This window comes from Marinobacter sp. ELB17 (assembly GCF_000169375.1).
Lineage (GTDB): Bacteria > Pseudomonadota > Gammaproteobacteria > Pseudomonadales > Oleiphilaceae > Marinobacter.
On record NZ_AAXY01000002.1, the window covers coordinates 1 to 115,343 of the forward strand.

General features: G+C 54.1%; 107 protein-coding genes and 2 pseudogenes (1 of these 109 running past the window's edge). 33 read left to right on the top strand and 76 right to left on the bottom strand.

Going from position 1 to position 115,343, the window contains the following annotated elements; genetic code table 11:
- The 3 genes and pseudogenes from MELB17_RS23545 to MELB17_RS02755 form a co-directional block, all read right to left on the bottom strand.
- A pseudogene (locus MELB17_RS23545) lies at positions 1–773 on the bottom strand (IS3 family transposase); the annotation flags it as partial.
- A gap of 342 nt (positions 774–1,115) precedes the next feature.
- Positions 1,116–2,465 (bottom strand): glutamine synthetase family protein, encoded by a 1,350-nt coding sequence (locus MELB17_RS02750; protein WP_007348606.1) that lies wholly within the window; start codon positions 2,463–2,465, stop codon positions 1,116–1,118.
- 120 nt (positions 2,466–2,585) lie between these two features.
- Positions 2,586–3,320 carry a glutamine amidotransferase-related protein gene (locus tag MELB17_RS02755; RefSeq protein WP_007348607.1) on the bottom strand — a complete coding sequence of 245 codons (735 nt, stop codon included), beginning with the start codon at positions 3,318–3,320 and terminating at the stop codon, positions 2,586–2,588.
- A 211-nt stretch (positions 3,321–3,531) separates the two neighbouring features.
- On the opposite strand from MELB17_RS02755, the gene MELB17_RS02760 reads away from it, so the two are divergent.
- Complete coding sequence (locus MELB17_RS02760) at positions 3,532–5,118, top strand: DUF4139 domain-containing protein (RefSeq protein WP_050774893.1); 1,587 nt, start codon at positions 3,532–3,534, stop codon at positions 5,116–5,118.
- A gap of 135 nt (positions 5,119–5,253) precedes the next feature.
- Here MELB17_RS02760 and tenA read toward each other — a convergent pair whose 3' ends face one another.
- The 3 genes from tenA to MELB17_RS02775 all read right to left on the bottom strand — a co-directional run bounded on the left by tenA (position 5,254) and on the right by MELB17_RS02775 (position 7,764).
- Positions 5,254–5,922, bottom strand: a complete 669-nt coding sequence (tenA, locus tag MELB17_RS02765) for a thiaminase II (RefSeq protein WP_007348609.1) — start codon at positions 5,920–5,922, stop codon at positions 5,254–5,256.
- Between the two features lie 12 nt (positions 5,923–5,934).
- Positions 5,935–6,423, bottom strand: coding sequence for a virulence RhuM family protein (locus tag MELB17_RS02770; protein WP_007348610.1), 489 nt, complete (start codon positions 6,421–6,423; stop codon positions 5,935–5,937).
- 183 nt (positions 6,424–6,606) lie between these two features.
- A complete protein-coding gene (locus MELB17_RS02775; protein WP_007348611.1) occupies positions 6,607–7,764 on the bottom strand; it encodes a cysteine desulfurase family protein in 1,158 nt (385 codons plus the stop codon).
- A gap of 114 nt (positions 7,765–7,878) precedes the next feature.
- Between MELB17_RS02775 and MELB17_RS02780 the strand changes: the two genes are divergently transcribed.
- Genes MELB17_RS02780 through MELB17_RS02790 form a run of 3 tightly spaced genes read left to right on the top strand, consistent with a single transcriptional unit; the run spans position 7,879 to position 13,059 of the window.
- Positions 7,879–8,838, top strand: coding sequence for a DUF4007 family protein (locus MELB17_RS02780; protein ID WP_050774894.1), 960 nt, complete (start codon positions 7,879–7,881; stop codon positions 8,836–8,838).
- Positions 8,838–12,236, top strand: coding sequence for a hypothetical protein (locus MELB17_RS02785; protein WP_007348613.1), 3,399 nt, complete (start codon positions 8,838–8,840; stop codon positions 12,234–12,236). The genes MELB17_RS02780 and MELB17_RS02785 overlap by 1 nt, the downstream gene beginning before the upstream one ends.
- On the top strand, positions 12,223–13,059 hold the full coding sequence (locus MELB17_RS02790; RefSeq protein ID WP_007348614.1) for a phosphoadenosine phosphosulfate reductase family protein: 837 nt from the start codon (positions 12,223–12,225) through the stop codon (positions 13,057–13,059). Before MELB17_RS02785 ends, MELB17_RS02790 begins: the two co-directional genes overlap by 14 nt.
- A gap of 133 nt (positions 13,060–13,192) precedes the next feature.
- Here MELB17_RS02790 and MELB17_RS02795 read toward each other — a convergent pair whose 3' ends face one another.
- The 11 genes from MELB17_RS02795 to MELB17_RS02840 form a co-directional block, all read right to left on the bottom strand.
- Positions 13,193–14,944: a DNA sulfur modification protein DndB gene (locus tag MELB17_RS02795; protein WP_007348615.1), complete on the bottom strand. Its 1,752-nt coding sequence runs from the start codon at positions 14,942–14,944 to the stop codon at positions 13,193–13,195.
- Positions 14,945–14,953: 9 nt separating this feature from the next.
- On the bottom strand, positions 14,954–15,610 hold the full coding sequence (locus tag MELB17_RS02800) for a hypothetical protein (protein WP_007348616.1): 657 nt from the start codon (positions 15,608–15,610) through the stop codon (positions 14,954–14,956).
- 110 nt (positions 15,611–15,720) lie between these two features.
- Positions 15,721–16,632 carry a phospholipase D family protein gene (locus tag MELB17_RS02805; RefSeq protein ID WP_007348617.1) on the bottom strand — a complete coding sequence of 304 codons (912 nt, stop codon included), beginning with the start codon at positions 16,630–16,632 and terminating at the stop codon, positions 15,721–15,723.
- Positions 16,633–16,644: 12 nt separating this feature from the next.
- Entirely contained in the window at positions 16,645–18,471 is a 1,827-nt protein-coding gene (locus tag MELB17_RS02810) for an ATP-binding protein (RefSeq protein WP_007348618.1), read from the bottom strand.
- Between the two features lie 4 nt (positions 18,472–18,475).
- On the bottom strand, positions 18,476–20,122 hold the full coding sequence (locus tag MELB17_RS02815; RefSeq protein ID WP_007348619.1) for a DEAD/DEAH box helicase: 1,647 nt from the start codon (positions 20,120–20,122) through the stop codon (positions 18,476–18,478).
- A gap of 95 nt (positions 20,123–20,217) precedes the next feature.
- On the bottom strand, positions 20,218–21,231 hold the full coding sequence (locus MELB17_RS02820; RefSeq protein ID WP_007348620.1) for a metallophosphoesterase: 1,014 nt from the start codon (positions 21,229–21,231) through the stop codon (positions 20,218–20,220).
- 104 nt (positions 21,232–21,335) lie between these two features.
- Positions 21,336–21,974: a hypothetical protein gene (locus MELB17_RS02825; protein ID WP_007348621.1), complete on the bottom strand. Its 639-nt coding sequence runs from the start codon at positions 21,972–21,974 to the stop codon at positions 21,336–21,338.
- Complete coding sequence (locus MELB17_RS02830; RefSeq protein WP_007348622.1) at positions 21,958–22,236, bottom strand: hypothetical protein; 279 nt, start codon at positions 22,234–22,236, stop codon at positions 21,958–21,960. Before MELB17_RS02830 ends, MELB17_RS02825 begins: the two co-directional genes overlap by 17 nt.
- Positions 22,233–22,373, bottom strand: coding sequence for a hypothetical protein (locus tag MELB17_RS24905; RefSeq protein WP_198136444.1), 141 nt, complete (start codon positions 22,371–22,373; stop codon positions 22,233–22,235). The genes MELB17_RS02830 and MELB17_RS24905 overlap by 4 nt, the downstream gene beginning before the upstream one ends.
- Positions 22,374–22,396: 23 nt before the next feature.
- Complete coding sequence (locus MELB17_RS02835) at positions 22,397–24,505, bottom strand: AAA family ATPase (RefSeq protein ID WP_007348624.1); 2,109 nt, start codon at positions 24,503–24,505, stop codon at positions 22,397–22,399.
- A gap of 121 nt (positions 24,506–24,626) precedes the next feature.
- Positions 24,627–25,631 carry a helix-turn-helix transcriptional regulator gene (locus MELB17_RS02840; RefSeq protein ID WP_007348625.1) on the bottom strand — a complete coding sequence of 335 codons (1,005 nt, stop codon included), beginning with the start codon at positions 25,629–25,631 and terminating at the stop codon, positions 24,627–24,629.
- 145 nt (positions 25,632–25,776) lie between these two features.
- Between MELB17_RS02840 and MELB17_RS02845 the strand changes: the two genes are divergently transcribed.
- Both MELB17_RS02845 and MELB17_RS23120 read left to right on the top strand, forming a co-directional pair.
- Positions 25,777–26,721 (top strand): 5'-nucleotidase, encoded by a 945-nt coding sequence (locus tag MELB17_RS02845; protein ID WP_007348626.1) that lies wholly within the window; start codon positions 25,777–25,779, stop codon positions 26,719–26,721.
- An 8-nt stretch (positions 26,722–26,729) separates the two neighbouring features.
- Positions 26,730–27,329, top strand: coding sequence for a DUF4236 domain-containing protein (locus tag MELB17_RS23120; protein WP_007348627.1), 600 nt, complete (start codon positions 26,730–26,732; stop codon positions 27,327–27,329).
- 152 nt (positions 27,330–27,481) lie between these two features.
- On the opposite strand, the gene MELB17_RS02855 is transcribed toward MELB17_RS23120, so the two are convergent.
- Positions 27,482–28,033, bottom strand: a complete 552-nt coding sequence (locus MELB17_RS02855) for a hemerythrin domain-containing protein (protein ID WP_007348628.1) — start codon at positions 28,031–28,033, stop codon at positions 27,482–27,484.
- A gap of 420 nt (positions 28,034–28,453) precedes the next feature.
- Here MELB17_RS02855 and MELB17_RS02865 point away from each other — a divergent pair, with 420 nt between their 5' ends.
- The 3 genes from MELB17_RS02865 to MELB17_RS02875 all read left to right on the top strand — a co-directional run bounded on the left by MELB17_RS02865 (position 28,454) and on the right by MELB17_RS02875 (position 31,139).
- A complete protein-coding gene (locus MELB17_RS02865) occupies positions 28,454–29,341 on the top strand; it encodes an alpha/beta fold hydrolase (protein ID WP_007348630.1) in 888 nt (295 codons plus the stop codon).
- Between the two features lie 5 nt (positions 29,342–29,346).
- Entirely contained in the window at positions 29,347–30,771 is a 1,425-nt protein-coding gene (locus MELB17_RS02870) for a phospholipase D family protein (protein ID WP_007348631.1), read from the top strand.
- Between the two features lie 116 nt (positions 30,772–30,887).
- Positions 30,888–31,139: a YkoF family thiamine/hydroxymethylpyrimidine-binding protein gene (locus MELB17_RS02875; protein ID WP_007348632.1), complete on the top strand. Its 252-nt coding sequence runs from the start codon at positions 30,888–30,890 to the stop codon at positions 31,137–31,139.
- Positions 31,140–31,439: 300 nt separating this feature from the next.
- Here the strand turns inward: MELB17_RS02875 and MELB17_RS02880 are convergent.
- A pseudogene (locus tag MELB17_RS02880) lies at positions 31,440–32,558 on the bottom strand (DUF6880 family protein); the annotation flags it as partial.
- Positions 32,559–32,851: 293 nt separating this feature from the next.
- Here MELB17_RS02880 and istA point away from each other — a divergent pair.
- Both istA and istB read left to right on the top strand, forming a co-directional pair.
- Positions 32,852–34,318 (top strand): IS21 family transposase, encoded by a 1,467-nt coding sequence (gene istA, locus MELB17_RS02885; protein WP_007348517.1) that lies wholly within the window; start codon positions 32,852–32,854, stop codon positions 34,316–34,318.
- Positions 34,315–35,070, top strand: a complete 756-nt coding sequence (istB, locus tag MELB17_RS02890) for an IS21-like element helper ATPase IstB (protein WP_007348516.1) — start codon at positions 34,315–34,317, stop codon at positions 35,068–35,070. Before istA ends, istB begins: the two co-directional genes overlap by 4 nt.
- A 17-nt stretch (positions 35,071–35,087) precedes the next feature.
- Here the strand turns inward: istB and MELB17_RS02895 are convergent, their stop codons facing one another.
- Genes MELB17_RS02895 through MELB17_RS02915 form a run of 5 tightly spaced genes read right to left on the bottom strand, consistent with a single transcriptional unit; the run spans position 35,088 to position 37,499 of the window.
- Entirely contained in the window at positions 35,088–35,600 is a 513-nt protein-coding gene (locus MELB17_RS02895) for a helix-turn-helix domain-containing protein (RefSeq protein ID WP_007348635.1), read from the bottom strand.
- Positions 35,601–35,619: 19 nt separating this feature from the next.
- Complete coding sequence (locus tag MELB17_RS02900; protein WP_007348636.1) at positions 35,620–36,237, bottom strand: hypothetical protein; 618 nt, start codon at positions 36,235–36,237, stop codon at positions 35,620–35,622.
- A complete protein-coding gene (locus tag MELB17_RS23555) occupies positions 36,213–36,884 on the bottom strand; it encodes a helicase-related protein (protein ID WP_085988692.1) in 672 nt (223 codons plus the stop codon). Before MELB17_RS23555 ends, MELB17_RS02900 begins: the two co-directional genes overlap by 25 nt.
- On the bottom strand, positions 36,832–37,299 hold the full coding sequence (locus MELB17_RS24335; RefSeq protein WP_036183387.1) for an SNF2-related protein: 468 nt from the start codon (positions 37,297–37,299) through the stop codon (positions 36,832–36,834). The genes MELB17_RS23555 and MELB17_RS24335 overlap by 53 nt, the downstream gene beginning before the upstream one ends.
- 2 nt (positions 37,300–37,301) lie before the next feature.
- Positions 37,302–37,499 carry a helix-turn-helix domain-containing protein gene (locus MELB17_RS02915; RefSeq protein ID WP_007348639.1) on the bottom strand — a complete coding sequence of 66 codons (198 nt, stop codon included), beginning with the start codon at positions 37,497–37,499 and terminating at the stop codon, positions 37,302–37,304.
- A 405-nt stretch (positions 37,500–37,904) separates the two neighbouring features.
- On the opposite strand from MELB17_RS02915, the gene MELB17_RS02920 reads away from it, so the two are divergent.
- The 7 genes from MELB17_RS02920 to MELB17_RS02950 all read left to right on the top strand — a co-directional run bounded on the left by MELB17_RS02920 (position 37,905) and on the right by MELB17_RS02950 (position 44,140).
- Positions 37,905–38,699: a TIGR04255 family protein gene (locus MELB17_RS02920; protein ID WP_007348640.1), complete on the top strand. Its 795-nt coding sequence runs from the start codon at positions 37,905–37,907 to the stop codon at positions 38,697–38,699.
- A complete protein-coding gene (locus MELB17_RS02925; protein WP_007348641.1) occupies positions 38,696–39,301 on the top strand; it encodes a hypothetical protein in 606 nt (201 codons plus the stop codon). The genes MELB17_RS02920 and MELB17_RS02925 overlap by 4 nt, the downstream gene beginning before the upstream one ends.
- Entirely contained in the window at positions 39,285–39,629 is a 345-nt protein-coding gene (locus tag MELB17_RS02930; protein WP_007348642.1) for a hypothetical protein, read from the top strand. Before MELB17_RS02925 ends, MELB17_RS02930 begins: the two co-directional genes overlap by 17 nt.
- Positions 39,630–40,071: 442 nt before the next feature.
- The gene (gene dusA / locus MELB17_RS02935) at positions 40,072–41,115 is read left to right on the top strand and encodes a tRNA dihydrouridine(20/20a) synthase DusA (RefSeq protein ID WP_050774897.1); all 1,044 of its coding nucleotides are present in this window, start codon (positions 40,072–40,074) and stop codon (positions 41,113–41,115) included.
- 118 nt (positions 41,116–41,233) lie between these two features.
- Positions 41,234–42,202, top strand: a complete 969-nt coding sequence (gene tal, locus MELB17_RS02940) for a transaldolase (RefSeq protein WP_007348644.1) — start codon at positions 41,234–41,236, stop codon at positions 42,200–42,202.
- Between the two features lie 16 nt (positions 42,203–42,218).
- On the top strand, positions 42,219–43,346 hold the full coding sequence (locus MELB17_RS02945) for a 3-deoxy-7-phosphoheptulonate synthase (RefSeq protein WP_007348645.1): 1,128 nt from the start codon (positions 42,219–42,221) through the stop codon (positions 43,344–43,346).
- Positions 43,343–44,140 (top strand): glycerophosphodiester phosphodiesterase, encoded by a 798-nt coding sequence (locus MELB17_RS02950; RefSeq protein ID WP_007348646.1) that lies wholly within the window; start codon positions 43,343–43,345, stop codon positions 44,138–44,140. The genes MELB17_RS02945 and MELB17_RS02950 overlap by 4 nt, the downstream gene beginning before the upstream one ends.
- Positions 44,141–44,145: 5 nt before the next feature.
- Here the strand turns inward: MELB17_RS02950 and sthA are convergent, their stop codons facing one another.
- The 10 genes from sthA to MELB17_RS03000 all read right to left on the bottom strand — a co-directional run bounded on the left by sthA (position 44,146) and on the right by MELB17_RS03000 (position 54,681).
- Entirely contained in the window at positions 44,146–45,537 is a 1,392-nt protein-coding gene (sthA, locus tag MELB17_RS02955) for a Si-specific NAD(P)(+) transhydrogenase (RefSeq protein WP_007348647.1), read from the bottom strand.
- Positions 45,538–45,592: 55 nt separating this feature from the next.
- Positions 45,593–45,832, bottom strand: a complete 240-nt coding sequence (nqrM, locus tag MELB17_RS02960; RefSeq protein WP_007348648.1) for a (Na+)-NQR maturation NqrM — start codon at positions 45,830–45,832, stop codon at positions 45,593–45,595.
- Between the two features lie 12 nt (positions 45,833–45,844).
- Positions 45,845–46,936 carry an FAD:protein FMN transferase gene (locus tag MELB17_RS02965; RefSeq protein WP_007348649.1) on the bottom strand — a complete coding sequence of 364 codons (1,092 nt, stop codon included), beginning with the start codon at positions 46,934–46,936 and terminating at the stop codon, positions 45,845–45,847.
- 23 nt (positions 46,937–46,959) lie between these two features.
- Complete coding sequence (nqrF, locus tag MELB17_RS02970) at positions 46,960–48,186, bottom strand: NADH:ubiquinone reductase (Na(+)-transporting) subunit F (protein ID WP_007348650.1); 1,227 nt, start codon at positions 48,184–48,186, stop codon at positions 46,960–46,962.
- Positions 48,187–48,223: 37 nt separating this feature from the next.
- Positions 48,224–48,832, bottom strand: coding sequence for an NADH:ubiquinone reductase (Na(+)-transporting) subunit E (nqrE, locus tag MELB17_RS02975; RefSeq protein ID WP_007348651.1), 609 nt, complete (start codon positions 48,830–48,832; stop codon positions 48,224–48,226).
- Entirely contained in the window at positions 48,832–49,497 is a 666-nt protein-coding gene (locus MELB17_RS02980; RefSeq protein ID WP_007348652.1) for an NADH:ubiquinone reductase (Na(+)-transporting) subunit D, read from the bottom strand. Before MELB17_RS02980 ends, nqrE begins: the two co-directional genes overlap by 1 nt.
- Positions 49,498–49,499: 2 nt before the next feature.
- A complete protein-coding gene (locus tag MELB17_RS02985) occupies positions 49,500–50,303 on the bottom strand; it encodes a Na(+)-translocating NADH-quinone reductase subunit C (RefSeq protein WP_036183390.1) in 804 nt (267 codons plus the stop codon).
- Positions 50,296–51,504, bottom strand: a complete 1,209-nt coding sequence (locus tag MELB17_RS02990; protein WP_007348654.1) for an NADH:ubiquinone reductase (Na(+)-transporting) subunit B — start codon at positions 51,502–51,504, stop codon at positions 50,296–50,298. Before MELB17_RS02990 ends, MELB17_RS02985 begins: the two co-directional genes overlap by 8 nt.
- A 3-nt stretch (positions 51,505–51,507) precedes the next feature.
- Positions 51,508–52,854, bottom strand: coding sequence for a Na(+)-translocating NADH-quinone reductase subunit A (locus tag MELB17_RS02995; RefSeq protein WP_007348655.1), 1,347 nt, complete (start codon positions 52,852–52,854; stop codon positions 51,508–51,510).
- A 357-nt stretch (positions 52,855–53,211) separates the two neighbouring features.
- Positions 53,212–54,681, bottom strand: a complete 1,470-nt coding sequence (locus MELB17_RS03000; protein ID WP_007348656.1) for a glyceraldehyde-3-phosphate dehydrogenase — start codon at positions 54,679–54,681, stop codon at positions 53,212–53,214.
- 201 nt (positions 54,682–54,882) lie between these two features.
- Here MELB17_RS03000 and mfd point away from each other — a divergent pair, with 201 nt between their 5' ends.
- A complete protein-coding gene (gene mfd, locus MELB17_RS03005) occupies positions 54,883–58,392 on the top strand; it encodes a transcription-repair coupling factor (RefSeq protein WP_007348657.1) in 3,510 nt (1,169 codons plus the stop codon).
- Entirely contained in the window at positions 58,389–59,042 is a 654-nt protein-coding gene (locus MELB17_RS03010) for a CsiV family protein (protein WP_007348658.1), read from the top strand. The genes mfd and MELB17_RS03010 overlap by 4 nt, the downstream gene beginning before the upstream one ends.
- A gap of 22 nt (positions 59,043–59,064) precedes the next feature.
- On the opposite strand, the gene MELB17_RS03015 is transcribed toward MELB17_RS03010, so the two are convergent.
- The 5 genes from MELB17_RS03015 to MELB17_RS03035 form a co-directional block, all read right to left on the bottom strand.
- Positions 59,065–59,841: an S-methyl-5'-thioinosine phosphorylase gene (locus MELB17_RS03015; RefSeq protein ID WP_007348659.1), complete on the bottom strand. Its 777-nt coding sequence runs from the start codon at positions 59,839–59,841 to the stop codon at positions 59,065–59,067.
- Positions 59,825–61,069, bottom strand: a complete 1,245-nt coding sequence (locus tag MELB17_RS03020; RefSeq protein WP_007348660.1) for a mechanosensitive ion channel family protein — start codon at positions 61,067–61,069, stop codon at positions 59,825–59,827. The genes MELB17_RS03015 and MELB17_RS03020 overlap by 17 nt, the downstream gene beginning before the upstream one ends.
- A 79-nt stretch (positions 61,070–61,148) precedes the next feature.
- Positions 61,149–61,649, bottom strand: a complete 501-nt coding sequence (locus tag MELB17_RS03025; protein WP_007348661.1) for a L,D-transpeptidase — start codon at positions 61,647–61,649, stop codon at positions 61,149–61,151.
- A 38-nt stretch (positions 61,650–61,687) separates the two neighbouring features.
- Positions 61,688–62,371: a TetR/AcrR family transcriptional regulator gene (locus tag MELB17_RS03030; RefSeq protein ID WP_007348662.1), complete on the bottom strand. Its 684-nt coding sequence runs from the start codon at positions 62,369–62,371 to the stop codon at positions 61,688–61,690.
- Positions 62,372–62,436: 65 nt separating this feature from the next.
- A complete protein-coding gene (locus MELB17_RS03035; RefSeq protein WP_007348663.1) occupies positions 62,437–63,453 on the bottom strand; it encodes a hypothetical protein in 1,017 nt (338 codons plus the stop codon).
- Between the two features lie 59 nt (positions 63,454–63,512).
- Here MELB17_RS03035 and MELB17_RS03040 point away from each other — a divergent pair, with 59 nt between their 5' ends.
- Positions 63,513–64,127 carry a riboflavin synthase gene (locus tag MELB17_RS03040; protein WP_007348664.1) on the top strand — a complete coding sequence of 205 codons (615 nt, stop codon included), beginning with the start codon at positions 63,513–63,515 and terminating at the stop codon, positions 64,125–64,127.
- Positions 64,128–64,189: 62 nt separating this feature from the next.
- Here MELB17_RS03040 and MELB17_RS03045 read toward each other — a convergent pair whose 3' ends face one another.
- The 4 genes from MELB17_RS03045 to MELB17_RS03060 form a co-directional block, all read right to left on the bottom strand.
- On the bottom strand, positions 64,190–65,449 hold the full coding sequence (locus MELB17_RS03045) for a class I SAM-dependent methyltransferase (protein WP_007348665.1): 1,260 nt from the start codon (positions 65,447–65,449) through the stop codon (positions 64,190–64,192).
- Positions 65,446–66,540, bottom strand: a complete 1,095-nt coding sequence (locus MELB17_RS03050; protein WP_007348666.1) for a class I SAM-dependent methyltransferase — start codon at positions 66,538–66,540, stop codon at positions 65,446–65,448. The genes MELB17_RS03045 and MELB17_RS03050 overlap by 4 nt, the downstream gene beginning before the upstream one ends.
- A gap of 14 nt (positions 66,541–66,554) precedes the next feature.
- Positions 66,555–67,235, bottom strand: coding sequence for a carbonate dehydratase (can, locus tag MELB17_RS03055; RefSeq protein WP_007348667.1), 681 nt, complete (start codon positions 67,233–67,235; stop codon positions 66,555–66,557).
- Positions 67,236–67,300: 65 nt separating this feature from the next.
- Complete coding sequence (locus MELB17_RS03060; RefSeq protein WP_007348668.1) at positions 67,301–72,205, bottom strand: NAD-glutamate dehydrogenase; 4,905 nt, start codon at positions 72,203–72,205, stop codon at positions 67,301–67,303.
- Between the two features lie 178 nt (positions 72,206–72,383).
- Between MELB17_RS03060 and MELB17_RS03065 the strand changes: the two genes are divergently transcribed.
- Genes MELB17_RS03065 through MELB17_RS03090 form a run of 6 tightly spaced genes read left to right on the top strand, consistent with a single transcriptional unit; the run spans position 72,384 to position 79,276 of the window.
- Positions 72,384–73,370, top strand: coding sequence for an AAA family ATPase (locus MELB17_RS03065; RefSeq protein WP_007348669.1), 987 nt, complete (start codon positions 72,384–72,386; stop codon positions 73,368–73,370).
- 7 nt (positions 73,371–73,377) lie between these two features.
- Positions 73,378–74,367 (top strand): DUF58 domain-containing protein, encoded by a 990-nt coding sequence (locus tag MELB17_RS03070; protein ID WP_007348670.1) that lies wholly within the window; start codon positions 73,378–73,380, stop codon positions 74,365–74,367.
- Complete coding sequence (locus MELB17_RS03075) at positions 74,364–74,906, top strand: DUF4381 domain-containing protein (protein WP_007348671.1); 543 nt, start codon at positions 74,364–74,366, stop codon at positions 74,904–74,906. Before MELB17_RS03070 ends, MELB17_RS03075 begins: the two co-directional genes overlap by 4 nt.
- Positions 74,903–75,928 carry a vWA domain-containing protein gene (locus MELB17_RS03080; protein WP_007348672.1) on the top strand — a complete coding sequence of 342 codons (1,026 nt, stop codon included), beginning with the start codon at positions 74,903–74,905 and terminating at the stop codon, positions 75,926–75,928. The genes MELB17_RS03075 and MELB17_RS03080 overlap by 4 nt, the downstream gene beginning before the upstream one ends.
- Entirely contained in the window at positions 75,921–77,792 is a 1,872-nt protein-coding gene (locus tag MELB17_RS03085) for a VWA domain-containing protein (RefSeq protein ID WP_007348673.1), read from the top strand. Before MELB17_RS03080 ends, MELB17_RS03085 begins: the two co-directional genes overlap by 8 nt.
- Entirely contained in the window at positions 77,786–79,276 is a 1,491-nt protein-coding gene (locus MELB17_RS03090) for a BatD family protein (RefSeq protein WP_007348674.1), read from the top strand. The genes MELB17_RS03085 and MELB17_RS03090 overlap by 7 nt, the downstream gene beginning before the upstream one ends.
- Before the next feature lie 76 nt (positions 79,277–79,352).
- On the opposite strand, the gene ccmI is transcribed toward MELB17_RS03090, so the two are convergent.
- The 9 genes from ccmI to ccmA form a co-directional block, all read right to left on the bottom strand.
- Entirely contained in the window at positions 79,353–80,669 is a 1,317-nt protein-coding gene (gene ccmI / locus MELB17_RS03095; protein ID WP_007348675.1) for a c-type cytochrome biogenesis protein CcmI, read from the bottom strand.
- Positions 80,670–80,728: 59 nt separating this feature from the next.
- Positions 80,729–81,241: a cytochrome c-type biogenesis protein gene (locus tag MELB17_RS03100; RefSeq protein ID WP_007348676.1), complete on the bottom strand. Its 513-nt coding sequence runs from the start codon at positions 81,239–81,241 to the stop codon at positions 80,729–80,731.
- Positions 81,241–81,777, bottom strand: coding sequence for a DsbE family thiol:disulfide interchange protein (locus tag MELB17_RS03105; protein WP_007348677.1), 537 nt, complete (start codon positions 81,775–81,777; stop codon positions 81,241–81,243). Before MELB17_RS03105 ends, MELB17_RS03100 begins: the two co-directional genes overlap by 1 nt.
- Entirely contained in the window at positions 81,777–83,813 is a 2,037-nt protein-coding gene (locus MELB17_RS03110) for a heme lyase CcmF/NrfE family subunit (RefSeq protein WP_036183395.1), read from the bottom strand. Before MELB17_RS03110 ends, MELB17_RS03105 begins: the two co-directional genes overlap by 1 nt.
- A gap of 79 nt (positions 83,814–83,892) precedes the next feature.
- The gene (ccmE, locus tag MELB17_RS03115; RefSeq protein ID WP_007348679.1) at positions 83,893–84,363 is read right to left on the bottom strand and encodes a cytochrome c maturation protein CcmE; all 471 of its coding nucleotides are present in this window, start codon (positions 84,361–84,363) and stop codon (positions 83,893–83,895) included.
- Between the two features lie 14 nt (positions 84,364–84,377).
- Positions 84,378–84,626, bottom strand: coding sequence for a heme exporter protein CcmD (gene ccmD / locus MELB17_RS03120; protein WP_007348680.1), 249 nt, complete (start codon positions 84,624–84,626; stop codon positions 84,378–84,380).
- Entirely contained in the window at positions 84,626–85,375 is a 750-nt protein-coding gene (locus MELB17_RS03125; RefSeq protein WP_007348681.1) for a heme ABC transporter permease, read from the bottom strand. Before MELB17_RS03125 ends, ccmD begins: the two co-directional genes overlap by 1 nt.
- Positions 85,376–85,410: 35 nt before the next feature.
- Positions 85,411–86,118, bottom strand: coding sequence for a heme exporter protein CcmB (gene ccmB / locus MELB17_RS03130; protein WP_007348682.1), 708 nt, complete (start codon positions 86,116–86,118; stop codon positions 85,411–85,413).
- Positions 86,108–86,749, bottom strand: a complete 642-nt coding sequence (gene ccmA, locus MELB17_RS03135) for a cytochrome c biogenesis heme-transporting ATPase CcmA (protein WP_007348683.1) — start codon at positions 86,747–86,749, stop codon at positions 86,108–86,110. The genes ccmB and ccmA overlap by 11 nt, the downstream gene beginning before the upstream one ends.
- A 119-nt stretch (positions 86,750–86,868) precedes the next feature.
- Here ccmA and MELB17_RS03140 point away from each other — a divergent pair, with 119 nt between their 5' ends.
- Positions 86,869–88,260 (top strand): flagellar hook-length control protein FliK, encoded by a 1,392-nt coding sequence (locus MELB17_RS03140; RefSeq protein WP_036183491.1) that lies wholly within the window; start codon positions 86,869–86,871, stop codon positions 88,258–88,260.
- Positions 88,257–88,547 carry an EscU/YscU/HrcU family type III secretion system export apparatus switch protein gene (locus tag MELB17_RS03145; protein ID WP_007348685.1) on the top strand — a complete coding sequence of 97 codons (291 nt, stop codon included), beginning with the start codon at positions 88,257–88,259 and terminating at the stop codon, positions 88,545–88,547. The genes MELB17_RS03140 and MELB17_RS03145 overlap by 4 nt, the downstream gene beginning before the upstream one ends.
- 16 nt (positions 88,548–88,563) lie before the next feature.
- On the opposite strand, the gene MELB17_RS03150 is transcribed toward MELB17_RS03145, so the two are convergent.
- The 14 genes from MELB17_RS03150 to flhA form a co-directional block, all read right to left on the bottom strand.
- The gene (locus MELB17_RS03150; protein WP_007348686.1) at positions 88,564–88,968 is read right to left on the bottom strand and encodes a DUF2802 domain-containing protein; all 405 of its coding nucleotides are present in this window, start codon (positions 88,966–88,968) and stop codon (positions 88,564–88,566) included.
- Positions 88,969–89,028: 60 nt separating this feature from the next.
- A complete protein-coding gene (locus tag MELB17_RS03155) occupies positions 89,029–89,517 on the bottom strand; it encodes a chemotaxis protein CheW (protein ID WP_007348687.1) in 489 nt (162 codons plus the stop codon).
- Positions 89,518–89,659: 142 nt separating this feature from the next.
- Positions 89,660–90,373, bottom strand: a complete 714-nt coding sequence (locus tag MELB17_RS03160; RefSeq protein WP_007348688.1) for a chemotaxis protein CheW — start codon at positions 90,371–90,373, stop codon at positions 89,660–89,662.
- Entirely contained in the window at positions 90,366–91,163 is a 798-nt protein-coding gene (locus MELB17_RS03165) for a ParA family protein (protein ID WP_007348689.1), read from the bottom strand. The genes MELB17_RS03160 and MELB17_RS03165 overlap by 8 nt, the downstream gene beginning before the upstream one ends.
- Before the next feature lie 125 nt (positions 91,164–91,288).
- Entirely contained in the window at positions 91,289–92,074 is a 786-nt protein-coding gene (gene motD, locus MELB17_RS03170) for a flagellar motor protein MotD (RefSeq protein WP_007348690.1), read from the bottom strand.
- A gap of 16 nt (positions 92,075–92,090) precedes the next feature.
- Positions 92,091–92,834, bottom strand: a complete 744-nt coding sequence (locus MELB17_RS03175) for a flagellar motor protein (RefSeq protein WP_007348691.1) — start codon at positions 92,832–92,834, stop codon at positions 92,091–92,093.
- Positions 92,834–93,964 (bottom strand): protein-glutamate methylesterase/protein-glutamine glutaminase, encoded by a 1,131-nt coding sequence (locus MELB17_RS03180; RefSeq protein ID WP_007348692.1) that lies wholly within the window; start codon positions 93,962–93,964, stop codon positions 92,834–92,836. The genes MELB17_RS03175 and MELB17_RS03180 overlap by 1 nt, the downstream gene beginning before the upstream one ends.
- A gap of 95 nt (positions 93,965–94,059) precedes the next feature.
- Positions 94,060–96,102, bottom strand: coding sequence for a chemotaxis protein CheA (locus MELB17_RS03185; protein ID WP_007348693.1), 2,043 nt, complete (start codon positions 96,100–96,102; stop codon positions 94,060–94,062).
- Between the two features lie 16 nt (positions 96,103–96,118).
- Positions 96,119–96,904 (bottom strand): protein phosphatase CheZ, encoded by a 786-nt coding sequence (locus tag MELB17_RS03190; RefSeq protein ID WP_007348694.1) that lies wholly within the window; start codon positions 96,902–96,904, stop codon positions 96,119–96,121.
- 20 nt (positions 96,905–96,924) lie between these two features.
- Positions 96,925–97,308 (bottom strand): chemotaxis response regulator CheY, encoded by a 384-nt coding sequence (gene cheY / locus MELB17_RS03195; protein WP_036183400.1) that lies wholly within the window; start codon positions 97,306–97,308, stop codon positions 96,925–96,927.
- Between the two features lie 77 nt (positions 97,309–97,385).
- Complete coding sequence (locus MELB17_RS03200; protein WP_007348696.1) at positions 97,386–98,126, bottom strand: RNA polymerase sigma factor FliA; 741 nt, start codon at positions 98,124–98,126, stop codon at positions 97,386–97,388.
- 27 nt (positions 98,127–98,153) lie between these two features.
- Positions 98,154–98,966, bottom strand: coding sequence for a MinD/ParA family protein (locus tag MELB17_RS03205; RefSeq protein WP_007348697.1), 813 nt, complete (start codon positions 98,964–98,966; stop codon positions 98,154–98,156).
- 102 nt (positions 98,967–99,068) lie between these two features.
- Positions 99,069–100,430, bottom strand: a complete 1,362-nt coding sequence (gene flhF, locus MELB17_RS03210; RefSeq protein WP_007348698.1) for a flagellar biosynthesis protein FlhF — start codon at positions 100,428–100,430, stop codon at positions 99,069–99,071.
- A gap of 57 nt (positions 100,431–100,487) precedes the next feature.
- Positions 100,488–102,656, bottom strand: coding sequence for a flagellar biosynthesis protein FlhA (gene flhA, locus MELB17_RS03215; RefSeq protein ID WP_036183403.1), 2,169 nt, complete (start codon positions 102,654–102,656; stop codon positions 100,488–100,490).
- 259 nt (positions 102,657–102,915) lie between these two features.
- On the opposite strand from flhA, the gene upp reads away from it, so the two are divergent.
- The 4 genes from upp (at position 102,916) to MELB17_RS03235 (ending at position 106,672) form a co-directional block, all read left to right on the top strand.
- Positions 102,916–103,554 carry a uracil phosphoribosyltransferase gene (gene upp / locus MELB17_RS03220; protein ID WP_007348701.1) on the top strand — a complete coding sequence of 213 codons (639 nt, stop codon included), beginning with the start codon at positions 102,916–102,918 and terminating at the stop codon, positions 103,552–103,554.
- A 2-nt stretch (positions 103,555–103,556) separates the two neighbouring features.
- A complete protein-coding gene (locus tag MELB17_RS03225; RefSeq protein ID WP_007348702.1) occupies positions 103,557–104,858 on the top strand; it encodes a uracil-xanthine permease family protein in 1,302 nt (433 codons plus the stop codon).
- A gap of 300 nt (positions 104,859–105,158) precedes the next feature.
- The gene (gene nirK / locus MELB17_RS03230) at positions 105,159–106,331 is read left to right on the top strand and encodes a copper-containing nitrite reductase (RefSeq protein ID WP_007348703.1); all 1,173 of its coding nucleotides are present in this window, start codon (positions 105,159–105,161) and stop codon (positions 106,329–106,331) included.
- A gap of 53 nt (positions 106,332–106,384) precedes the next feature.
- Positions 106,385–106,672, top strand: coding sequence for a hypothetical protein (locus tag MELB17_RS03235; protein WP_007348704.1), 288 nt, complete (start codon positions 106,385–106,387; stop codon positions 106,670–106,672).
- 86 nt (positions 106,673–106,758) lie between these two features.
- On the opposite strand, the gene MELB17_RS03240 is transcribed toward MELB17_RS03235, so the two are convergent.
- The 10 genes in view from MELB17_RS03240 to fliM are tightly spaced (at most 33 nt apart) and all read right to left on the bottom strand, a layout consistent with a single transcriptional unit that may run on beyond the window.
- A complete protein-coding gene (locus tag MELB17_RS03240) occupies positions 106,759–107,577 on the bottom strand; it encodes an enoyl-CoA hydratase-related protein (protein WP_007348705.1) in 819 nt (272 codons plus the stop codon).
- The gene (locus MELB17_RS03245) at positions 107,574–109,718 is read right to left on the bottom strand and encodes an acetate--CoA ligase family protein (RefSeq protein ID WP_007348706.1); all 2,145 of its coding nucleotides are present in this window, start codon (positions 109,716–109,718) and stop codon (positions 107,574–107,576) included. The genes MELB17_RS03240 and MELB17_RS03245 overlap by 4 nt, the downstream gene beginning before the upstream one ends.
- Positions 109,719–109,720: 2 nt before the next feature.
- A complete protein-coding gene (locus MELB17_RS03250) occupies positions 109,721–110,506 on the bottom strand; it encodes an enoyl-CoA hydratase/isomerase family protein (RefSeq protein ID WP_007348707.1) in 786 nt (261 codons plus the stop codon).
- Between the two features lie 20 nt (positions 110,507–110,526).
- On the bottom strand, positions 110,527–111,660 hold the full coding sequence (gene flhB / locus MELB17_RS03255; protein ID WP_007348708.1) for a flagellar biosynthesis protein FlhB: 1,134 nt from the start codon (positions 111,658–111,660) through the stop codon (positions 110,527–110,529).
- 33 nt (positions 111,661–111,693) lie between these two features.
- Complete coding sequence (gene fliR / locus MELB17_RS03260) at positions 111,694–112,473, bottom strand: flagellar biosynthetic protein FliR (protein ID WP_007348709.1); 780 nt, start codon at positions 112,471–112,473, stop codon at positions 111,694–111,696.
- A gap of 3 nt (positions 112,474–112,476) precedes the next feature.
- The gene (gene fliQ / locus MELB17_RS03265; RefSeq protein WP_007348710.1) at positions 112,477–112,746 is read right to left on the bottom strand and encodes a flagellar biosynthesis protein FliQ; all 270 of its coding nucleotides are present in this window, start codon (positions 112,744–112,746) and stop codon (positions 112,477–112,479) included.
- A gap of 33 nt (positions 112,747–112,779) precedes the next feature.
- Positions 112,780–113,559, bottom strand: coding sequence for a flagellar type III secretion system pore protein FliP (gene fliP / locus MELB17_RS03270; protein ID WP_007348711.1), 780 nt, complete (start codon positions 113,557–113,559; stop codon positions 112,780–112,782).
- Positions 113,543–114,043, bottom strand: coding sequence for a flagellar biosynthetic protein FliO (fliO, locus tag MELB17_RS03275; protein WP_157133240.1), 501 nt, complete (start codon positions 114,041–114,043; stop codon positions 113,543–113,545). The genes fliP and fliO overlap by 17 nt, the downstream gene beginning before the upstream one ends.
- A 1-nt stretch (position 114,044) precedes the next feature.
- Positions 114,045–114,563 carry a flagellar motor switch protein FliN gene (fliN, locus tag MELB17_RS03280; protein ID WP_007348713.1) on the bottom strand — a complete coding sequence of 173 codons (519 nt, stop codon included), beginning with the start codon at positions 114,561–114,563 and terminating at the stop codon, positions 114,045–114,047.
- Positions 114,563–115,343, bottom strand: the 3' portion of a protein-coding gene (fliM, locus tag MELB17_RS03285) for a flagellar motor switch protein FliM (RefSeq protein ID WP_007348714.1). 215 nt of this gene lie beyond the right edge of the window; the window shows 781 of its 996 coding nt (coding positions 216–996); its start codon lies off the right edge, out of view; the stop codon is at positions 114,563–114,565. Before fliM ends, fliN begins: the two co-directional genes overlap by 1 nt.

Genomic DNA, 115,343 nt, shown 5'->3' on the forward strand with positions numbered 1-115,343 from the left:
GCTGTTGCTGATCCGCCAGCTGAGCACCCGGCGCGAGTACCAGTCGATAATGGCGACCAGATAAGCGAAACCATGCGCCAGGCGGATGTAGGTGATGTCCGTGCTCCAGACCTGGTTGGGTCTGACAATCGGGACGCCGCGCAGCAGGTAAGGATAGATCTTGTGTTCAGGGTGTGGACGGCTGGTATTCGGCCCCGGCGCCATGCCGGCCAAGCCCATCTCCCGCATCAGGCGTTGTACCCGCTTGCGATTGACGGTGTGACCCGCCACCTTGAGGAATACGACCATCTTGCGGCTGCCGTAGAATGGGTGTCTGGTATACTCCTCGTCAATCAGGCGACCGAATAGCAGGTCGCTTTCATCGACCGGCTTGGGCCGTTGCTGCGCATAGGCTGTGGCGCGGGATACGCCGGCCAGAATACATTGCTGAACGACGCTGACCGCAGCACCTTGGCTGATCCAGGCTTGCCGCGTCATGACTGGCTGACCCCAGACTTTTTTTTGAGCCAATCCAATTCCACCTTCAGCTTGCCGATCTCGCTGTAGAGCAGTTCTGGCTCCCGGTGGGCAGCCAGCGGCTTGGGGCCGCGCTTGCCTTCAAACAGGGTCTTGGCTTGCTCCTGTATCGCTTTCTTCCACTGACCAACCTGAACTGGATGTACGCCGTATTCCTGGCCAATCTCGTTGATCGTCTTTACGCCTCGTACGGCTTCCAAGCCAACCTTCGCCTTGAACTCCGAGGTGTGTACCTTCCGCTTCTTCGCTTCGCTCATCGTTGCTAATCCCCTTATGACAAAGTACAGCTTAAACCTTTGTCTTGAAAACGGGGTCCACTATAAAGAACACATTGACGAGCTCATCGACAGCCTGAAGAAAAATGGCATGAACAAATTGGGTGAAAACGGCGACGTAACACCCGATATGTGCCGCCGCGTATTGCAGCGGTCGCTTCGTTAAACTGTAAAAAGCTCCGTGTTTTTGATCAGATGCCGATTTTGTCGCGCACCCCGTACCACCAGGAACCCATTACCGAATACGGAACATGCGCCCGAGGGTGTGCGACCCGGTAACGGCGTGGCTGCCGTCACCGGCATAGGAGTCATTCTGAGAGTTCATCACACGATCTCCAGGTAGCTGTCATATTCAAACTTGGTCACGTAGCGGGCAAATTTACGCAATTCCTGCATTTTGCATTCGACCAACATGGTTTGCAGCCGTTTGGAGAAGATGGTCGGCACATCGGCACCCTTGCGAAAGGCGTCGATGGCGGTTGCCCAGTCCAGCGGCAAATTGTCGAGGTTCATCGAATACGCATTGCCGGTGATGGGTGCCGCCGGCTGCATCTCGTTTTCGATGCCAAGCAGTGCCCCGCCCAGAATGCTGGCCAGCACCAGATAGGGGTTGGCATCGGCGCCCGCGACGCGATGCTCTATACGCCGCGCTATGGGATCACCGCCGGGAATACGGATGGCCGCGGTTCGGTTCTCATAGCCCCAAGAGACGCTTGTCGGCGCGTGAGCGCCGGGCAGCAGGCGGCGATACGAATTTTCGTGCGGCGCAAATGTCAGCGTGTTTTGCTGCATCGTGGCCAACAACCCGGCCACCGCGTTCAACAACAGGGGCGTGCCTTCGTCGCCGCCGTTGTCGAACACGTTTATCCCGTTTTCATCGATCAATGAGAAATGCGTGTGAAACCCGCTGCCAGACAGGTCGCCATAAGGTTTCGCCATGAAGGTAGCCGCAAGCCCGTGCTTGCGGGCAATGCCGCGCACGAGACGCTTGAACAGCACGGCATCGTCAGCGGCGCGCAGAGGGTCCGCAACGTGGTGCATGTTGATCTCAAACTGGCCCGCCCCGTTTTCCGAAATCGCAGCATCGGCAGGAATGCCCTGCAATTCGCAGGCATCGTAAACGTCGTTCAGAAATTCATCGAAATGTTGCAATTCGTCCAGCGACATCGCGCCGTCGGATTCCAGTCGCTTGCCGGTAACCGGAGATCGTGGCGCCTGCGGGTAATCTTCCGAGGGGTCGACCAGATAGAATTCCAGCTCGGTCGCCACCACAGGCGTCAGTCCGCGCTGCTTGTATTGCTCGGCAATACGCGCAAGGGCCCTGCGCGGGTCGCCCGGAAACGGTGCGCCTTCTTCTTGCCGCATCCACAGCATCGCCAGCGCCGTCGGGCGACTGGTCCAGGTGATCGGCATCAATGGGCGGCCGGTAAAATCGCACAAGCCATCGGAATCGCCCGTCTCGAAAACCAACTCACTGTTTTCGACATCCTCGCCCCAAACATCCATGCCAACAATCGACAACGGCATCCGTAGCCCGCCGTCTATTACCTTGGACAACTGATCAACCGGAACGCGCTTGCCACGCATCGTGCCGTTTAAATCGCAAACGCAGGCAAAAATGGAATCAATCTCTGGATGCTGTGCCAGCCAAATTTCGGCCTTATTGTCAGACATGCGTCACCTTTCAATACCGTTTTTAAATAGTGTGATATCACTTTCAAAAATATTTATATTATTATGTTGAAGAACGGAATCTAGCAGGCGGCCGGAACCTGCTTGCACTGCCAGATGCCTCTAGAAATTTTCCTGGTTTCGCAACACGAAGCGGGCCATCCAGCCTGCTATCGCCAGGGAGTCCGTAGTTGCAGCCGGCGCACCCAGCTCGTCCAACGCCTGGTCAGCGTTACTTTCAGGCAAAGACTGACCTCGAAGATGGCGAACAAGCCGTGTTTCAAACGTTACATCGAATTCGGGGTGTGCCTGAAAGGTTAAAATGCGGTTGTCATATTGCAGAGCCGCGTAGGGACAAAAAGCAGAAAACGCCAGAACATTGGCTTGATCGGGCTTCACCACCACTTGATCCTGATGCATCGCACTGAGGGTGAATTCATTGCTATTCGGCTTCACGGCGCCTACCCCGGGAAGCAACTCGTAATGGTGTAAGCCCGCGCCCCAACCTTCAGAGTACTTGTCCACAGAGCCACCAAAAGCCTCAGCGATAATCTGGTGACCAAAACAGATGCCCAGCATGGGTCGATCGGCTTTGTAAATGTCCAGAATCAGCAACTTCAGGCGCCGCATCCAAGGCAGATCCTGATAAACATTAGCCTTCGAGCCGGTTATAACCCAAGCATCACAGTCACTGGCTGAGCCGGGAAATTCATCGTCACGTACGTCAAACGTTGCATAGTCAAATTCATAGCCGGCCCGCTTGAATAGATCTTTGAACATGTCAGCGTAAGAGCCGAATTCGGCTAGCAGATTGTCCGGCGTAATACCGGCGGCAAGAATGCCGACTTTCAAGGTCATCCGGGTTCTCCAATGGTAAAGAGCCCGCTAATCACCGGAACCACGGAGATTTCCGCTGGAACCAGTGACCGGCCAGGCAGGCGTGTTTAAGGCACATAATGGGTATGAGCTATAATAACGGTATTGGCTCTCAAAAGACTCTAGTATCAGTAGCTTCATTTTGAGCGTGGCGCGCACCCAACTCAACCAGCCATTCATTCGAGGCACCCAAATGATCAAAAATAACCTGTTTGTTCTAGCTCTAGCAGCAGTGCCACTTTCAGTCGCTGCTGACATCACCCAAGCTACCCTCTACCCCTCCCATGGCGACCTGACCTGGCAAGAAACCCAAACGGTGAAACAGGGAGATGGCGTTATCACCATTAACCGCTTGCCCGTCAGCCTCCAGGATCAAAGTGTGCGTGTATCACTGGGCGGAGTCGCCGGTGCGCAAATCCAGCAGATTGAGATTAGCCGCGTTGAACAAACCGGGTACGTATCCGAACAAACCCAGCGGCTGCGTAACGAGCTAACCCAAGTGCTAGAAAAACTTCAGGCGCAGGAAGACGCAATTCAAGCCTGGAACCAGCAAGTCACCCTGATGACCAAAGCCGCCGAGAACCCGTACGAACTGTCGGCCACCGAATTGAGTGATATGGCTGCCGCCTTAAAGCAGACAACAATGGCAGCACTGGCAGAAATTCGCGGCATACGCACCCAAATGCGTGACGACATAGCCCTGAAAGACCGCCTGGAACGGGAACTGTCACAAGCGCAGCAAAACGCCCGGGCCAGCAAAAAAGCACAGATTCACTACCGCGCCCCTGCCGGTGGCGATTTGACCATCACACTGGAATTCCAAAGCAACGAAGCGCGCTGGCGCAGCGAATACAATGCCCAACTGAGCTCCCAAGTAGCGGGCCAGAAAGCCAACGACCAAAAAAGCGGTGAATTAACGTTGCAGCATCTGGCCGTTGTACAGCAGACCACCGGTGATGACTGGCGCAACGTCGAGTTGAAACTCTCAACCGCCAATGCCCGGCGCGGAACCAACATGCCGCCCCTGGATTCCTGGGTGGTTAGCCCGGCACAGCCTGATTTTCTGGTGCGCCAGATGAAATCCGCCGCCCCCATGCTCGACAGCAGCGCCACAGCCGAGGTTGAGGCAGACTTCGGCGCCAGCGTAGAGCGCCAAAGCACCTTTAGCCAGAGCTACCGCCTGGCGCAGCCTGTCAGCATTCCAAGCGGCGGCAACGGCCAGCGCCTTATCGTAGCCGAGCACACAGTAGCGGTGGAAATGGCAGTATGGACAGCACCGGCGTATGACCCCACAGGCTATGTGCACGCCACGGGGATATTCACCGCCGATGCCCCCATACCCGCCGGCCCAGTGCAGCTGTTCCGCGATGGCCAGAGTGTCGGCAGTACCTACCTGCCTGAAATGACCAACGGCGAAGAACTGCGCCTGGGCTTCGGTGTGGATGAAGCCATACGGGTTGCCGTCATCAACGAGACTGAACGCACCGGCGAAGAAGGCATCTGGAAAAGTGAACAGGTACAGCGCCGGCAAAACCGCTTTGAAATCACCAACCATCACAATGAAGCCGTAAACCTGCGGATTTTTGACCGCCTGCCGGTGTCGCAAATCGACATCCTCACCGTAAAACCGCTGCAAATAAGCGAACCGGTGGAACGCAACGTGGACGACAAAAAAGGCGTATTAGCGTGGAACCGCACCGTATCGGCTGGCGAAACAGTCAGCGTGCAATCCGGATTTGAAGTGCGCGTGCCAGAGGGCAAACAACTGCCCGATTTATAAACCGTAAAAATGGCAAACCATCATCCTGGCGACTGAATCTGTCGCCTTGACCGGCTAGTCTGAGCCGACTCATCGGCAGCGAGCCGCTGGGCAATTAAACGGTGGTTGAAAACGACGGGTTTATGGACCCTTGAATCAATCGTTCTGCGTCAGCCCCATCTGCCAAAAATCAATCTCAAGGCGGGTAGCGTCACTGAATATTCGGCTAAGTTGATCAAACCTGGCGGAGGAGACATCGGCCAACCTCTCGTTCAGCCAGCGTATCTCGGACTGCATGGCTTCCTGAAATTCAGTGCTTTCGTACATGGCGATCCAGGCATCATACGGATTGCTGTCGCCCCGAAGCGTTTCCGCCCGGCTGTTCAACCAGTTGGCTATTTCACCGTAACCCACCATGCAGGGCGAAAGCGCCACATGCAGGTCCAACAGATCACCGCGGTTGCCGGTATCAAGCACATAACGTGTGTAGGCCAGAGTCGCTCGGGCTTCCGGAAGGTTAGCAAGCTCCTGCTCCGAAATGCCCCACTCCTTGCAATAACGAATGTGTAAATCCAGCTCGATATCCACAATCGCCATCAACCCTTCTTTGGCCTGTTTAAGGTCAGACAACGTCGGGCTTTTGTATACCGCCAGGCCATAAGCACGGGCGAACTGAATCAGAAACAGGTAATCCTGCTTCAGGTAATGTTGAAAGGCCTCTGGTGCAAGGGACCCGTCCCCCAGCTGCTGCACAAAATCGTGTTCGATGTAGGCGCGCCATTCGGCAGAGCAGCTGTTTTTTAGATCTTCAAATTGGTAGGGCATTTTGTTTCCTGTTTAATCTGCTTTTGCGCGAAGTCGGCCGCCGGCCTGCGCTTGCGGCTCGGTCAGTAAGCCTTCATCGTAACGTTGTAGCAGCAAAAAGGTCTGGGCATAGCGTGCGACAATATCCACCAGTCCGCGTCCGGCATCGGCGCCCAGCTCCGGGCTTTGGGCGGTTTTACGTATCAGTACCAGAGCCGCTTCTAGTTCGCGGGCGTTGGTTTCAAAGCGGTCGCGATTCAGGGTCCAGCCTTGGGTGAGATGTTCGCGGAGGATGCGAGTGGCCCATATTCTGAACTGAGTCGCGCGGGCAGAACTAATGCGGTAGCCGACTGAAATAACGGCGTCCAGACTGTAGTGTTTGCGTTTGCGCTCAACGTTCCGGCCACCTTCGGATTGAACTTGTAAGAAATCCTTACAAGTTGCCGCCTCTGTGAGTTCTCCCTCAGCAAAGATGTTTTTAAGGTGCATGGTGATGTTCTGCGGTTTGACATCAAACAGCATGCTCCAAACAGTCGAACATAATACGATAGTGGGAGAAACCAACCACCTACTTGCGGTGCGAACTGATTACACAAAATGCTGGTCTAAACGCCGCCTTGCTATTGTTCCTGAAACATTGAACCACTAAAGACAACTACAGACAGAATATAGGAAGGGCTAGCGCCTTAAACCGGCGATATATGCCTAAATTAAACAAGAGCGGACTCCGTCGGCAATTAACTTTGCGGCTTCATCAACCTGAGACTCGTCCGTAAACCTCCCTAAACTAAACCGAACACAAGAGGCCGCACTCTCTTCCGAAACCCCAATAGCCCGTAAAACGTATGATGATTGAATCATTCCACTATTACACGCAGATCCAGTAGAGGCACAAATTTTCGGTTGAAGAGACATCAGGAGGGATTCTGCATCAACTCCTATCAACTCAATACTGAGGCTGCCAGGGTGCCGGCATTGCCGGTCGCCATTGACTCTAAAACCGACCCCTTCATTCGACAGGCGCTCAAGAAAACGATCACTTAGCACACGAAGAGCTGACCTATGCGCCTCCCCCTCAGACTGGATCAAAGAAGCAGCCACGCCAAAACCAACGCACAGCGGAGTAGGTAATGTCCCTGCTCGTAGACCCCACTGCTGTCCGCCACCTTGGATTAATGCAGGGAAGTTATTCTGAATAGATGAATCGATGTACAAAGCGCCTATGCCTTTCGGCCCGTACAGTTTATGTGCCGAAAGGCTAAGCAAATCGACTCCCCAATCGGCAACATCAACATCCATAGCTTCCAGGGCCTGCGCCGCATCGCAATGAAAGAGCGCTCCGGCTCGATGAGCTAAATCTGAAAGGCATGAGATATCTTGGATAACACCAATCTCATTGTTGACCGCCATTATACTGACAAGCAGAACATCATCAGAGAGCATGCTCTGGTAAGCTTGCAAATCTATCTTTCCAGTGCTCAGAACCGGGATTTCCTCCATAACAAAACCAAGCTTGTTACCAAAGAACAATGCAGACTCTTTGACACATTTATGCTCAATGGCACTAACAAGCACCCTATTTCGAGGAGTCGTGTTTCCGAACATGACGCCAAACATAGCCTGATTGTTAGATTCAGTAGCACCTGAGGTAAAAACAACCTCTTCAGGTAAAGCGCCTACCGTAGATGCTACTACAGCTCTTGCCGTTTCAACCGCGTCTGATGATTTCCAACCAAGAGCGTGACTAGCGGAGTGTGGATTGCCAAACGAATCGGTAAAATAAGGCAGCATGGCTTGCATAACCCGATCATCAACAGGCGTAGTAGATTGATAATCAAGATAAATTGACTTTTCCACACGCATCACACTCTCCTCGGTCAAAAATTAAACTGGAAGCTTCGTCCAGTTCAATATTGTATTGACCTTACCCCTGTCGACCTTTATTGTCGAGACTGGAGAGACGATCCAGGGGAAAAAATGTTTAACAGTCCGCTCTATCAAATCGGGTACCAACCGCAATTTTCTGGTCATGAAACCTTCCCAATGCGCTACGGATGGCTAAAGAAGGCTTACGATGCAGTAAAAGAATCCCAAGAAAGCGACCACGACTACTCCATATTTAATGATGAGGGTGCGATCGCGAGATTTGGTGTTGGCAAAAATATGGTTGCTTCAATACGCCATTGGGCCACGCAATGCGATGTTATTAAAGCTGGCAATAAAGGCAATCAGGCCGAAGTGAGTGAAATCGGAAAAAAAATATTTGATAACAATGGGTTAGATCCTTACATGGAATATCCATCAACCCCTTGGCTTTTACACTGGAAACTTGCATCAAATAAAAAACTGACTACCTGGTACTGGGTTTTCAGTCACTTTCCTACAGACAGCTTTGAAAGAGACAACATTGTTCAGGCACTAGAGAAACTGGGCAGTGAGAAGGGTTGGTCCAGAATGTCAAAATCCACCATTAAGCGCGATGTTGAGTGCTTTGTACGCACCTACGCAGCTAAGCCTGCAACAGGAAAGCAGACACACGAAGACACTATGGAATCGCCTTTAACTGAGCTCAGCCTTTTAAAAGCCATTGGGAAAAAGGATGGGTTTCGCGTTGTCCGCGGCGCGAAACCAACACTGGGTGACGGCGTATTTGCTTACGCCGTTGTTAGTTTTTGGAACAACTTTTCTACCGCCAACACGATTTCACTAGAGGCTCTGGCACACCAACCTGGATCCCCCGGAAAAGTCTTCCAACTGAGCGAAGAAGATTTAACAGACAGACTCACTCGCATTGATATAGCAACGGATGGCGAATTGAAGTGGTCTGAAACCGCTGGCCTTAAGCAGCTTGTCCGATTCAAGACGATGTTGGACAGCGAAGCACTGAACCTAATTGATGCTGACTACAAAGATGACTTTGAAGGAAAGGTTGCGTAATGCTGTTATCAGATACTGTTTATGTCGAAAGGCGCTTCCAGCGCTCGATACGGATCGATACGGACTTACAAGATCCTGATGCACTCACGGGCTTCATTTGCCCCGAGTCGTCTGCTGCGGTTCTGTCAACAATGGCCAAACATATAGCTGAAAGCGGACAAGCGGCATTTACTTGGACTGGACCCTACGGTAGCGGAAAATCCAGCCTTGTTATCGCATTGAGTGCTTTAACGGCCAAGAGCAAGGCGCAAAGAGACCGGGCCAAACGAGCGGTCGGCGAAGAAACCTCCCAGAAAATCTGGAGCGCCTTACCTCCTGGCAAGCAAGGGTGGACAATCGTCCCAGTAGTTGGCCAAAGGGCTTCCGCTCGTAAAGTTATTGGAGAAGCGCTGATTACGAACGGTCTCGCTTACGTTGAACCAGACGACGGCTGGAACGACACCAATATTGCTCAAACACTTCTGAATTCGGCCAATAACATCACAGGCCGAGCTGGTGTGATCCTATTTATTGACGAGATGGGAAAGTTTCTAGAGGGTTCAGCACGTGATGGCTCAGATTTATACCTTTTCCAACACTTAGCAGAAATTGCATCACGCTCAAATGGAAAGCTCGTGGTGATTGGCATTCTCCATCAGGCTTTTGAAGAATACGCTAATCGCCTTTCTCGCGATGCACGAGATGAATGGTCGAAGATACAAGGTCGCTTTATAGATCTGGCCGTTAACACAGCCGGAGAAGAGCAAATTGACTTACTCGCTAGAGCTATCCACTCAAACCACGATGCCAATGCTGTCGGCCCTGATGCCTCAGTTACAGCGAAAACGATTAGATCCCACAAGCCAGGCGTAAGTGAAAATCTCGCGAACCTACTTGAGAACACCTGGCCTTTACACCCTGTAGTCGCCGCTCTACTTGGCCCCATTTCTCGTCGGCGTTTTGGGCAGAACCAAAGAAGTTTGTTTGGCTTCCTAAATTCTGCCGAACCAAACGGATTCCAGGATTTCATCAGGTCAGCAGATGGCAGCGAAACATACAGCCCAAGCCGCCTTTGGGATTACCTAAGAATAAACCTAGAATCCTCTATTATTGCTTCGCCCGATGGGCACCGGTGGGCCATGGCGGCAGAGGTTTTAGACCGCTGTGAAGCAAACGGCGGCAGCGCCGTCCATTTGCACTTGCTAAAGACTATTGCTGTGCTAGATCTGTTCCGAGAACGATCTGGCCTCTATCCAAGCCATGAACTGCTCTACACAGCGATTCAAGCAACCGAGGACGAGATAGATACTGCCCTTGAAGATCTGCGGCACTGGTCTTTAATTATCTATCGAAAACACCTAACCTCATTTGCGATCTATGCCGGCAGCGACTTCGATATCGAGTCAGCAGTCGAGCGGGCGCTTCATGAAGTCCAAGACGTTAATTTCGAAACATTGCAGCGTATGGCTGGAATGCAGCCCGTTTTGGCCAAACGTCATTACTTTACGACCGGCGCTCTTCGCTGGTTTGACGTGCAGCTTGGTTCGTTGACAGCAGTGACCTCAACGGCAACTCAATTCGTTCCTCACCAGGGCACAATTGGACTTTATCTTTTGGCTCTTCCAACTGAAGGAGAGGATGGTCAGGTTGCACGCCTACGCTGCAAAGAAGCTTCTAAAAAGGCTGCACAGAAGAACTTGAGCGTCATCGTAGGATTTCCACTTCAGGCTTGGGCTATTATAGAGCTTGCTAAAGAGCTCAAAGCGCTAGAAAAAGTACGTGAGGAAAACACAGAAATCCAAGGTGACTTGGTTGCCCAAAGAGAGGTGAACAGCAGGCTTTTTGCGCTGCAAAATCAACTTGAAGCAGAACTCCAGCAAGCGCTTTTGAATGCGGTTTGGTTTGAGAACGGACAAGAACTAACTCGCATGAATACACGGGAGCTGAACAATCGAGCTTCCAATGTCGCGGAGAAACTATACCCCGAAACCCCCCGTATTCAAAATGAGCTGCTCAACAGGACGAAACCCTCAAGTAGCGCAATAGCAGCACAAAACGCTCTGCTAAAAGCAATGGCAAACAATCTTGGGGAAGAACGGTTAGGTATCCACGGATATCCGGCTGAAGGTGGCTTGTTTGAGTCACTTCTGGGGCACACGAAATTATACGGCCAGCACAACGACAGCCTGGACTTCCTAAAGCCCCACTGGGAGAACGATTCAGCCCGCCTTTACCCAGCATGGAAAATAGCGGCTGAGTATTTAGCAGACAACTCAGATCGCTCGGTCGCTATAAACGAACTGTATGATCTTTGGGAAGACAAACCGATCGGCCTAAAAAGAGGCTTGATGTCGGTTCTAGGTGTTGCGTTTATTCTATCCCACCGCGGCGATCTCGCGTTTTATCGGGAAGGAATTTTTCAGCCCATGTTCACCGACCTAGACGTTGACTATTTGGCAAAAGATCCCGCCTCGATTCAAGTTAGGTGGATGGATCTAGGCAATCTCTCGAAGGACCTCCTTTCTGGCCTTGCAGAAGTCGTGCGCGAATTAGACAAAGGAAACCCACTGAAAGAGCTCGCTCCGATCGATGTCGCCCGAGGCTTGGTCGCAATTTTCGACCGCCTTCCAAACTGGACTAAGCGAACACAACGGTTGTCTGCGACTGCGATGAAGGTTCGATCTATCTTCAAACATGCCAGCGACCCAAATCAACTACTCTTTTCAGATTTGCCAGGCGTTTATGAAGCTGGCGCTAACATTCAAAATGTCGACGTTGCAGCTGCAATCACAAAGATAACACATGAAACGATGACTGAACTCGTCGAAGCATATCCCAAAATGCTTGAGCGAATGTCCAATCTCCTGCTGACGGAATTACAAGTACCTAGCGATTCTCCTCATGCTCTGATTGAGCTGCGAAGCCGGGCAGAAAACATTAGACAAATGTCAGGTGATTTCAGGCTTGATGCTTTCTCTAATCGCATCGCAACTTTTCAAGGCGCCAGCGAATCTATTGAGAATGTCGGGAGCCTAGCGACCAATAAACCGCCAAGGGATTGGGTGGATGCCGATTTAGACGCTGCGTTTATTGAAACTGCAGCCCTTGCACAAAAGTTTATAAGAACAGAGTCTTATGCTCGAGTTCAAGGCAGAAAAGACAAACGCCATACCATGGCAATCATCATTTCTAGAGATGGACGGCCGCAACCGCTAGAAGCAGATTTTCAAATAACAGACGCGGACCTCCCCATGGTTGAAGAGCTAGTTTCGCGCATTAGAGACTCAGTGCATCTTGATAGCAAGAATAAAAAATCTATCATCCTTGCTGCGCTTGCTGAACTGAGCAGCGAATATATGAATCTCACAACTGACACCGAACAACTTAGTTTTCTGGAGGATACAGATGTCAAACCCTGAAAAGCACGTACTCGGATTATCCGGCGGAAAGGACAGTGCCGCACTAGCAATCTATATGCGCCAAAATTACCCCGAACTCGACATCGAATATTTCTTTACCGACACAGGCAAAGAGCTGCCTGAGGTTTATGAGTTTCTTGGAAAGCTTGAAGGTTTTCTAGGCCAGCCCATCTTGAGACTCAACCCAAATCGGGACTTTGATTACTGGCTTAAGCAATACAATAACTTTCTCCCATCAGCGCAAACTAGATGGTGTACTCGACAGTTAAAGCTAAAGCCGTTTGAAGACTGGGTTAAGCCTTTTTTGGCGGAAGGATACACAGTGCATAGCTATGTCGCTATACGCGCTGATGAGCCCTATCGCGAAGGTTATAACGCCAAGCAGGACAGCCTAAAAATTCATCTGCCATTCAAAACTGACGGAATTGATAAGCCAGGTGTTTCCGAGATTCTTGAGGGCTCCGGTCTAGGCTGGCCTAAATATTACGAATGGCGCTCTAGGAGCGGCTGCACTTTTTGTTTTTACCAGCAGAAAATAGAATGGGTTCGCTTACAAGAGAGGCATCCTAAGGCCTTTGAAGAAGCCAAAGCCTATGAAAAAAATGCTCTTGAAAGTGGGTCCCCGTTCACTTGGAGTCAAGGTGAGTCTCTTATCGATCTTACCAAACCCGAACGCATAAAGCAGATCAAAGATGATTATGAAAAGCGTGTTCTAAAACTAAAATCAAAAAAGAAACAGAACCCTTTGCGAATTGATACAGAGCTAATCGATATCGACGATGTTTACGGACAGCCCAAATTCTGCGTGGCTTGTCATAAATAATGTAACGTCGGAGCTAAGGTCACTTTTTAAATAGTAAGCTTGAAATGAAGATGCCACTACCAGTCAAGATAATTGTTTAAAAACTGATGGGGCATCTTCCCTCTATACTAGGAAAAGCCTTTAAATATCAATTTTAATCAGCAGCGATGAGACCTTCTATGAGGCTGTCAATTTCTCTCAACTGTGCTCTCGCAGCAGAGCTAGCTCGATTATTTATCTCATCATTTATTTCTTCAGAAGGCCTACCGCCAAGCTCTTCCTTAACCTGAGGCCTAAAATCCTTTTTATAAGATCTCAGCAATGCTCGATAAACCTTGTCCCTGAGAAAAGAAACGTTCTCAGTCTGCGCACCATTATAGTGAACAAAAAGACAGGCATAAGAAATGACCGCTCCATAAGCCACTCTGACTTGGCTTAGCTTGTAATTTATAATATTATTGCCACTGTCTTTTACTAAATTATTTAAGAAAGAATTACTTTCTAAAAATCCAGCGTCATAGACTCTATTAAACGAGGAAACAAATAATTTCGCACCATCAGCCCACGGAATTATTTCTTCATCTGCCCAAATAACTTCTATAAAACTTTTAAACGCTGAAAATATCGACCGCAAGCCAACCGCTTTAGAAAAAACATCGCCGAGCTTTGATTTATCCGTATTACATTTTCCTAACAATACCTTTTTTGACTTCGACACTTCTCGCTCTATCAGTTCATCGGAATAGTCTGAGCCGTATACGACCCTTGACCAGGCGTGAATCTCGCTATCAGTAGTAAGTTCATTTTCTAAGTTCTTCAAGAAGCTAATATATTCCGAATAAGGCTTAATACTGCTAAGTATATAAAAAAAACTTGGAAGTACCGTTTCGCCGAATCTAGACCTTACAGATTCTCGCAAACTAGCAATTGAGCCATCACCTAATAGTGGACCCTGATCGTCCCAGAATAATGCGCTCTTTTGATCAACTGAAAGCGCAAAAGTTTTATCGCTATCGTCATCTTCACTGATAAAAAAATGGATAAGAAGGTCTTCTAGCTCATCAACGGCAATAAGATGGGTTGTATATTCAGGATACTCCTCATCTTTATGATCTCTCCAATTGAAAATGGCTAGCGGAACACCATTGTCCCTGCACTTATCCAATAACTCCTGCGTACATATTGCTGAAACACTATAGTCATTTAAAAGTATGGTTCGTGAGCGGGTTGGTTGTTTCGCTTGTTTATTTATGGTGACAAATATATTGCGTGTTTTCTCCAAAATTCCATCAGTGGTCTCGCCTTCTGAAGCATGACCGATCGTTACCAAGACAATTGGAATTCTCCAGTTTATGAAATCTACATTCCTTAGATCTTCGCTTCCTGGGTTCTGTTTATGCAACGCAAAGAGTCTTTTAAGCGCGTGCAACCGATGCTGCCCATCGATTGCAACCAATCTCACCTTATTCGGATTCCAAAGAAGTTTTGCATCAAAATGATTATCATCATAACTCAGCTTATAATGATCATGTATTTCAAATGCGTGACTAAATTTCGCGTCTGGCTGAGCTACTTCTTCTTTCACATTTTTATCAAGTGTGCCATTGTTACTTATCGGCAGAACAGCTATTGTTAACGGGTTGAAAAATTTCGCCATTGAATCATTAAGAAAATATGGAATAATTTCGTTCTTTACTCGTTCTTTATCAATATCGCGCTGAAACAATTGGCGAATTGGCCATCGCTCACTGCCAGGAATCTCTGACACAAGACCTATTTTGTCTATCTCAGCAACAGCTAAATTTAATTGCATATAATTGATTACATTGTCTGATGACCCAAAGACCCCGAAAACACCTGCGAGGTTTTCAGTGTAAGAGTTTTTCTCATCTATATCGCGACGCATAAAATATCCTCAAATTTCCCCAAAAGCCGGACCGGTAATGTTTTTCACTATATATTCCAAAACTTGAATAGCATCATCATCCATGAAATCATGCTCAGAGCCACCAAAGTGATGAAAAGGTATACAACAAAATATAAGCTGTGTCATCTCGATGTCTAGTCCTTTAATATTAGAGAAGTTTTTAAATCGCTTATGGAAATCATTACCCCCAGAACCCGTCAAGTGCTGTTCATATCTACCTGATAGATTTTTGGTAAGACCAACATATAGAGGCTTTGAAAATATCGACGTCAAATTAATAGTTTGCCTCAATGCCTTAAAATCATTAGTCGAAAGTGAGCTTGACATGTCTCGCCATTTTTTCTCCAAAGTGCTTTGCACTCTATAATCTTCTGTAATGCACGCCTCATATTTAAAACGCGCCCACTGAAACTCAACTTGCCCCTTCAGACTGTAACTGCCTTTAACCTTTGAATCGTAATTATAATATGATTTACACCTTTTAATCTCTGCAGACAAATCTCCTCTAATATCGATTGGCAAAAACCAGGCATAGATCCCTGGTTTCTGCGGGATTTTAGAAGATGTCTTCTCTGTAAAAAAGCCAATTTGGTCAGAACTCAGTTTTCGCCATAAATCTTGCTGAGAATAAAATGGTATATCCATATTGACCTTGTATTCGTTAAAAGATATAAAATTAAATTTTGAATGCTTTATACATTTGAGCCAAAAAAATCTTCAGTTAACCCAACTTTCATTTACGTTAATCAACTTGATCATCTAAGCCTGATTTCAAAGCTAACAGGGGCAACTTCAAACACATCACCCAAAAACTCACCTATCCAAAGAATTATATTATTCCAATGTAGTCGACACTCATCTTGATCTAAAAAAGCGTCGAAGCTTCTAATAATTTTAATTCCCGTTGGTTCATCAAGTTTTTTCGGAATTTCATTTATTATCGCACCAAATATTACGAAATCCCTTAATTGAAGCCCAACAAACTCATAGAACTGAGATTTCTTTAGGTTATCAGGAACATTTAAGGTTGCGATGTCCTCCACAGCATCTTCAATTGCTCCGACAGTATAGTGTTTTTTATTTACACTTTTATCATAAACGCTATGAAGAATATGCGGCATGCTACTTTTTGGCAACCAGATGCCGTTATTGTCAGAACTAACTTCCATCGCTTTATTCACTATTTCTTTCACTGCATCTCCATCTAACGCACGAACTTCTTCTAATATTTTTGATACATCATCTTCAGTAATAAGGTTTGCCGTCTTCATGTAGAGAACTAACCTTGAAACGCTAGGGTCGCCCCAAGAGCTAGGGCTCAAAATTTCGACATTAGGATTCGCCACCCATCCGAGAGCCGAATTAGTTACATTCGCTGAGCCGATTAGAACCTCATCATCAGCTGAATAAAGTTTTGCATGCAGATTGCTTATATTAAATAGGCGAAACCTAGCTCGCTCTTCACAATAATCAAACACCTCTATATCAGAAACACCTAAATAAATGTCCATCGCACGCAAACACATGAAGACATCGACGTCCACACCAGAGGGAATTACAGTGGTAAGTGACTTTAAAGCCGACAGCTTTACATATGGAGCACAAACAACAACTCTGTATTTAGCTTTTGAAAACAGAAGCTTAACTTTTTCCCCATCAGTAATCATTACTATTTAACCCTATAGCAGATCATCCTCAATAGGATCAAGAAAGTTTGCAGCAATTTGACCCCATTCGTTGCGAACTCGCGCGAGTGCCTTTGCGCGTTCAACACTCGCCTCCCTCTCATATCGAGCCCAGGCGGCAAAAATTACTTTTGACGCATTTATAGATCTAATTAGCCGATCCAGTATCTCTTGCTTGCTCAGATCCGAAATATCTTCATCTGTAGTTCTGATTGTGCCAAAAATGCTATCAAACGCTGGATGATTTCGGTTGAATGTGATTTCTGTAATGCTACCTTTCCTCTCGACATCAAAAAGATCGTTCGGTCCTGGAAAATCGGCCTCTAAAAAAATTGCTTTTAAATCTCTTTCTTTGATCAGATTTATTATCATCTCAGCATCTTCTACCGAATACTGTTTATTCGACGTAAGATCCTGTTTCATATCTGCATAGGCAATTTCGTCTAGCTTTTCATCCTCTCCTTCAATAGGCCTCTGGACAGAGCGCGTTTTCCAACCTTCATTCAAAGATTTCGTCACGTCATCCACATCATCGTGCCTACTTGAAGTTTGTCTCTTCCCAGCTCCTTGAGATTTGACCATTTTTCGTAGGCGCTCGAGATTTCGTTTGATCGAGTTACTCAGATCCAACAGCCAACCTCGGGGATCACCCTCGGCCTTCAATCGTTCTGTAACATCACGTTCGGTTTCGTCTTCCTCTGCTAGCTGCTCCCACTGAAGTGAAGCAAGCTCAGAGAAATGTGTAGCCGCTTGTTTGTTATTAGTCACACCAAACACTTCGTCTAACGCCGGTGGAAATTCAACCTCTGCTCCCCACCAACGCTCTCGTGGGTCGTATCCAATGCACCATCCCTGGTCGAGCATGAGCTCCCTTCCCGCGCGCAATACGGAAACGCCTACATTGTGACTTGCATGCTTCCCATAGCGCATGTTGCCTCTATCCTTAGTGCCAGCAGCTTGAATCGTTTCGCTTTTGGCGACGGAGTAACGCGTAATGACCTTATACAGCCCACCGTTGTATTCAATCTCTGCTTGTTCCTCATCCACGAAATCAAACATCGGGCTATTCGTAAAAGGTTCAGGCACCAACGGACTCATTTTTAGATAAAGAGGATCAACGAGCTGAGCTGTATGATTCAGTACGCCTTTGCCTGAGCCGTTTTCTGCATAAAGACGAATACTTAGCTCTCCGGCATCGAGAAAATTTCGATAGATTCGACCTACTAGTTCTTCAGTATTGTGCAAGGTCGCTTTTGATGTCTTCCAGGTGAGCCTTGTCGGATCTAACTTGGTCCATACAACAAGCGTTCCTGACTTTTCCATGATTTCAGTTTTCGCACGCCATTCGTCAGGAACAGGGCTATGCTGGGGTTCTGGAATATACCTTTGATGACCCTGACGAATCTCATCAACGTCAATATAGCTGTGAAGGGCGTTATCTGCTCCATTTTGCCAACTCCAGACGTCCACTCGTGCTGCTTGCGAGATCGAAGCATTAGGCAAGCCCATACCGAATCGGCCGATGCCGCTACGATCATTTAATCGGGTACCGTTGCCAAACTGCAGAGCCATTCGGAGGGTCACTGCATCCATGCCTTGGCCATTGTCGATTACAGCTAACCTATCAATTCGCGAGCGTCTTCTTTCTTCAATCATTTTTTCAGTTTCGAGACAGATTACTTCAATCTCGGATGCACCCGCTTGCTGGGAATTATCAATGAGCTCCGCTATCGCATAAGCAGTATTCTTGTATCCAGAATCCCTCATCGCCACGATGGCAAGCTCTGAAGGAATAATTTGTGGCTCCACGTCGTAGCTCATTGATTCACTCATTTTCCGTACCCCATACATCTTCCCAGTTCATAAAGGCCTCAGCGATGTCACCAAAGCCTGGCAAATTCGTATCTACTACGGTGCTAATAGTGCAGGTTTCGTTCCCCCCCGCCTTTACGCCGCGAGTCGCTCTCCCAACCATCTGGCTATAGAGCACAAGTGATTTGGTAGGCCTCGCTATTACCGCTGCGCTGGTCTCGGGCGCATCAAACCCAGTAGTGAGCACACCATAATTGCACATCACCATCGGGACGTTTGTTCTCCGCCTGAATTTTCTAATAGTTCGCGTCCGTTGAGAGCTTGATGAACCGCCAGTGACGATGCCCGAGTCAACACCTATAGCATCCAACAACAAAGCAACTTTCTTCGCATTTGCAACGGAAGCAGAAAAGAAAATTATTCGCTTGTGGCCTTCGGATATTAAGCATTGAATTTCCCGAATAGCTAGAGCATTCCTGCTAGGGTCGTCTCCGAGTTGTTCAAGGAGTTCATTTGAATAATCGATGCCTTTTCGTTCTTTTGAGGAAGTCTCAAAGCTCTCCGATTGAAACTCAAGAGCACGAAACTCGGGCTTTGCAAGATATCCGTTATCAATCAAAAATGACACTGGATCCGAGTAACCAGGTATTGAGAGGGTTACCTTATTTCCATCAAAAAAATCCGAAAGGCGTGAGTCCTCAGATATGTCATTCCACGTTCTTCCGGGCGTTGCGGATAGCCCTATGAGCGCGTTGTCCGCACCAGTTTCGGTGAGCTGCTCAATTACGGAACTATAGGTTGGTGCTATTGCCTGATGTGCCTCGTCTATAACAACTAATTTCGTTCTTCGGCCAATACGGAACGCAGGTATCGGGTGCCGTTCAAAATACGCACTCAGCTTCTGAAGACCGCCAATTAAAACCCCATCTTCAAAGCCCTCAAAGTCTAGATCTCCACCTCCCCAGGCTCTCTTTACCAATACTTCACGATTTCCCATCTGACACCAGGCCTGCTCAAAAGCGTCAGCCGCTTGTTCGAGCAACTCGGCACTACTCGCCAGCCAAACAATGACGCAAGGCTCATGTTCAATTAAGTATCGAACAATAATATGCATGGCCGTGCGCGTTTTACCGGCACCTGTTGGCATGTGCAGAAGAACTCTCGATGAACCGCGATAAATGTGCCGCCATACTTGCTGAGCCGCTCTTCTCTGATGGTCAAAGAGCGAGTATTGAGCACCAAGTGATTGTGTCGCCAAAGCGGCTGTTGTTAGTGGCTCACTTGGCGGCTCTATTCCAAAAAAGCCAGATAATACTTGGAGAGAATCTTGAGAAATTTGAGAACTGCCCTCGTTTAGCAACGTTAACGACATTCCAATTCGTCGTTCAAGCTCTTTCTGCTTATCAGAACTCAGCTTCGAAACAAGGAATGTTAGAAAATCCGAATTTTTGAGATAGTCCTCTGGGGACTCATTGATCATTCGCGCAAATATGTGACGGCAAGCTGCCACCTGATCGACGCCGGGGGCAATTCCGTTTAGCGATTCGACGATGTCGCTACCCACCCAATGGTAGACAGATTCAGTGTCTAAAGAATCGACTAAGCTGTATAGATCAACACCTGGTTTCATAACAATCTTCGCAGTCAAAAACTTAAACATAGATGAAACTTACTTTCCTATCAATGCAGCCCTTCATTCCTATACAGACTTTCGATGACAGACACCGTGCCTCACCGAGTTCAGAGCTAGGCCGGTCACCGGCCATCCACCCATGTGAATCCCTGTGGACGGAGTCTCGATTCTCCATCAAAACGATACGCGCATAGCTTTCCACCGTTCTCGCCCGCTACACTGTAGTCTAAGCAGGCAACGTATTCAGTTAACGGCGCTGGCTCTCCTGTCCTCCAGTAATGGCCAACAAACACCGGCTTTTTCTCGTCGTAACCAGGAAGAATGTGCGCCTCCACAGGGTTGTGAGGGATCTTGTCAATCTCTGAGCCGGGCACCATGGCAAGAGCATGATAGGTCAGGTTCTCTGTTTGCCACCACCTGGTTCTGATTTCATGGCGAGGGTTCCCTTCTTTATCAAGGAAAAAGTGCGGTTTTGGCAGCAATATCTCCAGCCCTTTCAGCAGGGTTTCGATCATATTGTAGGCTTCACTGCCATCTCGACTGGCTTTTTCCCAAGAGTCCGACAACAATCGATTCTCTTTATCGATGTAACCACGGGCTTGCTCCAGATGCTCGGGAGACCAACAGGCGTGAACAACTCTGAGCTCTGGTAGGTCCAGAAATATTGGAAGAGTTTTAAACCACTCAACAAAATCCTCGTGAAGTTCACTGCCCTCAACCACCTGTTCCAGAAACTCCTTATGCTGGCGATGATTCTTGTCGGTATGAAGGCGTAAATATTTTTTCTGATTTTCTGGATTGGGAGTGTCCCCAGCAACGGCATTAAGTTCATGTTCGGGATCTTCAGTATCCCAACAATCGGCATCAAATTCATGATCGGGGTCTTCAGTAGCCCAGCAAACCGCATTGAATTCGTGGTTACCCATAACGGCCATTGCTTTGCCCTTATCGACCATCGCTTTGGCAATCTGAACCGTTTCAACCTGCTCCGGACCGCGGTCCACAAAATCGCCCAGGAAGATGACCATGCGCTCAGGGTGCTGCCAAGCACCGTCAATTTCTTGGTAGTCCATTTTGGTGAGTAATGCTTTCAGCTCTGTGGCGTAGCCGTGAATATCGCCGATGAGATCATACATATTCATTCCTCCATGAAGTGTTATTTTTTTAGTTAGCTTAGCCTGCCAGTTCTCCGACCAGATTGACAATAACAACAAGCGGACAGCTCAAACTGATTTTTCGTTTATAAAAGGGCCTTATTCATGGCCTCAATTACCGGGCTTGCCGCCTGGTTACTCACCGGCCCCTCGTTTTTGGCAATAATTTCGCCGTCCGGTGCCAACCAATAACTGCGATTGGGCGCGTAAAAAAACCAGTAACGCTTGATCGTCCCCCATATCAGTAGCTCGCCTTTCGTTTCTCGCATATGTTCCTGTACCAACTCTTGCGCTTGCACCAGCTGCTGCTCCGGGGTGAGCCTTAAAAGCCATTTAGGAAATCCTAAATAACGCCTATTTTCAAGAGCCGCCAACGCAAAAATAGGCTGACTTTTTCGTTTAAAATCGGTATCTACCCACAGATAAGGCTTAAATGAAGCGCGATCATCGTCGGTTTGGCGTTTGATACGCGCGATACTGGCGTCACATTCATCCAAAGGCAACTCTAGCGCCCGGCACAGCTCTTGAACGAATTCATGGCTCTGGTATTTCAGATCATAACCGCCAACGTCCAGTCCTAAGGTTGGACTGTTCAATACTTTTTGCAGGCGTTCAAGATTAGACGCTGACGGTTTTTGATATCCCATTTTTTTGAGAATGGCTTCGCGAGACCATTCCGATTCGTTAACCTTCAAAACTAAGTCTGCTCTAAAGTTGTCGATCATGGGAGCCCGCCTCTTTTAACATCTCAATTGTCGGCTCAACGATCGACTCGCTTTTTAACAGCTCTTCGCCGTCGTAAAACCATTCGTTGATGGCTCCGGCCAGTGCGTCTTTCAGGGTTGCCCCAGCCTCAAGACTCTCTGCTACGTCTGCGGCTATAAGGTCATATTCGTCGAAACAGTCATTTTCCTTGCAGCAGGTGTTCATGGGGTCAATTTCAAACAAGGCTTTGGAAATTTGGTGGGCGGTTAGTTGCATGTTCATTTCGCCTTCCTTTGTTGACGCAACTGGTAATAACCCAAGTCGCTTTTGTTCTTTGATGTTTTACGCGCTTCGTTTTCGAAGCGATCGGATGGAGTCATGCGATCAATGTATTCCACCACCCAGAGAGCTTCGGACAAGACTGCGTCTCTTTTGCGCTTGCTCACTGCACAAACCCAATCGGCTGGCCAATAACACCATCGGTTTGTTGGTCCTGCTCTGTTTTAAGCGCCTCCAGAAGCCGCTCTGTACGCGGTTTAAAGCCCCTCAAGCGAAGCCCCTGAACCGCCCCACGCACTAGGCCCGGTGTCAGGTAGTTAAATTGGGCAAGTCGGTCTGCTGGCAAATCCCGGGCCTTATCTTTATCCATCACGCAGGCTTCTATGATTTCTGTAAGTTGTGTGCTGGTCAGGTATCCGAATTTCACTTTAAGCTGGAAGCGGCGCAAAATTGCTTTGTCCAGGCTGTCGAAGCGGTTGGTGGTTGCCAGGAAAACGCCTTCGAAACGCTCCAGCCGTACCATGAATTCATTAATGGTGCTCACTTCCCAGCTGTGCTGTGCCATGCCCCGGTTGTACAGGAATGTGTCGGCTTCATCGAGTAGCAATACGGCGCCATCGCGCTCAGCTTTTTCGAACATGGCAGCGATATTTTTCTCGCTTTCACCCACGTATTTACCTAATAGATCACTACCAGACTGCAGCATGAACGGCTTTTTCAGGCGTTTTGCAAGTTCCTGGGCGTAGGCGGTTTTGCCGGCACCCGGTGGGCCGTATAAGCAAATCCGTGCGCTTTCTTCTTTGCGGATCAAGCGTTCCACGTTGTTCAGTGTTGGCTGGGTATTAATCCAAGCCAGGCAGAATTCGGGAAAATCCGGTTTCGGCTGCCGCTTCAGTATGCTCGCCGGCTTGCTTTCGCCCATGGCGCGCAGGCGCTGGTGAATTAAGGTCTCCAGGCGATTTTGGTTGCGATGGATCTGTTTCGCCGGCAGGTACTGCGCAACTTCCAACAAGTTTTTAGCCAGTGCGGGGTTCATCCAGGGCTGGCTTGCAGCCTCTGCGATCCAGGGCTTGCTAACAGGCAGCGTAGACAAGTCCCGCTCAAGCTTTGCAGCCTGCTGGTCTGTGCCAGAGCCCTGCACTTCAAAGATGAAATCAAAGCGGCGCAGAAAGGCTGGGTCTACGGCGCCTATCTGGTTGCTAATCCAGATGGTGGGGGCCTGATTTTCTTCCAGCAGGTTATTAAACCAGCCTTTGGCCAGGCTATCCGCTTTACGAAAGGCGTCTTCCATTTCATCGAACAGCAATATTGCACCTAAGCGGTCTTCCAGGAACATTTGGGCCAGTTTTGCCGCATCCAGCCGAACACGGCCGGTCATAGCGTAGGAATGGTTGTCTTTGGTGGGCACCTCGTACAAAGGCGCCGCCAGCTTTTCCGCCATAGCGCGGGCCAGTTCTGTTTTGCCTGTACCGGGTTTACCGTAGAGCAGTATATTTTTACCTCTGGTTTTTGTACTGAGCGCATTCTGCAGGTAATCCAGCATCAACTGCAGTTCGGGTACGCCCTGGAACTCGCCAATATGATGCCTGGCTTGCGGCCCTGGTGGGCAAACATGGCGGAACAGCATTTGTTCGATGTCACTGTCATTCTGGCTTTCCTGCCCGTCAGACGTCGCTAGCACCAGCTGCGCCAGCAAAGGGCCAGCTTCTATCAGGTCCCAAATATCGCTGCTGCGGTCGGGCGTTTCAAGCAGGTTCACCTGGCACAGCATGGCATCTTCACCCAAGGCGCGGGCAAGTGCGCGGGACGATTCACGCAGGGACTTGGCAAGAGCACTCACGGAGTTATTGAATTCGTTGATATCGAGTTCGCGCAGAACGGGCTGCGCCTGCGGGTGTTTTAGCAGCAGCATTGCGTACACCAGCAGTTTGGTTTCGATGGCGCTCGGCTTCAGCAGTTTCACCAAACTGGCGAGCAGCGGCCCGAAGGACAGCTTTGGCTTGCCTTTATGCGAGGCGGTCAGCGCTTTTTCCCGTTTGCGAATCATATTGAAGTAAACACGGGTGCTTATGGTATCGGCGTCTTCTGGTGTTTGAATACCCAGAAACGTCAGGCTTTCTGCCGCGCTGAACAGGTTTACGGTTTTTTCGTGGATTGGCGAGAGGTAGAGCCGGCAGAGGTATATCTGCAGCAGCTTCAGGTCGTCTTTGGTCGCGCTGGCGTCGGGTTCCAGTTCACGGGCTTCATTGATGAGTTCGTTCCATAGCAGCATTGGCGAGCCTCCTCAGTCGTTGGAAGCATTGTACGGCTCACGTGCGACAAAATGCGTCGCATGACTGCCTATGTGTCGTCTTTCTGACTATATATATCTGTAACAAGTGCTGGCTCGGATTTCAGGCTCCACTTTCACGAATTCGCCGTAAACCCTCCGCCAGAACTTTTTCAACTTCGGTGCGCAGCCACTTCGGCCCCAGAATGTCACAATGGATTGCCTGCGCCGTCAGCCACCAGCGCAGGTCTTGGGTGTCGCCAACTGTTACCGAGATTTCAAAGGTGTTGTGGTCGATATTCGTGGTAATTTGGTCAATGCCCAGGGGCGATTCGATCAAGTGGTTCAGCGCAGGTTTATCGCACCGAAGCTTGAGAAATATTGGCTCATTGGATTTCAAAATGCCCATGGCACCGGAATGAATGTAAAGATCCAGGTCGAAGTCTTGGGGGCGGTCAACCGGCTGCTCTATTAGCGCCCCGGAGGTTGCCCGGTGCAGCACCAATTGCCGTATGCCTTCCCGACCATCAATGGTGCCAATCAGGTACACATTCGGGTCGCGAAAAATCAGGCCAAAGGGATGGACGGTTATGTCTATTGGCTCCGGCCAGCTGCGGGCCTGGTAGGTCAAATTGCACTGATACTCGCATAGCAGGGCTTCGGTGACTGTCTCCAGAACATCCGCATCAATAGGCGGGCGGCTTCCACCTAAACCGCGGTTGATAACACGCACACGGTTCGGCCACTGGCCTAGGGGGTTTCGCTCGCGCGACAGCGCACGGTGGGCTTCATTAAAGTGTGATTGAAGATGGGACAACGCCCTGGGCGGCAGCATTGGCGTGAGATAGGCCTTGGCCAATTCAAATGTCAGTGCCGCTGGCAGATCCAATGCCGGAATAATCCCCATGGTTGCGTCGCGATCAAACGACCAGCGAAAAGGCCGTGCGCTTTCGTCCACCAACAGCGGAAAGTCTGCACTCAGCTTCTCTAGATCCCGCTGAATAGACCGCATGGTAACCCGGAAATTTTGTTCCTCAAGTCGCCCCACCAGCTCCGTAGTGGTGATAGCCCTAGGAAAGCGCGGTACCATTCGCAGCATGGTGAGGTAACGCACAGCGGCGGTCGACATTGTGTGACTCCCTGTCTGGTTTCGACAAAAATTTATCAATCCGGCGCATTTTTAACACGACGTGTTGTGTTGCACAGTATCACTATAATCTTAAGCCGTAGAAATCTGGACCCTGATACCTGCAAAAAAGAGGAACGCCCTGCCGATGTCCTACCCCATCGAACAAAAGCTCGTTATTGCGGTGGTGTCCAGCGCCCTGTTTGACTTGTCCAATTCCGACCGTGTGTTTCGCGAACGAGGTGAAAAAGCCTACCGGGAGTATCAGGAGACTCATCTGACTAAGCCATTGCGAAAAGGCGTTGCCTTTCCGTTTGTAAAACGTTTCTTGAGTGTGAACCAGAAATTTCCGAAGCAGTGCCCGGTGGAAGTGGTCTTGCTTTCACGAAACTCGGTCATTACTGGCAAGCGGGTGTTTCATTCTATTCACCACCACGGCCTGGACATTAGCCGCGCAGCCTTTCTGGAGGGCAAATCGCCCTACGCATACATTCCAGCGTTCAATGCCTCGCTGTTCCTGTCGGCCAATGCCAGCGATGTGTCGCAGGCGATAGACTATGGCCACCCCGCTGGCACGGTTTTGCCCAGCAAGGTAGTGGATAATGAAGCTGACCCGGAACTGCGCATAGCGTTTGATTTTGATGGCGTAATTGCAGATGACGCTTCAGAACGGGTGTTCAAAGCCGGCTCGCTAGAGGATTTTCAGGAGCACGAGACGTCCCGCTCCCAAATTCCACACAGCCCCGGCCCGCTTGCGGATTTGTTTCGTAAGCTATCCCACTTACAAAAGCTGGAAGACCAAGCGGTGATGGACGATCCCGACTATCGACGGATATTGAGGATCGCCATCGTGACCGCCCGCAATGCGCCCTCCCATGAACGTGTGATTACGACGTTGGAACACTGGGGCGTGGACGCCAACGAGGTTTTCTTCTTGGGTGGAATGAAGAAAGACCGGATTCTGAAGGTGCTAAAGCCCCACATGTTCTTTGATGACCAGCGATCACATCTGCAATCCGATGCGGGGGATATTCCGATGGTTCATATTCCGTTTGGGGTGGCGAATGTTCACCCAATCACACCGTCAGAATAAGGTTTCAAATGGCATTTCGATTTCGTAGAACGGTTTCTATCTTTCCCGGGGTCCGCATCAATCTTGGCAAGCGCGGTGTCAGTGTTTCTGCCGGTGTGCGTGGTGCTAACGTCACTTTGGGGCGGAACGGGCTTTATGGCAATGTGGGTATTCCCGGTTCTGGGATGTCTTATCGCAAAAGGCTTCTTAAGCTCAATAAAACCGGTAGCGAAGGCCGAAGTACCCGCTCAGCAGCGCCATCGCTCGCCGTCCCAGCCATGGCGGAAGAGGTTGCACAAATACAGCTGAATACAAAAACCGGCGATATTGCCATTCTGGATGCCGATGGCCATCATCTCGGCGATGAAGCCCTGGAGATTGCAAAAACACACGCCCGGCAACATCTGGAAGACACACTGCAACAGCAGGTGGATAGCCATAACCGGATGATGGCAAGAATCATCAGCATTCACTGGGATACTCCGGCGCCTGACCATTTCCCCACGCTGGTGGCCAAGCCTTTTGACGCACCCAAGCCGGAAGCGCCGGCGTTACGGACACTGGATTGGCTAGCCTACCTTTGCTTTGCCCTGCCCTGCCCGGCGCAGAGCCTTTGCAGATTCCAATGAACGCAAGCGTCAGCGATATCAAAACCAGCATGAGCAGTGGACGCAAGAAAAGCTGGCGTTCGAGCAACGTGACGTTGCCCGAGCTACTCTTTACCAAAGCGCCCGATCGGGTAACATCGCCGCTATGGAGTCGGCGCCGGCTTTTACTGTGTTCAAGCGAATGGCAAAGGCGCCGCCTTGAACTCCGCATAAAGCTCTGGATGATCTTCCCGGAGCCGCGACAGGTTAGCTTTTGAGCTGTCTGGCAGCATCTTGAGTAGATCCTTCTGCTCTGCCTCTGTCAGATGTTCACGAAGGAATGGAAACAGCTTCTCACGCTCGACTTTTAAGTAAACGTTATGTGCATCAAGATAGGTTTTGAGGTCCTCGATAAAGCGCTCCATAGGCACCACGTGATCCATCAGGATCATATCGAGCGTCTCGGAAAGCAGGTTCAGGCGCTTACGCAAGGCCTGGTAATCATCGCCCATTCGATGACTTAACGCCTCGGCTTCGGGCTCTTTAGCCAGCAGGTGTTCGCTGTACAGACGCTCCAAAGGCATAATGAAGCCGTCCATGTATTCTAGGATGTAGTCCACAACCTCACGTATCAAATGGAAGTCTGGACGCTCGCCCTGCTCCAAGTGCTTGTGCCTGCGCAAGAGTACGTGAAGCAACCGAGCCATGTTGGCGTGATCACGACGCAATTGGTTAAGACTGGCCATGATAAAGTCTCCTCTTCTGGTGCGTAGCGGCTATCCCCCTTTATTAGCGGGTAAGATTCAAAAATAGACATCAGGCCACCGTGGCCAGTTCCTGTTCAGGAGTGTTTTTTTCGCAATCCATATTGGATTGTCCATTATTGTAATACCAGAGCCAGCGGGCGGCGTAAATCTGAACTTCTTCTTTGCGCCTGAATAAATTGCTTGTTTGGCGACTATTTTTGAAATCAACCGGTAATAAAAAGCTGAATTTACAAGAAAACTTGAATCCAGGCCTTAAACAGCCGCTAAGCCACATCAAGTCGACTGCAGGTGGCGTATATCTTCCCCGATACTTCTGGATTGGCATGATCTGAGGTACGCGGAGCTGGCTTGAGCCATGGTCCAAATCCAGAGCCAAAACAAAAAAAGGGAACGTACAAGATGACGCTTGGTGCAAACTTCAGAAGCATAAAGGTTCTGACCGACGATATCGAAATCAATGTAGCTCATGGTGGCTCGGGACCACCTTTGCTACTGCTGCATGGCTACCCGGAAACCCATGTCATGTGGCATGCAGTGGCGCCAGCCCTGGCTCGTCACTTTCACGTAGTCTGTCCGGATCTGCGTGGTTACGGCGACAGTGATAAACCCAAGGGGGGCCCGGACCATTCTGCCTACTCCAAACGTGCCATGGCCCAGGACATGGTCGAGGTCATGGCGTCACTGGGACATCAAACATTTATGGTTGCCGGACATGACCGGGGCGCCAGGATTACCCACCGCATGGCACTGGACCACCCTGATCGAGTGCTAAAGGCCTGTATAATGGACATCGCACCGACTCTCCATATGTTCCGCAACACGGACCAGAATTTTGCCACCGGCTATTATCACTGGTTTTTCCTGATTCAGCCGAATGGCCTGCCCGAACACCTGATCGGCGCCGATCCGGGTTATTATCTGACTGAGAAACTGAAACACTGGAGCGCACCGGGAGCCGTATTTTCTGACGAGGCGGTGGCCGAATACGTCCGTTGCTTTAGCAAACCCGAAGCCATCCATGCCTCCTGTGAAGACTATCGCGCCGCTGCCACGATCGACCTGAAACACGACGAGAACGACCTCGAGCGGAAAATACAATGTCCTCTGCTGGTACTGTGGGGCTCCAGGGGCTTTGTAAACCGGACTTACGACGTGCTGGATGTCTGGCGCGAAAGAGGCACTCAGGTGCAGGGAAAAGCCTTGGACTGCGGGCATTTTTTGCCGGAAGAGGTTCCGGAAGCCGTTATCGCCGAGTTGCTGGCATTTTTTAACCCTGTTCACGAGTAACATCCTTGAAAATATTACTGCTGTTCCTTGTCTTCCTGACCGTCGGTGTCGGTGTATACCATGTGTTTAAACCATTGCCCCAAGATCTGAGTTACAAAGGCCCGGAGCGCCCTCTCCTTGATGCCCGGTTGCTTACCGATCTGACCTATCGGGACGCCAGCGACAGTGTACAGCTAGAACACACCATCTTTGATGAGATCTTCCGGCTGATCGGCCAGGCCGAAAAGCTGATCGTATTGGACATGTTCCTGTTCAACGATAGCCGGCCCGACGACAGTTACCGGCCACTGTCGGAGCAATTGACCAGCGCTCTGATAACCCGCAGCCAGCAGGTGGAGGATATCCGCATTGTCGTTATCACCGATCCGCTGAATACCTTTTACGGAGGCCGCAAGTCGCCCTATTTCGAGCGTCTGAAGGACGCTGGTATCCCGGTGACAGAGACCGCCCTCGACCAGCTCAGAGATTCCAACCCAATATGGTCAGCGGGCTGGCGCCTTTGTTGCCAGTGGCTGGGAAACTCGGATACCTCTGGCTGGCTGCCAAATCTGCTGGATGATGGCGAAGTCACCTTGCGCAGCTACCTGGCGTTGCCGAATTTCAAGGCCAACCACCGCAAGGTTCTGATCGTGGATGAAGGCAACCGTTTCCGAGGCCTGATTACCTCCGCCAACCCTCACGATGGCAGCAGTAAGCACAGCAATATGGCCTTGAGCTTTGCTGGCCCCGCGGTGAACGATTTACTCGCCAGCGAGCAGGCCGTGCTGGCACTTTCCGATGCCAGGCTGAACTTGGCCCCGGACGTTTCGCCCAACACCTTCGGCGGCCAGGATGAGAGCGCTGTCGGCAGCGTGGTTACGGAACAAAAAATTTTCGAATCAGCGCTGGCAATGATTAATTCAGCGCGCCAAGACTCGAAGTTGGACCTGGCCATGTTTTACCTCTCCCACCGTGAACTGGTGACAGCGTTTATCGATGCTCACAACCGGGGCGTCGAGGTTCGGGCTTTGCTGGACCCGAACAAGGAAGCTTTCGGCCATGAAAAAAGTGGCATTCCCAATCGCCAGGTCGCGATGGAATTAACTCGGGCCGGCATACCCGTCCGCTGGTGTAATACCCATGGTGAGCAGTGCCATAGCAAGATGCTGATTCGTCGCGACACCAATGATCAGGGGCAGCTACTGATGGGCTCGGCAAACTTCACTCGTCGCAACCTGAATGACCTGAATCTTGAGACTGACATCCTCATTCGGGGCTTGACTAAAACCCCGTTGATAGAGCAGGCCCAGGCCTTCTTTGACCGCCAATGGCAAGCCGGGCCAGACACAACACCCATACTCAGCCTGCCTTACGAAGCCTATGCCGACCACTCACAAATTAGGTACTGGCGTTACCGGTTGATGGAGGCAACCGGGTTATCGACATTCTGAGGCATCATCTCTTAACGGATGGTAACCCTCTTTTGTCGCCCGCCCATTGAAAACCTTTCCGTCGAGGGGCACCGTATCTACCAGAGCAGTTCGACTATCAAAGATCCGGAGGTCCTATGTACCTGTCAGCACAGATCAGCTACTACCCTTTGACGGACGACTACAAAGCGCCCATTAAAGACATCGTCAAACGCCTTGAGCTCAGTGAGCTGGAAGTGTATTCCAACCGGATGAGCACCCAGATCTTCGGTGAATTTGAAGACGTCATGGGCGTTTTTTCAGAGATCATGAAATGGTCATTCGACACCTACGGAAAAGCCGTTTTTGTCGTGAACTTTATAGAAGGAGACCGTCGGCCACGGTCATAGCAGAGCAACAGGCCAGATCACGGGACCTACCGGGCTTGTTGCTGGAAAAGCGCCACATCTTTGGCCGGTATTTCGAGATTCAAACCCAGATTTTGCGCCAACCAGGCCATGGTGCGCTCCCGATAGAACACCACATGGGTCGGGTCACGCCGATAAGACCCACAATGGACAGGCACAACAGAAGGAAGGATATAGGGACAAGCATCTCCAAACAGTTCATCTGGGTGTCTGGGTTGCTCATGGTACTGCACTTTTCCTTGGTGTTTATCGGAATGACTGTGATTTGAGCGTTGCAAGCGATCAGAGTTGTTCAGGCTTGGTTGGGTAATCTGCTTCTTTCCAGAACGACCATTTGCGCCCGTGTTTCGACTGCAAGTGGCGGATGTATGACTGGGCATTACTCAGCCCGTGGTAATCATTGATTTCGTTATCAAGCGCCAGTAGCCGGTGGAAGTAACGAACCCCGTGATGGTAGGCCCGGCTGAAGCCCCGGTCCAGCAGATCGCTGAGCAAGGCCCGGTAACACACAACCATGGCCAGGCCATTGCCGTTGGCTTCGAAGGTGCGAAGCCAGGTTTGAAGGGCGGTGTAATGGTAGAATCTGAGCTCGTTATGGTAATGAACCAGTAGCTGAGCGGCCTTGTCGAGGCTGTTTACCGTGATCAGCATCGTCACCCGGTCGTACACATCGTCAGGCGGTTCCGCCATTTCTTCCACCTTCTGGCGCAGTTGCCGCCGCTCCTGCTCGCTGGCTAGCAGCCAGCTGGCTTCCAGGCTGTAAAGGTCTGGCCGCTGATGGAATGCGTCCAGTAACTCCCGCTTGAGTTGATCGGTCTGGCCTTTTTGCTGTAACCACAGGTTACGCAGGGAACGGTGCCGACGAGGATCATTGTGCCACTGGGGTTGTTCCAGCCAGTGTTCGGCCCGATCCAGTTCGCCGATCGTCAATGCGAAACGAATGAGGGAATCCAGCTGCAATGGGTTGGGCTCAGGGCTTCGAAGTAACATGCTCGTTTCATACAGATGTATATCAGACAAGGCCTCCGCCACGGACTGAAGGCCCTGGAGCGCCGTTGCGCCGCTGTGGTTATGGCGCGATGTGTTGCTAGCTTCCACGGCTTGCCTTGCTTCGTTTTCAAACCGCCATGCCAGTTGCTGAAACTCCTGGTCCGTTAGCAGGGTGTTACTCGCGGCGATGATGTCGTCAAACACACCGTATTCATTGTTATGAAAGTAATGCAGAACCTTCTCAACCCACGACTCCGCCTCCGAATTCGCAGCACGGACATCCTCCGCAAGCAAAAGCCACTGTTTAACGGCTTCCTGAAACACGCCTCCAAGGCTGCCGTCGGAATCATCCACTCGCTCAAAGAGCGTATCCGGCAACGTCAAAAACATCTCGGTCAGTTCTAGGGCAGCCGCAGGGTCGTCCGTTGATTTGTTGGTCTATGGGGCCGGTGTAATCCTGTGCGTCGAGCTGGTCTTCCGCGTCCCGCGCGGTGCCGCTATAAAACACGCATTGGACATAGGCATTGTTCAACCACTGGGTGGGATCAGGCGTAAGCAGCAGTACGCCTGTTCGGCGACAATTAGGATGACCGGTTAACGACAATTATCTTGGCCGGTTGGGTGTAACAATCGGTACTTTGTTTTCCACTGTGGAGCACAAGGTGCCTGGTCAACACATAACCAACCGACAAGAGGAGCTGTACATGCAGCACCGACAAAATGGCGCAAGCCAAGAAGTAGCTGCCGCCAAGGCAGGCGTTTCTGTCCGATCTGGGCGACGCATCGAGACATCAGCACAAAAACCCTGCCTTGACACCGAGCGGCAATGGCGTACCCGAGAAGATCCACTGGAAGCGGTTTGGGAAACAGAGTTGCTCCATCTGTTAGAAAATGAGCCTAAGCTGACCGGTACAACTCTGCTTGATTATCTGCAAGAGCATTACCCTGAGCACTACGATCAGACCATTCTGCGCACCCTGCAACGCCGTGTGAAGCTCTGGCGGGCGCTACACGGGCCGGAACGCGAGGTCATTTTTCGCCAGCAGGCGGTTGTGGCGCAACAGGGGTTTTCTGATTTTACCCACCCCGACAACCCGGTTACGATTCAATCCAAGACCTTTCCACACCTGCTCTATCAATTTCGATTGGCCTACAGCGGTTGGCGCTCGGTTACCGTCGTTCAAGGTGGTGAGAGTTATGCGGCTCTGGCGGCGGGCTTGCAGCGAGCCTTACAACAGGTGGGTGGCAGTCCCATTGAGCACCGCACCGACAGCTTAAGCGCGGCACGCAATAACCGTCAAAACGTGTGGACTGAGGCTTATAGCGAGCTGTGCCAGCATTACCGCATGACACCCACTCGCAATAATCTGGGGCAGTCCCATGAAAACGGCGTGGTGGAGTGCGCCAATGGCTCGCTCAAGAAACGCTTGGCACAACAGTTGTTATTGCGCGGTCACAGTGACTTCGACGGTGTTGCGCACTATCAGGCTTTTATTGATCGCGTTGTCGACAAGCTCAATCAGCGCAACCGATCGCGCGCGCTTGAAGAGCAGGCGGCCTTGCAGCCTCTGCCGGAGTTTACGGCGGCCGAGTATCAGACCCTCCACCTTAAGGTGACGCGCAGCTCAACGATCGAAGTCCGGCGCGTTGTTTACACCGTGCCATCGCGGCTGATTGGAGAGTCGGTACAAATCCGGTTGCACCACGACAAGCTGGTGCTGTTCGTCGGACAGCAGCCGGCACTGACATTACCGCGCATTTACCCCAAACCTGGCGAGAATCGCGCCCGCAGCGTCAATTACCGGCACGTTATCCGCTCGCTGGCCTCGAAGCCGCAGGCCTTCCGTTACTCTCAGTTGCGTGATGACTTACTCCCGGACGACAACTACCGTCAACTCTGGCAGCTTGCGGATACGCACCTTGAAGCCCGAGAAGCCTGCAAATGGATCGTGACAACATTGCGACTGGCCTTCGAGTACGATGATGAACAGTCGCTGGGGGAGGATCTGCTGATTGAGGCCCAAGCAGGCCGGTTCGCGTCCATTACCGAGATTCAGTCACGCTACCTTCGCGGCAACCCAGACCTCAAGTGCTCTGCATCAAGCCAACACACCTTAGTGAGCTACGACGAGCTACTGTCCTCGATCAACAGTCAGGAGGCACAGATATGACAGGCTCTGTCGCTTTACTGTTAAAAGAACTCCGTCTGCCGGCCTTCCACCGTCATTACCAATCGCTCTGGGAAACCGCCATTGAGAAGAACTGGTCACACACCGATTACCTAGCGGCATTGTGTGAGTACGAGCTCTCAGACCGCTACCAGCGCCGGACCCAGAAGTGGGTACGCGAGGCAAAACTTGCCGCCAACAAGACCTTCTCAGCGCTTGATCAAAGCGCGTTCAGCCGCCCCTGCAACACCGCACTGGCAAGGCTGCAACAAGACAGTGACTGGGCACACCATGCCGACAATGTGCTGTTGATTGGCCCCAGCGGCACTGGCAAAACCCATATCGCTAATGCACTGGGTCATCAACTCACCGAACAGGGGGTACGCTGCAAACTGTTCCCTGCCATAGCGCTGGTTCAGCACTTACAACAGGCCAAGCGCGATCTCGACTTGATGACAGCCATGACACGGCTGGATAAATACAGGGTCGTCATCATCGATGACATCGGTTATGTAAAAAAGACGGATGCAGAAACCCAGGTACTGTTCGAGTTCATCGCCCATCGCTATGAGAGTGGCAGTCTAATCGTCACAGCCAACCAACCATTTAGTGAGTGGGATCAAATCTTCCCAGACAGCATGATGACTGTAGCGGCCATAGACCGGCTGATACACCACGCAACTATTATCGAATTAGAGGGGGAAAGTTACCGAAGACAGCAGCATCTCAAGCAGGCTGCAAAGAGTAAGAAGTAAGACCACCCAACCGGCCATCATAGTTGTCGCGGACCGGACAGGATAGTTGACGCCGAACATACGCCACAGACCGATAGGCCTTCGTCATAGTCGTCTTTAGCGGTCAAATGCAGCTTGTGAAGCTGCTCTTTCTCGAGCGTATTCGGTTTCAAAAAACGCTGTTTCAAAGATTTATCAATATCTTCGACTTGGGTCCCCGGCACCAGGGCTTCGTCGAATCGGATCAGCCGTGCCTGAGAACGCTGTTGAAATAAGCGTGCAAGGACTTCCGGTTTCATTTCCTGCTTGGTGGAGCCGACACGCTGATAGTAACGCCCCGCACTTTGGTGTACGGAGATGCTTCTTGACACACCCAACACAAGTCGTCCGCCCTGGCCATTGGCGAAGGCGGCAATTTCATGGGCCATTTTATCCCGGTTTGGATCTTTGGGCCGTTCACCCTCATAAGTGACGGCTTTGAATTCAATACTGGAGTCTTCGCCCAGGCGAATATGAAACAACAGGTCTTTGACGAGTTTTCCCTGATCCATCTTGATGTCTCGTTAAGGCTCAGTGAGTTAGAGTCCAGCGAATGGTGAATAGATTTCTCACCTCGCAGGTCAATTCCAGCTTTTCGGCAACCTCATCCAGCAGGCGGTCTTCTTCTTGCTCAATGACTTTTCTGGATTCGTGGTATTCATGCAAAGCATCGTCTCGCTTGCGCTCCAGCTTTCTCAGCTCTTTTTTCGCCTGGATCTTTTCAGCCATGGATGCCAGTTGTCGCGACGCTTTCTTTAGCTGATGAATGTCTTCAGCCAGCTCATCCACGGTTTCCATCAAGACTTTGCGCCGGTCGTCGGCCCAGCGCTCCAGCTTGTCGGACTCCTGCTCCAAATAGTTATCAAGTTCGGCTTCGGTCTGAAGGGTCTGTTCGTCAATCACCTGGGCTTGATAGTCGGCAAATTCATTTTCATCGATGATCCGTTCCAACGACTTCGAATACGCCGGAACAAAGAGCAGGTGTTCGGCATTTCCCGGCGTGAGCAACTCGCCAGAGTCAGTTTTCGCCAAAACAACCAGTTGGTTTTTTACGTCCTTTCCTCGATTATAAGAAAAGCGAATCTCAAAAGCGGTCAAGGTTCCAGACTGGCCCAGATACACCTTTAGCGCAGCATACTGGCCTTCCATTTGATCATACTGAAAGACCAGATGCGCTGGCTCCAACCGATAGCTTTTTGCTTTGCGGACAAGCTCCCAGGCAAGATGATGCTCTGTCGGGCTTCAGCCTCTCTGACGTCCAGAATGTCCTTTAGACTCTCTTGTAATTGATCGAACTCTTGCTCAATCTCCGCGTCTGTTCGGCACTTCTGGTAAATATCATAGATACGGCGCTCTATGTCGATGTTGCCTTCGATGGCCCCTAATATTTCGTCCGACGCCCCAAACACCCCTTCGAATAACTTGAGTTTCTCGTTAAGCAGCTGAAACACGCGTTGGTCGGCCGGGTTTTTGCGGTTAACAAAGTTCACAACGACCACGTCATTTTTCTGGCCGTAGCGATGCACCCGGCCAATACGCTGCTCCACCTTCTGAGGGTTCCAGGGCAGGTCGTAATTAATCAGTACAGAGCAGAACTGCAGGTTGATACCTTCGCCGCCGGCTTCGGTGGAAACAAGAATATCTGCTTTGTCACTCTTGAAACAATCGACCAGTGCGGCCTTCATATCCGCCGGTTTTGAGCCACTAATCCGCGCCGATCCACGGTGTTCTTCCAACCATTCTTTAATGCCAATCGACGAGCTGCACCTTTTCTTTCTGGCGCGCAACATACTCATATGAGCAGATTACAATCTTGCATTCATGGGAGAACGGGTTGTGGATGCCCTCTTTCTTGAGTGCAGCGGCAACCTTGCTGTCAATGATGATTGAAGGCAGCTCAAACTTGTCTTGTAGCTCCTGACTCCACTGCTTACGAAGTGACGCTGGGACGACCAAAAGTATATTCCGCTTACCCTCAGCCCACTTCTGGGCCATCACTAAACTGGCTTCAATGGTTTTACCCAGACCAACTTCGTCAGCGAGTAAAACCCCTTTTTCCAGAGGGGATTTCAGGGCAAACCTGGCTGCCTCAATCTGATGGGGATTCATATCAACACGAGCAGATGCCATCGCCCGGGAGACCCGATTTTCAACTTTTCCGGTTTGGGTAAGCCAGTTCGCGAAGTAGGCACTTTGATGAGGTGTAAACATGATCAATCTCTACCCTCTGTCCGGGCTTGGTGACTGAGCCAATCATCGATAGCCTGCTTTCCAAAGCGCCACTGTTTGCCAAGTTTTTGCCCTGGTATACGCCCTTCCTGCGTCAGTTTATAAACGGTCGATTTGGAGATCTTCAAATAGTTCGCCAGCTCCTCCAGAGTCATAATCTGGTCCGTTTGATTGTTTTTCATTGTTTTTACCAGTATTTTACAGTTTTTGGAGTATAGCGCCTTCCGGTTAGCGACCCAAGTCTAGAGGACTATTCGCTCGCACCGTTTGTTCCGAGCCTCCAGTGAGGAAAATCAAATCAGGGTTGGCGGGTCGATCAGATATCGTTGCAAGGATACGACAGTCAGACGATACGCGCTCAACCAGATACTGCGCAGGCTTGGGATGAGATTAACGGTTTGTTCTACAGTGGCACGTGGCTAATCTCAAGCCGGCCCAAGAATCAGCGTAAACATTGAATGCCATTGCGACAGCTTCAAAAAAGTAGAAAATAGTGCGGAACCACCCACAAATAGCACTAGACTCAATGACAGAACCAAACGTAATGTTTACACTGCGCAGCGTACTTTTCAGGCCAAAGGTTTGTGATGAAAGATGTTCAGCTCGAAAGAGCGGGCGCGAGCCACTCATTAGTCGATGCAACAATAATCATCGCTTTCGCGAATGATCTGGACGCTCAGCGCTTGGAAAAACTGCAATCGTTGCCCGAGCACTTTAAAAAATCATTTACCAAATCCAGCGCAAACCAATCACTGAACGTGTCCGTTAGCGAAGGAAAAACAGAAAGCTCTACTGAATTCAGCGGGTGGACACTGGACCAAATCAGTACCAGCTCAGATCTGCTGGATTGGCAGCTTGTTGTAGATCAGAATCGAATAATGATTAAGTGCCTTGAATACCCGGGCTGGAGCAGCTTTCGGGATTCATCAGCGCTGTGGATATCCCAGCTGTCAGAATTTTTGGATCTTGCGAACTGGCCTGTTCAAGAAATCGGCGTTATGTTTACTGACCGCTTTTACTGGTCTCTTAACGATAAATCCTATCAATTAGGAAAGTTCTTTAACGAGCACAGCAGATTTCTGCCGGAAAGCATCAAACAAAGCACCCCGCTCTGGCACTTGTTTCAAGGCTGGATTGAAGAAGCAGACGGCCGCGAATACATACAGAATTTGAATTTGTCGACTCAGTGGGAAGAAAAGAAACCCCACAAAACTGAAATACTGAACGTAATTCGTTGCGTAAAAAGCGCTAACGATGAACTTTCAGGGCTTAATGGCGACAGTGCCAAAGCCATCATGGAAAAAGCACACCACGACAACAAAAAAACGTTAAACGATCTGCTGACACCAGAAACTCTGGAGTTTATAGGGCTGAATTCATGACAACAGCAACTTATACATACAACCCCGCTCTTGGCTCGCCCGATCAAATCATTCAGGCGCAAATGCCCATATCGCAAACGCAAAACATTGAACGGTTTTACGAACCGGCCGCTCTGGATATAGATACCGAACAGTTCTATCGTAGCACCCAGCTGAACCGATCAAGGCTTGGCGATCATATTCAAAGCTACACCCGCTTTGCTCCATCGCTAACCAAGGCGCTTTATAAAGTAGGCTCCCGGAGCATTGTCGACTTTCAGGAAGCCAGAAGCATGGTTACCGCTCTCAAATCAGTAGCGACCGTAAACGACCCCAAAAAAGCCGCATTGTATCTTGCACAGAATAACGATGTCGGCCAGCTAGCCTTACTGGCAGCAACCGCAGCCCGCTATGCCGATAACGTAGAGCGCGTTGTTGTAGAAATCGTAAAAGATCCCGAATCAGGAAGTGAAAATTTGTTTGTTACAGCCGTAGTAGCCACCGAAGATTTTGACGTATGGGATGCAATTGACGAACATGTTCTTAGCGACGTGATGGAGCCAAGCGCATCAATCAATCTTGCCAGAGTTGTTTTTTCGATATCCCATGCAGAATCGCTTTGATGGGAACGGCTTCGTTAAAATTGCCAGCGAAATACTGAGCTGCGCCCAGGCTGACCCCGAAAGCGCAGCAAGAACTGCGGCTGGCAGGTTTTACTATGGTGCCTTCCTGCAAGCCAGGGATGCCGCCAACATAAAAGACACCTCTGGTAGTGTTCACGATTCGGTAATTCGAGCCTACGCGGCGAAAAACTCCACACTAAGCAACCGACTAAACGAGCTTCGAAAGCTTCGGAATGCAGCGGATTACCACATCAACACGCCTTTTCCTGCTATTCACGCACGCCGCTGCCAGACCCTTGCCAAGAAAATACTGGCTGCTCTGCCCTAGCAAAAATAGCCAACCAAACCGAATCTAAAGCCCCGCAGACCAACGCCTCCGGTTTTTTTGTGCCTGAAATTCCTCCCCGCACACCCCAACCTCAAATAAAAGGCACTATTTTGCTAATTTCATTCGCCATCATGGGCATTACCACCGGCACAGTTAGCGCTCGGCTCCTGGAGCCACAGTTCTCTGCGACTTGCCAAATCCTTCGCCAAAGCCTTACGGTCAAATGTTAGACTTTCGCTATATACTATGTGGCCCTTCCGCTTTATGCGGATGGCAGCGCGATACGATTTCGTTCCATCGGCCCGGGTTCTTGCAGTAATAGTGGCCACGGTGCTCCATGCTCCATTCGTGCGGTGCTCCCAACCAGTTTCTGGAGCAATTTTGGAGCACCCATACTACGAAAATGGCATAAAACAGGCAATAAATGGTTAATATTAGTGACATGAAAGCACCACAGAATAGGGCCTCAGGCCACGTAAACACAGGCGTAGAGCCTTCTCGGCGGTTTTGTGTTGCGCCCATGATGGATTGGACTACGCCGCATTATCGTTACATGGCGCGCCAGCTCAGCAAGCACGCACTGCTGTACACCGAGATGGTCACTACCGGCGCGTTGATTCACGGCGATACCGAGCGGTTTTTGCACCACAACGCGGCAGAATATCCGCTGGCGTTGCAGTTAGGTGGCAGCAATGCCGGCGAGTTGGCGCATTGTGCGGACCTGGCGCAGCAGTTCGGGTTTAGCGAGGTGAATCTGAATGTGGGCTGCCCCAGTGACAAGGTGCAGAACAATATGATTGGCGCCTGCCTGATGGGCCATCCGGATATTGTGGCTGAAGGCTTTAAGGCGATGCAGGCGGCTACGGATATTCCGGTCACGGTGAAACACCGCACTGGTATTAATGGCCGCGAATCCTGGGATGAGCTGTGCGGGTTTATTGAGACGGTGGCAGCTGCGGGCTGTAAAACCTTTATCGTTCACGCCCGTATCGCTGTACTGGAAGGGCTAAGCCCGAAAGAAAACCGCGATGTGCCGCCGCTGAAATACGATTGGGTGTATCACTTGAAGGCCAAGTATCCGCAGCTGGAAATCATCATTAACGGTGGCATAAAAACCGTGAATGAATGCCACCAGCATCTGGCCCATACCGACGGCGTTATGCTGGGCCGCGAGGCGTACCATAACCCGTGGATTCTGACGCAGGTAGACAGCGAATTTTTCGGGGAGCCGGAAAAGGCCGTTAACCGCCATGAAGCTTTGGAAGCCATGTACCCGTTTATTGAACAAGAACTGGCGCGCGGTGTGTATCTGGGCCATATTTCCAGGCACATGCTGGGATTGTTCCACGGTGTTCCGGGTGGGCGCCAATTCCGCCGTTACATCAGCGAAAACGCCCACAAACCAGGCGCTGGATTAGATGTTTTGCGCCAAGCCCTGGCCAAGGTTCCACAAATCGGAACCGCTACGGCATTTACCGAAGCGTAATGCCATTTAATGGCTGAATAACCTTTGGTTGTCTTGTTCGGCCTGCGGCGGCCCGTTATTGTAGTGATTCGTACTCTTATATTACCAACGTAACCGACGTAGCAGGACATCAGCCCGAATGAGCAACAAGCTTGAGCAACTGAAAACCATGACCACCGTCGTGGCTGACACCGGCGATCTTGATGCCATTGCCGCCTGGCGCCCGCAAGATGCCACCACCAACCCGTCACTTTTGCTCAAGGCCGTTGAGTCTGACGCTTACCAACCGATGGTCGACAAGGCCATTGCCGCGGCAAAACGCCAGGCCGGCGCAAGTTCGGGCCGGCCTGGTCTGGCTACCGATATTCTGGCGGTATTGGCTGGCGGCGAAATTCTGCGACTGATTCCGGGTGTGGTGTCTACCGAGGTAGACGCCCGCCTGTCGTTTGACACCATCGGCACACTGTCGCGCGCACGACGGATGGTAGCGCTTTACGACCAACAGGGTATTGATACCCAGCGCGTGCTGGTCAAGATTGCCGCCACTTGGGAAGGCATCAAAGCCGCCGAGCAGCTGGAAAAAGAGGGCATTCGCTGCAACCTTACTCTGCTGTTCTCCTTCGCCCAGGCCGTTGCCTGTGCACAAGCCGGGGTCACGCTGATTTCACCGTTTGTTGGCCGTATTATGGACTGGCATCTGGCAGACAGCGGTCGCGACAGCTTTCCAGCCAGTGAAGACCCGGGCGTGCTGTCGGTTGCGCGTATCTACAATTACTACAAAACCAACGATTTCAACACCGCGGTGATGGGCGCCAGTTTCCGCAACATCGGGCAAATTGAAATGTTGGCCGGCTGTGACCGGCTGACCATAAGCCCGGCGCTGATGCAGGCGCTCCAGAACGAAACGGGTTTACTTGAATGCAAGCTCAGCCCGGAAGGTGCCCGCTCTAAAGACAAGCGCAGCCACATGGATGAAAAGCAGTTCCGCTGGGATTCAAACAACGATGCCATGGCGACCGAAAAGCTGGCAGACGGCATTCGGCTTTTTGCGGCCGACCAGCTGAAACTGGAAGCGCGGATACGCCAACGGGCAGAAGCTGCAAAATAAACCTTGAGGACACACCATGCTAGCCATTCTTCATCCTGACACACCGATGGACAGCGACGCTTATCGCACCACGTTGAATTTCCTGGAAAATTTGCCAGGCGTTTCAGTACGCGTTCACGAAATTCAGGGTGCGACGCAGCGGTTGACCGAGGTGTATTTGGTAGGTAACACCAAGGGCCTTAACAAAGAAGACATAGAAGCGCTGCCTGCGGTCGAGCGGGCTATCCGCATTTCCGAAGATTACCGAATTCTGGGGCGCCATAAAGACAACAACCGTCAAAACGGCTTTACTTACAACGGCGTGGAATTCAACCAGTCCAACCTGAATATTTTTGCCGGCCTGTGTGCGGTGGATGTGCCCGAACACGTCGAGCAGATGATGCAGGCGCTGGAACAGCACGGCGAAGTGTGTACCCGCATGGGTGCGTACAAGCCACGCACCAACCCCTATTCGTTTCAAGGCCACGGCAAAGGCTGCTTGCCCTGGGTGTTTGAAAAAGCCGGCAAGCACGGCATTAAAGTGGTGGCCATGGAAATTACCCATGAAAGCCACATTGAAGAAATCGATACCTGCCTGGAAAAGCTGGGGCGCCCTACCGGTGTAATGCTGCAAATTGGCACCCGCAACACCCAGAACTTTGAGCTTCTGAAGGCCATTGGTCGCCAGAGCACCTACCCGGCGCTGCTCAAGCGTGGCTTCGGCATTACTCTGAACGAGTCTTTGAACGCGGCGGAATACCTGGCGTCGGAAGGCAATGCCAATGTCATTTTCTGCCTACGTGGTATGAAAACCGAAGCGGGCCAGCCCCACCGCAACATGGTGGATTTCGCCCACGTGCCCACGGTAAAGCGCCTGACCCGCATGCCGGTGTGTATTGACCCGTCCCACTCTGTGGGCAGCCGTGACCGCGCGCCGGATGGTATTCTGGAAGTGATGCACGCTACCGCACAGGGTGTTGTAGCTGGCGCCAACATGGTGTTGGTAGATTTCCATCCAAAGCCGGAAAAAGCTCTGGTAGACGGTCCTCAGGCGCTGTTGATGAACGAATTGCCGGCGTACCTGGAAGACATCCGCCTGTGCCACGACACCTGGAAAAAACGCCAGGCACTTTATCAGACTGTTAAGGATTCAATGGCCAAATGATTGTATACGGACACCGCGGTGCCAAAGGCGAAGCTCCGGAAAACACCCTGGAGGGCTTTGTGCATGCCCACCGCCAGGGCATACGCCACTTTGAGCTGGACCTGGTGCTGTCGAAAGACGGCATTCCAGTGCTGGTACACGATTTAACGGTAAATCGTACAACTACGTTTAAAGGGCACGTTAGCGAATACACCCTGGCAGAGCTGACCCGTATGGACGCGCGCCGCAACGTCAGTTCCTGGCCGAGCCCGGTGGGCATTCCCAGCCTGGATCAGTTGCTGGACCAGTTTGACGATCTTGAACACTTGCAGCTGGAAGTAAAAAGCGATAAATCCTCGCGCATGAATGTGCTCAGCAACCGGCTAACGGAAATCATTCAGGCACGGCGGCTTTATGACAAAGTGGCCGTAACCTCGTCCGACATTCACTTTTTAAAGGAAATTCGCCGGCGTAATCGCAACATTCGGTTGGGGCTGGTGGCAGAACGCAAATTTCCTCGGCCCATGAGCATTGCCAGCCGCCTGGAAGTGGAATACCTGTGCATTAACTGGAAGTTGCTCAGCAAAGAGCTGGTAGAGGATGCCCATCGCAAGGGTATGCACGTATCGGCGTGGACGGTGAACCGCATTTTCGACATGTTGGAACTGGAAAAAATGGGGGTAGACAGCATTATTACCGACTACCCGACCAGCACCATAACCTACTTTGACAATCGCACCCGTTACCAACGAGCTCTGCCCGACAACAGTGGGGTCATTGCGCCGGGCAATCAGCAGGCGACGGGCACCCACTAAAGCCACTAGAAAATCCGGTTCAGCCCGTTCAGCGCTGCTACCCGATAGGCTTCTGCCATAGTCGGGTAGTTGAACGTGGTATTGATGAAGTAGTTTAGCGAGTTTGCGTCACCTTTCTGATTCATGATGGCCTGGCCGATGTGAACAATCTCTGCAGCTTGGTCACCAAAACAGTGAATACCCAAAATTTCACGGGTTTCACGGTGGAACAGAATTTTCAGCATGCCCACCGGCTCCCCGGTAATCTGCGCCCGCGCCAGGTCCTTGAAGAACGCTTGGCCCAGTTCGTAGGGCACTTTTGCCTCAGTCAGTTCGCGCTCGGTTTTGCCCACCGAACTGATTTCTGGAATGGTATAAATGCCGGTTGGCACATCTGACACAAAGCGGAAGTAATCGTCTTGAACAATGTCAGAGGAGGCAGACCGGCCCTGGTCATAAGCGGCACTGGCCAGGCTGGGCCAGCCAATAACATCTCCGACGGCATAGATGTTTTCTACCTCGGTGCGGTAATGGTTGTCTACCGCCAGTTGGCCGCGGCCATTGGCCTGTAAACCAATGTTTTCCAACGCCAGTTTGTCAGTGTTACCGGTGCGACCGTTACACCACAGGAACGCATCCGCCCGAATTTTCTTACCGGATTTAAGAGACAGCACCACGCCGTGATCGTCGCCATCTACAGATTCGTATTCTTCATTGTGCCGCACCAGAACGCCGTTGTTGCGCAGGTGATAACTCAGGGCGTCAGAAATATCGTCGTCCAGGAAAGTCAGCAAGCGGCTGCCCGGATTGATTAAATCCACTTTTACGCCAAGCCCGGCGAAGATAGAGGCGTACTCCGAACCAATCACCCCTGCCCCATAAATAATTAAGGTGCGCGGCGTGTGGGACAGGCTTAGAACGGTGTCTGAATTGTAAATGCGGTGATGACGGAAGTTCAAATCTGGCGGCAAATAGGGGCGCGAGCCCGAAGCAATAATCGCTTGCTTGAAGTGCAGGGTTTCCACGCCTTTGCTGCCGCGTACTTCCAGCTCGTTTTTATCAACAAACGAGGCGCTGCCGTTGACCAGATCAATACGGTTGCGGGAATAGAATTGGGTGCGCTGTTTAACCTGCGTGCCAATCACTTTTTGAGCATTCTGCAAAACACGCGGAAACGAGAACCAGCGCGGCTCGCCGATATCGCGGAACATTTGATTGGTGTTAAAGGTGATGATCTGCTTGACCGAGTGGCGCAGGGCTTTTGAAGGAATGGTACCCCAGTGGGTACAGTTGCCGCCTACGGTGTTTTTGTCTTCAACAATGGCTACGCGCTTGCCGTTTTTCGTTGCGTTCATCGCAGCACCTTCGCCGGACGGTCCGGCGCCGATAACCACTACGTCGTAATGATGCTCTGGCATACCCGCCATAACTCCTTATCTGGGTCGCAAATTGTGTGTTATTGTCTGTTTTCGCTCAGTTTTTAGGGCGAGTGGCATCGTAGCCCAGACTGCTATCTGCTTCGCCATCAACGCGCTCGCTGTTTTCTTCACATTTCTGGGTGTTGCCGCCGCATAACTCGCAAGAAGAACTGATGCCCAGCGCGCCAATGCCACCACAGGTACCACTGATCGGTTTACGACCAAAAATAACACCCACCGACATGCCCGCTACCAGCAGAATCACAATAAAAAACACCAGAATAAAAGTACCCATGCTGTTCTCCCGCTACTGGGTTATAAAAGATGAAAATGCCGGTGTGTAGTGGGTTTCAAACCCCGTCTCACCGCGCACTATAAAATAAGCCGGTATGTTCTGGCGGACAGCCAACGCCATGGCATCCTCGAACCCCATCACAGTAAAGCCGGTGGCCAGAGCGTCAGCGCGCATACAGTTTTCCGCAATCACGGTGACCGACGCCAGGTTGTGGGTAATCGGTTTACCGGTTTGTGGATCCAGTGTATGGGAATAGCGCTGTCCGTTAAATTCGTAATAGTTACGATAGTCACCGGAAGTAGCCAGGGCACGATGGTTCCGGGTGCTATCCACGGCTGAGTCTCCGTCCACCACTCCACCCAACGCAACGATGCGATTCACCTGCTCTGCGGCATCTCCGGGTGTTTCGATGGCCAAGCGCCAGGCAGAACCATCGGGCTTGCGCCCTCCAACACTGACTTCACCGCCAATTTCCACCAGATAACCGCTGATGCCTTCTGCGGCCAAATAGCGGGCGACTTCGTCAACGCCAAAGCCTTTGGCAATGGCACTCAAATCCAGATACTGCGCTTCACTGGTGCGTATGCCCGGGGGCTGGTCGCGCAGCTCGATTTTTTCATGACCGGTGCGGTTCAATATTCTGGCCAACGTGGCCTCGTCTGGCACTTTGTCTGGCCGCGAATCCGGGCCAAAACCCCATAGATTGACGACAGGGCCTATGGTGACATCAAAGGCGCCGTCAGTGAGTGCTGACACCGCTTCCGCTTCCAGCAGGACGGTGTATAAGGGTGCTGACAACGCGGTCCAATCGGACTGGTCTGGCAGCGCGTTGAAGCGTGACAGTTCGGAATCTTCGCGCCAGGTAGACATAGCTGCATCTACGCCGTCCAGAGCCTGCTCAATGCCGCCGGCAAGCTGTTGAAGCCGAACCTGGTCGTCTTCCATCACCACACTGATGTGGTAACGAGTGCCAAAGATCGGCCCGGAGATTTCCCAGATCTGTTGTTCCGGCTTAAACGAACAACCCGCCAGGGCCGCCACAACCAGTGCAAAAAACACACTGTTCATGACCGCCCGGGCGGGTTTAACCATATTGAATAGCATCGGGATTTTACTAGCCTCCTGTATCAGCCACCGAAGTCATCCAGCATGATGTTTTCATCTTCTACGCCCAGATCTTTCAGCATCTTGATAACCGATGCGTTCATGATGGGCGGCCCGCACATGTAAAACTCGCAGTCTTCGGGTGCCGGGTGATCTTTCAGGTAGTTTTCAAACAGCACATTGTGGATAAATCCGGTGTCACCACTCCAGTCGTCGTTTGGCTGGGGGTCAGACAAAGCCACGTGCCACACAAAATTATCATTTTCTTTGGCCAGGCCGTCAAAGTCTTCGACGTAGAACATTTCCCGTACGCTACGCGCGCCATACCAGAAACTGATCTTGCGCTTGGAGTTCAGACGTTTGAGCTGGTCAAAAATGAGGGAGCGCATAGGTGCCATACCGGCACCGCCACCCACAAACACCATTTCCGCATCGGTCTTCTTGGCAAAGAACTCACCGAACGGACCCATTACTGTCATCTTATCGCCGAGTTTCAAATCAAACACAAAGCTCGACATGATTCCCGGGTTGTGGTCAGTGCCCGGAGGTGGCGTAGCGATACGGATGTTAAACTTCAGTACGCCCTTCTCTTCCGGGTAGTTGGCCATGGAGTAAGCACGGATCGTGTCCTCCTTGTTAATGGCCTTGTAGCGCCAAATATCGTGCTTGTTCCAATCTTCACGGAACTCTTCTTCGATCGCAAATTCCTTGAAGTCGATTTCGTATGCCGGGCACTCCAGCTGCACGTAACCACCCGCACGGAAGGCGACTTCTTCGCCCTCTGGCAACTTCAGAACCAGTTCTTTAATAAAGGTGGCCTGGTTGTGGTTGCTCACCACTTCGCATTCCCACTTCTTAACACCGAAGAACTCTTCCGGCACTTCAATTTTCATGTCTTGCTTTACCGGAACCTGACACGACAGGCGCCAGCCTTCTTTTTCTTCCCGGTTGGTGAAGTGGGTCTTTTCGGTGGCCAACATAGCGCCGCCGCCTTCAAAAACCTTGCACTTGCACTGGGCGCAGGTTCCGCCCCCGCCACAGGCAGACGACAAAAAAATACCGCTGCCGGACAATGTGTTCAGCAGCTTTCCACCGGCTTCGGTTTTCACCGTGTGCTCGGGGTCGTCGTTAATTTCAATGGTCACATCACCGGTACTGACCAACTGGGAACGGGCCGCGAGAATAATCGCAACCAGCGCCAAAACAATCACGGTGAACATGACTACGCCGAGAATAATTTCTGTATTCATGATCTCGCCTTTTCGTTTATCCGAATCACCGGGTGAATTACAGGGAGATGCCGGAGAAAGACATAAAGCCCAATGACATCAAACCGACAGTAATAAAGGTTATGCCCAAGCCCCGCAGGCCTTCCGGTACGTCGCTGTACTTGAGTTTTTCCCGAATGCCGGCCAAAGCCACAATCGCCAGTGCCCAGCCTACGCCGGCACCGAAACCGTACACCACACTCTCGCCGAAGGTGTAGTCACGCTCTACCATGAACAGAGCCGCACCCAAAATGGCGCAGTTCACGGTAATAAGCGGTAGAAAAACCCCAAGTGCGGCATATAGCGCCGGTATGTACTTATCCAGAACCATTTCCATGATCTGCACAATCGCAGCGATTACACCAATGTACGTAATCAATCCCAAAAAGCTCAGGTCTGTGTTGGGCAATCCGGCCCAAGACAACGCACCTTCACGCAGGATGTTGTTGTAGATCAGGTTATTCACTGGCACGGTGAGTGTCAGAACCACCACCACGGCAATACCCAAGCCCGTTGCGGCTTCGATTTTCTTGGAGATCGCCAGGAAGGTACACATGCCCAGAAAGAAGGCCAAAGCCATGTTTTCAACGAAAATAGCCTTAATCAGCAGACTGATGTAGTGTTCCATCAGAAGGCCTCCTTATGGGTGTGGCGGGACATTTTGAAGTCTGCCTCTTCCACTTGCTCGGGTTTCCAGGCGCGCAGGGCCCAGATTGCCAAGCCAATAATAAAGAACGCGCTCGGCGGCAACAGCAGCAGCCCGTTGGGGACGTACCAACCGCCCTGACTGACCGGCACCATCAAGGTAACGCCAAACAGCGAACCGGCGCCCAGCAGTTCACGGAAGAAGGCAACAAACAGCAGCATAACCGAATAGCCCAAACCGTTACCGATGCCGTCCAGGAAACTCAGCCAGGGGCCGTTCTTCATGGCGAAACCTTCAGCGCGGCCCATCACGATGCAGTTGGTAATAATCAGACCAACGAATACCGACAGTTGCTTCGACACTTCATAGGCGTACGCCTTCAGCAACTGATCTACCACAATAACCAAAGAGGCAATGATGGTCATTTGAGCAATGATGCGGATGCTGTTCGGAATCTGCGCCCGGACCAGTGATACCGCTAAGTTGGAAAACGCGGTGACCGCAGTAACGGAAAGACACATAACGATGGTCACGTTCATGCTGGTGGTCACCGCCAGCGCAGAACAGATACCCAGAATCTGTAATCCGATTGGATTATTATTGAAAATCGGTTCAAACAGAACTTGTTTCGCGGTGATTTCGGACATGATCAGACCTCCCCTTCACGAAGTTTCTTGAGGAACGCCGCGTAGCCACGATCACCCATCCAATAATTCACCAGATGCTCTACACCGCGACTGGTCAAGGTGGCACCGGAAAGCGCGTCCACTTTGTGTTGCTTGTTCGCGGTATTGGCATCAACACCGCCTTTTACCAGGCGGATCTGTGGCTCGGTTTTGTTTTCGTCGTAAAGCTGCTTGCCCACCCACTGGGACTTCCAGCGCGGGTTATCCACCTCACCACCCAGGCCCGGCGTTTCCGCGTGGGCGTAAAAGCCCAAACCTTCGATGGTGTTCAAGTCGCCCTCAAGGGATACAAAGCCATACAGAGTAGACCACAAACCATAACCGTGAACCGGCAGTACAACGCGCTTCACCTCGTCGCCTTCGCGCAGCAGATAGACCTTGGCTACGTTAGGGCGACGCTTTATGCCCGCCAGGTCTTCCTTGGGAGGAATCTTGGTGGACATATCCGGGTTAGACGCGGCCTTGTACATGTCGTACTTCATCGGGTCTTGCACATTGACCGCTTCAGGCTCAACAAAGGCGCCAGAATCCAAATCTACCAGGCGAACATCAAAGCGGGTGAAGATATCTTCGATCTGCTCGGCACTGGCGGCTTCCGGTAACATGCCCGAGGCCGCCAGAATATTGGTTTTAATGTCCAGGTTCTGATTTTTGATCTGTGCCGGGCGCAGCAATACTGCGGCGGTCGACACGATCACTGAAAACACGATACTCAGGACCAAAGCGACCATTAACGTTCTGGAGACTGTTTCTTTAACTTTAGCCACGAGCGAGCCTCCGTTTGACATTGGCCTGAACAACGTAGTGGTCCATCAGCGGGGCAAACAGGTTGGCGAACAGAATCGCCAACATGATGCCTTCGGGGAAGGCCGGGTTTACGACACGTATCAGAATGGTCATCACGCCCACCAGAATGCCGAAGCACCAGCGGCCGGTGTGGGTCATGGCAGACGACACCGGGTCCGTCGCCATAAACATCATGCCGAAGGCAAAACCACCAATCACCAGATGCCAGTACGCCGGCACGGCAAACATGGGATTCGTTTCTGACCCCACCACATTCATTAGCAACGAGGTGGCAATCATGCCTAGCAATACGCCCCCAACAATACGGTAAGAGGCTATTTTCATGATCAGCAGCACAGCGCCACCTGCCAGCACAGCCAGGGTCGAGGTTTCACCCATAGAGCCCTGAATGGTGCCCATGAACGCGTTCGCCCAACCAATCTGGCTTTCCAGAGCTTCAACACCGCCGCTGGCAGCCCAGCTCAGAGATGTCGCACCACTAAAACCGTCGACCGCTGTCCATACCGTATCGCCGGAAATCTGCGCCGGGTAGGCGAAGTACAGGAAAGCACGGCCGGTCAGCGCCGGGTTGAGGAAGTTTTTGCCGGTTCCGCCAAACACTTCTTTGCCGATCACAATACCAAAGGTAATGCCTAAAGCCACTTGCCACAAAGGCACGGTAGGCGGGCAAATCAGCGCAAACAAAATCGAGGTTACGAAAAAACCCTCGTTGATTTCATGGCGACGCACGGTGGCAAACATCACTTCCCAGAACCCGCCGACAACAAAGGTCACCGCGTAGATGGGAATAAAGTAGGCCATACCGTAGATGAAATTATCCAGCAGGCCAGCACCCGCGCCGGTTACCGCCAAAGCGTTGATAAACGCGGTGCGTAAGCCGCCGTCTCCGATCAAAGCCTCCGGATTGGTGGCCAGGTAGCTGTTGGCCTGAAAGCCGATGTTCCACATACCGAAGAACATCGCCGGGAAGGTGCACAGCCACACCGTGATCATGATGCGTTTCAGGTCAATGCCATCGCGCACATGAGAGGTGGATTTGGTGACCGAACTGGGCGAGTAAAAAATGGTGTCTACCGCTTCGTAGAGCGCGTACCAACGCTCGTGACGACCACCTTTCTCAAAATGATGCTCGATTCCGTCGAGAAACTGTCGGATAGCCATAACTTAGCCCTCGATCTCGATGCGGGTCAGGTTCTCTCGGAGAATTGGCCCGTATTCATATTTACCCGGACACACGAAGGTGCACAGAGCCAGATCTTCTTCATCCAGTTCCAGAGCGCCCAGTTTCTGGGCCATTTCCGTGTCACCGACAATTAACGCCCGCAACAGCTGGGTTGGCAATATGTCTAACGGCATGACGCGCTCGTAAGCGCCCACCGGAACCATCGCTCGTTCGCTGCCGTTGGTGCTGGTATTGAAGTTGAATCGCTTGCCACCGGTCAGTTTTGACAGGTAGATGTTCAGTGTCGAGAATTTATTCACGCCCGGCGACAGGTAGGCCATGAAGTGCCGGCTATTGCCTTCAGCCAGCACCGACACCTGGTTGGCGAAACGCCCTAAATAGGCGCAGGCACCTTCGGCCCGTCGGCCGCCAAACACTGACCCCGATATCGGGCGCAGTTCGCAGTCGGTTTCGGTTTCGCCATCCAACAATTCAACCAGACTCGCTCCTAAACGTGTACGAACCAGGCGAGGTTTCAGAGCTTTAGGACCTCCAATTGCGACAACGCGTTCAATCGGAAGTTCACCGGTGACGAACAGCTTGCCGATATCGATCACGTCCTGATAATTCACCGACCACACAGTTTTGCTGAGCGATACCGGGTCCAGGTGATGAATATGGGTACCTACGTTACCGGCCGGGTGAACGCCGTCACACTGATTGACTTCAATGGCATCAGACTTGGGCACTGCCACGTTTGAGCCAGGCTTACCTGTTACAAACACCTTGCCGGCGGTCAGCTTGGCAATAATGCTCAGGCCGTTTTCAAAGGCCTTGCTGTGTTCGGCAATGATAATAGTAGGGTCTGCGGCCAGCGGGTTGGTATCCATCACCGACACAAAGATTGAATGAGGCGCGGAGTCAATAGCCGGCACTTTGCTGTACGGACGCGTTACCAGCGTCGCCCACAACCCGGATTCCACTAGGTTATCAACAACCTGCTGGCGTTCCAGGCCCGCAATATCGGCATCGCTGTAACACGCGAAGGTTTCCGCCTCGTTGCCATCAATTTCGATGACAATCGACTGGAAAACCCGACGGTCACCACGGTTGATTTCTTTCACCACGCCCGCTGCCGGTGAGGTGTAACGAACGCCTTCGGTCTTCTTATCCGTAAACAGCAGCGTGCCGCGTTTAACGCGATCCCCTTCCTTTACAACCATCGTCGGCTTCATGCCGTTGTAGTCAAAGCCGACAAGTGCCACGTGGCGAATCGGTTTGCCGTCGGTGATGGTCTGTTCGGGGACGCCGCTGATGGGAAGATCCAGGCCTTTTGTGATCTTTATCATTAGCCTCATCCAATCATCATAAACTATTCGATGTATTTACCACGCCAGACGCATTACCTCGACCTCCCTGCACATACCTCACCGGTTTGGTGTTAAGTGGCTTGCCGTAAGGCGGTTGGCGTTACGCCAGCACAGACCGGTGGCAGAGGAAGGATAAGAAGCGGGCGTCAGACATAACCAAAATCGCGCTTATTATAGAGAGTCGGGGCCGGCATTTCCACCGCAAAGGCCCACCAGTTTGTTGCTCTAAGTAAAGAGGGTGTGTTTGTACCGCGCCACAAAAAAACCCCATCAGCAAAAACTGAAGGGGCTTTTATTCACTCATCAGGCAATTACCTCAGAGCCAGCACGACCAACTCAGCCGCGGACACGCTTGGGAAAAATAGGGTAGTTGATGCCGGCCATCTGGCTAACAACCCTTATAACCTGTGCGCTGTAGCCGAATTCATTGTCGTACCAAACGTACAGAATCAGGCGTTTTCCGGCAGCAATCGTTGCTTGGGCATCCACAATACCGGCGTGGCGCGAGCCAACAAAATCGGTCGATACCACTTCTGTGGAGTTTACATAGTCAATCTGCTTTTGCAGTTCGGAGTGCAGCGCTATGTCACGCAGGTATTCGTTAACGCTTTCTACATCCACGTCTGTTTTCAGATTCAGGTTCAGAATCGCCATGGAAACGTTAGGCGTGGGCACACGAATGGCGTTACCCGTCAGCTTGCCTTTCAATTCTGGCAGCGCCTTTGACACCGCCTTGGCGGCGCCGGTCTCGGTAATTACCATGTTCAGCGGCGCACTGCGGCCACGGCGACTGCCTTTGTGGTAGTTGTCGATCAGGTTCTGGTCGTTGGTGTAAGAGTGCACCGTTTCTACGTGGCCATCTTCAATGCCGTATTCGTCGTAGATAGCCTTCAGCACCGGGGTAATGGCGTTGGTGGTGCACGAGGCGGCCGACAGAATTTTGTCGTCGTCGGTAATCCAGTCGTTATTGATTCCGTAAACAATATTCTTAATGTCACCTTTGCCCGGCGCGGTCAGCATCACGCGGCTGACGCCTTTGGATTTCAGGTGCAGACCCAGGCCTTCTTCATCGCGCCACATGCCGGTGTTATCGATCACAATGGCATTCTTGATGCCGTACCGGGTGTAGTCCACCTGGTCTGGCCCGGCGGAGTAAATCACTTTAATAAAGTTGCCGTTGGCGATCAGCGCGGAGTTTTCCGCGTCAACGCTAATAGTGCCATTAAAGGGGCCGTGAACGGAGTCGCGGCGCAGCAGGCTGGCACGCTTTTCCAGATCGTTGTCGGCACCGCCATGACGCACAACGATGGCACGCAAACGCAGGTTGTTACCGCCACCGGCTTTTTCAATCAGAATACGGGCCAACAAGCGGCCGATACGGCCAAAACCGTAAAGCACTATGTCTTTGGTGTCGTTTTGGGCGTCTTCTTCCGACTGGGAAGCGTACAAACCCGCGATGGTTCCGATTTCCTGCGTAAGAAACTCGTTCAGATCACCACCAAGGGCACGGAATTTGACCGCCAGCTTGCCGATGTCTACGTGGCCACGCCCCAGCTCCATGGCGTCCATCGCCTGAAGAATGGGTAGGGTGTCATGTACCGACAGCTCGCTGTCTTCTACCTGACGCACATAGCGGTGGGCGCGAATGATATCAATCACTGACTGGTTGATCACCGAGCGGCCGTAAACCGACGTGACAACATTGTTGCGGCGGTACAGGCGTCCAATTAGCGGGATCATGGCTTCGGCGGTAGATTCGCGCTCTGTCCAGTTCGACAGGTGCTGGTGGATCTGTTTGTGGCTCACGGTTTAGGACCTCTGGATAGAAACGTTTTGGGCATGCAAAGTAAACATGAGAAAAATCAGGTTACGTATTATCCAATTTAACGCCGCCTACGGCAAATCCAACGCCCGTTTTTACATCCACTCGACCCCTCCTGCACTGCAGCGGTAGAATGGCCAGCTTATTTACCGGCTCTCGAATTCGAAAAAGGCACATTTTCCAACATGACCAGCACTACCCTGCTCGCCCCGGAATTCCCAAAAAAGCCTGCCGATCATCGTGTCTGGGGTCAGCTTCATGGCAGCAGTGACGCTCTGGCAGTTTGTGAAAGCGCGCGCAACCATCAGGGGTTGACCCTGGTGATCACCCGCAGCACCGCCGATGCCATCCGTCTGGAACAGGCAATGCGGTTTTTTCTGGGCCTACCAGCGGAAGAAGACGGCCCGGCCATAAGCGCCGATGGTCTGGAATTACTGTCGCTGCCAGACTGGGAAACCCTGCCTTACGACCAGTTTTCGCCCCATCAGGATATTATTTCCCGCCGCATTCGCACCTTGCACCGCCTGCCCTCTACCGCACACGGCGTGCTTGTTGTACCTGCGCGCACCCTGATGCACCGGTTACCGCCGGTGAACTACTTGCAGGGCAACACCCTGCTATTGAAAGTTGGCCAGTCGCTGGACATCAGCAGCTGGCGCTTGCAGCTCGAAGCGGCCGGCTACCGCTATGCCGACAACGTCTACGAGCACGGTGAGTACGCGGTGCGGGGGGCCATTCTGGATATTTTCCCCATGGGCGCCAGCCAGCCCTACCGCATTGATTTGTTCGACAACGAAATTGAAACCCTGCGCACCTTTGACCCGGACACCCAGCGCTCGGTCGATCGCATCCAGCAGGTGGAACTGCTGCCGGCGTTTGAATTCCCCTGGGACAAACAAGCCCGTTCGGCGTTTCGCGGGCGCTGGTTCGAGCAATTCCCCAGCGCAGACAAAAGCGCGCCTGTGTATCAGGACGTCAGTCAGGGCATCACTTCGCCAGGCATTGAATATTATTTGCCGCTATTTTTTGATGCCACTGCCACGCTTTTTGATTACCTGCCGGCCAGTACCCGGGTGTTCACCGCCGACGGTCTGAACGAATCGGTGCAGCAGTTCGACAGCGAAACCCGCAACCGTTATGAAGATCGCCGCCACGACCGCGTGCGGCCAATCATGCCGCCGGCCCAGCTGTTTTTGCAGCAGGACGAGCTGTTCGGGCTGCTCAAGCAGTTTCCACGGGTAACCACACGCACAGCCACCGACGACGGCAACGGCAGCGTGAACTGCGCCGCTCGCGAACTGCCAGACATAGCCATGGACGGGCGCGCAGCAGACCCTGCCGGGCGCTTAAAACGGTTCATCAGCGAATTCGGCGGCCGCATTCTGATTTGTGCCGAATCGTCTGGCCGGCGCGAAGCGCTGATCGACAATCTGGCCCAACAATCCCTGCAGCTTCAGGCGCTGGACGGCTGGCAAAGTTTTCTGGATAGCCCGAAATGCAGCTTGGGCATTACCATCGCGCCTATGGAGCAGGGCTTGGTGCTGCCAGACCGGCAACTGGCGCTGATCACCGAAACGGCTCTTTTCGGTGATCGGGTGCTGCAGCGCAGGCGCCGGGAAAAGCCCACTGAGCTGAACGACGACGGCTACCGCGACCTTTCGGAACTGCGTATCGGCTCGCCGGTGGTGCATATTGACCACGGTGTGGGCCGCTATCAGGGTTTGGAAACCATCACCGTGGAAGGAGAAGCCAGCGAATTTCTGATGCTGGGATACGCTGGCAGCTCCAAGCTGTATGTTCCTGTGTCCAGCCTGCATCTGATTTCACGTTACGCCGGCAGCGACACCGAACACGCGCCGCTGCACAAGCTGGGCACCGATCGCTGGAACACCGCTAAAAAGAAAGCTCTGGAAAAAATCCGTGATACCGCCGCTGAGCTGCTAGACGTGTATGCCCGCCGCGAAGCCCGCAAAGGCTTCAGCTTTGATAACCCGCAGGAAGCCTATCGCACCTTTGCAGCAGGTTTCCCGTTCGAGGAAACGCCAGACCAAGAGGTGGCCATTCAGGCAGTTCTGGAAGACATGACCAGTGAACGCCCGATGGATCGTTTGGTTTGCGGCGATGTGGGCTTTGGCAAAACCGAAGTGGCCATGCGCGCCGCGTTTGTGGCGACCTGGTCTGGCAAACAGGTGGCGGTGCTGGTGCCCACGACGTTGCTGGCGCAGCAACATTATGAATCTTTCCGCGACCGCTTCTCGGATACCGCCGTTAATATAGAGCTGCTCAGCCGCTTTCGCAGTGGCAGCCAGACCAATAAAGCGCTGGAGGCCATGGAAAACGGCAAAGCCGATATTGTTATTGGCACCCACAAACTGCTGCAAGGCAACATTCGGTTCAAGAATCTGGGTTTGGTGATTATTGACGAAGAGCACCGCTTTGGCGTGCAACAGAAAGAAAAGTTAAAGGCGTTGCGGGCCGAAGTAGACATGCTCAATCTGACCGCCACACCCATTCCCCGCACCCTGAATATGGCCATGGGCCACCTGCGTGACCTGTCCATCATTGCAACACCACCGGCGCGGCGGCTGTCGGTAAAAACCTTTGTGCGCCAGCGCGACGAACCCATGGTGAAAGAAGCGATTTTGCGGGAAATCCTGCGTGGCGGTCAGGTGTACTTTCTGCACAATAACGTGACCAGCATCGAAAAAACCGCGGCAGACCTGCGCCAATTGATTCCCGAAGCCCGCGTTGGCGTGGCCCACGGCCAGATGCGCGAACGCGATCTGGAACAGATCATGACGGACTTTTATCACAAGCGCTTCAACGTGCTGGTGTGTACCACCATCATTGAAACCGGCATAGACGTGCCCACCGCCAACACCATTATTATCGAGCGCGCGGATAAATTCGGTCTGGCCCAGCTGCACCAGTTGCGAGGCCGGGTGGGCCGTTCCCACCATCAAGCCTACGCTTACCTGCTCACGCCGCCACCGAAAGCCATCAGCTCCGATGCAAAAAAGCGCCTGGAGGCCATTTCTGAAGCCCAGGATTTGGGCGCCGGTTTTATGCTGGCCACCCAAGACCTCGAAATCCGCGGCGCCGGCGAACTGCTGGGCGAGGAACAGAGCGGGCAGATTGAAAGCATTGGCTTTACCCTCTACATGCAACTGCTGGACGAAGCGGTAAAGGCCATTCGCGAAGGCCGTACACCCAACGCAGAGCTGCCACTGAGTCACGGCACCGAAATGAATTTGCGCATCCCGGCGCTGATTCCGGACGATTACCTGCCAGACGTTCATAACCGGCTGATGCTGTATAAACGCATCGCCAGCGTTTCCAATGATGAACAATTAAAAGAACTTCAGGTAGAAATGATTGACCGCTTTGGATTACTGCCGCAACCGGCCAAAAACCTGATGCGCCAGGCGGCGCTGCGTATGCGCGCCGAGGCCCTGGGCGTAATCAAAGTAGACGCTGGCAAGGAATGGGCGCGACTGGAATTTGGCAACAGCACCAGCGTAGACCCGCTGGCGCTGATTAAGAAAGTGCAATCCGACCCCGGTGAGTATCGCCTGGAAGGCGCCAACAGTTTCCGTTTCCGGCTGAACGACACCTCAACCGGTGGTAAGCTTGATGGCATTGCCGCTATGTTCGATGAACTGGCACCGGCCAAATCCTCAGGCCGGCCCCGATGACTGTTGGAGAAACTGACTTGCGTAAACACCCGAGCTCACCTTTTACGATGGCCGCGCTGATTCTTTTGACACTGGTAGTGAGCGCGCCTCTGGCTCAAGCCAGCGACCGGTACCGCGCGGAATTCGTGATTCTGGAACGCATTATTGCGCCTGAAAATCTGGTCGAGAATATGAGCGGGCAAACGGTCACCCCCACGCCGGTTATTAACAAGGCGCTTTGGCTAACACCTGAGGGCGGTGGACCGCGCAGCTCATTGGACCAGGTCAGCGGCCTGTATCTGGACAGCGCCGCCGCAAGGCTGACCAACAGCGGCCGTTTCCGCATTCTGGCCAAAGCCGGATGGCTCGAAGATTTTCCGCAGAACTACAGTGGCGAACGCCTGGCGGTGGCCGTTGGCGACTGGTTGCCCCAGGCGAGGCAGCGTGACGTGGAAGGTTATATAAAAATCGATCGCAAGCGCTTTTTGCACGTCGAAGCGCACCTGAACCACTGGCAAGATGCCGCCTCAGCAGCGCAGCCCGGCGCTCAGGCCGAACCGCAGCTACTGACCTGGATCCGTGAAACCCGCCGGATGCGCAGCAGCGAGATCCATTTTCTGGATTCCCCCACCATCGGCGTGCTGGTCTATTTCGCAAAAATCGAGGATTGAGCCGCTAGCACCCAAACACTGCTCAGGCTTTCGCCTGCAGGGCTCCAAGCCCGGCAACAGAAGCCTGTAGCAGAGTTTTCACGGCAACCATACCGTCATCAATCGCGCGCTGAATGTCCGCCATGGTGATCGCCGTGTCGGTTTTGCCTGCCGCATAATTGACCACCAGGCACAAGCTGACATAACGCATCCCCAACTCTGCTGCCAGGGCCGCTTCCGGCATGCCCGTCATACCCGCCAGATCACAGCCATCACGCTCCATACGGCGGACTTCCGCAGCAGTTTCCAGGCGTGGCCCCTGGGTGGCACCATAAACCCCGTGGCGGGAAAAGCTCAGTCCCAGACGCTCCGCTTGCTCAATCAAAATCGCTCGCGCCGGCTCGTTGTAGGGCCAGGTGAAATCAATGTGGGTGACGTTATCCAGTTCGCCCTCAAAAAACGTACCACTGCGGCCCCAAGTGTAATCAATCAGCTGATCCGGTATGGCTATGTGGGCCGGGCTCATATCACGACTTATGCCGCCCACAGCGTTAACGCCCACCAACGTGCGCACGCCGGCGTCAAAAAGCGCCTGAATATTGGCGCGGTAGTTAATCTGGTGAGGCGGTATGCGGTGTGGGTTACCGTGGCGGGCCAGAAACAGCACACCCTGCTGGCCCAACAGCCCACTGGTAAGTACTGAAGAAGGTGTACCCCAGGCGTTAGCCATGCTCCGCTCGCCGGTTATTTGTAAACCTTCGAGGGCCGTCAGGCCCGTGCCACCGATGATGCCAACGGGTTGCTCAACGAGGTTTTGCATGATGGCTCTCTACAGAATTCTCTTGGCTGGCGGTTTCTTCGCGGTCGTCGCGCAGAGAGCGCTCACCGGCCTCGTTACCGGTATCGTCGCGACCCTGGTCACGATCGAAATTGTGTTCCAAATGCTTCAGCTTAACGCTATCAGCGATGTGCAGCGTCTGGGTCGGGAACGCCACTTCGGCCCCATGGCCAACAATGATGTCGCTGATTTTCAGCAGCACGTCCTGCTTCACTTCGTGATACTTCACCCACTCGCGGGTTTTTGTGAAGGTATACACCATAATGTCCAGCGTGGAGTGGTTGAACGCCAGAAAATTCACAATCAGAGTTTGCCTGGTTTCGATCTCGTCGTGATTTTGCAGCATCGAGCGTATGTCGCTAACAATGTCCTGTACGCGGTCTATATCTTCATAACGCACGCCAATCGTTTCACTGATTCTGCGGTGAGACATACGTGACGGATTTTCTACCGCAATGGTGGTAAACGTAGCGTTGGGTACGTAAAGCGGGCGTTTATCGAAAGTACGGATGGTGCACATACGCCAGCCAATCTGCTCCACCGTGCCCTCAATATTGCGATCTGGCGAGCGTATCCAATCGCCGACCTTGAACGGGCGATCGAGGTGGATAATAAAACCGCCAAAAAAGTTGGCCAACAGATCTTTGGCGGCAAAACCGATGGCAATACCACCCACGCCGCCGAACGCCAGTACCCCGGAAATGCTGTAGCCCAGGGTTTGCAAGGCGATCAGTACGGCGGTAATGATGACAACCATTCGCGACAATTTGCTGATGGCGTTAACCGTGGTGTAATCCATCGGTTTATTCATTTTAACCGGCGACACTAACACCTGCTCAATCTGTTTGATCAGGCCCAACACAGCCCAGCTCACCACCCAGATGAAGCCAATTTCAAGCACGGCATCGTTGGCGGTAAACACATCCGCCTCGGAATAGTAGTAAGCCACTTCCGCCGCCCAGTAAACGCCCTGCAACCAGATAAAAAACACCAGCGGCAAACGGATGGCGTGCAGTATGGCGTCGTCCCAGATGTTGCGGGTTTCAATAAACCTGCGTTCCATGGCGGCAATCACGCGGCTGGCAATGTAGGCCACCGTTGCGGTACCAAATACCAGGCCAAACACAATAAGGCCCACACGCCAGCCCGAAGATAACAACTCGAAGTGCTGCATCCAGCCATAAAAGGCCACTGTGCCTTCCTCAATCATGGAATCCCTCTTATGCAAAACGAAGAATGCGCCTGGCAGCTTTGCCGGTGCTCTGTACTAACAGGTTAAAATCGACGTACTAAAAAATGAACACTGGCATTCCCGGCTGTAATCGGGCAAACAGTGCCACCAGGTCTGCGTTACGCATGCGCACACAGCCGTGTGACAACGGGGTGCCCATCGGTTCGGTGTCAGGAGTGCCGTGAATGTATATAAAGCGGCGAAAAGTATCGACCCCGGGGCCGCGATTCACGCCCCACTGCCGGCCACACAGCCATACAATGCGCGACAGTATCCAGTCACGCTCGGGGTAACCAATGGCCAGTTCGGGGTGGTAGATTTCGCCGGTTGGGCGGCGGCCACGGAATACGCTGTTCAGTGGTTGCCCGGCGCCAATCATGACGCGAATATAATGTTGGCCCCGGGGCGTGCAGCCACTGCCATCACGTTCGCCGGTACCGTTACGCGCCGTAGACACCGAATAATCACCCGTGCACACAGAAGAGTCGTCAAACAATTGCAGACGCTGGCGGGCGATATCAATAAGCAGATGGCTGACAGCAGAATCACCGATAACCACAATAGGCTCCGTTCGGGCTTAGTGGCGACACTGGCTGATTACAACACAGCCAGTGATTCATGGTCGCAGGGCATAGGAGCCAGCATTGGGTCTTTCGCCTGCATGCCAGCCGCCAAAAACGGCACCAGACGCGCAGCAATTTCTTGCACGCTGGTCTCCACGCCCATCTTGTTGACCAGAATATCACGTAAAGCTTCGTTACTGGACATAGTGAAAGCGGTGGCCCCAAGCATAAACTGAATGCGCCAGTAGCGATCGACCGTAGAAAGCTCTGGCGTGGCTTCTTTCAACAAACCCATGAAGCGGCTGAAGGGTTCGCTGTATTCCTGCTCCAGAAATTTTCGCAAGTGCCCTTGCGACTGGGTATAAGCCAGGCCAAGAAGCCGCATGAAGATCGCTATGCCTCGCTCGCTGCGCTGGTGCATTCGCACTGCGCTTTCGGTCAGGGCCCGCAGGGTCTGATTTAACGTTGGCGCTTTGCCATTACAACTTTTTTCCAGATCGTCAAACGCAGCTTCGGCGGTGGCCGAAAAAGGTGTTAAAAAGCGAGCAAAAACTGCTTGTATCAGGGATTTTTTGGAGCCAAAATGATAATTCACGGCAGCAAGATTCACTTTTGCCCGGCTGGTGATCATCCGCAGCGATGTTTCAGCAAACCCGCGATCGGCGAACAACTCTTCCGCTGCGTCCAAAATGCGATCTACAGTATCTGATTGCGCCATTGTAAATCCTAATTCTAATAATATACGCGTTTTTAAACATACGTTTTAAACATACGTTTGAAAAATCAATTTGTCAAGTTAGCGTTATCCTCTCTGTCGTCTACCGGGCTGCCTTCCACCAAACCCTGGTCCAGCCCCTCTTGGCGGCTGTCCAGAAACACCTGTTGCAGCCTCTGGTACGCTTTGTCTGCCTCTACCAGATAGAACAGATACAGGCGCACGTATTTGCGCTCGGTTAATTGCTGCACCAGTGTATGCTTCTTTGATGCTTCCCGTAATCGCGAAAAGCTGTGACTTGCCAGCGCAGGGTTGAACGCCGCCATACGCTCGCACTGCCACACCAGCCCATCGGCCCCCTCTAGATGCGCCACATGGCGCCTGGCGTCCCGCAGCATTTGCCGGCGCTGTTGCACTAGCTCCCGGTTTGACGGGCGCGAACTGATCACCCTGCGCACCGGCGGCAATGCCAGCAGCAGCGTCGTAACAAACACACCAAAACCCGCACCGCCCAGCCACGCCGGCAATAAGCCGAGCACGCCGCCAACAAAGAAAACAGCGGCAACGGCCACCGCCAGCAACCACAGATCTCGGCGCCTTCGCGCAGCAGAAATCCGGGCGTTATCCGGCCATTTCTCCATCGCCAGCAAGTCGTAATCGGCGAGCAGCACCCGGTCACATTGGCGCATCATCAATCGCAGCTGTCGCTGGTGGTTGGCGGCTTTGTCACGATTGCTGCCAGCGGAATCATCGCGGCTGCCCGCAGCGTCGGCAGCGTCGGCAGCCATTGCATCAGATGTCTGCTTGGCGCTTTCATTTGAGCCGATCGACGGTTGAGTGTTATTTTGAGTGCCCTGGCCCGCAACCGCCACAGCGTTATCCGCCACGGTCGGCGCCGGGTCTGCCGCCCGGCCTTGGCGCAATACCGCGGGCGCTGCGGCTGACGACGCCGTTGCAGGTGCCTGTCGCGCCTGGGTGCCTGTGTTCTGGGCCATGGGCAATTCCACCTGAAAATGTATGGACTTATTCAGATTAACGGCGTCGGCGGCAGAATCTTGAGGCGCGCGTTGTTCCTCTGGCGTCATCTGGTTATTCTGGCCCACCGTATGCTACGTCATCATTTTAACCGCACGAGGCTTTTCCCATGTTTACAGGCATTGTTCAGGGCATTGCGACCATTGAAGACGTTATCACTGCGCCAGGGCTCAGTACGTTTGCCATCGCCTTACCCGCCGGCAAAGCCGAAGGCGTGACCATCGGCGCCTCGGTTGCCATTAACGGAACCTGCATGACCGTCACCCGCCAGCAGGGCAATGTGCTGTACTTTGACGCCATGCAGGAAACCCTGCGGCTGACGACTTTGGGCGCTATGGTGGCCGGCAGCCGGGTGAATTACGAACGCGCAGCGCGCATTGGCGATGAAATCGGCGGGCATTTACTATCTGGACACATTCACACTCGCGCGCAGGTTGTCGATATCGTGCGCAGCGAAAACAACGTCAGCCTTTGGTTTGAAGTGCCGGCGGCCTGGGGCCACTATGTGTTTGCCAAGGGCTACATTGCTATTAACGGCGCCAGCCTGACCATCGGCGAAGTGCATGACAACCGCTTCAACGTGCATCTGATTCCAGAAACCTTGCGCGCCACGGTATTTGGTGAGACCAGCGTGGGCCAGAACGTGAATATTGAAATCGACAGCCAGACCCAAACCATTGTCGACACCTTGGCCCGCTTGGGTTACGACCGTCCTGCCATTTAATCCCGTTGCGTGATCGAAAGATGTGATTAAAAGCAGTCAAAAACGAGCACCAGCGCCTGGTTTTAACGGCTAGCTTCGAGCACCACAAATTTAGGGTTGGCGTCTAGCTGGCGCACCTGGGGGAAGAAGCGGCCAAGGCTGCGATGGTACCCCAGATGCCGGTTGCCCACCAGCAACAGTCGTCCACCGGGGCGAAGATGGCGGCGGGCAGCGGCAAACAGCGCTAGGGCGATATGATCACCCACGACCCCACCCTCGTGAAACGGCGGATTAAGCAGTATCAGATCGAACTCGCCGCCATCTGCGGCAATGCTGTCGGCATGGCGGAAAGAAAATGCGCTTTGAGGGAATTCGCGGGCGGCGTTGGTGGCGGCGCTTATAACCGCCTGGCTGGAAACATCGCTGAAGGTCAGTTCAAGGTGGCTGTTAGCTGCAAGGGCTGCCAAGCCAAGTACGCCATTACCACAGGCCAAGTCTAACACCTGCGCGCCTGGCGCCAACGCTGCGGCTGCCTGTGTAACGTGGGGCAGCAATGCCCGGGTGCCGATATCCAGCTTGTCGCGGGCGAACACCGCCGGCAGAGCTGAAACGCTCAGCGCTTTTGCTGTTTCAGCGCCCGCAGCAAGCGAGTAGCCCTGCCACGCCGAGGTCCAGCTTGTTAACTCTGCGCTCCCTTTACGACATATCACCACCCGCGCTTTTTTGCGCGCCGGGCACACCTTTTCGGTAACAACCGCCTGGGCAAATACGTCCACACTGCGGTCTGGCAGGTGTTTTATCATGCCACCAGCGAGTAGCACGCCGTTGTCTGCCAGCAAGGTATTTACCCGTCGAAGCAACCAGGCCAGGTAATCGCCATAGCGGGGAATGCGCATGACCACCAGATCAAACGGGCCGTTCAGTCTATTGGCGCTGTGCGAGCTGTTTGTTGCCGTTTCCTGCGCCAACACCGGGTCGTCGCACCAGCTCAGAGGCACTGGCTGATCGCTCAGATTGCTTTGCAGTGGTGGATTCAAAGCAAGATTGTGTGCCAGCACCCGCCCAAGGGCCGCGCTGTCGGCCAGGGTAATCGGCTGCAAATCCCATAGCCCTAGCGTAAGGGCGCCAAAGTTGTCATCCACCACCAGCACCCGCGGATGTTGTTTGCCCGCCGGCTGTTTATCCGCCAGCCATCCGTCCTCCATCCAATGCGTGGCCTGCTGCAACAGCAGTTCATCCGCTGAATCCCAGGCTTGAAGGCTGGCAACGTTGGCATTTGGCTTCGCTGCCTTATCAAGCGTTGGCGCAGGCGCCGCACGCTCCAGATTCAACGGCCATATCACTGACGAAAGGCCCGGTACACCGTAAACTTGTTGTTTTCTGCAAGGCGTTCAACCGGGCCAATACAACGACGAATCAAGGCCTCATAAGGCAAGAAGTTGTTGGCCACCAACCGCAGCTCACCGCCGTGTTCCAAGTGGCTGGCCAGGTCGCGCACAAAGCGCTCGGTCATGGTCATATCGGTGCGCACGCCGCTGTGAAACGGCGGGTTAGACACCACCGCCTGCCAGCGGCCGTCTAGCCCGGCAATGCCGTCAGACGCAATAATCTCGCCCCGCGCACCCACTCGGTCATAAGTCGCGCGGGCGCTCAGCAGCGCCTGGGACTGCACGTCTACGGCATCAACGCTTAGGTCCGTGTTTTCTTCAGTCTGCAACCAGGCGCCAATAACGCCGGCGCCGCAGGCAAAGTCGAGAACACGCAGGGCCTTGCCGGCCCGCGTCGGCGGTATACCGGGCGCCGCCCGAACCGACAGGGTGGTCAATGGGGTGCTGGCCAGGGTTTCCAGCAAAAGGCTTGTGCCCGAGTCTAGTTCGCCACGGCTGAACACACCGGGTAAGCCTGCTACATCGAGCTCCCGACCGGCAACGCTGACCTGACTCCAATCCAGCCAATCTGCAATGGCAAAGTGCGCAAGCGGTGTTACGTCTTCTGCGCACCACACCTGACAATGCCGCGCACTGTCAATTTTGTGCACCTGAGGCAAGGCCTCGCGCAGCTGTTTTACCGCGCCGGCAATGCCCTCTTTTTTCTCCCCCAACACCAGCAGGCGGCCACCGGGGCGCACCAGCCAACGCGCCAGCGACAGTCGCAGATCCAGCTCGGCGCGGGCCTTGGGCAAAAACACCACAACAGAATCGAAGGCTGCGGCGGTCAGAGCCAGGGCGTCATAGCCAAAGGCCACCGGCCAGCTGTCGGCCTGCTCGAGGGCCTGTGCGTATCCGGCGTGTTCGGTCATAGCCAGGCCAGTGCTGCCCAACGTTGCCAGCTCGGTCAGTAAAACCGGTGCAGTAGCGCCCAGCAGGGCGACCTTGCCGGTCAGATAAGAACGATTACGAAGCAGCGCTTCGTGGGAATTAGGTAATGCAGACATGGGCGTTCCGTAATTCAGGCTTTAATCAGGCGGCCGGAGCGCACCGGGCGAAGTACCATTTCATCCACCGATTGCTGGCGGGCATACTCGCTGGTGACAGCGTTGGATATGGGAATGCCCATATCCCGCATTATGCCGTCACGCAGGTCGTACACGAAGCCGTGCACGGTTAAGTCTTGGCCCCGTTTCCAGGCGTCCTGAACAATGCTGTTCTGGCACACGTGGTCCACCTGTTCAATCACGTTCAGTTCGCACAGGCGGTCGGCGCGGTCTTGCACACTGGTGATGGGTTCCAGAATGTGCCGGTAACGATCACGCACGTCTTGCACGTGGCGCAGCCAGTTGGCAATCAGGCCAAAGCCCTCGTTTAGCAAGGCGGCTTTAACACCGCCGCAGCCGTAGTGACCCACCAAAAGAACGTGTTTCACTTTCAACACGTCAATCGCAAACTGCAGCACCGACAGGCAGTTGAAGTCGGTGTGCACCACCACGTTGGCCACGTTACGGTGAACAAACAACTCGCCGGGCATCAGGTCCACGATCTGATTGGCTGGTACCCGGCTGTCTGCACAACCAATCCACAAATATTCTGGGGCCTGCTGATTTGATAACCGATCAAAAAACTGTGGGTCCTGTGCCTTAATACCCTCTGCCCAGGCCCGGTTTTTTTCCAGTAAATAATCCAGTTGCCCCATCTACGTGCTCCGATTTTTGAGTTAAGGCGAAGGATTGAACGGGAATTACTCCCGTTAATCAATACCTAGTTCACATCAGAAGCAGTTTCTACCGGCTCAGCGGGTGCCTGGTGAAGAGTTGTCTGCGCCAGGTCCAGTAATTCCCGCAGGGCCACAGAAAACATGGCGTATTCCGGCTCGGGGCTGCGTTTCAACTCGACCAACATCTCCTGCCAGCGGTCAATCATGGGCTGGTGACGGGCCATCCATTGATCCACGCACAGGGCCACATCATCCGGCTCGCCTGCTTGCTGCAGCACGCCGGTGGTCAGCGCCCGCTGCTGCCAGTTCAGGTCTTCACGGAAACTTTCCCGCGCCAGCGACTGCCAGTGGCTGGCTGGCACCAGCGCCGAGATGGCGCCGGCAAACCAGTTCAGCTGCAGACGTTCGCTGATTTCGTAGTACAAGCTGGCCACGGTTTTCAATGGCACGTCTGTCGCTTCCTGGGCTTCGATAATACCCAGCGACGAATACAGATAGTCAGTACCGGCCAGCACCGGCGCCAGATCTTCCGGCACTCCGGAATCCATCAGAGCCTGATGGCGCTTCTGCCAGAGTTTACGGGTTTGTCCGTTAAGGTAGTCTGGCAGGCCCGCAGTAATAGCCCAAACGCTGTCGGCAAAGCGCTCAATGTGATGGGCAATCGACAGTTCGGCGCGGCGATTACGCAAAAGCCATTTCACAGTGCGCCGCATCAGCCGCATCATTTCTTGCATCAGTTCTATCTGTAGCTGAGCGCTTACATGGAAATCCAGGTCTTCAATACGGTCCCACCAGGTGTCAACGCGGAACAGATCGCGGGCAATAATCCAGGCCAGGGCTATCTGCGCCGAATCGGCGCCGGTCGCTTGTTTGATGCTGTCGACAAAAATGATGCCCATGTGGTTAACCATATCATTGGCAATCTGGGTACCAATGATTTCCCGCCTTAGCTGGTGTTCGCCCAGCTCGTCGGCAAATTTGCGATTAAGCTCCCGCGGAAACACCTTGTACATTTCCCCCGCCAACAGCGGGTCATCAGGCAGGTTGCTAGCCACCAGGGTCTGTTTTAAGTCTGCTTTTACATACGCAATCAACACCGCGAGTTCCGGCCGTGTCAGGCCTTTACCAGCCTGCTTGCGCTGGTTCAGGGCCTCGTCGTCGGGCAGAAACTCCAGCTCGCGGTTCAGTTTACCTTCTGCCTCTAAGGAGTTCATCAGCCTACGACATTCTTCAATGCGTTTGGGGGCATCTTCGCTGGCGATGCTCAGGGCCTGGGTCTGGCGGTAATTGTTCTTCAGCACCAGCGCAGACACGTCTTCGGTCATGTCTTCCAGCAGCAGGTTGCGCTGTTTAGCGGTCAAGTCGCCCATCACAATGGAGCGATTGAGCAGAATCTTTATATTCACTTCGTGGTCTGAACAGTCCACACCGCCGGAGTTGTCAATGAAGTCGGTGTTCAAGCGCCCGTCTTTGAGCGCATATTCAATACGGCCGCGCTGGGTAAGGCCCAGGTTAGCGCCTTCGGCAACCACCTTGCAGCGCAGGTCGGCGCCGTTGATACGAACGCCGTCATTGGCTTTATCGCCGACATCGCTGTGGCTTTCACCGCCCCCTTTGACATAAGTGCCAATGCCGCCAACCCATAGCAGGTCTACCTGCGCTTTGAGGATGTGGGCAATCAGCATGTTGGGCGGCACCCGATCTGCTTTAATTCCCAGCAGGGCTTTGATTTCGGGGCTCAGCGGAATGGATTTCGTACTGCGGCTAAAAATGCCACCACCGGCGGATAGCAACTCGCTGTTGTAATCAGTCCAGGCCGAACGCGGCATTTTGAATAGGCGCAGGCGTTCTTTATAGCTCTTGGCTGCGTCTGGAGACGGATCGATAAAAATATGGATATGGTTGAACGCCGCTACCAAGCGGGTTTTTTCTGAGCTCAGCAGGCCGTTGCCAAACACGTCACCGGCCATGTCACCAATGCCCACCACGGTAAACTCGTCGTCCGCAGGGTTAATACCCATTTCCCGGAAGTGTCGCTCTACCGATACCCAGGCGCCGCGGGCGGTAATGGCCATTTTTTTATGGTCATAACCGTTGCTGCCACCAGAGGCAAAGGCATCACCCATCCAGAAGTCGTAGTCGGCAGACAAGCCATTGGCGATGTCAGAGAATGTCGCGGTGCCTTTGTCGGCGGCTACCACCAGGTAGTGATCGTCTGCATCTTGGCGCACCACGCTGAGCGGTGGCACAATATTGCCGTCTACCAAGTTGTCGGTAATGTCGAGCAACCCGCGAATAAAGGTTTTGTACGCTTCTTTGCCTTCGGCCTGGAAGGCCTCGCGGTTAGAGGCTTTCGGCAGTTGCTTGGCAACAAAACCGCCCTTCGCTCCCACTGGCACAATCACCGCATTTTTTACCTGTTGCGCCTTTACCAGGCCCAGCACTTCGGTACGGTAATCTTCAAAACGATCCGACCAGCGCAGGCCTCCGCGCGCCACTTTACCACCCCGCAGATGCACACCTTCGACCCGCGGCGAATACACGAATATTTCAAACATCGGCATCGGCAGTGGCATGTCCGGAATGCCGGTCGGATCCAACTTTACGCTGATGTAAGACTTGGGTTGGCCAGACTCGTCGGGCTGGTAATAATTAGTGCGCAGGGTGGAGTGAATCAGCTCCATATACAGCTTAAACACCCGATCTTCGCTCAGGTTTTCTACTTCTTCCAGCCCGGCGTTGAATTCCACCAGCAGTTTCTGCTGCGTAGCCTCGCGCTTGGCCGGGCTGTAGCCGTTATCCGGATTAAAGCGGGCTTCAAAGTAGGCCAGCAGAACTTCGGTCAGGTTCTTGTGGTGGAACAGGGTTCTGGCAATAAAGGTCTGGCTGTTGGAAAAGCGGATCTGGCGCATGTAACGGGCATAGGTGCGCAACAGCGCAATCTGGCGCCAGCTCTTGTAAGACGATTTCATCAGGCGGTTGAAGGCGTCGTTCTCGGCATCGCCGCGCCACACGCGACGGAAGAGTTCGTCAAACAGCGGGCGCAAACGCTGAAGGTCGACCGTGGCGCCGGAAACCGTGCGCAGAGTGAAGTCGTGCAGCCAGATCACTTCGCCATTGCGGCTGGTCATTTCAAAAGGGTGTTCGCTGAGCACGCGGAAGCCAAAGTTGTCGAACACCGGCATGACGTCTGACAAAGGTACCGGATGGTTTGGATAGAACAATTTAAAGTGAATGGTGCTGTCGTCTTCTTCCAGCGCCCGATAAAAACTCATGGCCATGTCGCCGGTTTTGGCGGCGGTGGCGACGTATTCCAGATCAATGGCGGCGCGGCGCGGCGAAAACATTTCCAGGTAACTGGCGGGGAAACCCGCACTCCAGGTACGCTTCATCTCGCTGCCTTTCTCTTCGCCCCAGGCCTCGGTAAGCGCTTCTAACAGCCCGTCACTCCAGGACTGCGCCAGCCCGATTACCTTTTGGCGAATCTCGGCCAGTGGCAGCTGGCGGTTTTCCATAGGCGGCACGCGAATGGTGAACTGTACCCGCGCCAGAACCGATTCGGAAAAATAAGTGACAAATTCAACGTCTTCGGCGCCCAGGGTTTCTACCAGAACCTGCTCAACTTTCAGACGCAGCTCGGTGTTGTAGATGTCCCTTGGAAAATAGGCCAGACAAGACACAAACTGGCCGTACACGTCTTCGCGCATGAACAGTTCAATGCGTCGACGTTCCTGAATGTACAGTATGCCGGTGGCCAGTCGCAGCAGTTCTTCGGTATTGAGCTGGAACAGCTCGTCACGGGGCAATACCGTCAGAATTTGGTCAAGCTCTTTGCCGGTGTAGTCGTCACGGGGGAAACCAGACTGCGTCATCACACTTTCAAATTTGCGGCGAATCAATGGAATCTGGTCCGGCCGCTCGTTGTAAACTCGAGCGGTATAAAGGCCCAGAAAGCGCCGCTCACCCACCACTTCACCCTTCTGGTTGAAGCGTTTTATGGCAATATAATCCGGGTAGGCCGGGCGATGTACGCGTGAGCGCTGGGCGGATTTAGCAAAGATAAACACATCGTCAGTGCGGGTCATTTCCTGACCGGTACGGTTGGGCAACTCACTTAAACGTACACACACGGGGCGTTCGTTGGTCACCCGCAATATGCCAAGTTCGGAGTCTTTTACCCGACGCACTTCCACGCCGTTTTTATCGTTTACAAAGTCATACTCGTCGTAACCCAGAAACGTGAAATGATCTTCTTGCAGCCAGGTCAAAAATGCCTGTGCTTCTTTTTTCTGCTGTTTGCTGATATCTCCAGCGGAATGCTCCAGCTCCTCGCGACTTTCGATCACTTTCGCGTTTACCCGGGGGAAGTCACCTACAGCGATGCGTACTTCGTGCAACACGCTCTGCAGTACCTGCTCCAGTTCGGCCATTTCTTCCGGCGCGCTGTGGCGATCAATTTCGATGGCAATAAACGCCTCTTGAGCACACTTAACCGGTGCAGTCCCGCTGGCATCTTTGCCGTGCAGATCGGCCAACTTGCCATCTTTATCGCGGCTGATCTGAAGCACCGCGTGCTGAATGGAATGGGTACCAATTTCGCGCTGGTTAATAGCAATGCGCAGTGAGTCAATCAGAAACGGCATGTTCGGATGAATGATAAAAATCATCGTATGCGTCGATGCCCACCCATCGCTTTCCAGATCCGGATTGAACACTGAAACCGGGGTCTCGTCCTGTTCGCGATGGCGAAGAAACTGCCAAGCTGCCATTACGCCGCCATAAATATCTGAAAATCGCCGCTTGACCAGTTCTTCCAGAGGTATCTGCGAGTAGTGTTGGCGGGCAAATTCGCTGATTCGGGTGGCTTCCGTTTTGGCAATCTTCTCGCCAAATGCCTCTTCTAGCAGAGAAAAAAATTGTTCCTTACTGGCCACTGTCAGCGCATTCATAGCGTACCTCTGGTTCGTGTAAACGATGGAGCTGGTATTTATACCGTTGTTATCGCACAAGGATATGCCAAGCGCTTGATTTTTGCCGGCATCTCCGCAAAATTACGGCAACTACTTATCAGTTGGATTGTTGTAGCATAGCTGTCTTTTATCGTTACCGGTCACGAGTACCTTGCCTATGTCATCGCCGTTATCACTACAGCAGACTTTTCTGAATCTTCAGAGCCAGCTGGAAACCCGTATTATTGGCCAGAAAATCCTGGTTAACCGTCTATTGATGGCTCTGTTGGCTGATGGCCACCTGCTGGTGGAAGGCGCCCCGGGGTTGGCGAAAACCACCGCCATCAAAACCTTGGCTGAATACGTTGAAGGTGACTTTCACCGCATCCAGTTCACCCCTGACCTGTTGCCTTCCGATGTGACCGGCAGCGAAATCTATCGCGCAGAAACCGGTCTTTTCGAATTCCAGCGCGGCCCGGTGTTTCACAACCTGGTACTGGCCGATGAAATAAACCGCGCCCCGGCCAAGGTGCAATCGGCGCTGTTGGAAGCCATGGGCGAACGCCAGGTCAGCGTGGGCATGAACACCTTCGCGCTGGAACCGCTGTTTCTGGTGATGGCGACGCAGAATCCGATAGAGCAGGAAGGCACTTACCCCCTGCCGGAAGCCCAGCTCGACCGCTTTCTGATGCACGTGTTGATTGATTACCCCGATGCCAGCGCCGAGCGCCAAATTCTGCATCTGGCGCGCCGCGACTTTCGCCAGCCTGCAGCCGCCGTTACCCGCCGTGTTAGTGTCAGCGAGGTGTTTGCCGCGCGCCAGCAAGTGGCCAACGTACACATGGCAGAAGCTGTTGAAGATTATTTACTGGCGCTGGTGTTGGCCACCCGTAACCCTGCAGAGCTAGGCCCGCAGATCGGCCCGGAACTTGCGCGCTGGGCCAGTTTTGGCGCCAGCCCGCGGGGCACTATCGCACTGGACCGTTGCAGCCGCGCCCAGGCCTGGCTTGACGGGCGCGACTATGTAACCCCGGACGACATCCGCAATGTGGCCTTTGACGTGTTGCGCCACCGGGTGCTGCTAAACTTTGACGCCCAGGCTGAGGGCATCAGCACCGACGATTTTTTGCGGCGACTCTTAGAATGTCTGCCGGTAACGGCATAATCCGCCCATGACTCACGGTAACGCATCCAATGTGTCGACCTCTGCCGCGCAGGCCAACGCAGCGCACGACATCGCGTTGCCATTGGCTGAGCTGGTAAAGCTGCAGGCAGACGCCCATACGCTGCGGCTGCCGTCGGCCAAGGCCACCCGCAGCCGCCAGGCCGGAGCTTACGCCTCGCCACAAAGAGGCCGTGGTATGGCGTTTGCCGAAGTTCGGCAATATCAGCCAGGCGATGACATTCGCGCCATTGACTGGCGAGTAACGGCAAGGCGACAACAGACCCATACAAAAATTTACGAGGAAGAGCGAGAGCGCCCGGTTCTGCTGTTATGTGACTTAAGCCCGTCACTGTTCTTTGCCAGTACCGGCGCCTACAAACAGGTGCGCGCCGCCCAGGCTACTGCCATGCTGGCCTGGGTTGCGCTTTTTGGCGGCGACCGGGTAGGCGGTCTGGTGTTCAATGGCCAACGGTTAACTTTGCAGCGCCCGGCACGGCGCAAGACCTCAGTGCTGCGACTGCTAGACAGCCTTGCCCGCCTACAACATCAGCCCGGCCAGTTTTATCCCACCCCGAGCGCGCCGCTAGCAGAGCCGGGGTCGCTGGATAACGCACTGGCTGAAGCCTGTCGTGTTGCGCGCACCGGCAGCCGAATTTTCATCATCAGTGACTTTATGCAGCTGAGCGAACACAGCGCTGGCTTGATGGGTAAGCTGGCTCAGCACAACAGCGTCAGCGCCGTTCATATCAGTGACCCGTTGGAGCAGGCATTGCCCCGGCACGGCCAGTTTGCGGTGGCCAGCGCCACTGGGCCGCTGTGGTTTGACGCCGCGGATAACACGTTTCGCCGGGCCTGGCAGCAGCGCATGAACCAACACCAGGAGCGATTGCAACATTGCCTGCGAGTGGCAGCGGTAACCAGCATTAGTGTTTCTACTGGCGAGCATCCACGCTTGGCGCTGCATGCGCTGATGGCCGGCGGGGGCCGCCTGGGATGAACACCCCTAACGCCACCCATACCGCCAACAATGGGGCCAACAACGCCGCCAACGCGCTGCAACAACTGCGCGATATTCATTTACCCGTGAGCGAAGGCTGGTGGCCGCCAGCGCCCGGCTGGTGGTTACTGGCCGCTGCAGGCTTGCTCTGCCTGGTGCTGGCCGTGCGCGGATGGCAACGCTGGCAGCAGCGCAACCGGCGCTGGCAAACTGTACAACGGGAACTGGCGACACTGCGGACGCAAACGCAAACGCAAACGCAATTGCAGAATAGCCCCGCCTGGTTCAGCCAACTTAACGCATTACTAAAGCGTGTGGCCCGTGACATCTACCCACTGCAGTCGATAGCTGCCCTGAGCGGCGACGATTGGGTCGCGTTTTTGCAGCACAGTAGCGATAACGCCGTTGAAGCAGACCTGGTTACCACCATGGTGGACGCCTGCTGGCAACCCCACAGCAGCTGCGACCCGCAGCACGCACTAGCCTTTGCTGGGCGCTGGCTGCAAGACCATAAAAAACAACTGCGGGGTGCGCCATGACACTGGCTTACCCCTGGGTGCTCTGGCTTGCATTGCTGCCGCTGGCGCTGCTTTGGCGGCGCCGCGCAGCCCACCCCGTGCAGGCGCCGGTAATGCCCCTGGGGCACTGGTTAACCGACATGCCTGGGGTATCCAGCCATAGCGCCAAAAATCCTGTATGGCTGCGTTTGCTCACACTGTCGAGCTGGTTGCTGTTGGTGCTGGCGCTGGCGCGGCCGCAAGTGGTGGGCGAGGCTCGGCAACTGCCGACAACAGGGCGCGATCTGATGCTGGTGGTAGACATTTCACCCAGCATGGACGAGCCGGACATGGTACGCCAAGGCCGACGGATTAACCGGTTACAGGCGGTAAAACAGGTGCTGGCCGAGTTTATTGATCAGCGCCAGGGCGATCGCCTGGGCCTTATTCTGTTTGGCAGCCAGGCCTATGTACAAGCACCCCTGACCTTTGACCGAACAACGGTAAACATTCTGCTGCAAGAAGCCGGCCTCGGCATGGCCGGGAACGCAACCGCCATTGGCGACGCCGTTGGCCTAGCGGTGAAGCGCCTGCGCGAGCGGCCCCTGGAGCAACGAGTTGCCATTGTGCTGACCGACGGCGCCAACACCGCCGGCGAAATAACGCCTGACAAAGCCAGTGAGCTGGCACAGGCCAGTGCCGTGCGGCTTTACACCATCGGTATTGGCGCCGGCGCGGATAGCGCCATAACCGGACTGCTGCAGCGCAATCCGTCACGGGATCTAGACGAGGCCCTGCTAACGCGCATGGCGCAGCAAACCGGCGGCCAATATTTTCGCGCCCGTAATCTGGCCGAGCTTGGCGGTATTTACACCAGCATTAACCAGCTCGAACCAGCCCTCCAGGAAGGTCAGTTTTACCGACCGGTGCGCGAATATTATGTCTGGCCGGCGGCGCTGGCCGTAACGCTGTGGCTGTTTGCGCTCTTGTTCCGCCGCTACCAAAAGCTACGTCAGCAACCGCTTCGCCAAGGCCCCGAAACAGAGAAACAGCCCCATGTCTGAGCTGATGATTTTGCAGTTACAGTGGCTGCGGCCCTGGTGGTTTTTGCTGTTGCTGGCCACACCGCTGGTGTACTGGCTTGCCCGGCATCGCGGTGACGGCGACAGCGGCTGGCCGGCACTGATACCCCGGCATCTTCTGGCACCGCTGCTGCCAGAGCCGCGACACAGCGCTGCAGACCAGCGAAGAGTGCCAAGAAGAGCGCTCAGAAGAGTGCCACGGATCGCCAGCCCGCTGGCAGCCTTGCTGGCGTTTGTGCTGATCAGTCTGGCCTTGGCTGGCCCAGTGTGGCGCCAGGCGCCAAGCCCCGCGGCACCACCCGCCAGCAGCCTGGTGATAGTGCTGGACATGTCGCTGTCGATGCTGGCCACCGACGTGCAGCCCAACCGCCTGACACTGGCCAAACGCAAAGTTCGCGACATTCTTGCCGCGCGCCAAGGCAGTCTTACAGCTCTGGTGGTGTACGCCGCAGACGCCCACAGCGTAACGCCCCTCAGTGACGACAGCGCCACGACCGAATCCATGCTCGCCGTTCTGGACCCGCTGATGATGCCGGCGGCCGGCAACCGCGCCGACCTGGCAGTGCGCAAGGCCATGGAGCTGCTCGAACGCGGAGCACCGGGCAACGGCCGTATTTTGTTAATCACAGACGACGTGCAACCCCGTTACCGCCAGGCCATTACCGAGCTGTTGACAGGCAGCCGTTTCCAGCTTGACACCCTCACCGTTGGCACCCGCGCCGGTGGCCCGATCCCCCTGGCCGAGCGCGGTTTTATACGCGACGGCGACCGCATTGTGATCAGCCAGGCAGCGCCCGAGACATTAGCGCAGCTGGCGGCGGCCAATGGCGGCAAGAGCGCGACCCTGACGCTGGATGGCCGTGACCTCAGCGCGCTGGCGGTCAGCGGCTTAAACGCGGCTTTCACCAAGACCGACGCGGCACGGCTTGATCCTGCAAAAACACGCCAACAGTTACAGTGGCAGGAAGACGGCTACTGGCTACTTTGGCTGGCCCTTCCCTGGTTACTGCTGATCTGGCGCCGCGGCGCTTTAGCGCTGTTCGCCCTGGCCTTGCTACCTACCCTGCCGCAGCCTGCGCAAGCCCTTAGCTGGGGCGAGCTGTGGCAGCGTGAAGACCAGCGCGCAAAAGCTCTGATAGAGCAGGACCCAACGCAGGCCGCAAAGCAGCTGCAAGCGCCCGAATGGCAAGGTTCAGCGCTCTATCGCAGCGGCGAGTTCGAGGCCGCCGGTGAGCGCTTCGCCGAGGTGCCCGGAGCCGACGGCGCCTACAACCGGGGCAACGCGCTGGCCCAAGCGGGCGAACTGGAATCTGCCATTTCCGCCTACGACCAAGCACTCACCCTACAGCCCCAACACACGGACGCCCTTGCCAACCGAGCGTTGGTTTCCGACTTGCTCCAACAACAGAAACAGGAGCAGCAGCAAGAACAAGGTCAACAGCAAGATCCGTCATCCGGACGGGACCCGGGCTCTGACAACCAGGACGGGCAGCCGCAGAACAGCGAAAATTCCGAGAATACAAAGAACTCCGAAGATTCCGGGAGCTCCAAGAGCCCGGGAAAAGGTAAAAACGGGCGCGATCAGCAATCTGACAACAACGGCGATAGCGCAGAGCTCGATGCCGAACTTGATAAAAAATCAGGGAACGAGCCAGAGAGTGAGTCCGGTAAAGAGCCTGGCCCGGAACAGGCCCCGGCAGATACCCGTGAAGCCCCGTTGAGCCAGAGCCAAGAGCAGTATTTAAGGCGGGTGCCAGATGACCCTGGCGGTCTGTTGCAGCAGAAATTCCTTCAGCAATACCGGCAACGGCAGACACCAGCAGATAGAGGCGATACGCCATGGTAGAGCGAAACAACAAATTCTCGGCGCCGTTGCGGCGACATGATTATGGCGATTACAGCGATTGCCGTGGCTTTGGTCGGTTTTTGATCATCGTCTTTTGCCTGCTGGCGTTGCCGGCATGGGCGCAAAACCCGACTGCAGACGTGCGGAAGAGTTTTATAGAGCTCTCCACCGACAAAGCCGAACTTTATGTGCAGGAGCAGCTGCTGCTAACGGTACAACTGTACTTCAGCAATGAGCTCATCCGCGGCGAACTGTCGGAACCGGTCAGCAATAACGCGGTGATTGAATCCTTAGGCCCACAGCAGGAATACTCGCGGGTTCGGGGTGATCAACGCTACCGTATGATTGAGCGCCGCTACGCGGTTTACCCGCAGACACCGGGCCAACTCAGCCTAGCGCCCCTCGAATTTGAAGGCAGCTTTCGCGGCGCCAGCGGCCGCCTGCAGATCCTGCGCAGCAACGAACAACTGTTTGACCTGCCGGTGAAAGACATACCGCCGCTATTCAGCGGCAGCGTCTGGCTACCCGCCACAGGGTTAACGCTGGAAGAAAGCGGGCTCCCCAACGATAACCGCGTCACCAGCGGTGCAAATCTGACCCGCCAGCTAACCCTGCGCGCCAACGGTTTGCCAGATGCCACGCTGCCGCCCTTTCCGGCTCAGACAGCGCCCGGGTTGCGCAGTTATCCAGAGCCTGCCAAACGCGCCACCGACATCAGCGCCGACGGCCTGATGTCTATACTGCAACAGTCCAGCGCCCTGGTGCCGGTGCAAGCCGGCGAGCTGCACCTGCCCGAGGTGCGCGTTCCCTGGTGGGATACCGCAAGCGATTCAGAAAAAGTCGCGATTATTCCAGCGCGCATGCTGGTGGTTGCGCCCGGTTCAGACTTCGATGCTCAGGCTCAGATTCAGGCCCAAGCTCCGGCGGTCACCGCTATCGATGAAAAGCTGAATAACTCCGCTAGCGACGCAGATCCAAAGTCGGATATGAACGGCCAAAACACCACTGGCGGCGGTGCTTTCTGGCCTTGGCTGGCGTTGTTTATGGCCGTTGGCTGGGGTATTACCGCAGGTTTGTTCTGGCGCGCAAAGCGCTCGCGTTATCGAGCTAACAAGGCAGCCGCGAGCAACCTCGGGCCAGACGATTCAGGGCTCTACAAGGAACTGCTGGCCGCTGCCGGCAACAACAATCCGGACACACCGCGGCTGTTGCTGCGCTGGATGAATCTCCAGTATCCGGACAAGGGATTTCAAAGCTGGCGCCAAGTGGCGGAGTTCTGTCATTTGCCGCCGCTAACTGACGCTCTAACCAAGCTTGAACAGCGGAGTTATGGTACGGGGCAACCGTTGGAAGACAAGGCGTCAAATAACCCGGCACAGCTGCAACAGGCGATTCGTGAGCTAGGGCGCAGGCCTGTCAGCCAGGCGGAAAACAACGGTCTATCGCCGCTATACCCGCCTGCCATTGACGCATCGCAGCAATAGCGCCACTCAGGTACAAGCCATTGCAAGCCACCGCGGTAGCGAAAACGTAGGCGGCGCTACCGCGGCAAGGCCATGCTCATTCGATCAATAGACTATCAATCACTAACGTCAGGGGTGTTTGCTCACCAGCGGCTACGGTAGCCGGCGCTGCCAAGCTGCCCTGCCAGTCGCCGGCGCGGGCCATAACACTGCTACTGGGGCTTAGGCGCGCCGTGACCATCACTTTTTCAACCGAGGAAATCGTATTCTGCGGAGACATTGCCAAGGAGTCATCCAGACGGATCTCCAACGGCATGTCAGCGGCTGTGAAGCGTGCAACCGCCAGCGGTGGGCCGCTGTTAACGTTGGCCTGGCGGGCAAACACGAACAGCGTGGTATCGGCAGGTACGTCGTTCAAGAAAGCTTCGTCCAGGCTAACGCTGACGGTGACACCAGGGCCGTCACTCTTTAGGGCCTGAGCCGACTGCTGGTCGGAAGCCTGAATCGATGCCAGAAAACTCTCAGGCGGTGTTTCGCCCAAGCGGTTGTAGGCTTCGGTAATACCGCCCGCAATAGAATCGCGCTGCGGGTGGTCTGGCGCCACCTGAACAATACGCTGCCAGAAGCCAATCGCCTCGCGGTAGTTTTCCTGGCCAAAAGCGCTGATGCCCAGCAGACCAAGGGCATTAACCTCGTTTGGGTCGAGCTCCAGCGCGCTGGTGATGACCTGTTGCACCTCTGCGTTCATCGCGCCTTGGTATTGGAAAAACATTGCCTGACCAGCCAGGCCCAAAGCCAGGGCACGGGACGGGTCGTCACCGCCGGCACGCTCTACGCTTTGCTCCAACCGCTGAAACGCCTGTGCCGCCTGCGGGTATTTTTCCATGCGCATATAGGTTTGCCCCAGCATGGCCCAGCCGTCAGGGTTGTCCGGGCTGGCTTCCAGCTTAGTCTGCAACTGCGCCGCAAGCGACGCCATCTGTTGCTCGCGGTCGACGTCATCACCGGCCCCCAGCTGCTCCATGGTAATGAACTGCTCTACCTGATCCATAGCACCCCAACGCTCATACAACACAAGGGTCAAAGCGGGAATCGCCAAAATGGACAACAGTGCCACCGCCATCCCGGTTTTACGGCCAGGGGTTGAGGCGGCAGGCGTTTCATTTTCAGGAATGTCATCGAGCATGGAACCACCAAGCTCGGTTTTTAGCTGTTGATAGTTGTCTGTATCAAGCACGCCGGCTTCGTATTCGGCGTCTAGTTCCTGCATGCGTGAGCGGTAAGCCAGCAGATTCTGATTGCGCTGGTCTAGCTGCTGGCTCCGGCCAGAGCGGTGGAAAAAAACCGGATACAGCACAAAGGCCAATGCCAGCACGATTAATAAAGATGCGGCAATCCAAAACATATTGCTCATGAAAATCCCGTTACCGATGAGAGAAAATCGTTAAATGTGATTGCGGTTTGTTCTGGGCGTTACGCCTGTGAATCCGATTTGCCGTTGTGCCCGTCCATAATTTTCTCCACCCGCGCCCGTTCCTCGGCGCTCAGCTCACTGTCAATCTGGTTGTTGCGGCGCGAACGCAAAACAATACCACCCACAATTAAAAGGCCGCCAAGCACTGAAATGGCTGGTGTTGCCCATAACAGCAGGGTACGTTTTTCTAATAAGGGCTTGTAGCGGATAAACTCGCCAAACCGGCCTACCAGCGAATCCATGATTTCTACGTCGCTGGCGCCGTTTGTCATCATCCGATAGACCTCGTCACGCATGTCTTCGGAAATCGGAGAATTAGAGTCGGCAATGTTCTGGTTCTGGCACTTGGGGCAGCGCAGCTCGGTGATCATGGTCTGGTACCGCTGCTGTTTTTCCTCAGTATCGAAACTATAAACGTCGCGCACTACCGCCTGTGCCGGCAGTGCCAAAACAATCAGCAGGGCTGCCAACCATGCCGGTGCAAAGCGGCTGAATAGCCTGAAAATCGCCATCAGTACTGGCCTCCCGCCTGGTTCAAGAGAGGCCGTAATGTCTCCTCCCACACCTGCTTGTTCACCACGCCCACGTGGCGATACAGCACCGTGCCGTCAGCACCAATTACAAACGTTTCGGGAGCACCATACACACCCAGATCAAAACCCAGGCTGCCTGTGGGATCATAAATACTGGTGCTGTAGGGGTCGCCCAGGCGCTCTAGCCATGTTTTGGCCTTGGCACGCTGGTCTTTGTAGTTCAGCCCCACAATGGGCACGCCTTCGTTCTTGGCCAGCCACATCAAGTCAGCATGCTCGTCGCGACACGACGGACACCAGGTGCCCCACACATTTAACAGGCGGGGCTCACCCTGGAACACCTGCTGGCTGACTTGCACCTCTGGCCGGTGCAGATCCTCAAGGGCGAACTCCGGCATGGCTTTACCGACCAGGGCTGAATCCAGCTTTGTCGGGTCTTTGCCGATGCCGGAAAACAGCAACACGCCTAAAACCAGAGCCACCAGCAACGGTAAAAACAACAGAACCCGCTTCATCAAGACCGAGCCTCCGACGTCATTGCCGATTTTGTAACAGAAGTCATCGCCGGATTTGCGACAAGCGAACCACTGTCGGCAGGTTTTGCTTTTCGCTCGGTTGCCCGTTCGCGGATACGGTAGCGTTTGTCACTAACCGCCAGGAAGCCGCCAAGCGCCATTATGAACGCCCCCAGCCACAACCAGCGAATCAACGGTTTGTACTGCAGCCGAATGGCCCAGGCGTTGTCTGAGATGCGTTCACCAATGGCGACAAAAATGTCACGGGTAAAGCCTGCATCTATGTCTGCTTCGGTCATCACGTTCATGCCCACCGAATACTGGCGTTTTTCCGGGTGCAATTCAGCCACTTTACGGCCGTCCAACAACACGTCAAAACCACCGTATTGGGCGGTAAAGTTCGCACCCTGGCGCTGGCCAATGTCAGTGAACACAAACTGATAGTCACCCACGGTGGCAATATCGCCCAGCTCCATACGCACGTCGCGCTCAATGCCGTAGTTGGACACCACTGTTGCGCCGGCGATGGTCATCGCCAGGCCCAAGTGCCCCAGCACCATGCCGTAATAGCTGCGCGACTGGCGCTTGAGCCCATGCATCCGGCCCTTACGTGAGTTCGACTTGTCCAACAGGTCCCAACACGTGGCCACAGCCACCCACACCGCGGTGAAAATGCCAAGAAAAGCCATAATCTTGAACTCGCCGTAACCGACAATCGCCGCGGCGCTGATCAGAATGCTGAGGGCCAGCGGCCACAGCAGTTTGCGCGCCAACCAGCCAGCGTCGGTTTTCTTCCAGCGTGAAAAAATACCAACACCCATTAACAGCCCGGCGGCGATGGCCAGCGGAGTAAAGGTCAGATTGAAAAACGGCTCGCCAATAGACAGCTTGCCCATATCCAGTGAGTCCAGCACCAGCGGATAAAGCGTGCCCACCGCCACCAGCAAGGTAGCCGACACCAGCATGACGTTGTTCAGCAGCAGGAAAATTTCCCGCGACATGGAACCGAAACGCGCGCGCACGTGCACAGTGGGTGCGCGAACCGCGTACAGAATCAGGCTGCCAATCACCGTGATGGCCAGCAAAACCAGCAGGAAGGTGCCGCGCTCGGGGTCAGAGGCGAAAGCGTGCACCGAGGTCAGTACGCCAGAGCGCACCAGGAAGGTGCCGAGCAGGCTCAGGGCAAAGGTCACAATGGCCAGCAACACAGTCCAGCTTTTGAACACACCGCGTTTTTCCGTCACCGCCAACGAGTGCATCAGTGCGGTACCCGACAACCAGGGTAACAGCGACGCGTTCTCGACCGGATCCCAGAACCACCAGCCGCCCCAGCCAAGCTCGTAATAGGCCCACCAGCTGCCCAGAGCAACACCGATAGTCAGAAAGGCCCAGGCAACAGTGGTCCAAGGCCGCGACCAGCGCGCCCAAGCGGCGTCCAAACGGCCGTTAATCAGTGCCGCAATGGCAAAGGCAAAAGCGACTGAAAAGCCCACATAGCCCATGTACAGCATAGGCGGGTGGATAATCAGGCCAAAATCCTGCAACAACGGGTTCAGGTCGGCGCCGTCTGTGGGAATGTTTGGCAGTATTCGCTCAAACGGATTCGAGGTAACAACGATAAACAGCAAAAAACCGACGCACACGATGCCTAAAACCGACAGCACTTGGGACACCATCACCGCAGGCAGGCGCTGCGAAAACACCGCTACCGCCAGGGTCCAGCCCGCCAGCATCAGAATCCACAACAGAAGAGAACCTTCGTGGCCGCCCCACACCGCACTGAATTTGAAATACCAGGGCAACAGGCTATTGCTGTTGTTGGCAACATAAGCCACCGAGAAATCATCGGTAAGAAAAGCGTAGGTCAGAATGCCGAAGGCCACGGCGACAAATACAAACATGCCCGCCGTCAGCGGCCTGGCAAACGCTTGCAAGCTATCACGGCCGGTGACCGAGCCCACCATGGGCACCACCGCCAGCAACACCGCCAACAGCAGCGCCAGAATGAGTGCAAACTGTCCGAGTTCCGGATACATCATACTTTCCATACTCCACATATTTGCCATACACCACTCATTTGCCACACACCCCTGCGTATCGGGCGTTTAACGGGCATCAGTTGGTCAGGGTTTTGGTAGCTTCAACCGCGATATCGCGACTTTCGGAGGCTTTTGCCAGAGCGTCAGCCACTTCCGGTGGCATGTAGTTTTCATCGTGTTTGGCCAGTACCTGGTCGGCCACAAACACGCCTTCGCTGTTTAATCTACCCATGGCCACAATACCCTGCCCTTCGGCAAACAGGTCAGGCAGGATGCCCACGTACTCAACGGTGACCGATTCGGTAAAGTCAGTCACCTTGAAAGCCACTTTCAGGCTTTCCGTATCGCGCAGCACAGACCCTTCTTCCACCATGCCGCCAGCACGAATGCGCACATCCGCCGGTGCTTCTCCCGCGGCGATCTGGGTAGGATCATAAAATAGATTGATATTCTGGCGCAGGGCGTAGGTGGTCAAGCCTACCGCCACAGCAAGGCCGGCCAGCAGGAACAGCACAATGGTCAAACGTTTTTTACGGATCGGGTGCATGGTTTTTCAGCCACTCAGTCTTGGGAAACATCAACACGGGTGAAGCTAGCCGCTGTCGCTGGCGCCGTGTCCGAATCTGGTTTTGGCGCCCGCGACGAGCGGGAACCGGCGTGCTGACGGCAGCTTTGCAGCACCGCATTGCGGCGCCGATAAGAACCCACCATCAGCACCGCCATCAATACAAAAAATACACCGTAACTAGCCCATACATAGGGACCATGGCCTTCCATTGCCAAAAACGCACCGAAGGAATCAAACGCCATTATCTAACACCTTCATTCACATGGAACAGGTCCTGTACCCAGCGGGTGCGCTGTTCACGTATCAGAATTTCCGTCTGCATACGCAGACACGCCAGCCAGCCAAACAATAGATACAGGCCAATGACCGACAACAGAAGCGGCACCCACATTTCCGCCGGCATGCTGGGCTTCTCTGTCAGCTTGAAGGTGGCCGGCTGATGCAGAGTATTCCACCAATCCACAGAGTATTTGATAATCGGAATGTTCACCACGCCCACCAGCACCAATATGGCCACGGCGCGGGCCGCCGATTTTTCATCATTAATGGCGCGGTCAAGAGCGATCACCCCACCGTACAGAAACAACAGGATCAGCATCGATGTCAGCCGCGCATCCCAGATCCACCAGGTGCCCCAGGTGGGCTTGCCCCAAACCGCGCCCGTAAAAAGCGATATAAAAGTGAGCACCAGGCCCACCGGTGCTGTAGCTTTAACAAACACATCGGCCAGCTTCATGCGCCACACCAGTGTAACCACCGCAGCCGAGGCCATCATGATGTAAATCGACTGGGCCAAAAACGCCGACGGCACATGAATAAAAATGATGCGGTAGCTGTTGCCCTGCAGGTAGTCCTTAGGCGCAAACGCCAGGCCCCACACCAAGCCAGCGCCGAGACACAGCAATCCCAGTACCAGCAACCAGGGCATTAGCCGGGTGGCAATCCCGTAAAACCATTTTGGTGATCCCAGCTTGTGAAAAAATGGCCACATCAGTTAAATACCTTGCCTCTGTTTGAGTCGGTTTGTCAGCTGTTTGACAGGCTGACTTTCAGAGCCGCTGCGCTGGCAAAAGGCGCCAGAGTCAAAGCCAACACCAGAAACGCGCCCAGCAACGCCAGATAGGCGCCAACCGGGGCACCTTCGGCGGCGGCGGCAACAGTGCCGGTACCGAAAATCAGCACCGGAATGTACAAAGGAATAATCAACAGGGACAAGAGTACACCCGCTGATCGCAAACCCAGAGTTAACGCCGCACCAATCGCACCGATCAAACTAAGAACAGGTGTACCAATTAGCAGCGTTAGACACAAAATAGCGATAGAGTTCCCGTCCAGATGCACCATTACACCCAAAACCGGCGTTAACAACACCAGCGGCAATCCGGTTAGCACCCAGTGCGCCATGGTTTTGGCCAACACCAGCAAAAACAGAGGCTGTGGCTGCAGCACCAGCTGCTCCAGTGTGCCGTCGTCAAAATCGTGACGAAACAGATGATCCAGTGACAAGAGCACTGACAACAGTGCCGCCACCCACAAAATGCCGGCCCCGGCTTCCTGCAAAAATGAGATTTCCGGGCTCACGCCCAGCGGAAACAGGGTGACCACCATCATGAAAAACAGCAAAGGGTTGAGCAAATCCTGACGCTGGCGAAAGGCCACTTTCATGTCGCGAGCGAACACCGCTTTCATGGCCTCAATTGAACCGACGGCCTGATCCAGGGGTTTAATCATCATAACCAACGGCCCCCGGTGTGAGTACCAGTCGCTTCGTACCTGCAATCTGTACGTTGTGATGGGTGGTAAACACCACGGCACCGCCCTCAGCGGCACGCTCTTGCAGCAGGTTTTCGATAGCCACCACGCCGCTCGCATCGATGGCGGTGAACACTTCATCCAGCAGCCAAAGGGGTTCGTCGGCAACCAACAGACGCGCAAGCGCCACCCGCCGTTGCTGACCGGCTGAAAGGTGCCGGCACGGCACCTGTTCGTAGCCCGCCAGACCGGTCCTGGCAAGCGCCTGCATAAGGGCTTTGTTGCCCATCGGGCGGCGACCGGCCATCAGCGCCCGCAGGTTTTCCAGCGGCGACAGCAACGGCTTTATGCCCGGCCGGTGGCCCAAATACAGCACATTGCGTAAAAACGACTCACGCACGCGGGAACGCGGCTCGCCACACCACAACAACTGGCCCGCCCAGGCATCGCTAAGACCGGCCAATATACGCAACAAAGTGGTTTTACCGGAGCCGTTGGCACCCTCGACACGGGTCACAGTTGCGGGCAGTATGGAAAACGATAAATCATGGAACAGTTCCCGCTTGTCGCGTTCACACTGTAAATTGATCGCCTGTAGCAGCGGTTCAGACATCCGGGCCCCGGTTCCGTATCGATGCAGCGTAGGCTGGCATCGTGTGTATTCAATATTGGCGCGGAGCATTATAGCGAAAGCAGCCAGTGATTACCCATTTCCAGGTCAATTTGGTAGCGATGAAACTTCCCGCCAACCCGCCCCAACCCACTCCCCAATCTACGTCGCCCGCCAGCGCCGACAGCCGGCCACCGCAAGGCAGCACCAACGCGCCTGCCCCAGCCCCGCCTACATCGACCGCGCTAAGCGCCCAGCGGGTACTGAACCAGTTGCAGATGGGCCGTAACGAAAGTCTGCTGGCAAGGGTTACCGAGGTCATTCAACGCCGGGATGGTGGCGCCGAGCTGCTGTTGGACATACGCGGCAAACCGCTTCAAGTTCAGGCCAGTATTGGCGAAACCAAACTTCAGGCCGGCGACTGGATAAAAGTGCTGCGTGCAGGCAACGAATTGCAGCTGATGGGCAAACTGGCAACTGCCCCGGAAGTCAGCTTGGCACAGGCTCTGGTGCAACGCCTGCCCTGGCAGCAAAGCCTGGACAGCGGACTGGCACGACTGATGGCAGGCTTGCAGCAAGGTGTGAAAACCGACACACCGCCCGGCCAACTGCCCTCGCAGGCTGTCTCGGGCACCGCCGCGCAGCCTCTGCCACAAGCGGCGCGTCAGGCTCTGGAACAACTATTTGCACGCTTTCCCACCAGCAACCAGCTTGCGCCCGGGGCCGGACAGCAGACCACAGCGGTGCAACAGGTACAGCAATGGCTGAGCGAAAGCGGGCTGTTTGCAGAGGCGCGACTGGCGGCAACACCGTCGGCAACCCTACCCGATCTGAAACTGGCCATTGGCCGGGTAATCACCGCGCTTCTGGCACAGCAGGGCAAGGGGCCAGAGCACTTCAACCGGCTGACACCGCTGGCTAGCCCAGCGCTGATTCAGGCGCCGTTACAGTTTCCCGGCGCATTCGCCATGGCTCAGGCCAGCACCGGTAGCAGCGCCAGAGAAGAACCGCCCAACGTCGGGCAATTGCTGCGAATTCTGGCCGGTATGCTCAACCGCATTACCGTAAACCAGCTGCACACCCAGGTGTTGAACGCTCGCGGTGGCACAGATGCCGGCGCGCCCACTAACACGCTTTTACTGGAACTGCCCTGGATGAACCCGCAACAGCAACCCAAGCTGGCGCAACTGCGGATTGAACAGCATCCGGGCAAAGACGGCAGCGGCCGCGGGCCATCACGGGCAAGCGTTGGCGAGTGGCGCCTCGTACTGGCGATGGATCTGGACCAGGCCGGCCCTTTGCAATTCGAAGTGAGCCTGCGCCAACAGGCAGTGAGCGCTCTGGTGTGGGCAGAGAAACTGGCCACCTTGCGCAAGGTGCACCAACAACTGCCGCTGCTGCGCAGCAGCCTGACCGATCTGGGGCTCGAAGTGGCGGATCTGGAGTGTCGCCAGGGCAATCCGGGCCCGGTAGCGACAAAGCTGCAACATCGACTGGTGGATACCAAAGCATGAGCAAAAATAACGAGCCGCAACAGGCGTCAGCGGCAGTCGCGTTAAAATACGACGGTGAGCGGGCGCCCACCATCAGCGCTGTTGGCAATCACGAACTTGCGGACGAAATTATTCGCATTGCCCGCGAACACGGGGTGCCCTTGTACGAAAACGCTGAGCTGGCCAGCACCCTGGCACGACTGTCGCTGAATGACGAAATCCCCGAACAGCTGTACCAGCTGGTCGCAGAAATTCTGGCCTTCGCCTTTCACATACGGGGTCTGACACCGGAAGACGCCGCTCAATAACGCCAAAAACCGGGGTTCAGGCTGCCTGGCGTTTCTTCAGGGCAGACACCAGTTCTGCCTCGGGCCGGGAAATGCCGCAGGTGTTCATCAGGTCGTCGATATCGGCGCCAAGATCAACCAGCCTTGCGGCTTCGTCATAAGACACCCGCAGCGGATCGTTCTGGCGCATTTCTTCGATGGTGGTTCGCAGTTCGTGCAGTTGGCGTTCGCAGGCTACCAAGCGCTGGCCTACCCCCATGCCAGTGCTGGCAGTGGCATGCAGTTCGCGGCCAAGAATGTCACAGCGGCTTTTCAGCGCCACCTGCAACCCTCGCAGCTGCCGCCCTTGCAAGACAATTTGCGCCACCAGCAAAGACAGAGCTGTAGCGACCAGAATCCAGGGCACCCATTGGGGAATCTCGGCAAATACATCAGCAAACATAGCAACGTCTCCTTGGTGTGCGTCAGGGCGTCGATCTGCGTTCACTGCCGGCCTAAGACCTTACAGCGCTGAGATGTCCGCCCATTCGTGATCTGTCAGCATCTTGTCGAACTCGACCAGAATGATCAGTTCGCCATTTTTGTTACACACGCCCTGAATAAAGCGGGCACTTTCTTCGCTGCCCACATTGGGCGCGGCTTCAATTTCACTGGACTTGAGGTAAACCACCTCGGCCACCGAATCCACCAGAATACCCATCACCTGATCGGCGGACTCCATCACCACAATACGGCTGGAGTCGGTGATTTCGGCATCGTTCAAGCCAAAACGCCGACGGGTATCAATCACCGTTACCACGTTGCCGCGCAGGTTGATGATGCCCAGAACGTAGTCCGGTGAACCCGGTACCGGTGCAATCTCGCTGTAACGCAGTACTTCCTGAATCTGCATTACGTTGATGCCGTAAGTTTCATCGTCCAGACGAAAGGTCACGTACTGCAGTATCTCGTCATCTTTGGTCTGTTTTTGCTGTCCGTTTGGGGCTGCCATTGTGTTAAATCTCCATGTGCGGCTGCCGTGCGGGCAGCCTGACCGTCAAAAAATCATCATTAGCGCCCCTATACGCTATTTAAGGGGCATAAATCGTGCCAGCACTACCCTTTGTTAGCACTGAACGCTCGCCGGGGCCTGCTCAGCTTAAATCCAGGTGCTGTTCGCGCTCGGCGCGAACCAGCAGATTCGCCATGCTCTGAACGTCCAGCAGGGCGCACATCTGCTCAATCACTGTGCCAGCCAGCCATGGCCGCTTGCTACGCGACGTGCGCCAGCGCACCTGCTGGGGGCTCAAAGTAAAAGATTGAGCTACATTATCACAAGCCAGCCCCCAATCACTGTTGTTAAGGTGTATCACAAACCGATAATTAGCGCGTGCGTTTGCCGGTGCCCGACCCGCCATAATCCACTCAGCACTGTCGACCACCCGCAGGTTTTTGTCCCGGCCCGGGCGAATACCCATATACCAAGACGGACTTCCGGGCATCGGCATTACATCGTCTTCGATGCGGTGAACGCCCCCTAGCAGCACCAAGGGCACAGCCAGCTGCAACCCTGCCACGGTAAAAATCAGACATTCAAATGGCTTTTCGGCCCACTCAGGCCTTGCCTGCGGCCCGGCTATTGGCAACAGTTTCGGGGCGGTCACGGCCTGCGCTAATGGTGCAGCAATTGCGGGCTCTGGCTTGGCCGGCAGCGGCTGCGGCTGCGGCGCTATTGCCACCGCCGGTTTGGCAACAGCCTGCGTGTCCTGCTGATGCGCCTGATCGGTGGCCGTGTGCAACAGGTCGTCCAGATAACTGGCGATGGCGGCTTGCGGGTCCGCCAGCTGTGTCATTTTTTTGTCAGCCACCAGACGGCTCCAGCCAGGTACCGGTTTGCGCCAATAAATCGTCAAGCAGGCGGTGATAAGCGCGCACTCCGTGGGTGTTGACGTCTACCGCTGAGGGCACTAATCCGGCCTGGCTGGCATCACGGAACTTTGTGTCTACCGGTATGGCAAAACGCCAAAGCTGATGCGGATAGGTATCACGCAGCAGATTCAGGCTTTTATTCGAGGCTTGGGTTCGGCGGTCAAATAGAGTTGGCACAATGGTATAGCTCAAGGGATTTTTCTGCGAACGGCTAATCATGTGCAGCGTGTGCAACATGCGCTCAAGACCCTTAATGGCCAAAAACTCGGTTTGCACCGGAATAATCAAATGGCTTGCCGCCGCCAGGCTGTTAACCATCAGCACGCCCAATGTTGGGGTGTTATCCAGCAGCACGTAGTCAAAATCATCCCACAGCTGCGCCAGCGCGCGGGAAATCAACAGACCCATGCCTTCAACACCTGTGACCCGCCTTTCCAGGGTTGCCAGGGCAGTGCTGGCCGGCATTAACGAAAGATTGGGCACGCCGGTGTCGGTAATCAGCTGTGCGGGCAGTCCTTCGGGTACTTTTCCCTGATGTTGAAACAGGTCAAACAGGCTGTGCTTGAGGCGGTCCGGATCATAGCCAAACCAGCTGGTAAGCGAACCGTGCGGATCCATATCCAGCATCAGCACACGCTTGCCACGGCTGGCCAACAGGTCGCCCAAGGCAACCACGGTGGTGGTTTTACCCACCCCGCCTTTTTGATTGGCCACTGCCCAAATTCGCACGTTTGATCCTCCTGCCTGTCCTCGGCATTTCACACGGCAATAGATTGCCGTTATGTTGTGTTTCGCTACTGAAAAAGCGCTGCTCACTGTTTTTTAAAAGAAAGACTACAGAAATCGTGCCAAGTTCAGCGTATGGCATCGCGAATGCTGGCATCGCGGGAAATCAGCAGCACCACGCGACGATTACGGCGACGGCCTTCGTCGGTATCGTTGCGTGCCACTGGCTGATGCTCGCCATACCCCACCGCAGCCAGCCGCGCCGGGTCTATACCATCCATCACCAGCATGCGCACCAAAACCGACGCGCGGGCAGCCGAAAGCTCCCAGTTTGACGGAAAGCGGCCACTGCGAATGGACTGATTATCGGTAAAACCTTCAATGCGAATGGCGTTGTCAGTGTCGCGCAGCACGCCCGCAATTTTTTCCATCACTGCGAAGGAGTCGTAATGAGGTTCAGCGTCGCCGCTGCCAAACAACAGGCTGTTGGGCAAATTCAGCTGCAACCACTCATCATCTGCGTTCAGGGATATCACGCCCCCCTCAATCAGTGCACTAAACTCCTGCCCGAGCTGGCCGGCCAGCTCCTGAAGCGCACGCGACCGGCTGGCGTTGTCTGGTGCTGGCAAACTGAGAGGTGCTTCGGTAACCACCGGCGCGATAACGGCATCGGTGTCACTGCGCCCACCAGCAACCGGCTGTTCGCCAACGGTAATAGGCACAACCGAGCGTTCCGGCGCGTTGAAAACACCAGTCAAGGTATTCGACAGCACCTTGTATTTGCCCTCGTTAACCGAAGACACCGAATACATCACCACAAAAAACGCGAACAACAGGGTAATGAAGTCGGCGTATGAGATTAGCCAACGCTCTTTATGATGAAAATCATCTTGGGGGGGTTTGCGGCGTCGCATAAGCAATTAACACTCGCTACCAGGGAAGAAATCCACGCAAGCGGATTTCGATGGATTTAGGGTTTTCACCTTCAGCGATGGCAATAAGGCCTTCGATCATCATGTCTTCGTAGCGGGTGCGCTCGCGCACCAGCCCGCGCAGCTTATTGGCCACCGGGAAAAAAAGCAGGTTAGCCAACGCCACCCCATAGATGGTGGCAACAAAAGCGGTGGCTATACCGCTGCCCAGTGACTCCGGGTCTTCCAGGTTGGTCATTACCTGAATTAGCCCCATCACCGCGCCGATAATGCCGATGGTGGGCGAATAGCCGCCCATGGCTTCAAACACCCGCGCCGAATCCAGATCCCGCTGCTCTCGGGTTTCCAGCTCTACTTCCATGATGCTGCGAATGGTGTTGCTTTCGGCACCGTCAACCAACAGCAGCAAGCCTTTTTGCACAAACCGCTCCGGCTCGCTTTCTGCTAGCCCCTCAAGCCCCAGAAGGCCTTTTTTGCGGGCAATAACGCTCCAGTTCACAACTTTGTCGAGGCCGTCTTCCAGGCTGACAAACGGCGGCACAAATACCCAGCGGGATTGGCTGAACGCATGCTTCAGCACCGGCCAGGAGGTCTGCAGTATCGTGGCCGCCAGGGTACCGCCAATAACAATCAGCGCCGCCGGCGCGTTGAACAACGACGCAAGCGCACCGCCTTCCAGTAGATTACCCCCCAAAATGGCTACAAACGCCAAGATAACGCCAAGAAGGCTAAGCACATCCATCAGCTGACTCCATCTTTAAGCCGCTGGCAAACGTCGTTCAGCGCCAGAATTTCGTCACTCAGGCCGGCTTTAGCCACGGCCATGGGCATGCCGTAAATCACCGAGCTTTTTTCATCCTGCGACCACACAATCGAGCCGCTCTGTTTCATCATGCGACAGCCTTCCCGGCCATCTGCGCCCATGCCTGTTAGAACAATACCCAAAGTTTTACCGGGAAAGCTGCGTGCCAGCGAACCAAAGGTGACATCTACCGAAGGTTTGTAATTGAGCCGATCATCGCCGGGTAATATACGTACCCGGCCTTGGCCACCGCGGTTTTCCACCATCATTTGTTTGCCGCCGGGTGCCAGCAAAGCCAGGCCGGGGCGCAACACATCACCGTCTTCCGCCTGGCGCACCTGTATTTGGCAAGACCGGTTCAACCGCTCGGCAAAAGCCGGGGTAAAACTGGCGGGCATGTGTTGCACCAGAATCAGCGGTGCGGGAAAGCTGGCAGGCAGGCCGATGAGCACGTTCTGCAGGGCCACCGGGCCACCGGTAGAGGTGCCGATCGCCACCACTGTAAAGTGCCTGGATGGTGTACGCCGGTGATGGCGCTCCGGACTGGCAACCGCTGCTGCAGCCGCGGGGCGCCGCTGTACCGCTGGAGTCGCGGCGCGGTCAGTCGCAGGCGTAGCCCCAACCGATGCCACTGGTGGCTCATGGGCGCGAGTGCTCCCAGAGCTGCTGGGGCGACTACGGGCAATACTAACAACACGTTCTACCAATATTTTTTGTAACTGACTGCTGTTACCGGCAATTTCTTCGAAATTCTTGGGCAGGAAATCCACGGCTCCAGCTTCCAGCGCATCCAGGGTGACCCGCGCACCATCATAAGTAAGCGAAGAAAACATCAGCACCGGTATCGGGTGTCTGCGCAGTATTTCCCGCACGGCCGTAATCCCGTCCATGACCGGCATTTCATAATCCATGGTAATCACGTCAGGATGCAGTTTCTCTGCTTGCTCTACGGCTTCGCGGCCGTTGCTTGCGGTGCCAACAACGGTGATCTGGCCAGACGCACCAAGGATTTCACTCAGGCGTTTACGAAAGAAACTGGAATCATCAACAATCAGCACAGAAACCGTCATTTACTCCTCCGGGCTATGCCTGCCGCCCGCCAAGCCGGCGGCCGTTCGACAATTAATCGACGATTAATCAACAATGGATCGGCGATGTATCGGCGTTAACTGTAATGTTGCAGCAAACTGGGCACATCGATAATCAGCGCGATCCGACCATCGCCGGTAATGGTAGCGCCAGCCATACCCGGCGTACCCAACAGCCCGCGCCCGAGAGGTTTAATCACCACTTCTTCCTGGCCTACCAGCTGGTCAACCACGAACCCGACCTGGCGGGTACCCATAGACACAATCACCACGTGGCCGTTTTCCGGCTCAACGTTTCCAGCACCGCCACGAATGAGCCAACGCTTGATGTGAAACAGCGGGAATACCTTGTCGCGCACCACAACACACTCGCGACCATCTACCACGTTGGTCTTGCTCAAATTAAGGTGGAATATTTCCACCACGTTAACCAATGGCAGTGCGAACGACTGGTCAGCAAGCATAATCATCAGCGTAGGCATGATGGCCAGAGTCAGTGGCACTTTGATCACAATGCTTGAGCCTTCGCCCAGCTTTGACACCACGCTTAGCTGGCCGTTGAGCTGGCTGATTTTTGTTTTCACCACATCCATACCCACACCACGGCCAGACACATCGGAAATCTGGTCTTTGGTGGAAAAACCGGCGGCAAATATCAGGTTGTAGCATTCCTGATCGGTCAGCCGGTCGGCGCCATCCTGGTCATACATGCCCTTTTCGACTGCTTTTCGGCGCAACACGTCGGCGTTCATGCCGGCGCCATCGTCGGTGATCAACAGCAGGATGTGATCACCCTCTTGCTCCGCCGACAAGGTAATGGTGCCGACTCTGGGCTTACCGGCCCGTTCCCGCTCTGCCGGGCTTTCAATGCCGTGGTCCACCGAGTTGCGCACCAAGTGCACCAACGGATCCGACAATGCTTCCACCAGATTTTTGTCGAGATCGGTGTCTTCGCCGTGCATCACCAGATTGATTTCTTTTTTCAGGCTGCGAGCAAGGTCACGTACCACCCGCGGGAAACGACCAAACACTTTCTTGATGGGCTGCATGCGGGTTTGCATGACAGCAGCCTGCAGGTCGGTGGTGACCACAGCCAGATTGGCCACTGCTTTGTGCATCTGCTCGTCTTCGCTTTGATCACCCAGGCGTTGCAGGCGGTTTCGCACCAGCACCAACTCGCCCACCATATTCATGATGTCGTCCAAGCGTTTAGTATCTACCCGCACGCTGGTTTCCGAAGCGGCATGGGCAGCATCGCGGGCCGGCGCTTTGGCTTGTGCCGGTTCGGCTGGAGCTTTGGCCACTGCTGGAACCTTGGCTGGTTCCGGCTTTTTAGCGGGCGCTGGCGCGGCGGACGCGGCCGCAACGACTGCTTTCGGGCTGCCGCCCTTACCGTGAAGCTGGTCCAGCAGTGCTTCGAATTCGTCGTCAGAGATATCGGTTGGCTGGGCACTGCTCGTCTCAGCCGCGGTTTCTTTGGCGGCTGCCGGCGCGACCGGGGCGCCGGCGAACTGGCCTTTGCCGTGAAGCTGATCAAGAAGAGCTTCGAATTCGTCGTCGTTGATGTCGCCATCGCCACTTGCAACCGGGCTAGCCGCACTGGTTTCGCTGGCAGCCGCTGACGCTGTTTCGTCGCCGTTCAGGGCGTCGAGCAGCTGTTCGAATTCGTCATCGGTAATGTCGCCCTGATCAGCGCTGGCGGGCGCAGCTGAATGGATCGTAGCTTCGCCTTCAGGCAATGCCAGCTGATCCAGCCGTTCAATCAGTTCCTGCGGCGCCGGCGTGGGCACTTCGCGCTGACGCACCTCTTCGAACATGGCATTCACGTTGTCCAGGGTTTCCAGGACTACGTCCATCAGCTCAGAGGTTACTTTGCGCTTGTGGTTGCGCAGGGTGTCGAATACGTTTTCCGCCGAGTGACAGCAGTTTACCAGGGCATCTAACCGCAAGAAGCCTGCTCCGCCTTTGACCGTGTGAAAACCACGGAAGATGGCATTCAGCAAATTGCTGTCGTCAGGATTCTGCTCCAGGTCCACGAGCTGCTCAGACAACAGCTCAAGAATCTCACCGGCTTCAACCAGAAAGTCCTGCAGGATTTCTTCATCGCCGTCAAACGACATGTTTGTTCCTCATTGCTCAGAAACCAAGACTGGACAACAGGTCATCCACGTCATCCTGACCAGACAACACATCTTTGCGTTGTTCTGGCATTATTTGCGGACCCACACCCTGCTCAGCCGAGGGCTGATTGTCCTCAATCTGGTGCACTGTGCCGGTCAACTGGTCTACGTGGCCGGCCATCACCACCAGGCTCACCAGGTTGTCTTCCACTTTACGCACAAGGGTGATCACATTTTGAATCACTTGACCTGTCAGGTCTTGATAATCCTGAGCCAACAAAACTTCTGAGAGGTTACCGTACAGTTTGCCAGCGTCGGTGCTCAACGCCACCAAAAACTGGTCCATGCGAGCGTGCAACTCGCGAAATTCTGTCGGTTCCATGTCCCGCCGCCGCAGGCGCTGCCACTGCTGGTGCAGATCTTGGGCTTCGTCTTGCAAATGACGGGCGACCGGCATGCTTTCTTCTACCAGATCCATGGTGCGATTCGCCGCCTCGCCAGTCATTTTCACCACGTATTCCAGGCGATCAGAAGCGTCGGTCATTTTTGACAGAGCTTCTTGCTGTTCGGGGTTGCGCGGATCAATCTGAAAATTACGCCTGGCTTCGTGCAGGCTGCGGGTTAGCCGCCCTACTTCGTGGTACAGGCCCTGATTTCGCACTTCTGCAAGCTCGCTGATCATCGCCATAGCGCGGGAATAATCGCCCGCATGCACGCTCTCAACCAGCTGTTCGGACTGTTGCTTTAATTTTGCCGTCAGCTCTGGTTCCAGGGCATGGCGCTCGTCTGTTGACTTGCTCATGGCTTGTATCCACTCCCCGGTTACTGAATTCGCTCAAAGATTTTTTCGATTTTTTCTTTGAGAACGGCGGCAGTGAACGGCTTTATAATGTAGCCGTTCACACCGGCCTGCGCCGCAGCGACAATCTGGTCGCGCTTGGCTTCGGCCGTCACCATCAGGATCGGCAGGGTTTTCAGCTGATCGTCGGCGCGAACATTCTTGAGCAGGTCAAAACCGGACATGCCGGGCATATTCCAGTCGGTCACCAGAAAGTCGTACTTGCCGGTTTTCAGCATAGGCATTGCCGTATTGCCATCGTCGGCTTCGTCGGTGTTGGTGAAGCCCAAGTCACGCAGCAGGTTTTTGATAATGCGCCGCATCGTGGAAAAATCGTCCACAATGAGGATTTTCATATTTTTGTCCAAGAGGACCTCCAATCGGTGAAATCTAGTCGAATCTCGTTGCATCACTGCCTGCAACTTGCGGGTTGCAGGCGCTAGAATTATGTATGGTCCGTTTTCCAGTCGGCTAACCGGCTGCGTAAGCGCAAGGCAGCCTGGCTGTGAATCTGGCTGACCCGGCTTTCGCTGACGTCCAGCACAGCACCGATTTCCCTCAGGTTCAACTCTTCCTGGTAATAGAGGCTCAGCACCAGTTTTTCACGTTCTGGCAGGGTTTCAATGGCCGCCGCCAAACTGTTACGGAAGGCGAACTCTGACACCCCGTGCAGCGGATTATCATCCGTCTCTGATTGTTCTATCGGCAGCTCGCCGGAATCATTGAGCTCATCCAGACTAAAAAGCCGACCGCTGTTGGAGTCGGCCAGGCAACTGTGGTATTCCGACAGCGTCATATCCAGCTCAGCAGCCACTTCGACATCGTGGGATTCGCGGCCCTCTCGGCCCTCTACAGCTTTGATGGCGCTGGAAATGCGCCGGGAGTTTCTGTGCACCGAACGCGGCACCCAGTCGCCTTTGCGGATTTCGTCCACCATAGCGCCGCGGATACGGATACCGGCGTAGGTCTCGAAGGTAGCACCTTTGCCCGTGGTATAGCGCTGCGACGCCTCAAGCAAGCCGATCATACCAGCCTGCATCAGGTCTTCCAGCTGAACACTGGAAGGCAATCGCGCCAGCAGGTGAAGGGCAATTTTCTTGACCAGGGGCGCGTGCTCTTCAATCAGCCAGGAAGCGTCTGAAGCACCCGACCGTTGATAGACTCCAAGATCTTTCGCCAGTATCATAAATCCGCTTTTTGTACGGGATGTGTTTTAAACTTCGACGAGCCGCTCTATAAAGAATTCGAGATGGCCCCGCGGTGATGATGGCAGCGGCCAACTGTCCACTTTTTCAGCAAGAGCCCTTATGGCCAGCGAGGCTTTTGCTTGCGGGTAAGCTTCCAACACCGCTTGCTGGCGCCGCACCGCTTTTTTGACGGCCTCGTCAAAAGGTACTATACCTACATATTGTAACGCCACATCCAGAAAACGCTCGGTAACCCGGGTCAGTTTTTCATACAAAAGCCGGCCTTCTTGTTCGGTGTTCACCTGATTGGCCAGAATCCGGAAGCGGTTGGTGTCGTAATCGCGGTTCATCAACTTGATCAAGGCGTAGGCATCGGTAATCGAAGTAGGCTCGTCGCACACCACCAGCAGCAGTTCCTGGGATGCCCGCAAAAAGCTGACCACCGATTCGGAGATGCCTGCGGCGGTATCCACAATCAGTACGTCGATCTGGTCGGCAATGTCGCTGAAGGCGTGAATCAGCCCGGCGTGCTCCATGGCACTGAGCTGGGTCATGCGCTGGGTGCCTGATGAGGCCGGCACAATCTTGATGCCGCCGGGGCCATCTACCAGCACGTCACGCAAATCGCAGTCACCATTGAGTACGTCTTGCAGATTACGCTTGGTTTTCAGGCCTAACAGCACATCGATATTGGCAAGCCCCAGGTCGGCGTCCAACAGCACCACCCGACGGCCTCTTTGCGCCAGAGCAATGCCCAGGTTGACCGACACATTACTTTTACCAACGCCACCTTTACCGCCAGTGACCGCAATTACCTGAACCGGATGTGCTTTACTCATACTGATGATGGCCTCTTGCCATGTTTAACCGGGAACGGATGTTACCGCTGCCCCACTGTTCCTTACTGCCCGCTTGCTGTGATGCTTTTACAACCGGCGCTTTCAGGACCCGCTAGCAACGGCCTGCTCCTGCCGCAAACCCTTCAGCCGTTCTACACCGAGTTGCACCAGCGCAAGCGCTTTCGCCGGGTGCAAGTCTTGGGGTATTTTCTGGCCGTCGGTGTACCAAGCCACCGGCAGACTGGTTTCCATAACAAATCCCAGCGCTTCGCCCAGAGTCAGAGCCTCGTCGATCTTGGTAATCACACAGCCGGCAAGGTTTGCCATCTTATAACAATGCCATACGGATTTCATAATCCGCGGCTGGCTGGTGGCAGACACCACCAAATGTGTACGGATTTTGTGATGACTGCGGGCCAGCTCGGCCAATTGCTCCTGGTAGCCCCGATCGGTGCTGGTCAGCCCGGCGGTATCAATCAACACCAGGCGACGGTCAGACAACTCATCCAGAATTTCATCCAGCGGGTGGCTTTCATCAACTACCCGTACCGGCACGTTAAGAATACGGCCAAACACAAACAATTGCTCGTGCGCCGCAACCCGATAACGATCGGTGGTAATCAACGCCAGGGAATCGGCGCCGTGGCGCAGCACGTAGCGTGCCGCCAGTTTGCCGATGGTGGTGGTTTTACCCGCTCCAGTAGGCCCAACCAGAGCAAATACGCCGCCTTCATCCAGCCATTCCTGGCGCGGGGTACGCACACCGTTAACCAGCATTTTGAGAGACTGCTTCCAGCCATCCTCCAGGCGCCCGGCCTGGTGACGGAGGGCGAGATTGTCAGACAGCTCGCGGCTAAGGCCGAACTCACCCAAGCGTTCTGCCAGGCGCTGCTGAAGAGCCGTAACATTGGCGCCAGCACTGGTGTCTTTTAACGCGGCAGGCGCGGTCTGACCGTTCATCAGCTCGCGCAGACTGCTTATTTCAGAACGCATGGCCGCCAGCTCCCCGGCATAACCCGCAGGCTGACCGCTTTGCGCTGCCGCGTTTTGGCTACGCTCGTCAGCGCCGGCCGGCAAGGTTCTGCCGCCTGCTGCAAACGGATCTGCGCTAGTCATGTCAGCAAAGCCATTGACGGTTTCAGCAATGGAACCGTAACCGGCCTGGCTGTCGGCACGCTGATCGCGCACATCGCGGATGCGATCACGGGAGCGGCCAAGCTCGTCTTCCAGGTGGCGCTGCTGGTCTGCCTGCAGCTCTGCCAGATGGGTGCCACTCGTAGCTGCCACCGCTTTGTCACCTAGGCGTTGGCGCGCCATGTTTTCGTCGTAATCGAGGGCCGTCACAATTTCAACGCCGCCGTCTACCCGGCGGTTGGAAAGTATCATCGCATCCGGCCCCATGTGTTCGCTGACCTGCTTCAGGGCTGCGGCCATTGTGGGTGCAAAAAAACGTTTTACTTTCATGCTTGCTCATCCTTTGCCGGGAACGCGGCTGGCGTTATCCGTGTGTCGTCTGCGCCATTACTGGCCTACCGACGCTACGATGGTAATCTGTTTGTTATCCGGCACTTCCTGATAAGACAGTACGTGCAGGCGTTCTATGCCATAACTGGCGAACTTTGCCAGCACCGGCCGCAGCGGGCCGGACACCAGCAGAATCGCTGGCTTACCGAGCACTTCCTGGCGCTGCACGCTGTCTTGCAGTGAGCGCTGGAGTTTTTCCACCATGTTCGGCTCTAGCACTAGCCCGATATCGTCCTGCGCGCCGGATTGTTGACTCTGCTGTACAGACTTAAGCAATAACTGTTCCAGATCTGGATCCAGGGTAATCACCGGTATTTCGGATTCGTTACCAACGATGCTTTGCACAATCATCCGCCGCAGGGCTTGGCGGGTTACCGTAGTCAAGACTTTCGGGTCCTGACTGCGCGGGTGCAGGTTCACTATGGATTCGGCGATAGAGCGCATATCACGAATAGGCACTTCTTCTTTCAACAGATTCTGCAACACTCGCAGCAACACGCTGATGTTCACCGCTGAGGGCACCAGCTCTTCCGCCAGTTTCGGCGATACCTTTTCCAGTTGGTCCAGCCACTTCTGCACTTCTTCATGGCCCAGCAACTCGTAGGCGTGGGTCTGCAGAACCTGATTCAGGTGAGTAGCCACTACGGTGCTGGCGTCTACCACGGTGTAGCCCAGGCTTTGGGCCTGGTCTTTTTTCTCTGGCTCTATCCAGATGGCATCAAGGCCAAAAGCCGGATCTTTGCCTTCTATACCCTCCACTTTGCCAAACACCTGGCCGGGGTCGATGGCCAGCTCACGCTCCGGGTGAATCTCCGCTTCGGCAATGGTGACGCCCATCAGGGTGATGCGGTAAACGTTGGGCATTAAGTCCAGGTTGTCGCGGATATGCACCGAGGGCATCAAAAAGCCCAAATCCTGGGACAACTTTTTACGCACACCTTTAATACGGCTAAGCAGTTGCCCGCTCTGACTTTTATCCACCAACGGAATAAGACGGTAGCCGACTTCCAGGCCCACAATGTCCACAGTGGCGACGTCGTCCCAGCCCAGCTCGCGATTCTCTGCCGGTGCCGGTAGAGCCTGGCTACCGCTGTCGCCACTGACCAGTTCGCCGCCGCTGGTACGACCAGCCGCTCCTGCACCGCCACGTACCGGGAAGCTGTCACCTTCTTCTACCATTTGTTGATTTTTCTTCCAGGTAAGCCAGGCCGCTGCCGCCGCCAGCGAACCCAGCCCCAGAAAGACTACGTGGGGCATCCCAGGAATCAGGCCCAGCAAAATCAGAATACCGGAAGCAATAGCCAGAGCCTTGGGCACATCGAACATTTGCTGCAGAATCTGGCCGCCCATATCCTGGCTGGAGGTGGTACGGGTAACCATAATCGCCGCCGCCGTAGACAACAACAGCGACGGGATTTGGGCCACAAGGCCGTCACCAATGGTCAACAGCGCGTAGCGCTCCACCGCCAAGCTAAAATCCAGCCCGTGCTGGGCCATACCAATAGCAATCCCGCCGATGATGTTAATGGCCAGAATGAGCAGGCCCGCAACGGCGTCGCCTTTTACAAATTTCGAAGCACCGTCCATGGAACCGTAGAAATCGGCTTCTTCGGCAACTTCCCTACGGCGAAATTTGGCGTCTTCCTGATTAATCAAGCCGGCGTTCAAGTCGGCGTCGATGGCCATTTGCTTGCCGGGCATAGCATCCAGGGTAAATCGGGCGCTCACCTCCGACACTCGGCCGGCACCTTTGGTGACCACCAGAAAATTGATGATCATCAGGATGGCAAACACCACCAGGCCAACAGCGTAGTTACCGCCAATCAACACCGCACCGAAAGACTCAATTACTTTACCGGCCGCATCCCCGCCATTATGGCCTTCCAGCAGCACAATACGGGTAGACGCGACGTTCAGCGCCAGGCGTAGTAAGGTCGCCAACAGCAAAACGGTGGGGAACGCAGCAAAATCCATCGGCCTCAGGGCGTACACGCACACCAACAGGATCACGATGGACAAGGTTATGTTGAAGGTAAAAAACACGTCCAGCAAAAACGCCGGCACGGGCAGAATCATCATGCCCAGCAATCCCATTAGCATCAGTGGAACCCCGAGGTTCCCCTTCGCCAAGGATTTGACGTTACTAAAGACTAAAGCTCGGTCCATGCCGGATTTCTCTCTAATGATTACCTAATTGGGCCTGATTTGATCTAAATTGATCTGATCTGACCTGATTTCTGGCGCATTGGCGCGTTTTAGCAGGTACACCGCAAAAACCATACCAATCCTTAGGAAATCCCCTACAACTTTCTGCTGCCGGCAGCCTGACGCAAACCACCAGATACGGTATCCTTTCGCCATTTTGTGTCGTTGCCTTTATGCACGACCCCGCGCCCTCAATTATCACGACAAACAGGTGACCGCCATGCCCATCCACGAAGTAAAACACCCTCTGATACAGCACAAAATTGGCCTGATGCGCCGTGCCGATATCAGCACCAAGAATTTTCGTGAACTGGCGCAGGAACTGGGTACGCTGCTGACTTACGAGGCCACCAAAGACCTGACCCTGAAAAAACAGCAGATTGACGGGTGGGCCGGGCCGGTCACCGTGGAACAAATTCAGGGTAAAAAAGTGACCATCGTACCGATTCTGCGCGCCGGCATTGGCATGCTGGACGGCGTGCTGGCGCTGTTACCCGCGGCGCGGGTGAGCGTAGTGGGCCAGATCCGCAACGAAGAAACCCTGGAAGCCACCACCTACATGGAAAAACTGGTGGGTGAACTGGACCAACGCATGGCGCTGATTATCGACCCCATGCTGGCCACCGGTGGCTCGATTATCTCGACGATTGATTTGCTGAAAAAAGCCGGCAGCACCGACATTCGCGCGCTGATTCTGGTGGCCGCTCCTGAAGGCGTGAAACGAGTTCTGGCTGCGCATCCGGATGTGTCTATCTACACCGCCTCCATCGACGACGGCCTAAATGAAAAAGGCTATATCCTGCCTGGCTTGGGCGACGCCGGCGACAAGATTTTCGGCACCAAGCAGAAGGACGTCTAATTATGTCCCAACACGCTAACGAGTCTGTTAACGACGCTAACAAGGAGCCTGTCGACGAATCTTTTCATGAGCCGGTGTGGAAGCAAGCGTTAGCCGGCTCCCAGATGTTGCTGGTGGCCTTTGGCGCACTGGTGCTGATGCCACTGATTACCGGCATGGACCCGAATGTCGCGCTCTTCACTGCGGGCCTTGGCACCATCATTTTTCACGTTGTGACCGGTGGTCAGATTCCGATTTTTCTGGCGTCGTCATTCGCCTTTATTGCCCCGGTGATTGCCTCCAAAGGCAAATTCGGTATGGAAGAAACCATGGGCGGCTTGATGGCAGCGGGTATTTTGTACATCATTCTGAGCGCCTTGGTGAAAGTCCGCGGTACCGGCTTTATTACCCGCTTGCTGCCACCGGTGGTGATTGGCCCGGTCATTATGGTGATTGGCTTGGGGCTGGCACCTGTAGCGGTGCACATGGCGTCTGGCCGCGCCGGTGACGGCAGCGTTCAACTTATTGCGGAAAACACCGCGCTGTGGATTGCGATGATTTCGTTGGTGTGCACCGTAGGCGCCTCGGTCTGGGCAAAAGGTATTTTTCGCCTGATTCCAATCATGTTTGGCGTACTGGTGGGCTATGGTCTATCGGCCATATTGGGCTTGGTAGACACGACTCCGGTGCAACAGGCTCCTTGGCTGGCCATTCCCAACTTTACCGCGCCACAATTCAGCTGGGGAGCCATTCTGTTCATGATCCCGGTGGCCATTGCCCCAGCTATAGAGCACATTGGCGACGTACTGGCCATCGGCAACGTAACCCGTAAAAACTATCTGGACAAACCCGGCCTGCACCGCACCCTGCTGGGCGACGGCCTGGCCACCAGCGCCGCATCACTACTGGGCGGACCGCCCAACACCACCTACTCGGAAGTGACTGGCGCCGTCATGCTGACCCGCAACTTCAACCCGAAAACCATGTGGTGGGCCGCGGTTATCGCCATTGTACTGGCCTTTGTGGGTAAATTCGGCGCGGTGCTGCAGACCATTCCGGTGCCGGTGATGGGCGGCATTCTATGCCTGCTGTTCGGTTCTATTGCGGTGGTGGGCATGAGCACGCTGATACGCCACCAGGTGGACCTGAACTTACCGCGCAACCTGGTGATTGTAGGTGTCACCCTGGTATTCGGTATTGGCGGCATGGTGCTGGGCCATCTGGCAGGCATCGCGCTTTGTGCGATCGTGGCCATCGCCCTGAACCTGATTCTGCCGGGCTCACGCGAGGCCTGGGGCAAAGCCATTTACGAAAAGAAAGACTGATCAGCACCCGGCCCCCGCCCTGGGGGTCGGCTAACTTAAGCGTCGCGGCATCAATTTAACGGCTCGACGAAGCCAACTAACGCTATTTTGGATCACATTCAGCCCGCTATTCTCTACTCCAAATTCTGACAAAATGATTATTTATCTGATCTCGGTCAATTAGGATAACGCTAATTATATCGATTTGATTTCAGTCAATTGTGATTTTGTCATCTTATCTATGCTCAGTTTCTGATGGCTCACTCAATGATTTTGTGCTGTCAACACGCAGAAAAATGCCACTGAATCATGGAGCTAGGTATGGAAGGCAAAACTTCAAAAACATCAGCAGTCAATGAACAGCGTCGTAACTTTATCAGTGGCTCAATCAGTGCTGGCTTTTTGGGCGCAGGCATTGCAGCAGGGTTAGTGCCAGCATTGGCTCAGGCTGAAAGCGGCAAACAAGTGAACCGTATGGCTAGCTATACCGCTGATCAGCTAGAGCGAGTCAAGCAAGTACTAGTAGTCCCGCCTATGGTACCCGCGCATGACCAAGTCGCTAAAGGCAAGCCTAAAGTCATTGAAGTACGCCTCGATGTAGAAGAGAAACAAATAGATCTAGAAAATGGTGCTAAGTCATGGGTATGCGCCTTTAATGGCAGCGTGCCTGGGCCGTTAATTGTTTGCCACCAACACGACTATGTTGAATTAACCTTAGTTAACCCTAAAACCAACATGCTAGCCCATAACATAGACCTTCACGCGGCAACGGGTGCCTTGGGAGGCGGAGAGTTAACGCTTGTTTCTCCAGGTGAAGAAGTTACCTTCAGATTTAAGGCCACTAAAGTAGGAACTTTTGTATATCACTGCGCGCCAGGTGGCGTCATGATCCCTTGGCATGTCGTGATGGGCATGAATGGCGCGATCATGGTATTACCACGTGAAGGCTTAAACGATGGCGATGGCAACAACCTAACCTACGACAAGGCCTATTACATTGGCGAACAAGATTTCTATATTCCCAAAAATGAGCAAGGGAAACACAAGGCTTATGACACTGTTTTAGGCAGCATGAATGAAACCTTAGAAGTGATGAAAACCCTTACCCCATCCCATGTCGTCTTTAACGGCGCAGTTGGGGCCTTAACGGGTCAGAATTCCATGACAGCCAAGCTTGGTGAAACTGTGCTGTTTGTTCACTCTCAAGCTAACCGTGATACTCGCCCACATATTATTGGCGGTCACGGGGATTATGTTTGGAACACAGGTTCATTCAATGACAGACCATCTCGAAATTTGGAGACTTGGCATATTGCCGGTGGCAGCGCTGGCGCAGCTTTATATACCTTCATGCAACCTGGGTTGTATGTCTATGTGAATCATAATTTAATTGAAGCCATCATGAAAGGTGCTGCAGGCCATATCAAGGTGGACGGCGAATGGAATGATGATTTGATGACCCAGGTCAGCAAGCCTTCTCCCATCAAATCCTAAATACTAGCCCTAAGCTATTCGGTCAGATAATAAATTAAAGAAACCGTACTAAGGTGTGGCTCAAAACAAATATTTCTGAGCCACTGGCGCGAGGCAACACAGGTGCGAAGGAAAGCGCCATGCTAAAAGTAATCTATATATTTTTTCTGACTATAGCCTGCCAAACTGCCACAGCCCAACAAGTCGATAAAAGCACGAAGGATTATTTAATTTATGCCAGTGTAATGATCAAAAACTTAGCTCTGGACGTGCCGACAGAAGGTAACATTTTGCCGCTTACTCTGAATTTCGACAACGGTGAAACCATTAGCCTAGGCGCCAAAGTAACACGCACGCCATAAAGGACCGTGGGAAGCGGAATGATTGGCAAGAAGGTGGGGAATCTCCAAATCCTGCCCTGTCCGGCCAATTCAACTCCCTGAGCGGCCTAACGGCGCGCCATGGATTCCAGCATTCGGTTCACCGCATCCAGGTGCTCTGGCTCGTTATGGCACATGCCTTGAAAGCAGGCGCAAAGATCCAGAAAGTCCTTCAGTTCCATTCGCTGCGCCATCTTCATCAAGCGCTTGGTCATCCGAGTCGCTTTAGGCGGCTGGCTGGCCATCCGCCCGGCTAACGTCATGGCCGTGGGCATCAGCTCATCTGCCGGCACCACGTCCAAAACAATGCCCAATTCTTTGGCTTCGTGCGCATCAACAATCCGGCCAGACAAGGTTAACTCGAAAGCCCGCTGGTAGCCGATCAAGCGTTGCATCAACCAGGCGCCACCGTCCCCCGGAATGATGCCAAGATTAAGGAAAGTTTCGCCGAACTTGGCTTTCTCTGAGGCTATACGGACATCGGCCATATTGGCCAGATCGAAGCCCGCTCCGATGGCCGGCCCATTTACAGCGGCAATAATCGGCACCTCGACAGCCTGCATGACCAACGGAATACGCTGAATGCCCTTGCGATAGCGTTCGGCGCATTCCGCTGCATCACCGGCAAAATCGCCACCGCGTTCGGCCATGTCGCGGACGTTGCCGCCTGCACTAAAGGCTGAACCGGCACCGGTAATAACCAGTACCGAGACATCGTCACAGCCATTGACCCATTCGGCAGTGGTAACAATATCGTCGATCAAATGGGACCCCGTAAGGGCGTTGCGTAAGTCGTGGCGGTTGAGAGTTAACGTCGCAACACGGTTCTCAAGAGTAATCAGTGCATCAACCAGCTGTGGCAGGTTGCTCATATTTGATTGACTCATAGCGGTGTCTCCTGGCAAACGATCACTCGGGCATCAACCACCGCGTAACCGTCGTCATAGGCAATCACGGGATTAAGATCCAGTTCAAGGATCTCGGAGTGAGCGTCAACGATACTGGACACTTTCAACAGCAGCTCGACCAGCGCGTCTTTACTCACCGCTGGTTCGCCACGGGTTCCATCCAATATCTTGCGGGCTTTGATCTGGTTTACCATAGCGTGGGCATCATTGCGGCTCAGTGGAATGGCGCGAAAAGCTACGTCCTCCAAGACTTCCACAAAAATACCGCCCAAGCCGAACATCAACACCGGTCCGAACACCGGGTCACGGCTGACCCCGATTATAACCTCAGTGCCCTTACGAGCCATGGGCGCTAACAAAACACCCTCTATCTCGGCGTCGGCTTTGTAGAGCTTACACGCGGCGAGAATTTCAGCATGGCCGCGGCGCAAATCCGCCTCGCCACTGAGGTTGAGTTTGACTCCGCCGGCATCCGATTTGTGTAAAATATCCTTGGAAACGACTTTCATAGCCAACGACGTGTGACCAAACTCAGCAACCGCTTCTAAAAACTCGGCCTCATTTCGGACAATCAGCTCTTTCGGCACATCCACGCCATAAGTGCGCAACAATGACTTCGCCTCAAACTCAAACAAATCCCGACCGCTTCTTTGAGCCTGCTTAAAGGTTGCAACAACGCCAGCATCGGGGCTCAGTGGCTGCGCCAGCTCCGCCCGCTGGTTACTGGCGATATAGGCTCCCCGTTCGTTCAGCGCTTTCAAGACCTGGACCGCGTGCTCGATCGAATTGTAAACAGGCACCCCTGCTCCGCGCAGTCGAACCAGCGGTTCAGGCCGAACATGGCTGTAAAGGCTGTAAACCACCAACGGTTTATCGATCTGGCCAGCCAGTTTCGCGATCGCATCAGCCGTCTGCAGCTCTTCCGCCTTGAGTTCCTCTGCAAAGCGAATGCCGTAGCCACCAAACATGCCCACCAGGAACACCATGTCAACGTTCGCGTCCTCAACCAGGATACCCATGCAGTCTGCAAGCAGACTCGGGTTCGCGTCGGTACTGCCAGCCACATCAACAGGGTTTACCAACGACGCCTGTGGAAAGAGGATGTCCCGCAGCGCTGATCGGGTCGCATCAGACAGCTCGGCCAGTTCCAACCCTGCTTCACACAAGCGATCAGAAGCGATCGTTGCCTGGCCACCACCGTCGGCCAAAATCGCAACCCGGTTTCCATTCGCCTGCTGCAAAAGACCCAAGCCTTCGGCAACCGGCAGAATTTCATCAGACTGGCTGACCACGGTTACGCCCACCTGACGAAGCAGGTCTACCGTCATCGCATAGCTGCCGGCTAAAGCTCCGGTGTGAGATTTGGCGGCTTTCTGGCCGGCCTCGGTTGAGCCCGACTTATAAACCACCACCGGCTTGGTTTTCGCGATTTCTTTGGCAACATTCAAAAACACACGGCCGTCTTTGAAACCCTCCACATAAAGGGTTGCCACACGCGTGTTCTCGTCTTCTCCCAAATACTGAAGGTAGTCTGCAAAGCCTAAATCAATTTGGTTTCCTGGCCCCACATAGGTGCTAAAACCCACATGCCCGTTACTTTCCGCTTCGAGCGCCAGAGCCAAAAGCATATTCCCTGACTGAGAGATGATGCCGATATCGCCGGGCTTAACGTTGTCGAGAGCCAGCAAATTAACTTTTTTATGAAGGTTGAAGACCCCGGATGTGTTGGGGCCAACAATACGCACGTTGGCTTTTTGAGCGGCCTCTAATACCTCCTGCCCCAGCTTTGCACCGGCTTCGTCCACTTCGCCAAAACCGCTTGCCAGGATAATCGCCCCTTTTGTTCCATTGCGGCCACATTGGCCCAGCAGGTCGGGAATGGTCTTCGCTGGCGTACATATCAGCGCCAAAGCCGCCGGGCCCGGCAGTGATTCCATCGACGGGTAGGCTTTGTAACCCAGAATCGTATCGGCTTTAGGATTGATCGGATAGATCGCGCCTTCATAGCCGTCGTTAATAAGTCCAACCATCGCCTTGTAACCGCGCTTGGTGGGATCGGATGAGGCACCAAGAATCGCGATTGAATCGGGTGCCAGAAAATCGTGCAATGAACTTTTCATAATTAGCAGCCCTTGAAGACTGGTAAGCGTTTTTGAGCAAAGGAATCGACACCTTCCTGCCAGTCTTGGGTTGTCGTGCACATAAACACGCCGTCCAGCTCATGCTGAAGCTGCGCATCCAGATCCGCATGAGAGGCGTTGTTCAATAACTTCTTGACCAATGACATGGAAATTGGAGCCTTGGTGGCCAGCTGTTTGATAAACGCCTCTGCCTCATCAAGCAGTACCTCGTCAGCTACCGAACGAGTCGCCAAGCCAATACGCTCAGCCTCGGGGCCGTCAATTTTAACGCCGGTGAAGATCAGCTCACGAGCTTTCGCTAACCCTACCAAACGCGGCAGAAAACTGGTCACACCGCCGCCAACACACGTACCAATGCTGACTTCGGGAAAGCCGATTTTTGCCGTCTCGCCCATAAATATGAAGTCACAGGAGCAGGCCATTTCGGCCCCCGCACCTAATGCATAACCGTTAATGGCCGCAACCACCGGCTTACTCAGTCGAAACATCGCTTCGCAAACGTCATTACCCAATTGCAGATACTGCCGACGCTGATACTGGCTGCGCTCGCCAGAACCGTGCTCTTTCATATCGGCGCCAACACAAAAGGCGCGCCCTTCACCGGTTAATAAAACGGCTCTGACCTCAGGGTCGGCTTCTGCCTGGTTCAACGCCGCCAATAAGTCTTTATAAAACTGCTCAACAACGGCGTTTAAACGATGGGGACGATTGAAGCGAATCTCGGCATAGCCGTCTTTGATGGTATAAATCAGGGTTTCAAATGACACAATAAATCTCCTCTATCTCATCAGGTGTCACGTCGCAAGTCCGACGGTATCGGGAAATTCGGCATGATGGGCTTGTCGACGTGGCCTTTGCGGAACTGGCGCAGCTGGAATACATAGGCCAGCACCTGGGCGATGGCCATGTACAGGCCGTCTGGTATTTCCTGACCAATGTCACTGTTGTGATACACCGCCCGCGCCAGCGGCGGTGTGCGCAGAATTTCTACCTTGTTTTCGCGGGCAATTTCCATAATCTTGAAGGCCAGTTCGTCACCGCCCTTGGCCACCACCATAGGCGCGGCCATGCTGTTCGGGTCGTACTTCAGCGCCACCGCGTAATGGGTCGGGTTGGTGATGACCACGTCAGCGGTGGGAACGTCCTGCATCATCCGTCTCTGCGACATCTCCCGCTGCAGCTGGCGGATACGGCCTTTCACCTCGGGTTTGCCTTCGCTGTCTTTGTGTTCGTCTTTTACTTCCTGCATGGTCATTTTGAGCTTTTTATGATGATCGTAAATCTGGAAGGGCACATCGATCACAGCAATAATGATGGTGGCACAGGACAACAGAAAAAAGCTCCAACCCAGGGTCCAGAGTACATGCTCCATAGCCGGAACCGCCGGTTCTGCGGAGATGCTCAGCAAGTCCACCGTTCGCACTTGCAGAATGAGAATAGCGATGGTGAGTACCAGACCCACTTTGGCGATGGCTTTAAACAGCTCGATTAGCGAGCGTGCAGAGAACATGCGCCCAATGCCCTTTATAGGGTTCATACGATTAAGCTTGGGTGCAATGGATTTGCCGCTGAACAGCAAGCCTCCAATACCGATGGAGCCGGCTATAGCGGCCACCAGCAGCATAACCAGAATGGGCGACAACGCCCAGGCGGCGGCTTTCGTCGAGGCAATCAGCTGCACGCTCATATGGCGCATATCAAAAATGGCGCTGCGCTCGAGGGTAAAGGCGTCGCGCATGATGGCTTCCAGGGCAGCGCCAAGATGGGTACCAAAAATCAGTAGACCGCCAGCACCGGCCATCAACACAGCCGTTGTCGCCAGCTCTTTAGAACGCGCAGTCTCGCCATCCTCTTTGGCCTTTTCCAGCCTTCGGGGGGTGGCCTCTTCGGTTTTCTCCTGACTGCTGTCGTCGTCGGCCATTATCGGAATACCCTGATGCTGATGCTGTTATGACTACCGCTGCAACTCGCGCATGAAGTCGAACGTCTGCCGGGCGTAAACCTCGAAATGCGGCAGAAAATTGGCGTGCAACACCCAGATAGCAAACAATCCAAAAATCAGGCCAATGGGGAAGCCAAGGGCGAAAATATTCATCTGCGGCGCGGCGCGGGTCATCACCCCAAAAGAAATACTGACAATCAACACCGCCGTTACCGCAGGCAGCGCCATCAGCATAGCTGATACAAACATCCAGCTGATACGGTGCGCCAACTGCCACATACCGGCCTGCCCTAAACCTTCAAGGCCGATAGGCAAGGTGCGAAAACTCTCGATAAACACTTCAAACGCCACCAAGTGGCCATTCATCGCCAAAAACAACAGAGTGATGGTGATGGTGTAGATTTGCGCCAGCACCGCAACATTCACGCCGTTGGCGGGATCCACCATAGACGCAAAGCCCAAGCCCATTTGCATGGCAATCATCTGGCCGGCAATCACAAACAGCTGCCACAGGGCGGTTAGCGCGAAACCTAACCCTACGCCGATCAATATCTGCTGCAGGGTAATCACCACCGCATCGGCGCTTAAGGCGTCTATCTGGGGCACCGGAGGAATCATCGGCACCACGATAATGGTCATCAACAGGGCCAGGCCCAGGCGCACCCGGGCAGGCACCAACTGGGTACCAAAAACGGGAATCACCATCAGAAAGCTGGCAATGCGGAACAGTGGCCATAAATGTTGGCCAACCCACTGGCCTATCAGATCGGCACCGAGTTCGGTAGGCAGCATGGGTCAGCCGATCAAAAAGGGAATGCTGGAGAAGAGCGCGTTAGCGTGGTCCAGCAGTTTTGTCAGCATCCACGGCCCCCACACAATGATCACGATCAGTGTGATCAGCAGGCGCGGCAGAAAGCTCAGGGTTTGTTCGTTGATTTGAGTGGCCGCTTGAAAGGTACTGACCACCAAGCCAATAATCAGGCCCGGGGTAATAATCACCGACGCCAGCAGCACAATCATCCACAGCGCTTCGCGCAAAATATCGATGACGGTTTCCGGGGTCATAGATGTCCTCCATTAAGATCGCCGCTGCGCTCGTTAAAGGCCATAACTGGCCGCCAGGGTGCCCATTATCAACGCCCAACCGTCTACCAGCACAAACAGCATGATTTTGAACGGTAGCGAGATAATAATCGGCGACAGCATCATCATACCCATGGCCATCAGCACGCTGGCCACCACCATGTCGATAATCAGAAACGGTATGAACAATATAAAACCGATCTGAAACGCAGTTTTCAGCTCGCTGGTGACAAACGCCGGTAGCAGCACCCAGAATGTGACATCTTCAGGGCTGGCAAACTGCTCGTCAGCCATGCGCATGAAAAGGCCCAGGTCGCTCTCGCGGGTTTGTGCCAGCATGAACTGTTTGAACGGCTCCGACGCGGCTTCCACGGCTTCCAGCGAGGTCAGTTCTTCCTGCAGATAGGGTTGCAACCCTACCCGGTTGGCTTCTTCCAACACCGGTTTCATAATGAATATGGTCAGAAACAACGCCAGCCCCAGCAGAATTTGGTTGGACGGCGCTGATTGCAGGCCCAGGGCTTGGCGCAGTATGGAAAATACGATAATGATGCGGGTGAACGACGTCATCATCATCAGCATCGCCGGCAAAAATGTCAGCGCAGTCATCAGCGCCAGAATCTGCAGGGTCACCGAATATTCCTGCTGGCCCTCGCCGGCGCCGGGCTCTACGGTGAACGCGGGTATGCCGGGCAAGTCCGCCTGGGCCAGCGGCGCCCAAACCATGGCAGCGATGACAATCAGTAACGGCAATAGCGCCTCTAGCAGGCGCGCAGGTTCAAATCTTGCGGTCATCGGTCGATCTGCCAGAACTGTCGGCCGCGGCATTCGGGGCCTGGGTTTTATTCATCAGGGACTGGAGTTTGCGGGCAAATTCACCGCTGGGCGCGCTGCCGCCTACACTCACGACTGGCTCATCGAACACGTGCAGAGTGCGGATGGTGCTGGGAGTAATACCCAGCAGCAACTGCTGGCCCGCCACATCCACCACCGCAATGCGTTCGCGGGCGCCTAGGGCCATCACCGATACCACTTTAATGGCGCTGTTGTTCATGCCTGTCATGCCGGTCATGCGGCGGATCAGCCAAGCACAGCCATAGATAATCGCAATCACCGCCAGCAAGCCCAAACCCAGGCTCACCAGAGTAGACAGGGTATCCGGAGTGCGCGTCGCCCCAATCAGTTGCGTTTGCGCTTGCGGCGCAGCGGGCTCTGCCATGGCCGGAAACGCGGCCATCAACCAGAATATAGGAACTGCCTGCCAGAGCTTTGACGTCATACTATTTCTGCAAGCGCTTGATGCGCTCGCCCGGGCTCATGACGTCCGTCAGGCGAATGCCAAATTTATCGTTAACCATCACCACCTCGCCGTGGGCAATCAAGGTGCCATTCACCAGCACGTCCAGCGGCTCGCCGGCCAGACGGTCAAGCTCGATCACCGAACCCTGATTCAGCTGTAGCAAATTGCGGATGGGAATCATGGTATTGCCGACTTCCATCGAGATGGTCACCGGTATGTCCATGATCACGTCGAGATCTGGCGAGCCTTTTGAAGTGTTAACGCTGTCTGAACTAAACTCTTCCATGGGCGCTGCGCGCACGTTGTTTTTTTTGTCGCTTTTTTTATCACGATTCTCAGCGCCAGCCGCCTCGGCCATCGCCTCGTCCCCGTTGTCTTCGGTGCGGTCAGACTCTACACCGGAATCTGCACCAGACTCACCCATCGCGGCTTCCCACTCTGCCGCCAGCTTTTCATCTTCGCTCATATTCTGGTCGTCTGTTTTATCGTCGTCAGCCATTAGGTACGCCCTATCTTCAGTTGTTTCTTGACCTTGGGCAACGTCGCCCGTCCGTGAATTCTTAGTGCCAATTTGTCATCGCGGGTGCCCAACGTTGCGGTATATATCGGAATACCGTTAGCGGTGACGGTTAAATGCTCCGCCATTTCAATGGGTATGATGTCACCGGCTTTGAACTTGGCCACTTCACGCAGTGAAATGTGGCGACGGCAGATTGTAGAGTTCACCGCCACACTCACTGTCTTGATGTCTTCCTGAAGCGCGCTTACCCAACGTTCGTCGGTGTCGTCGATGTCGCTTTGCACCCCAGCGTCTAACACATCGCGAATGGGCTCAATCATCGAGTATGGCAGCGCAAAGTGCAGCTCGCCGCCGCCGCCGTCCAGTTCTATATGAAAGGTGCTCACCACGACCACTTCGCTGGGGCTGACAATATTGGCCATAGACGGGTTCACTTCCGAGCTCAGATACTCGAAATTCACTTTTAACACCGTCTGCCAGGCTTCCTGCATGTCGTGGAATACCTGATTCAGCATCATCTGCACAATGCGGTTTTCGGTAGGGGTGAATTCGCGGCCCTCAATTTTGGCGTGGCGGCCCTGGCCACCGAAGAAGTTGTCCACCAGTTTGAATACCAGTTTTGCATCCAGCACAAACAGCGACGTGCCGCGCAGCGGGCGGATTTTGCACAGGTTCAAACTGGTTGGCACGTAAAGGGTGTGCACGTACTCGCCGAACTTCATGATCTGAACGCCGCTGGTTGACACATCGGCGGTGCGC

Bases quoted from the DNA above. Each gene is read 5' to 3' on its own strand.
- MELB17_RS02750 (WP_007348606.1), bottom strand. From the start codon at position 2,465: ATGTCTGACAATAAGGCCGAAATTTGGCTGGCACAGCATCCAGAGATT.
- MELB17_RS02755 (WP_007348607.1), bottom strand. From the start codon at position 3,320: ATGACCTTGAAAGTCGGCATTCTTGCCGCCGGTATTACGCCGGACAAT.
- MELB17_RS02760 (WP_050774893.1), top strand. From the start codon at position 3,532: ATGATCAAAAATAACCTGTTTGTTCTAGCTCTAGCAGCAGTGCCACTT.
- tenA (WP_007348609.1), bottom strand. From the start codon at position 5,922: ATGCCCTACCAATTTGAAGATCTAAAAAACAGCTGCTCTGCCGAATGG.
- MELB17_RS02770 (WP_007348610.1), bottom strand. From the start codon at position 6,423: ATGCTGTTTGATGTCAAACCGCAGAACATCACCATGCACCTTAAAAAC.
- MELB17_RS02775 (WP_007348611.1), bottom strand. From the start codon at position 7,764: ATGCGTGTGGAAAAGTCAATTTATCTTGATTATCAATCTACTACGCCT.
- MELB17_RS02780 (WP_050774894.1), top strand. From the start codon at position 7,879: ATGTTTAACAGTCCGCTCTATCAAATCGGGTACCAACCGCAATTTTCT.
- MELB17_RS02785 (WP_007348613.1), top strand. From the start codon at position 8,838: ATGCTGTTATCAGATACTGTTTATGTCGAAAGGCGCTTCCAGCGCTCG.
- MELB17_RS02790 (WP_007348614.1), top strand. From the start codon at position 12,223: ATGTCAAACCCTGAAAAGCACGTACTCGGATTATCCGGCGGAAAGGAC.
- MELB17_RS02795 (WP_007348615.1), bottom strand. From the start codon at position 14,944: ATGCGTCGCGATATAGATGAGAAAAACTCTTACACTGAAAACCTCGCA.
- MELB17_RS02800 (WP_007348616.1), bottom strand. From the start codon at position 15,610: ATGGATATACCATTTTATTCTCAGCAAGATTTATGGCGAAAACTGAGT.
- MELB17_RS02805 (WP_007348617.1), bottom strand. From the start codon at position 16,632: ATGATTACTGATGGGGAAAAAGTTAAGCTTCTGTTTTCAAAAGCTAAA.
- MELB17_RS02810 (WP_007348618.1), bottom strand. From the start codon at position 18,471: ATGAGCTACGACGTGGAGCCACAAATTATTCCTTCAGAGCTTGCCATC.
- MELB17_RS02815 (WP_007348619.1), bottom strand. From the start codon at position 20,122: ATGTTTAAGTTTTTGACTGCGAAGATTGTTATGAAACCAGGTGTTGAT.
- MELB17_RS02820 (WP_007348620.1), bottom strand. From the start codon at position 21,231: ATGTATGATCTCATCGGCGATATTCACGGCTACGCCACAGAGCTGAAA.
- MELB17_RS02825 (WP_007348621.1), bottom strand. From the start codon at position 21,974: ATGATCGACAACTTTAGAGCAGACTTAGTTTTGAAGGTTAACGAATCG.
- MELB17_RS02830 (WP_007348622.1), bottom strand. From the start codon at position 22,236: ATGAACATGCAACTAACCGCCCACCAAATTTCCAAAGCCTTGTTTGAA.
- MELB17_RS02835 (WP_007348624.1), bottom strand. From the start codon at position 24,505: ATGCTGCTATGGAACGAACTCATCAATGAAGCCCGTGAACTGGAACCC.
- MELB17_RS02840 (WP_007348625.1), bottom strand. From the start codon at position 25,631: ATGTCGACCGCCGCTGTGCGTTACCTCACCATGCTGCGAATGGTACCG.
- MELB17_RS02845 (WP_007348626.1), top strand. From the start codon at position 25,777: ATGTCCTACCCCATCGAACAAAAGCTCGTTATTGCGGTGGTGTCCAGC.
- MELB17_RS23120 (WP_007348627.1), top strand. From the start codon at position 26,730: ATGGCATTTCGATTTCGTAGAACGGTTTCTATCTTTCCCGGGGTCCGC.
- MELB17_RS02855 (WP_007348628.1), bottom strand. From the start codon at position 28,033: ATGGCCAGTCTTAACCAATTGCGTCGTGATCACGCCAACATGGCTCGG.
- MELB17_RS02865 (WP_007348630.1), top strand. From the start codon at position 28,454: ATGACGCTTGGTGCAAACTTCAGAAGCATAAAGGTTCTGACCGACGAT.
- MELB17_RS02875 (WP_007348632.1), top strand. From the start codon at position 30,888: ATGTACCTGTCAGCACAGATCAGCTACTACCCTTTGACGGACGACTAC.
- istA (WP_007348517.1), top strand. From the start codon at position 32,852: ATGCAGCACCGACAAAATGGCGCAAGCCAAGAAGTAGCTGCCGCCAAG.
- istB (WP_007348516.1), top strand. From the start codon at position 34,315: ATGACAGGCTCTGTCGCTTTACTGTTAAAAGAACTCCGTCTGCCGGCC.
- MELB17_RS02895 (WP_007348635.1), bottom strand. From the start codon at position 35,600: ATGGATCAGGGAAAACTCGTCAAAGACCTGTTGTTTCATATTCGCCTG.
- MELB17_RS02900 (WP_007348636.1), bottom strand. From the start codon at position 36,237: ATGGAAGGCCAGTATGCTGCGCTAAAGGTGTATCTGGGCCAGTCTGGA.
- MELB17_RS23555 (WP_085988692.1), bottom strand. From the start codon at position 36,884: ATGAGTATGTTGCGCGCCAGAAAGAAAAGGTGCAGCTCGTCGATTGGC.
- MELB17_RS24335 (WP_036183387.1), bottom strand. From the start codon at position 37,299: ATGTTTACACCTCATCAAAGTGCCTACTTCGCGAACTGGCTTACCCAA.
- MELB17_RS02915 (WP_007348639.1), bottom strand. From the start codon at position 37,499: ATGAAAAACAATCAAACGGACCAGATTATGACTCTGGAGGAGCTGGCG.
- MELB17_RS02920 (WP_007348640.1), top strand. From the start codon at position 37,905: ATGAAAGATGTTCAGCTCGAAAGAGCGGGCGCGAGCCACTCATTAGTC.
- MELB17_RS02925 (WP_007348641.1), top strand. From the start codon at position 38,696: ATGACAACAGCAACTTATACATACAACCCCGCTCTTGGCTCGCCCGAT.
- MELB17_RS02930 (WP_007348642.1), top strand. From the start codon at position 39,285: ATGCAGAATCGCTTTGATGGGAACGGCTTCGTTAAAATTGCCAGCGAA.
- dusA (WP_050774897.1), top strand. From the start codon at position 40,072: ATGAAAGCACCACAGAATAGGGCCTCAGGCCACGTAAACACAGGCGTA.
- tal (WP_007348644.1), top strand. From the start codon at position 41,234: ATGAGCAACAAGCTTGAGCAACTGAAAACCATGACCACCGTCGTGGCT.
- MELB17_RS02945 (WP_007348645.1), top strand. From the start codon at position 42,219: ATGCTAGCCATTCTTCATCCTGACACACCGATGGACAGCGACGCTTAT.
- MELB17_RS02950 (WP_007348646.1), top strand. From the start codon at position 43,343: ATGATTGTATACGGACACCGCGGTGCCAAAGGCGAAGCTCCGGAAAAC.
- sthA (WP_007348647.1), bottom strand. From the start codon at position 45,537: ATGCCAGAGCATCATTACGACGTAGTGGTTATCGGCGCCGGACCGTCC.
- nqrM (WP_007348648.1), bottom strand. From the start codon at position 45,832: ATGGGTACTTTTATTCTGGTGTTTTTTATTGTGATTCTGCTGGTAGCG.
- MELB17_RS02965 (WP_007348649.1), bottom strand. From the start codon at position 46,936: ATGCTATTCAATATGGTTAAACCCGCCCGGGCGGTCATGAACAGTGTG.
- nqrF (WP_007348650.1), bottom strand. From the start codon at position 48,186: ATGAATACAGAAATTATTCTCGGCGTAGTCATGTTCACCGTGATTGTT.
- nqrE (WP_007348651.1), bottom strand. From the start codon at position 48,832: ATGGAACACTACATCAGTCTGCTGATTAAGGCTATTTTCGTTGAAAAC.
- MELB17_RS02980 (WP_007348652.1), bottom strand. From the start codon at position 49,497: ATGTCCGAAATCACCGCGAAACAAGTTCTGTTTGAACCGATTTTCAAT.
- MELB17_RS02990 (WP_007348654.1), bottom strand. From the start codon at position 51,504: ATGGCTATCCGACAGTTTCTCGACGGAATCGAGCATCATTTTGAGAAA.
- MELB17_RS02995 (WP_007348655.1), bottom strand. From the start codon at position 52,854: ATGATAAAGATCACAAAAGGCCTGGATCTTCCCATCAGCGGCGTCCCC.
- mfd (WP_007348657.1), top strand. From the start codon at position 54,883: ATGACCAGCACTACCCTGCTCGCCCCGGAATTCCCAAAAAAGCCTGCC.
- MELB17_RS03010 (WP_007348658.1), top strand. From the start codon at position 58,389: ATGACTGTTGGAGAAACTGACTTGCGTAAACACCCGAGCTCACCTTTT.
- MELB17_RS03015 (WP_007348659.1), bottom strand. From the start codon at position 59,841: ATGCAAAACCTCGTTGAGCAACCCGTTGGCATCATCGGTGGCACGGGC.
- MELB17_RS03020 (WP_007348660.1), bottom strand. From the start codon at position 61,069: ATGATTGAGGAAGGCACAGTGGCCTTTTATGGCTGGATGCAGCACTTC.
- MELB17_RS03030 (WP_007348662.1), bottom strand. From the start codon at position 62,371: ATGGCGCAATCAGATACTGTAGATCGCATTTTGGACGCAGCGGAAGAG.
- MELB17_RS03035 (WP_007348663.1), bottom strand. From the start codon at position 63,453: ATGACGCCAGAGGAACAACGCGCGCCTCAAGATTCTGCCGCCGACGCC.
- MELB17_RS03040 (WP_007348664.1), top strand. From the start codon at position 63,513: ATGTTTACAGGCATTGTTCAGGGCATTGCGACCATTGAAGACGTTATC.
- MELB17_RS03050 (WP_007348666.1), bottom strand. From the start codon at position 66,540: ATGTCTGCATTACCTAATTCCCACGAAGCGCTGCTTCGTAATCGTTCT.
- can (WP_007348667.1), bottom strand. From the start codon at position 67,235: ATGGGGCAACTGGATTATTTACTGGAAAAAAACCGGGCCTGGGCAGAG.
- MELB17_RS03060 (WP_007348668.1), bottom strand. From the start codon at position 72,205: ATGAATGCGCTGACAGTGGCCAGTAAGGAACAATTTTTTTCTCTGCTA.
- MELB17_RS03065 (WP_007348669.1), top strand. From the start codon at position 72,384: ATGTCATCGCCGTTATCACTACAGCAGACTTTTCTGAATCTTCAGAGC.
- MELB17_RS03070 (WP_007348670.1), top strand. From the start codon at position 73,378: ATGACTCACGGTAACGCATCCAATGTGTCGACCTCTGCCGCGCAGGCC.
- MELB17_RS03075 (WP_007348671.1), top strand. From the start codon at position 74,364: ATGAACACCCCTAACGCCACCCATACCGCCAACAATGGGGCCAACAAC.
- MELB17_RS03080 (WP_007348672.1), top strand. From the start codon at position 74,903: ATGACACTGGCTTACCCCTGGGTGCTCTGGCTTGCATTGCTGCCGCTG.
- MELB17_RS03085 (WP_007348673.1), top strand. From the start codon at position 75,921: ATGTCTGAGCTGATGATTTTGCAGTTACAGTGGCTGCGGCCCTGGTGG.
- MELB17_RS03090 (WP_007348674.1), top strand. From the start codon at position 77,786: ATGGTAGAGCGAAACAACAAATTCTCGGCGCCGTTGCGGCGACATGAT.
- ccmI (WP_007348675.1), bottom strand. From the start codon at position 80,669: ATGAGCAATATGTTTTGGATTGCCGCATCTTTATTAATCGTGCTGGCA.
- MELB17_RS03100 (WP_007348676.1), bottom strand. From the start codon at position 81,241: ATGGCGATTTTCAGGCTATTCAGCCGCTTTGCACCGGCATGGTTGGCA.
- MELB17_RS03105 (WP_007348677.1), bottom strand. From the start codon at position 81,777: ATGAAGCGGGTTCTGTTGTTTTTACCGTTGCTGGTGGCTCTGGTTTTA.
- MELB17_RS03110 (WP_036183395.1), bottom strand. From the start codon at position 83,813: ATGTATCCGGAACTCGGACAGTTTGCACTCATTCTGGCGCTGCTGTTG.
- ccmE (WP_007348679.1), bottom strand. From the start codon at position 84,363: ATGCACCCGATCCGTAAAAAACGTTTGACCATTGTGCTGTTCCTGCTG.
- ccmD (WP_007348680.1), bottom strand. From the start codon at position 84,626: ATGGCGTTTGATTCCTTCGGTGCGTTTTTGGCAATGGAAGGCCATGGT.
- MELB17_RS03125 (WP_007348681.1), bottom strand. From the start codon at position 85,375: ATGTGGCCATTTTTTCACAAGCTGGGATCACCAAAATGGTTTTACGGG.
- ccmB (WP_007348682.1), bottom strand. From the start codon at position 86,118: ATGATGATTAAACCCCTGGATCAGGCCGTCGGTTCAATTGAGGCCATG.
- ccmA (WP_007348683.1), bottom strand. From the start codon at position 86,749: ATGTCTGAACCGCTGCTACAGGCGATCAATTTACAGTGTGAACGCGAC.
- MELB17_RS03140 (WP_036183491.1), top strand. From the start codon at position 86,869: ATGAAACTTCCCGCCAACCCGCCCCAACCCACTCCCCAATCTACGTCG.
- MELB17_RS03145 (WP_007348685.1), top strand. From the start codon at position 88,257: ATGAGCAAAAATAACGAGCCGCAACAGGCGTCAGCGGCAGTCGCGTTA.
- MELB17_RS03150 (WP_007348686.1), bottom strand. From the start codon at position 88,968: ATGTTTGCTGATGTATTTGCCGAGATTCCCCAATGGGTGCCCTGGATT.
- MELB17_RS03155 (WP_007348687.1), bottom strand. From the start codon at position 89,517: ATGGCAGCCCCAAACGGACAGCAAAAACAGACCAAAGATGACGAGATA.
- motD (WP_007348690.1), bottom strand. From the start codon at position 92,074: ATGCGACGCCGCAAACCCCCCCAAGATGATTTTCATCATAAAGAGCGT.
- MELB17_RS03175 (WP_007348691.1), bottom strand. From the start codon at position 92,834: ATGGATGTGCTTAGCCTTCTTGGCGTTATCTTGGCGTTTGTAGCCATT.
- MELB17_RS03180 (WP_007348692.1), bottom strand. From the start codon at position 93,964: ATGACGGTTTCTGTGCTGATTGTTGATGATTCCAGTTTCTTTCGTAAA.
- MELB17_RS03185 (WP_007348693.1), bottom strand. From the start codon at position 96,102: ATGTCGTTTGACGGCGATGAAGAAATCCTGCAGGACTTTCTGGTTGAA.
- MELB17_RS03190 (WP_007348694.1), bottom strand. From the start codon at position 96,904: ATGAGCAAGTCAACAGACGAGCGCCATGCCCTGGAACCAGAGCTGACG.
- MELB17_RS03200 (WP_007348696.1), bottom strand. From the start codon at position 98,126: ATGATACTGGCGAAAGATCTTGGAGTCTATCAACGGTCGGGTGCTTCA.
- MELB17_RS03205 (WP_007348697.1), bottom strand. From the start codon at position 98,966: ATGAGTAAAGCACATCCGGTTCAGGTAATTGCGGTCACTGGCGGTAAA.
- flhF (WP_007348698.1), bottom strand. From the start codon at position 100,430: ATGAAAGTAAAACGTTTTTTTGCACCCACAATGGCCGCAGCCCTGAAG.
- flhA (WP_036183403.1), bottom strand. From the start codon at position 102,656: ATGGACCGAGCTTTAGTCTTTAGTAACGTCAAATCCTTGGCGAAGGGG.
- upp (WP_007348701.1), top strand. From the start codon at position 102,916: ATGCCCATCCACGAAGTAAAACACCCTCTGATACAGCACAAAATTGGC.
- MELB17_RS03225 (WP_007348702.1), top strand. From the start codon at position 103,557: ATGTCCCAACACGCTAACGAGTCTGTTAACGACGCTAACAAGGAGCCT.
- nirK (WP_007348703.1), top strand. From the start codon at position 105,159: ATGGAAGGCAAAACTTCAAAAACATCAGCAGTCAATGAACAGCGTCGT.
- MELB17_RS03240 (WP_007348705.1), bottom strand. From the start codon at position 107,577: ATGAGTCAATCAAATATGAGCAACCTGCCACAGCTGGTTGATGCACTG.
- MELB17_RS03245 (WP_007348706.1), bottom strand. From the start codon at position 109,718: ATGAAAAGTTCATTGCACGATTTTCTGGCACCCGATTCAATCGCGATT.
- flhB (WP_007348708.1), bottom strand. From the start codon at position 111,660: ATGGCCGACGACGACAGCAGTCAGGAGAAAACCGAAGAGGCCACCCCC.
- fliR (WP_007348709.1), bottom strand. From the start codon at position 112,473: ATGCTGCCTACCGAACTCGGTGCCGATCTGATAGGCCAGTGGGTTGGC.
- fliQ (WP_007348710.1), bottom strand. From the start codon at position 112,746: ATGACCCCGGAAACCGTCATCGATATTTTGCGCGAAGCGCTGTGGATG.
- fliP (WP_007348711.1), bottom strand. From the start codon at position 113,559: ATGACCGCAAGATTTGAACCTGCGCGCCTGCTAGAGGCGCTATTGCCG.
- fliO (WP_157133240.1), bottom strand. From the start codon at position 114,043: ATGACGTCAAAGCTCTGGCAGGCAGTTCCTATATTCTGGTTGATGGCC.
- fliN (WP_007348713.1), bottom strand. From the start codon at position 114,563: ATGGCTGACGACGATAAAACAGACGACCAGAATATGAGCGAAGATGAA.